At 61.8% G+C, this 96,299-nt stretch carries 90 protein-coding genes and 1 riboswitch; of the genes, 63 read left to right on the plus strand and 27 right to left on the minus strand.

Annotated features, from left to right (window positions below; all coding sequences use genetic code 11):
• Positions 1 to 164: 164 nt before the first annotated feature.
• The 18 genes from HMPREF2967_RS08970 to HMPREF2967_RS09055 all read left to right on the plus strand — a co-directional run bounded on the left by HMPREF2967_RS08970 (position 165) and on the right by HMPREF2967_RS09055 (position 22,877).
• A complete protein-coding gene (locus HMPREF2967_RS08970; RefSeq protein WP_070519975.1) occupies positions 165 to 704 on the plus strand; it encodes a YceD family protein in 540 nt (179 codons plus the stop codon).
• Positions 701 to 1,471, plus strand: a complete 771-nt coding sequence (gene rnc / locus HMPREF2967_RS08975) for a ribonuclease III (RefSeq protein ID WP_070519978.1) — start codon at positions 701 to 703, stop codon at positions 1,469 to 1,471. Before HMPREF2967_RS08970 ends, rnc begins: the two co-directional genes overlap by 4 nt.
• Before the next feature lie 14 nt (positions 1,472 to 1,485).
• Positions 1,486 to 2,334: a bifunctional DNA-formamidopyrimidine glycosylase/DNA-(apurinic or apyrimidinic site) lyase gene (mutM, locus tag HMPREF2967_RS08980; RefSeq protein ID WP_070686112.1), complete on the plus strand. Its 849-nt coding sequence runs from the start codon at positions 1,486 to 1,488 to the stop codon at positions 2,332 to 2,334.
• Positions 2,335 to 2,368: 34 nt separating this feature from the next.
• On the plus strand, positions 2,369 to 3,895 hold the full coding sequence (locus HMPREF2967_RS08985) for an alanine/glycine:cation symporter family protein (protein ID WP_070686114.1): 1,527 nt from the start codon (positions 2,369 to 2,371) through the stop codon (positions 3,893 to 3,895).
• Positions 3,896 to 4,204, plus strand: a complete 309-nt coding sequence (locus tag HMPREF2967_RS08990) for an acylphosphatase (RefSeq protein ID WP_070533232.1) — start codon at positions 3,896 to 3,898, stop codon at positions 4,202 to 4,204.
• Between the two features lie 10 nt (positions 4,205 to 4,214).
• Positions 4,215 to 7,718, plus strand: coding sequence for a chromosome segregation protein SMC (gene smc, locus HMPREF2967_RS08995; protein ID WP_070686116.1), 3,504 nt, complete (start codon positions 4,215 to 4,217; stop codon positions 7,716 to 7,718).
• Between the two features lie 74 nt (positions 7,719 to 7,792).
• Complete coding sequence (gene ftsY / locus HMPREF2967_RS09000) at positions 7,793 to 9,670, plus strand: signal recognition particle-docking protein FtsY (protein WP_070686117.1); 1,878 nt, start codon at positions 7,793 to 7,795, stop codon at positions 9,668 to 9,670.
• Positions 9,671 to 9,858: 188 nt separating this feature from the next.
• Complete coding sequence (locus tag HMPREF2967_RS09005) at positions 9,859 to 12,840, plus strand: DUF4040 family protein (RefSeq protein ID WP_070686119.1); 2,982 nt, start codon at positions 9,859 to 9,861, stop codon at positions 12,838 to 12,840.
• Positions 12,837 to 13,274, plus strand: a complete 438-nt coding sequence (locus HMPREF2967_RS09010; RefSeq protein WP_070519992.1) for a sodium:proton antiporter — start codon at positions 12,837 to 12,839, stop codon at positions 13,272 to 13,274. Before HMPREF2967_RS09005 ends, HMPREF2967_RS09010 begins: the two co-directional genes overlap by 4 nt.
• On the plus strand, positions 13,275 to 14,816 hold the full coding sequence (locus HMPREF2967_RS09015; protein WP_070519994.1) for a monovalent cation/H+ antiporter subunit D family protein: 1,542 nt from the start codon (positions 13,275 to 13,277) through the stop codon (positions 14,814 to 14,816).
• The gene (locus HMPREF2967_RS09020) at positions 14,817 to 15,371 is read left to right on the plus strand and encodes a monovalent cation/H+ antiporter subunit E (protein WP_070519997.1); all 555 of its coding nucleotides are present in this window, start codon (positions 14,817 to 14,819) and stop codon (positions 15,369 to 15,371) included.
• A gap of 14 nt (positions 15,372 to 15,385) precedes the next feature.
• On the plus strand, positions 15,386 to 15,658 hold the full coding sequence (locus HMPREF2967_RS09025) for a cation:proton antiporter (protein WP_029158995.1): 273 nt from the start codon (positions 15,386 to 15,388) through the stop codon (positions 15,656 to 15,658).
• A gap of 4 nt (positions 15,659 to 15,662) precedes the next feature.
• Positions 15,663 to 16,031: a Na+/H+ antiporter subunit G gene (locus HMPREF2967_RS09030; protein ID WP_070519999.1), complete on the plus strand. Its 369-nt coding sequence runs from the start codon at positions 15,663 to 15,665 to the stop codon at positions 16,029 to 16,031.
• Between the two features lie 156 nt (positions 16,032 to 16,187).
• Positions 16,188 to 17,573, plus strand: a complete 1,386-nt coding sequence (locus tag HMPREF2967_RS09035; protein ID WP_070686121.1) for an ammonium transporter — start codon at positions 16,188 to 16,190, stop codon at positions 17,571 to 17,573.
• 3 nt (positions 17,574 to 17,576) lie between these two features.
• Positions 17,577 to 17,915, plus strand: coding sequence for a P-II family nitrogen regulator (locus HMPREF2967_RS09040; protein ID WP_046648027.1), 339 nt, complete (start codon positions 17,577 to 17,579; stop codon positions 17,913 to 17,915).
• 3 nt (positions 17,916 to 17,918) lie between these two features.
• Positions 17,919 to 20,018 carry a [protein-PII] uridylyltransferase gene (locus HMPREF2967_RS09045; RefSeq protein ID WP_070686122.1) on the plus strand — a complete coding sequence of 700 codons (2,100 nt, stop codon included), beginning with the start codon at positions 17,919 to 17,921 and terminating at the stop codon, positions 20,016 to 20,018.
• 49 nt (positions 20,019 to 20,067) lie between these two features.
• Positions 20,068 to 21,672 (plus strand): signal recognition particle protein, encoded by a 1,605-nt coding sequence (ffh, locus tag HMPREF2967_RS09050; RefSeq protein ID WP_070686124.1) that lies wholly within the window; start codon positions 20,068 to 20,070, stop codon positions 21,670 to 21,672.
• A gap of 98 nt (positions 21,673 to 21,770) precedes the next feature.
• Positions 21,771 to 22,877: a TIGR04053 family radical SAM/SPASM domain-containing protein gene (locus tag HMPREF2967_RS09055; protein WP_070686314.1), complete on the plus strand. Its 1,107-nt coding sequence runs from the start codon at positions 21,771 to 21,773 to the stop codon at positions 22,875 to 22,877.
• A 9-nt stretch (positions 22,878 to 22,886) separates the two neighbouring features.
• Here the strand turns inward: HMPREF2967_RS09055 and HMPREF2967_RS09060 are convergent, their stop codons facing one another.
• On the minus strand, positions 22,887 to 25,148 hold the full coding sequence (locus HMPREF2967_RS09060) for an acyltransferase family protein (protein WP_070562770.1): 2,262 nt from the start codon (positions 25,146 to 25,148) through the stop codon (positions 22,887 to 22,889).
• A gap of 294 nt (positions 25,149 to 25,442) precedes the next feature.
• On the opposite strand from HMPREF2967_RS09060, the gene rpsP reads away from it, so the two are divergent.
• Positions 25,443 to 25,952 (plus strand): 30S ribosomal protein S16, encoded by a 510-nt coding sequence (rpsP, locus tag HMPREF2967_RS09065; RefSeq protein ID WP_070520013.1) that lies wholly within the window; start codon positions 25,443 to 25,445, stop codon positions 25,950 to 25,952.
• 43 nt (positions 25,953 to 25,995) lie between these two features.
• On the opposite strand, the gene HMPREF2967_RS09070 is transcribed toward rpsP, so the two are convergent.
• Together HMPREF2967_RS09070 and HMPREF2967_RS09075 are read right to left on the minus strand one after the other, a co-directional pair.
• On the minus strand, positions 25,996 to 26,664 hold the full coding sequence (locus HMPREF2967_RS09070) for a TetR/AcrR family transcriptional regulator (protein WP_070562773.1): 669 nt from the start codon (positions 26,662 to 26,664) through the stop codon (positions 25,996 to 25,998).
• A gap of 23 nt (positions 26,665 to 26,687) precedes the next feature.
• Positions 26,688 to 27,086 carry a cupin domain-containing protein gene (locus HMPREF2967_RS09075; protein WP_070686127.1) on the minus strand — a complete coding sequence of 133 codons (399 nt, stop codon included), beginning with the start codon at positions 27,084 to 27,086 and terminating at the stop codon, positions 26,688 to 26,690.
• 33 nt (positions 27,087 to 27,119) lie between these two features.
• Between HMPREF2967_RS09075 and rimM the strand changes: the two genes are divergently transcribed.
• Genes rimM through HMPREF2967_RS09095 form a run of 4 tightly spaced genes read left to right on the plus strand, consistent with a single transcriptional unit; the run spans position 27,120 to position 31,173 of the window.
• Positions 27,120 to 27,620, plus strand: a complete 501-nt coding sequence (gene rimM, locus HMPREF2967_RS09080; RefSeq protein ID WP_070686129.1) for a ribosome maturation factor RimM — start codon at positions 27,120 to 27,122, stop codon at positions 27,618 to 27,620.
• Positions 27,617 to 28,459 (plus strand): tRNA (guanosine(37)-N1)-methyltransferase TrmD, encoded by an 843-nt coding sequence (gene trmD / locus HMPREF2967_RS09085; protein ID WP_070686131.1) that lies wholly within the window; start codon positions 27,617 to 27,619, stop codon positions 28,457 to 28,459. Before rimM ends, trmD begins: the two co-directional genes overlap by 4 nt.
• Before the next feature lies 1 nt (position 28,460).
• A complete protein-coding gene (locus HMPREF2967_RS09090; RefSeq protein WP_070533206.1) occupies positions 28,461 to 28,829 on the plus strand; it encodes a hypothetical protein in 369 nt (122 codons plus the stop codon).
• A 40-nt stretch (positions 28,830 to 28,869) separates the two neighbouring features.
• Entirely contained in the window at positions 28,870 to 31,173 is a 2,304-nt protein-coding gene (locus HMPREF2967_RS09095; RefSeq protein ID WP_070686133.1) for a Tex family protein, read from the plus strand.
• 184 nt (positions 31,174 to 31,357) lie between these two features.
• Here the strand turns inward: HMPREF2967_RS09095 and HMPREF2967_RS09100 are convergent, their stop codons facing one another.
• On the minus strand, positions 31,358 to 32,494 hold the full coding sequence (locus tag HMPREF2967_RS09100; protein WP_070686135.1) for an HNH endonuclease signature motif containing protein: 1,137 nt from the start codon (positions 32,492 to 32,494) through the stop codon (positions 31,358 to 31,360).
• 332 nt (positions 32,495 to 32,826) lie between these two features.
• Here HMPREF2967_RS09100 and HMPREF2967_RS09105 point away from each other — a divergent pair, with 332 nt between their 5' ends.
• On the plus strand, positions 32,827 to 35,016 hold the full coding sequence (locus tag HMPREF2967_RS09105; protein WP_070686136.1) for a YhgE/Pip domain-containing protein: 2,190 nt from the start codon (positions 32,827 to 32,829) through the stop codon (positions 35,014 to 35,016).
• Here the strand turns inward: HMPREF2967_RS09105 and HMPREF2967_RS09110 are convergent.
• The 6 genes from HMPREF2967_RS09110 to thiC form a co-directional block, all read right to left on the minus strand.
• On the minus strand, positions 35,013 to 36,071 hold the full coding sequence (locus HMPREF2967_RS09110; protein ID WP_070565550.1) for a ThiF family adenylyltransferase: 1,059 nt from the start codon (positions 36,069 to 36,071) through the stop codon (positions 35,013 to 35,015). The genes HMPREF2967_RS09105 and HMPREF2967_RS09110 overlap by 4 nt on opposite strands.
• A 25-nt stretch (positions 36,072 to 36,096) precedes the next feature.
• Positions 36,097 to 36,876: a thiazole synthase gene (locus tag HMPREF2967_RS09115; RefSeq protein WP_070686138.1), complete on the minus strand. Its 780-nt coding sequence runs from the start codon at positions 36,874 to 36,876 to the stop codon at positions 36,097 to 36,099.
• A gap of 7 nt (positions 36,877 to 36,883) precedes the next feature.
• On the minus strand, positions 36,884 to 37,081 hold the full coding sequence (thiS, locus tag HMPREF2967_RS09120) for a sulfur carrier protein ThiS (protein ID WP_070686140.1): 198 nt from the start codon (positions 37,079 to 37,081) through the stop codon (positions 36,884 to 36,886).
• Positions 37,078 to 38,223, minus strand: a complete 1,146-nt coding sequence (gene thiO, locus HMPREF2967_RS09125; RefSeq protein ID WP_070686142.1) for a glycine oxidase ThiO — start codon at positions 38,221 to 38,223, stop codon at positions 37,078 to 37,080. The genes thiS and thiO overlap by 4 nt, the downstream gene beginning before the upstream one ends.
• Positions 38,220 to 38,870: a thiamine phosphate synthase gene (locus tag HMPREF2967_RS09130; RefSeq protein WP_070562798.1), complete on the minus strand. Its 651-nt coding sequence runs from the start codon at positions 38,868 to 38,870 to the stop codon at positions 38,220 to 38,222. The genes thiO and HMPREF2967_RS09130 overlap by 4 nt, the downstream gene beginning before the upstream one ends.
• Positions 38,863 to 40,665 (minus strand): phosphomethylpyrimidine synthase ThiC, encoded by a 1,803-nt coding sequence (gene thiC / locus HMPREF2967_RS09135; RefSeq protein WP_070686144.1) that lies wholly within the window; start codon positions 40,663 to 40,665, stop codon positions 38,863 to 38,865. The genes HMPREF2967_RS09130 and thiC overlap by 8 nt, the downstream gene beginning before the upstream one ends.
• Positions 40,661 to 40,775: riboswitch (TPP riboswitch) on the minus strand. It overlaps the preceding gene by 5 nt.
• 173 nt (positions 40,776 to 40,948) lie before the next feature.
• On the opposite strand from thiC, the gene rplS reads away from it, so the two are divergent.
• The 9 genes from rplS (at position 40,949) to HMPREF2967_RS09180 (ending at position 48,194) form a co-directional block, all read left to right on the plus strand.
• Positions 40,949 to 41,293 carry a 50S ribosomal protein L19 gene (gene rplS / locus HMPREF2967_RS09140; RefSeq protein ID WP_070533187.1) on the plus strand — a complete coding sequence of 115 codons (345 nt, stop codon included), beginning with the start codon at positions 40,949 to 40,951 and terminating at the stop codon, positions 41,291 to 41,293.
• A 228-nt stretch (positions 41,294 to 41,521) separates the two neighbouring features.
• Positions 41,522 to 42,217 carry a signal peptidase I gene (lepB, locus tag HMPREF2967_RS09145; RefSeq protein WP_227485687.1) on the plus strand — a complete coding sequence of 232 codons (696 nt, stop codon included), beginning with the start codon at positions 41,522 to 41,524 and terminating at the stop codon, positions 42,215 to 42,217.
• Positions 42,195 to 42,896, plus strand: a complete 702-nt coding sequence (gene lepB, locus HMPREF2967_RS09150; protein WP_070686146.1) for a signal peptidase I — start codon at positions 42,195 to 42,197, stop codon at positions 42,894 to 42,896. Before lepB (HMPREF2967_RS09145) ends, lepB (HMPREF2967_RS09150) begins: the two co-directional genes overlap by 23 nt.
• Positions 42,893 to 43,543, plus strand: a complete 651-nt coding sequence (locus HMPREF2967_RS09155) for a ribonuclease HII (RefSeq protein ID WP_198531044.1) — start codon at positions 42,893 to 42,895, stop codon at positions 43,541 to 43,543. The genes lepB (HMPREF2967_RS09150) and HMPREF2967_RS09155 overlap by 4 nt, the downstream gene beginning before the upstream one ends.
• Positions 43,544 to 43,630: 87 nt before the next feature.
• Positions 43,631 to 43,936: a DUF2469 domain-containing protein gene (locus HMPREF2967_RS09160; RefSeq protein ID WP_005528899.1), complete on the plus strand. Its 306-nt coding sequence runs from the start codon at positions 43,631 to 43,633 to the stop codon at positions 43,934 to 43,936.
• A gap of 208 nt (positions 43,937 to 44,144) precedes the next feature.
• The gene (locus tag HMPREF2967_RS09165; protein WP_070686150.1) at positions 44,145 to 44,582 is read left to right on the plus strand and encodes a YraN family protein; all 438 of its coding nucleotides are present in this window, start codon (positions 44,145 to 44,147) and stop codon (positions 44,580 to 44,582) included.
• A complete protein-coding gene (locus HMPREF2967_RS09170; RefSeq protein WP_070562816.1) occupies positions 44,569 to 46,092 on the plus strand; it encodes a YifB family Mg chelatase-like AAA ATPase in 1,524 nt (507 codons plus the stop codon). Before HMPREF2967_RS09165 ends, HMPREF2967_RS09170 begins: the two co-directional genes overlap by 14 nt.
• Positions 46,089 to 47,267 (plus strand): DNA-processing protein DprA, encoded by a 1,179-nt coding sequence (dprA, locus tag HMPREF2967_RS09175; protein WP_070686152.1) that lies wholly within the window; start codon positions 46,089 to 46,091, stop codon positions 47,265 to 47,267. The genes HMPREF2967_RS09170 and dprA overlap by 4 nt, the downstream gene beginning before the upstream one ends.
• Before the next feature lie 15 nt (positions 47,268 to 47,282).
• Positions 47,283 to 48,194, plus strand: a complete 912-nt coding sequence (locus HMPREF2967_RS09180; RefSeq protein WP_070686154.1) for a tyrosine recombinase XerC — start codon at positions 47,283 to 47,285, stop codon at positions 48,192 to 48,194.
• Here the strand turns inward: HMPREF2967_RS09180 and HMPREF2967_RS09185 are convergent.
• A complete protein-coding gene (locus HMPREF2967_RS09185) occupies positions 48,157 to 48,663 on the minus strand; it encodes a M23 family metallopeptidase (protein WP_070686156.1) in 507 nt (168 codons plus the stop codon). The genes HMPREF2967_RS09180 and HMPREF2967_RS09185 overlap by 38 nt on opposite strands.
• A gap of 393 nt (positions 48,664 to 49,056) precedes the next feature.
• Between HMPREF2967_RS09185 and rpsB the strand changes: the two genes are divergently transcribed.
• The 5 genes from rpsB (at position 49,057) to HMPREF2967_RS09210 (ending at position 53,544) form a co-directional block, all read left to right on the plus strand.
• A complete protein-coding gene (gene rpsB, locus HMPREF2967_RS09190; protein WP_070533169.1) occupies positions 49,057 to 49,884 on the plus strand; it encodes a 30S ribosomal protein S2 in 828 nt (275 codons plus the stop codon).
• A gap of 255 nt (positions 49,885 to 50,139) precedes the next feature.
• Complete coding sequence (gene tsf, locus HMPREF2967_RS09195) at positions 50,140 to 50,952, plus strand: translation elongation factor Ts (RefSeq protein WP_070565570.1); 813 nt, start codon at positions 50,140 to 50,142, stop codon at positions 50,950 to 50,952.
• A gap of 244 nt (positions 50,953 to 51,196) precedes the next feature.
• Positions 51,197 to 51,934, plus strand: a complete 738-nt coding sequence (gene pyrH / locus HMPREF2967_RS09200) for a UMP kinase (RefSeq protein WP_070533165.1) — start codon at positions 51,197 to 51,199, stop codon at positions 51,932 to 51,934.
• 70 nt (positions 51,935 to 52,004) lie between these two features.
• Positions 52,005 to 52,562 carry a ribosome recycling factor gene (gene frr / locus HMPREF2967_RS09205; protein ID WP_070533163.1) on the plus strand — a complete coding sequence of 186 codons (558 nt, stop codon included), beginning with the start codon at positions 52,005 to 52,007 and terminating at the stop codon, positions 52,560 to 52,562.
• A gap of 127 nt (positions 52,563 to 52,689) precedes the next feature.
• Positions 52,690 to 53,544 (plus strand): phosphatidate cytidylyltransferase, encoded by an 855-nt coding sequence (locus tag HMPREF2967_RS09210; protein WP_180952038.1) that lies wholly within the window; start codon positions 52,690 to 52,692, stop codon positions 53,542 to 53,544.
• Positions 53,545 to 53,547: 3 nt separating this feature from the next.
• Here the strand turns inward: HMPREF2967_RS09210 and HMPREF2967_RS09215 are convergent, their stop codons facing one another.
• Complete coding sequence (locus HMPREF2967_RS09215) at positions 53,548 to 53,955, minus strand: LapA family protein (RefSeq protein ID WP_070596901.1); 408 nt, start codon at positions 53,953 to 53,955, stop codon at positions 53,548 to 53,550.
• Between the two features lie 93 nt (positions 53,956 to 54,048).
• On the opposite strand from HMPREF2967_RS09215, the gene rlmN reads away from it, so the two are divergent.
• From rlmN to HMPREF2967_RS09230, 3 genes are all read left to right on the plus strand, one after another.
• Positions 54,049 to 55,155: a dual-specificity RNA methyltransferase RlmN gene (gene rlmN, locus HMPREF2967_RS09220; protein ID WP_070533381.1), complete on the plus strand. Its 1,107-nt coding sequence runs from the start codon at positions 54,049 to 54,051 to the stop codon at positions 55,153 to 55,155.
• Positions 55,156 to 55,226: 71 nt separating this feature from the next.
• Positions 55,227 to 56,048 carry an ABC transporter ATP-binding protein gene (locus tag HMPREF2967_RS09225; protein WP_070683337.1) on the plus strand — a complete coding sequence of 274 codons (822 nt, stop codon included), beginning with the start codon at positions 55,227 to 55,229 and terminating at the stop codon, positions 56,046 to 56,048.
• Positions 56,045 to 57,634 (plus strand): ABC transporter permease, encoded by a 1,590-nt coding sequence (locus HMPREF2967_RS09230; protein WP_232770801.1) that lies wholly within the window; start codon positions 56,045 to 56,047, stop codon positions 57,632 to 57,634. The genes HMPREF2967_RS09225 and HMPREF2967_RS09230 overlap by 4 nt, the downstream gene beginning before the upstream one ends.
• A gap of 90 nt (positions 57,635 to 57,724) precedes the next feature.
• On the opposite strand, the gene HMPREF2967_RS09235 is transcribed toward HMPREF2967_RS09230, so the two are convergent.
• Positions 57,725 to 58,174: a DUF2631 domain-containing protein gene (locus HMPREF2967_RS09235; protein ID WP_070533158.1), complete on the minus strand. Its 450-nt coding sequence runs from the start codon at positions 58,172 to 58,174 to the stop codon at positions 57,725 to 57,727.
• A gap of 191 nt (positions 58,175 to 58,365) precedes the next feature.
• Between HMPREF2967_RS09235 and dxr the strand changes: the two genes are divergently transcribed.
• The 5 genes from dxr to map all read left to right on the plus strand — a co-directional run bounded on the left by dxr (position 58,366) and on the right by map (position 64,831).
• Entirely contained in the window at positions 58,366 to 59,532 is a 1,167-nt protein-coding gene (gene dxr / locus HMPREF2967_RS09240) for a 1-deoxy-D-xylulose-5-phosphate reductoisomerase (RefSeq protein WP_070686157.1), read from the plus strand.
• 15 nt (positions 59,533 to 59,547) lie between these two features.
• On the plus strand, positions 59,548 to 60,756 hold the full coding sequence (locus tag HMPREF2967_RS09245; RefSeq protein ID WP_070686159.1) for a M50 family metallopeptidase: 1,209 nt from the start codon (positions 59,548 to 59,550) through the stop codon (positions 60,754 to 60,756).
• A gap of 64 nt (positions 60,757 to 60,820) precedes the next feature.
• The gene (gene ispG / locus HMPREF2967_RS09250; RefSeq protein ID WP_070445607.1) at positions 60,821 to 61,984 is read left to right on the plus strand and encodes a flavodoxin-dependent (E)-4-hydroxy-3-methylbut-2-enyl-diphosphate synthase; all 1,164 of its coding nucleotides are present in this window, start codon (positions 60,821 to 60,823) and stop codon (positions 61,982 to 61,984) included.
• Between the two features lie 57 nt (positions 61,985 to 62,041).
• Positions 62,042 to 63,892 carry a penicillin-binding transpeptidase domain-containing protein gene (locus HMPREF2967_RS09255; RefSeq protein WP_070686161.1) on the plus strand — a complete coding sequence of 617 codons (1,851 nt, stop codon included), beginning with the start codon at positions 62,042 to 62,044 and terminating at the stop codon, positions 63,890 to 63,892.
• 69 nt (positions 63,893 to 63,961) lie between these two features.
• Complete coding sequence (gene map / locus HMPREF2967_RS09260; RefSeq protein ID WP_070533153.1) at positions 63,962 to 64,831, plus strand: type I methionyl aminopeptidase; 870 nt, start codon at positions 63,962 to 63,964, stop codon at positions 64,829 to 64,831.
• A gap of 123 nt (positions 64,832 to 64,954) precedes the next feature.
• Here the strand turns inward: map and HMPREF2967_RS13460 are convergent, their stop codons facing one another.
• The 6 genes from HMPREF2967_RS13460 to HMPREF2967_RS09290 all read right to left on the minus strand — a co-directional run bounded on the left by HMPREF2967_RS13460 (position 64,955) and on the right by HMPREF2967_RS09290 (position 69,743).
• Positions 64,955 to 65,389, minus strand: a complete 435-nt coding sequence (locus HMPREF2967_RS13460; RefSeq protein ID WP_232770803.1) for a hypothetical protein — start codon at positions 65,387 to 65,389, stop codon at positions 64,955 to 64,957.
• 47 nt (positions 65,390 to 65,436) lie between these two features.
• Entirely contained in the window at positions 65,437 to 65,790 is a 354-nt protein-coding gene (locus HMPREF2967_RS09270) for a hypothetical protein (RefSeq protein WP_070686163.1), read from the minus strand.
• A gap of 246 nt (positions 65,791 to 66,036) precedes the next feature.
• On the minus strand, positions 66,037 to 66,492 hold the full coding sequence (locus HMPREF2967_RS09275) for a hypothetical protein (protein WP_070686165.1): 456 nt from the start codon (positions 66,490 to 66,492) through the stop codon (positions 66,037 to 66,039).
• 48 nt (positions 66,493 to 66,540) lie between these two features.
• Positions 66,541 to 66,957 carry a hypothetical protein gene (locus HMPREF2967_RS09280; protein ID WP_070686167.1) on the minus strand — a complete coding sequence of 139 codons (417 nt, stop codon included), beginning with the start codon at positions 66,955 to 66,957 and terminating at the stop codon, positions 66,541 to 66,543.
• Positions 66,958 to 67,297: 340 nt separating this feature from the next.
• Complete coding sequence (gene mtr / locus HMPREF2967_RS09285) at positions 67,298 to 68,683, minus strand: mycothione reductase (RefSeq protein WP_070686169.1); 1,386 nt, start codon at positions 68,681 to 68,683, stop codon at positions 67,298 to 67,300.
• A gap of 58 nt (positions 68,684 to 68,741) precedes the next feature.
• Positions 68,742 to 69,743 (minus strand): alpha/beta hydrolase, encoded by a 1,002-nt coding sequence (locus HMPREF2967_RS09290; protein ID WP_198531041.1) that lies wholly within the window; start codon positions 69,741 to 69,743, stop codon positions 68,742 to 68,744.
• 301 nt (positions 69,744 to 70,044) lie between these two features.
• Here HMPREF2967_RS09290 and mqo point away from each other — a divergent pair, with 301 nt between their 5' ends.
• Positions 70,045 to 71,547 carry a malate dehydrogenase (quinone) gene (mqo, locus tag HMPREF2967_RS09295; RefSeq protein WP_070686173.1) on the plus strand — a complete coding sequence of 501 codons (1,503 nt, stop codon included), beginning with the start codon at positions 70,045 to 70,047 and terminating at the stop codon, positions 71,545 to 71,547.
• Between the two features lie 288 nt (positions 71,548 to 71,835).
• Here mqo and HMPREF2967_RS09300 read toward each other — a convergent pair whose 3' ends face one another.
• Together HMPREF2967_RS09300 and HMPREF2967_RS09305 are read right to left on the minus strand one after the other, a co-directional pair.
• Positions 71,836 to 73,224 (minus strand): protein adenylyltransferase SelO family protein, encoded by a 1,389-nt coding sequence (locus tag HMPREF2967_RS09300; RefSeq protein ID WP_070686175.1) that lies wholly within the window; start codon positions 73,222 to 73,224, stop codon positions 71,836 to 71,838.
• Positions 73,217 to 74,032, minus strand: a complete 816-nt coding sequence (locus tag HMPREF2967_RS09305; protein ID WP_070686177.1) for a PhzF family phenazine biosynthesis protein — start codon at positions 74,030 to 74,032, stop codon at positions 73,217 to 73,219. Before HMPREF2967_RS09305 ends, HMPREF2967_RS09300 begins: the two co-directional genes overlap by 8 nt.
• 51 nt (positions 74,033 to 74,083) lie before the next feature.
• Between HMPREF2967_RS09305 and HMPREF2967_RS09310 the strand changes: the two genes are divergently transcribed.
• Positions 74,084 to 75,397, plus strand: coding sequence for a DUF4921 family protein (locus HMPREF2967_RS09310; RefSeq protein WP_185963332.1), 1,314 nt, complete (start codon positions 74,084 to 74,086; stop codon positions 75,395 to 75,397).
• A 76-nt stretch (positions 75,398 to 75,473) separates the two neighbouring features.
• Here HMPREF2967_RS09310 and yaaA read toward each other — a convergent pair whose 3' ends face one another.
• On the minus strand, positions 75,474 to 76,196 hold the full coding sequence (yaaA, locus tag HMPREF2967_RS09315) for a peroxide stress protein YaaA (protein ID WP_070686179.1): 723 nt from the start codon (positions 76,194 to 76,196) through the stop codon (positions 75,474 to 75,476).
• Positions 76,197 to 76,228: 32 nt separating this feature from the next.
• Here yaaA and HMPREF2967_RS09320 point away from each other — a divergent pair, with 32 nt between their 5' ends.
• Together HMPREF2967_RS09320 and HMPREF2967_RS09325 are read left to right on the plus strand one after the other, a co-directional pair.
• On the plus strand, positions 76,229 to 77,998 hold the full coding sequence (locus HMPREF2967_RS09320; protein WP_070686181.1) for a proline--tRNA ligase: 1,770 nt from the start codon (positions 76,229 to 76,231) through the stop codon (positions 77,996 to 77,998).
• Positions 77,999 to 78,025: 27 nt separating this feature from the next.
• Positions 78,026 to 78,421 (plus strand): DoxX family protein, encoded by a 396-nt coding sequence (locus HMPREF2967_RS09325; RefSeq protein WP_070686183.1) that lies wholly within the window; start codon positions 78,026 to 78,028, stop codon positions 78,419 to 78,421.
• Positions 78,422 to 78,451: 30 nt separating this feature from the next.
• Here the strand turns inward: HMPREF2967_RS09325 and HMPREF2967_RS09330 are convergent, their stop codons facing one another.
• Positions 78,452 to 79,306, minus strand: coding sequence for a hypothetical protein (locus HMPREF2967_RS09330; protein ID WP_070686185.1), 855 nt, complete (start codon positions 79,304 to 79,306; stop codon positions 78,452 to 78,454).
• 37 nt (positions 79,307 to 79,343) lie between these two features.
• Here HMPREF2967_RS09330 and rimP point away from each other — a divergent pair, with 37 nt between their 5' ends.
• From rimP to HMPREF2967_RS09370, 9 genes are all read left to right on the plus strand, one after another.
• Positions 79,344 to 79,910 (plus strand): ribosome maturation factor RimP, encoded by a 567-nt coding sequence (gene rimP / locus HMPREF2967_RS09335; protein WP_070686187.1) that lies wholly within the window; start codon positions 79,344 to 79,346, stop codon positions 79,908 to 79,910.
• A 3-nt stretch (positions 79,911 to 79,913) separates the two neighbouring features.
• Positions 79,914 to 80,930 carry a transcription termination factor NusA gene (gene nusA, locus HMPREF2967_RS09340; RefSeq protein WP_070533127.1) on the plus strand — a complete coding sequence of 339 codons (1,017 nt, stop codon included), beginning with the start codon at positions 79,914 to 79,916 and terminating at the stop codon, positions 80,928 to 80,930.
• 120 nt (positions 80,931 to 81,050) lie between these two features.
• Complete coding sequence (locus tag HMPREF2967_RS12875) at positions 81,051 to 81,386, plus strand: YlxR family protein (protein ID WP_083306427.1); 336 nt, start codon at positions 81,051 to 81,053, stop codon at positions 81,384 to 81,386.
• A 109-nt stretch (positions 81,387 to 81,495) separates the two neighbouring features.
• Positions 81,496 to 84,231 carry a translation initiation factor IF-2 gene (gene infB / locus HMPREF2967_RS09345; RefSeq protein ID WP_070686189.1) on the plus strand — a complete coding sequence of 912 codons (2,736 nt, stop codon included), beginning with the start codon at positions 81,496 to 81,498 and terminating at the stop codon, positions 84,229 to 84,231.
• A gap of 149 nt (positions 84,232 to 84,380) precedes the next feature.
• Entirely contained in the window at positions 84,381 to 84,824 is a 444-nt protein-coding gene (gene rbfA, locus HMPREF2967_RS09350) for a 30S ribosome-binding factor RbfA (protein WP_070520108.1), read from the plus strand.
• Positions 84,825 to 85,787 (plus strand): DHH family phosphoesterase, encoded by a 963-nt coding sequence (locus tag HMPREF2967_RS09355; RefSeq protein ID WP_070520110.1) that lies wholly within the window; start codon positions 84,825 to 84,827, stop codon positions 85,785 to 85,787.
• Entirely contained in the window at positions 85,788 to 87,086 is a 1,299-nt protein-coding gene (locus tag HMPREF2967_RS09360; RefSeq protein ID WP_070596915.1) for an MATE family efflux transporter, read from the plus strand.
• Positions 87,087 to 87,130: 44 nt separating this feature from the next.
• Entirely contained in the window at positions 87,131 to 87,952 is an 822-nt protein-coding gene (locus HMPREF2967_RS09365) for a metallophosphoesterase family protein (protein WP_070520114.1), read from the plus strand.
• The gene (locus HMPREF2967_RS09370; RefSeq protein ID WP_070686191.1) at positions 87,945 to 88,619 is read left to right on the plus strand and encodes a 4'-phosphopantetheinyl transferase family protein; all 675 of its coding nucleotides are present in this window, start codon (positions 87,945 to 87,947) and stop codon (positions 88,617 to 88,619) included. The genes HMPREF2967_RS09365 and HMPREF2967_RS09370 overlap by 8 nt, the downstream gene beginning before the upstream one ends.
• On the opposite strand, the gene truB is transcribed toward HMPREF2967_RS09370, so the two are convergent.
• Positions 88,616 to 89,509, minus strand: coding sequence for a tRNA pseudouridine(55) synthase TruB (gene truB / locus HMPREF2967_RS09375; RefSeq protein ID WP_070683368.1), 894 nt, complete (start codon positions 89,507 to 89,509; stop codon positions 88,616 to 88,618). The genes HMPREF2967_RS09370 and truB overlap by 4 nt on opposite strands.
• 37 nt (positions 89,510 to 89,546) lie before the next feature.
• On the opposite strand from truB, the gene HMPREF2967_RS09380 reads away from it, so the two are divergent.
• From HMPREF2967_RS09380 to HMPREF2967_RS09395, 4 genes are all read left to right on the plus strand, one after another.
• The gene (locus HMPREF2967_RS09380; protein ID WP_070683370.1) at positions 89,547 to 90,527 is read left to right on the plus strand and encodes a bifunctional riboflavin kinase/FAD synthetase; all 981 of its coding nucleotides are present in this window, start codon (positions 89,547 to 89,549) and stop codon (positions 90,525 to 90,527) included.
• Positions 90,528 to 91,445, plus strand: coding sequence for a nucleoside hydrolase (locus tag HMPREF2967_RS09385; RefSeq protein ID WP_070686193.1), 918 nt, complete (start codon positions 90,528 to 90,530; stop codon positions 91,443 to 91,445). It begins immediately after the preceding gene.
• Positions 91,446 to 91,525: 80 nt separating this feature from the next.
• Positions 91,526 to 91,795 (plus strand): 30S ribosomal protein S15, encoded by a 270-nt coding sequence (gene rpsO, locus HMPREF2967_RS09390; RefSeq protein ID WP_010190317.1) that lies wholly within the window; start codon positions 91,526 to 91,528, stop codon positions 91,793 to 91,795.
• Positions 91,796 to 91,936: 141 nt separating this feature from the next.
• Positions 91,937 to 94,207, plus strand: a complete 2,271-nt coding sequence (locus HMPREF2967_RS09395; RefSeq protein WP_070686195.1) for a polyribonucleotide nucleotidyltransferase — start codon at positions 91,937 to 91,939, stop codon at positions 94,205 to 94,207.
• A 106-nt stretch (positions 94,208 to 94,313) separates the two neighbouring features.
• On the opposite strand, the gene HMPREF2967_RS09400 is transcribed toward HMPREF2967_RS09395, so the two are convergent.
• The 3 genes from HMPREF2967_RS09400 to HMPREF2967_RS09410 all read right to left on the minus strand — a co-directional run.
• Positions 94,314 to 94,916, minus strand: coding sequence for an AMIN-like domain-containing (lipo)protein (locus HMPREF2967_RS09400; RefSeq protein ID WP_232751665.1), 603 nt, complete (start codon positions 94,914 to 94,916; stop codon positions 94,314 to 94,316).
• Positions 94,917 to 95,018: 102 nt separating this feature from the next.
• Positions 95,019 to 95,375, minus strand: coding sequence for a VOC family protein (locus HMPREF2967_RS09405; protein ID WP_369816035.1), 357 nt, complete (start codon positions 95,373 to 95,375; stop codon positions 95,019 to 95,021).
• Between the two features lie 187 nt (positions 95,376 to 95,562).
• Positions 95,563 to 96,299, minus strand: a 737-nt coding sequence (locus tag HMPREF2967_RS09410) for an HNH endonuclease signature motif containing protein (protein WP_198531042.1), incomplete at its 5' end; no start/stop codon positions are given.

A 96,299-nucleotide genomic window follows, 5' to 3' on the forward strand; every position in this document is an offset into this window, starting at 1 on the left:
ACAAAATCAACGCACTCTAAAACCGGAAGGGCCAGTTTTAGGCTAAAAGCCACAGGCGAAAGAATCGAGCCTTGTGGGCAAGCGCTTAAGCGGCTATGACCCAACATTCAGGCCCTTGCCAGTCTAGGGCGCGTGGGTCAGCACAGGGTAAGCTGGTGGGCGTTATGAAATCACCATTGAAGTTCGACGTGACGGAATTGCTCCGCAGCCAAGGAGCTGAAGCGCTGCCTGAGCACCGCGTGCAAACCGGACCCGCCCCCGAGCGCATCGGCGTGGAAATGATCGGCATCCCGGAAGGTGCTGAGGTTAAGGTGGACGCCACCTTGACGCCGTTGGGCTCCGGCGTGTTGGTGGACGCTGATATCACCGGCACCCTCAGCGGCGAATGCGCACGCTGCTTAGCTGAGCTACATCCAGCACTAGATCTCCACGTATCCCAGGTTTTCTCCGCGGATGAGTCCTTCATCAGCGGAGATGAAACAGAGGAAGAGGATCGCGGTTCCGGCGATGAGATCCCCGAGATTGAGGACGGTGTCCTTGACCTCCTGCAGACCGTGATCGATGAGGCAGGTTTGGTGCTTCCTTTCGCGCCGACGTGTGAGGATGGCTGTGAAGTAGATGTTCCCGAAGGCGTGACCACGGGGGTCTCCGGGGAAGAAGAGCGCGTCGATCCGCGGTGGTCTGGGTTGGAGAAATTCCTATGAGCAAGAAGAAGAAACTCACCGGCGAGCAGGCACTTGCCGTAGCATTCGCGGAGGTAGACCACGGTCCGCTGCTCAAGGCACTCGGCGTGGAGCTCAACGATGAGCTGCTGTGCTTGGCGCTGACGCACCGTTCCTTTGCCAACGAGAACGGTCACCTGCCCAACAATGAGCGTCTGGAGTTCCTCGGGGACGCGGTCTTAGGCTTGTCCATCGCGGCCAAGCTCTACGAAAAGTTCCCATCGCGCCCCGAATCCGACATCTCTAAGATGCGCGCTTCCATTGTTTCGCGCTACGGCTTGTCTGACGTAGCCCGTGAAATCGGGGTGGGTCAACACGTCCTGTTGGGCAAGGGTGAGCAATCTACCGGCGGCCGTGACAAGGACTCCATCTTGGCCGATACCACCGAGGCCATCTTGGGGGCCATCTACCGCCAGCATGGTTTCGAAGTCGCCCGCGGGGTGGTGCTGCGGCTGTTTGCCGCCAAGGTTGAGAACGCCGTGGTATCCGGCCGCCACATGGACTGGAAGACGACCTTGCAGGAGCTGTGCGCCGAGCTGAAGGCCGCCATGCCGGTGTACTCGGCCACCTCGACTGGTCCCGAGCATGATCAGACTTTTAATGCCGTTGCCACGGTGGCCGGTTTGACCGTGGGTAGGGGAACGGGACACAACAAGAAGCTTGCGGAGCAGCAGGCGGCGGAAGAAGCCTGCCAGGCGCTGCGTGAGACCCCGTTGCTGGTGCAGGGCACCGCCGGCAAAGAGAACTAACCCACGAGGACTCGATGCCAGAGCTGCCTGAAGTTGAGTCCGTCCGCCGCGGGCTCGAGCCCTACGTCGTGGGGCGTTCCTTCGCGGCGGTCGATGTCCTCCACCCGCGCGCCAATCGCAAGCAGGAGGCACCGCTGTCCGCGCTGCTCGTGGGCAGGAGGATCGCCGCGGTGGCGCGCCGCGGCAAGTTCATGTGGTTGGAGTTTTCCGACGAGGACCGCACTGATCCTGCTCGCGATGTGCTCTTTATCCACCTCGGAATGTCGGGGCAGGTGCGGATCGGTGAGGTGGATTCACCCCACGTGCGCATCGCCGCCGTGCTTGACGACGCCACCCGCATCAGCTTTGTCGACCAGCGCACTTTTGGCTATTGGCACCTCGGCCCGTGGCTCACCATGGCGCATATCGCGCCCGATCCCCTCGAAGCAGACTTCGACCTCACCGCGGCGGGGAGGCGCCTGCGCGCAAAACGTACGGCGGTGAAAGTCGCCCTTCTGGATCAAACTGTGCTCAGCGGAGTGGGCAATATCTATGCGGATGAGGCGCTGTGGACGGCCCAGATTTCTCCGCTGAAGAAGTCCAGCGCCCTGCGGCAGCGCGATGCCGTCGCGGTGATTTCCGCGGCCACCGACGTCATGCGCTCCGCCCTTGAGGTTGGCGGGACCAGCTTTGACGCGCTGTACGTCAACGTCAACGGCGAATCCGGGTATTTTGACCGTTCCTTGCACGCCTATGGGCGGGGCGGGCAGCCCTGTGATCGCTGCGGCGAAGACATCGTGAAAACCGTGTTGGGCGGGCGCGGTACCCACTATTGCCCGTACTGTCAGCGCCGTGGGGTGGGGAAGAAGTCAGGCTCCAACTAGGCTGATGGCGGGGGTTGTCACTAGTGTGTAACGTATGCAAGAAATCTTCAGCACCGTGATCGGTGTCATTAACGACAGCCTGTGGTCCTATGTCCTGCCATGGCTGCTTATCGCTGCTGGCCTTTACTTCGGTATCCGCACCGCTTTGGTGCAGGTCCGCATGGTGCCGGATATGTTCAAAGCGGTCGTCGAAAAGCCCAAGGGGGTCGGCGTCGATGAGGACGCCGATTACGGCGGTATTTCTGCCTTCAAGGCGTTCACCATCTCGGCGGCGTCGCGTGTGGGCACCGGCAACGTCGCGGGTGTGGCCGTAGCAATTTCTGTGGGCGGGCCCGGCGCGGTGTTCTGGATGTGGCTCATCGCCATCCTGGGTGGCGCAACTGCGTTCGTGGAGTCCACGCTGGCCCAGCTGTGGAAGGTCCGCGAGGGGGATACCTACCGCGGCGGCCCGGCCTACTACATGTCCCGCGGTCTGGGCTGGAAGCCCTTGGCAACCATTTTCTCCGTCGCCATCGCCATTACTTTTGGTTGGTTCTACAACGCTTTCCAGACCAACGCTATCTCTGATTCCTTGGCGGCCTCCTTCGGACAGGATTCCGGCGCCTTCAAGGCGGGCGTGGGCATTGCCGTCGTCGCCGTAGCTGGCCTCATCATTATCGGTGGCGTTCAGCGCATCGCCTCGATGACTCAGTTCATCGTGCCGTTTATGGCCGGTGCCTACCTCATCATGGGCTTCATCGTGGTGGTCCTTAACTTTGACAAGGTGCCGGACATGTTCGTCTCCATCGTCGGCTCTGCCTTCGGCTTCCGTGAGGCTGCTGGCGCGACACTGGGCATGGCCATGCTGAAGGGCATCCAGCGCGGCCTGTTCTCCAACGAGGCCGGCGAAGGCTCGGCGCCGAACGCGGCAGCAACGGCGACGGTCTCCCACCCCGTGAAGCAGGGCCTTGTGCAGACCCTCGGCGTGTACTTCGACACCCTGGTGGTGTGTACGATTACCGCCTTCATCATTTTGCTGGGTACTGATTTCGAAAGCTTTGGTTCCGACGCGATTGAGGGCGTGACCCTCACCCAGAACGCGCTGTCCAACGTGGTCGGCGAGTGGGGTATCCACTTCGTCACGTTCATCCTGTTCTTCTTGGCATTCTCCTCGATTCTGGGTAACTACTACCTTGCCGAGTCCAACGTGGAGTACCTCTCCGGGAAGAAGTGGGTGCTGTGGACCTTCCGCCTCATCGTGTTGGCTTTCGTCTTCTACGGTGCGGTGGCCCCGCTGGGCACCGTGTTCGACCTGGCGGATACGGGTGCCGCCATCATGGTGTTGCTCAACGTGTGCGCCATCGTGCCGCTGTGCGGCGTGGCCATCAAGCTGCTGAAGAACTACAACGAGCAGCGCCGCAAGGGCCTGGATCCCGTCTTCCACCGTGATATGCTGCCGGAACTGCAGAACGTCGAGTGCTGGGATGGTACCGATCCTGTGACGCGCCGCAGCGCGGAGGACCGCCGCCGTCTCGATCACGAATTCGACTTGAGCGACCGCACAAACTTGAGGGAGTACTAGATGGCAGACACGGCAGCAGCCTCTGCGGGTCATGAACGCCTCACAGCTTTCGTCCTTGGCCACGTCCAAGGCGTGGGCTTTCGCTGGTGGACGCGTTCCCGGGCCCTCGAACTAGGGCTGGCTGGGCACGCGACGAACCTTCAGGACGGACGCGTCCAGGTGGTTGCTGAAGGCCCGCGAGCTGACTGCGAGAAGCTGCTGTCCTTGCTGCGCGAAGAACCATCAACCACGCGCCGCCCGGGCGTTGTGAACGCCGTGGTGGAGCAGTGGGCCGCACCGCGCGGTGAGTCGGGCTTCATCGAGCGCTAAACTAAGTCGAATGCACCTCAAATCGCTCACGCTCAAGGGATTCAAGTCTTTTGCGTCCGCGACGAACCTGAAATTCGAGCCCGGTATCTGCGCCGTGGTCGGCCCGAATGGCTCGGGTAAATCTAACGTTGTCGACGCACTGGCGTGGGTCATGGGTGAAGGCAGCGCCAAGACGCTGCGCGGCGGCAAGATGCAGGACGTCATCTTTGCCGGCGCCGGTGAGCGCAAGGCCCTTGGCCGCGCTGAGGTCACACTGACCATCGATAACTCCGATGGTGCATTGCCCATCGAGTACTCGGAGGTCTCCGTCACCCGCCGCATGTACCGGGATGGCGCGAGCGAGTATGAGATCAATGGGTCAAAGGCCCGCCTCATGGATATCCAAGAGCTGCTGTCGGATTCTGGCATTGGCCGCGAGATGCACATCATCGTGGGCCAGGGAAAACTGGCGGAGATCCTGGAGTCCCGGCCAGAGGATCGTCGCGCCTATATTGAGGAAGCCGCGGGCGTGCTTAAGCACCGCCGCCGTAAGGAAAAAGCGCAGCGCAAGCTCACGGGCATGCAGGCCAACCTGGACCGCCTGCAAGACCTGACCGATGAGCTGGGTAAGCAGCTCAAGCCGCTGGCCCGCCAAGCGGAGGCCGCCCAACGCGCAGCCACTGTGCAAGCGGATTTGCGCGATGCCCGCCTCCGCCTCGCTGGAGACCGCGTGGTGCGGCTGCGCGCCACGTTCGAGGATGCCGAGAAGCGCGCTGTGGTGCTCGCCGAGCAGGTCGAGGAAGTCACGGCGCAGCTGGAAGAGGCCACGGAAATCCAGCTCGAGGTAGAGGCCGAGTTGGGGGATGTCACTCCGCGCGCGGAGGCCGCGCAGAAATTGTGGTTCGAGCTATCGACGCTGAGCGAACGCATCTCTGCCACGCAGCGTATTGCGGCCGAGCGCGCCAGCAACGTCGGATCCCAGGTGGCCTATGCCGGCCAGGATCCGGAGGAGCTGGAGGCACGCGCCCAGCGTGCCGACGAGGAGCACGACGAGCTGCTGGCCGCGGCCGAAGAAGCAGCGGAGCGCTTGGAATCGATCCGGGAGGAAGTGGCTGAGCGCCGGGAAGCTTTCGAGGCCGCGGACAAGGAACACATGGCGCAGCTGCGCGCCATTGCGGATCGCCGCGAAGGCGTGGTCCGCCTCATCGCGGCCGAGGAAAACCTGGCGGGCCAGGTAAGCTCCGCGGAATCCGAGTTGGCGCGCCAAGAAGAAACCCTGGCGAACACGAAAGCGCGCACCAGGGGAGCGCAGGCGGAGGCCGATGAGGTAGCGGACAAACTAGAGCACCTGGCTGCCGAGCGTGAGCCGCTGGAAGAAGCGCACGTGCGCGCGGCCAGCGAGTCCGCCGCGGCCGATAAACGCTTGGAGCAGCTGCGCGATGCCCAGCGGGAGCGCGAGCGCACCGTGTACAGCCTGCGAGCCAGGATCGATACGCTGGGCCAGACCGCTCCGGAAGCGCTCGAGCTGGGGGAGGGTTTTAAGCCTCTCGCGGAGTTCATCTCTACGCGTTATGAAACGGCCGTCGCGGCGGCACTCGGTTCCTTCGCGGAGGCGCAGGCCGGCGCGGTGAGCGGGGACATCGTGGGTGAACTCGCTGAGGCGAGCCGCACTCCGCTGATCGACGTCTCCACGGAACCTACTGGTTCAGCCTGGCGCCTTGACGCGGACTTGCCTTCCGGTGCTAGCTGGCTGCTGGATCACATGGTCTTGGTCCCGGAAGTATCGGCGGCGGTGACGCGGTTGCTCTCCGACGTCGTTTTGGTGGATGACTATGCCGCGGCCCGCGAGCTCATTGCTGAGGATCCGCGCCTGCGAGCCGTCACCGCCGAGGGCTTGCTAGTTGGTGAAGGCTGGGTCGAGGCCGGAACTGGTGCCGTCTCCACGGTCGAGGTGAGCGGCCAGATTGCAGAAGCCGAGCAACAGTTGGAAACCGCCACCCACGAGCTGGAGGAGCTATCAGGCACGCTGGAAGGTGCGAAGCTAGCCGCCGATGATGCCCGGGTAGGCGCGGCGAGCGCTAAGGCCGCGCTGCGCGAGCATGATCACGAGCTCGAGGCGTGGAAGCGCGACCACCAGCGCTTGCTCAAGCAGTATGAGGCGAACAAGGCGGAGCACGAAAAGGCTGCCGCTCGCGCCACGGACATCGAGGTGCAGTTGGCCCGCCTGCGCGAAGAACTGGCGGAGGCTCGTGACCGCTTGTCGCGCGTGGACGCCGATGAGCAAGCGGATGAACCTTCCTCGGTGGAACGCGATGCAGCCTCGGCCGCCCTTGAACAGGTCAAGGCCATGGAGGTAGAGGCTCAACTGGCGGCCCGCAGCGCGGAGGAAAAAGTAGGCCAGGCAGCTGGCAAGGGAGAGGCCCTGCGGCGCCAAGCCCAACATGAGCGCCAGGCCAAGGCACGCCACGATCAGGCGATGGCCCGCCGGCAGGCGCAGGCGCGGTTGGCGGGGGCCGTCGACAAGCATGCCCAGGACCTAGCCGCCCGCACTACGCAGGCACTCGAGCGCGCCGCTGAGGAACGCGATGAGCTAGTGACCCAGCGCGGCGTGCTGCAGGGGCGTGCGCAGTCGGCGAAGCAGGCGGTCTCCGCGACCCGTCAGCAGCTTGATCGCCTGACCGATTCCGCGCACAACTCGGAGATTGCCCGCAGCCAGGCACAGGTGCGCGTGGATGAGGCCGAGGGCAAGATCGTGGAGCAGCTGGGCATTGCTATCCCGGATTTGCTCAAGGACTACACGCCGGGCGAGGATTTCGATCGCTCCGCCGAGACCAAGCGGTTGAAGCAGGCCGAGAAGGACCTCAACTCCTTGGGCAAGGTCAACCCGCTGGCCTTGGAGGAGTACAAGGCGCTGGAGGAGCGCTATAGCTTCCTGTCCACGCAGCTCGATGACGTGATTCAGGCGCGCAAGGATTTGGCCGGAGTCATTGAGGACGTCGACGCGCAGATCTTGCAGCTGTTCACGGATGCCTGGCACGACGTGGAGGCGGAGTTCCCCAAGGTCTTCCAAACGCTTTTCCCCGGCGGCGAGGGCCGGCTCATCCTTACTGAGCCGGATGACATGCTGGCCACCGGCATCGAGGTGGAGGCCCGCCCGCCGGGCAAGAAAGTCAAGCGCCTGACGCTGCTGTCGGGCGGCGAGAAGTCACTGACCGCGCTGGCGATGCTCGTGGCTATTTTCCGCGCGCGCCCCTCACCGTTCTACGTCATGGATGAGGTGGAGGCTGCGCTGGACGACGTCAACCTGCGCCGCCTCATCGCCCTCTTCGAGGAGCTGCGCAAGGATTCTCAGCTCATCGTCATCACTCACCAGAAGCCAACGATGGACGTGGCCAACGTCCTTTACGGCGTGACGATGCGCGGTGATGGTGTCACGCGCGTGATTTCACAGCGCATGACCCGTGCGGGTGAGGCGCCGGGCACGGCTCAGGCGGCGGAGGACGCCACGCGCCTTGGTGTGGACGCTCCGCGCTAACGGCGCGGCGCCAGTCCGAGGCTTTCGCCCTCCTCATCGTGCCGGGCGTGAACAACCCTGGCACTATGGAGGGCATGAATACTACTTTTCTGTGGATTGCGATAGCAGTCATCGTCCTGATTCTGCTGGTGGTCTTGTTCATCGTCCTGGGCAAGAAGCGCGGCGAGTCGAAGAAGGTCTCCTTTGAAAAGCCCGCGGAGGAGCCGAAGAAGCTGACCCAGCAGCAGAAGTCCGGCAATTATCAAGCCAAGTCTGGTTTTAACTTTGCCCCGGCCGGCGGCGGCGCTACCAAGGAACCCGTGCCTGCGGCTAAGACTGAGAAGCCCGCACCGGCTGAGCCCAAAGCTCAGCCGCAAGCGGAGAAGAAGTCTGAACAGCGTGATGCCACCGAGTTAGCGAACGCTCAGCTCAAGGGTGAAGAGGAGACACCGAAGGCAGCGAAGCCTGCGGCGGAACCGACGCCTAAGGCAGAAACCAAGCCGGAACCTGTTGCAGACGCGAAGCCGGTGAGCGCGCCGGAACCGGCTGCACAGAAGGAGCCGGCAAAGGAAGAAGAAGAGAAAGATTCTTCCGCTGGTCTAGCCGCTGCAGGAGCTGCGGGCGTTGCTGCCGCTGGTACTGCTGCTTCCGGCGCCGCTGCCGTTGAGAAGGACGAAGAGGACACAGAGGAAGCTGTCCCGGCCACCGAACCGGAGACTGCTGAACCGGAGCCGGTAGTTGAAGCCCCGAAGGTAGAAGAGGAGACTCCGGAAGAACCTGAGGCTCCGGCTGAGGAGGAGCCTTCTGCTCAGTCTGAGGCCGAAGAAGAGGCAGCGCAAGAGATAGAAGCACAGCCTGAGTCAGAAGCGCAGCCCGAGCCAGAGGAAGCTGCAGCGGAGGAAGCTGAAGCAGAGGAGGCTGCTGCGGCGGCGGGGGCGCAGGCGGCGTCGGCAAGCGCGGCACTCGAGGCTGAGCCCGAGGAGCTGGAAGTTTCCGAGGACGCCGAGGTCGTTGAGGCCCCGGCAGCCCAGCCGCAGGAGGACATCGCACCGGCCGCCGGCCGCTTGGGCAAGCTGCGTGGACGCCTGTCCCGCTCGCAGAACGCCATCGGCCAAGGCCTCATGGGCATTCTCTCCGCTGGTGATCTGGATGATGATGCCTGGGAGGAAATCGAAGACACCCTCATCATGGCTGATCTGGGCACCAAGTCCACGATGAAAGTCACCGACTCCCTGCGCGAGAAGATCGCTGAACGCGGCGTGAGCTCCGAGGCGGAAGCACGCGCCATGCTGCGCGAGGCCCTCATCGAGGTTGGCCATCCGGAGATGGACCGCTCCATCAAGGCCATGCCGAACGATGGCAAGCCCGCAGTCATCATGGTCGTTGGCGTCAACGGCACCGGCAAGACCACCACGACGGGCAAGCTCGCGCGCGTGCTCGTGGCGATGGGCCACAACGTTTTGCTCGGCGCGGCGGATACCTTCCGTGCGGCGGCAGCTGATCAGCTCGAGACCTGGGGCCGCCGCGTAGGCGCATCGACGGTGCGTGGCAAGGAAGGCGCGGACCCGGCCTCCGTGGCCTTCGATGCCGTCGCCGCTGGTGTGGACCAGGGCGTGGACGTGGTTCTCATCGATACCGCTGGGCGTCTGCACACCTCCGTTGACCTCATGGACCAGCTGGGAAAGGTCAAGCGCGTGGTGGAGAAGAAGACCGAGGTCGACGAGGTCCTGCTCGTCCTGGACGCGACGGTGGGGCAGAACGGCCTGACGCAGGCGCGCATCTTCCGCGACGTTGTCGACATCACCGGTGTTGTCCTGACCAAGCTCGATGGCACGGCAAAGGGCGGCATTGTCTTCCAGGTTCAGGAAGAACTGGGTGTGCCGGTCAAGCTCGTGGGCCTTGGCGAAGGAGCCGATGACCTCGCGCCGTTCGAGGTTGAGGGATTCGTCGATGCCTTGCTAGGGGAGAAGTAAGACCTTATAGATCCCTGGGCTATACCTAAGTTCTTTCGAGACGCAGCGCCTCCATTGTGAGGCGCTTTCGTCGTCTCCGTCCCATTAAAGATGTGCTTTGGGGGAGGTCACAATGGTAGTCTAGGACAGTCCTGTCTATGTGAGGCTGAGTTTTCAGCCCTAACAACGGTTCGTGAGGCTACTCTTTCGTGACACTCTTGTATGTCGTCCTCCTCGCAGCTGTCGCAGTGGCGCTAGCACCGGTAACCGTCAAGGTTGCTGATCGCGCAGCCGGCTACCCGCTAGCCGGCATTTTTATTATCGCCGCGGCACTGTTGGCTAAAGAATTTCCGGCACTGGCCCGTGGCGAAGAACTGTCCTATTCCGTGACGTGGGTGCGTGACGTTATCGCGCCGGGCGTCGATGTGAACCTCGCCTTCCGCGGCGATGCGCTGGGCGTTTTCTTTGCGATGTTGGCTCTCGTCATCGGCGCGGTGGTTTTTACCTATTCCGCTGCCTACCTGCCCAAGGGGAAAGGCAACGTCAGCTTTTATGTGCTGATGACCGCGTTTACGCTGTCGATCCTCTTGCTCGTGCTGGCTAATGACGTCGTCGTGCTCTTCCTGGCGTGGGAGCTGGTATCGCTGGCGTCGTTCATGTTGATCGCGCGCAGCGGCAAGTCCGGTGAGGCCGGTTCGCAGCGGACTCTCATCCTGACCTTCATCGGCGGCCTCACCTTGTTGACAGGTGTGGCGATTGCCGCGACGGCTGCGGGGACGACGAACCTGGAAGACATCCTCGCCTCCGATGTGTGGGCCGAGCGCCCAGGCCTGACCACGGGGGTTGCCATTCTCATCGCGGCCTCGGCATTCACCAAGTCCGCGCAGTTCCCCTTCCACTTCTGGTTGCCGGAGGCTATGGCGGCTGCCACGCCGGTCTCGGCCTTCCTGCACGCGGCGGCCGTGGTCAAGGCCGGCGTTTACCTGTTGATTCGTTTCTCTACTATCTTCCATGATGTTGCGGCGTGGAACTGGCTGCTCATCGTGGTCGGCATGGGTACCGCCGTCATGTCGGCGGTCTTCGCCGTGCAGAAGACGGACCTGAAGAAGCTGACCGCGTATTCCACCGTGTCCCACCTGGGTTGGATCGTGGCCACGATTGGTGTTGGCACGCCCTTCGCCATCGCGGCGGCCCTCGTGCACACGCTGGCACACGCGCTGTTTAAGTCCTCCATCTTCATGCTCATCGGCGTGATTGACCATGAGGCTGGTTCACGTGACATCCGCCGCCTCGGCGTGCTGTGGAACAAGATGCCGTGGACCTTTGGCTCCATGCTCATCGGCGCTGCCTCCATGGCTGCGGTCCCGCCGCTCTTCGGTTTCGTGTCGAAGGAAGGCATGCTGACCGCTTTCGAGGACGCGCCCATCGGATCGGCCGGACAGGTGCTCTTGCTCATCGTTGCGGGTGTGGGTGCGTTCTTCACGTTTACCTACTCCGCCAAGATCGTCTTTGGTGCTTTCTTCGACGGCCCGCGCGATATGTCTAAGGTCCATGAGGCGCCGGTGCGGTTGTGGCTGCCCGCGGCTCTTCCCGGTGTGATGTCGGTGCCGATCATCTTCGTCATGGGCGCGCTCGATGGGCCGCTTGATGACGTCGTGGCGGCCATCGGCATGGAGGGGCATTCTCACCTTGCTCTGTGGCACGGTCTCAACGTCCCGCTGCTTATTTCCGTCGTGGTGCTCATCGCTAGCGTTGTCGGTTTGTTCTTCCGTACGCCGCTGTGGACGGCGATGGAGGAGCGCCAGCTCCTGCCGCGCACTGGTAACCAAATCCTGAAGTGGATTCAGGACGTGTGCGCAGCCTTCGGCCGCTTCGTCGGCCGCATGTCGGATACCCACAACCCGTCGAAGCTCATCCTGCCGATTGTCCTCCTCGTCATCATTCTTGCGGGCTCCACTCTGGTGTCGACGGGTGTCGACGGCGTGGCCTTGAACCCGCGCGTGGATGGCCTGGACAACCCGTGGGATCTGCTGCCGCTGGGCATCGTGACGCTGTCGATGTTTGGTTTGGTTCGTACCCGCAACCGTCTTACGGGCGCGGTCATGATTGGTACCGCGGGTACCGGCGTGACCTTGCAGATGTTCCTGCTGGGTGCACCGGACGTTGCCTTGACTCAGTTCACGGTGGAGGCGCTGTCCGTCATCGTCATGATGATGGTCCTGCGCTACCTGCCGGAGAAATTCCACCCGGTACAGAACACCAACCGCAAGGTTGGCTCCATCGTGGTGGCGGTGCTCGCGGGTATCACCGCATTCCTTGGTGTGTGGGCGCTGATGGGCCGCCACGAGCGCTCCGACTTGTCCATGTGGTACCTCAATAACGCCCCGGACATCACTGGCGGAGATAACGTCGTGGCCACCATCATCGTGGAGTTCCGTGCACTCGATACCCTGGGTGAGCTGTCGGTGCTTGGCATGGCCGCCGTGGTGATTGCCGCGGTCACGTCGACGCTGCCGCGCTTCCCGTTCACCTCCGGTACGCGCCCGGCACCGTTCGGCCAGTCGCAGCTCAACTCGGTTCCGCTGCGGAAGGGAATTGCCATCGCTATCCCGATTCTGGTGGTCATGTCCTTTATCGTGTTCTACCGCGGCCACCAGGCTTCAGGCGGTGGCTTCCCGGCTGCTCTCATTATGGGCGCGGCCATCGGTCTGACGTATCTCTCTCGCGGCACCGATGAGATCGTCTTCGGCCGCATGACCCCAATTCACCTCACCGGCGTGGGCATCATCGTTGCACTGACGGCTGGATTCATCGGCTACATTCCGACTTCGCACGGCTCCGGTGGTTTCTTGACTGCCATCCACGGCCACGCCCTGGGGCAGCACTGGACCACGTCGCTCATCTTTGACCTGGGTATCTACCTGGCGGTCCTGGGCATGCTCACCATGGCCATCAACGCCTTGGGTGGCTACTTGCGCCCGGGTACTGAGCGGGACTTCCTGCCGTGGGTCCACGACGATGATTCGGCGCTGCCGAATACGCCGCGCGTGGTGATGGAGGACATCGATGATCCGTACCCTGAATCCATCAACCCATCCTCGGATCCACTGGCCTTGCTCAATGAATCCGAGGCGCGCCACCGCGCGTCTTCGCCCCACCACACTCCGGCTACAGAGGAGAAGAATTCATGATCCTCGCACTGACTATTGCACTGCTCATCGGTAGCGCTGTCTACCTCATCCAGCAGCGCGGCTTGGTCCACATCGTGTTGGGCATGATGGCCTTTGGCCACGGCGCCAACCTCATGCTCTTGGCTACCGGCGTGTACTCCTACCGCGGAGAGTCCTTCCCGTCGCAGGTACCGGCGGACCAGATGGCGGACCCGCTGCCGCAGGCATTCGTTCTGACCGCCGTGGTGATCTCCATGGCCACCTCCACGATTCTGTTGACCATGGCGGCGATGGGCGCCAACGATGACACGGATGTTGTCGAGCCGGTGGATGACAACACCATTGACCACGCCTTCTCCACGCTGGGCCGCGATACCCAAAACCGGGAGATTCTGCAGCGTTCGGCCAACAAGATGGACCGTTTGAAGGAACTTGACCACGAGGGGGAGAAGTAAATGTATGACACTGTAAGCGCTCTTCTTCCGCTCTTCCCAGCGGTTCCACTGGTATCGGCGGCGCTGGCGCTGCTCGCGCCGTGGCACCGTGTGCGCGATGCCATCATGCTCATCGTCCCAGGCGTAGGCATCTTCGCCTCCTTCGCGCTGCTGCTCTACACCATGAACAACGGCGTGGTGGCGCACACGGTGGGCAATTACGTGGGCAACGCGGGTATCGCCTTTGCTGCCGACACCTTCTCGGCTCTCATGCTCATCACGACGATGATCGTGGCTTTCGGCGCCAACTGGTTCGCAATCGTTGGTGGTGAGACCAAGTCGCGTTATTACCCGTCGCTGACTCTTATTCTGATCACCGGCGTGTGCGGCGCCCTGCTCACCGCTGACCTCTTCAACTTCTTCGTGTTCATTGAGGTTATGTTGCTGCCGTCCTATGGCCTCATCACGATGTCGGGCACGTGGTCGCGTCTAGCCGCAGGACGCGCTTTCGTGCTGGTCAATCTGTTCGCCTCCACGCTGCTTGTGGTGGGCGTGGGCTACATCTATTCGGTTACGGGCGTGGTCAACTTGGCGGCGCTGACGGGCGCTGCCGCCGGCAACGGTCCGGTGACGGTGGCCTCCGGCATCATCGTTATCGCCATCGCCGCGAAGGCCGGCGTATTCCCCGTGCAGTCGTGGCTGCCGCGCACCTACCCGGGCACGTCGGCTGCCGTCATGGGCCTGTTCTCTGGCCTGCATACCAAGGTCGCGGTGTACATGCTCTACCGCCTGTGGGTGCAGCTCTTTGATATGGACCAGCGGTGGGGGACACTCATCATCGTCATCATGATCATCTCCATGCTGGTTGGTGCTTTCGGCGGCTTGGCTGAAAACTCCATCCGCCGCGTGCTGGGATACCAGATGCTCAACGGTATGCCCTTCATCCTCGTGATGATGGCCTTCACTACCCACGATGCGCAGCGCGCGTTGGCTGCCGGTATTCTCTACACGATTCACCACATGCTCACGGTGGGCTCCCTCATCCTGGCCTCCGGTGCCATCGAGGAGACGTACGGTACGGGCAGGCTCAACAAGCTTTCTGGCTTGGCGCGCCGTGATCCGATTATCGCGTGGATCTTCGCCGCCGGTGCCTTCTCCGTCGTGGGCTTCCCGCCTTTCTCCGGTATGTGGGGCAAGGTCCTCATCGTCGCGGAAATCGCCCGTACCGGCGGGGGATGGGCCTGGACCGTTATCGCGGTGATTATCATCGCCTCCTTCGCAGCGTTCCTGGCCATGTTGCGCGTGTGGCGCCGCGTCTTCTGGGGCAAGGACCTGCCCAAGGAGAAGGTGCCCGATGAACTTGTGATTCGCAAGAAGCTGATGGCTCCCTCGGCGGCGTTGATCTTGGGCTCGCTGACCATGTTCATCCTGTCCGGGCCGGTCATTAGTGTCACCATGGAGGCATCGGAGGATTTGTTGGACACGGAGGCCTACGCACACGCAGTGCTTGGCGACGACCCCGTAGCCCTACCCGATATCGACTCCCTTCAGGAGGGCCGTTAAATGAAGAGTGCTGTGCATGCCGTTGTCTACGCGCTGTGGCTCATTAAGGAGATCTTCGTCGCGGGCTTTTCGCTCGCCATGGAATCCTTCAAGCCGCATAACAACTATCGCCCAGTGGTGCTTCGGTACCCCTTGCGTGTGACGAGCGCCTGGGAGATCTTCTGGTTCACCTCGTCCATTACCGCAACGCCGGGCACCTTGTCGTTGGGCTTGCGCGAGCCAGTTGCCGAAGGCCTTCCGCGCATCGTGCTGGTCCAAGCCGTGATGGGGGATGACCCGGCCAGTGTCATGGCGGACCTCGCGGACATGGAGGAGCGCCTCGCGCCACGAGTGAAGGGCATCGATTATGGCGTGCCTGGCCAGGGTCCGACGGAGGAGCTCGCCCCGACGTTCTACGAGTATCCGCTGGATACGCTGGGACGTCATATGCGCGCCCCCGATATCGCGAAGGCGGACGATACCCCGTTGGCAGCGAACGACGTGGAGAAGTATTCCGTGTGGCCGCTGCGTCAGGTCGTGCCGGGCAAGGACGCCCGAAAGGATGATAAGAAGTGATTGATTTTTCCTCGATGAGCGCCTTTCAATGGGTTGTCTTTGTCTGTGTGTTCCTCATTGGCGCATCGGTGTGCTCGGCGTTGGTGCTGGCGTTGCGCTCCCGCGATGAGCTCACCCGCACCGTGATGAGTGACATGGTCTTCTACGGCATGATGTGCATGTACTTTGCATGGGCCATGACCAACCACGCGTCCATCGTCTACGACATCGCAATGCTCGCGGGCATCGCGGCGGGCGTGCTGCCGACGTTGTCGATGGCCCGCATCATCTCGAAGGGCAGGAGGTAAAACCATGACTATCGCGGAGATTATTGCTTCGGTTCTGCTGGTTGTGGCCACGGTCCTGGTTATCGCGACGGCCATCGCTTTGTGGCGCGCGCCCGATGCTCTGACCCGAGTCAACCTACTGGGGCCGACGGTCGGGTTGGCCGTTCCTCTTCTGCTCGTGGCGAAGCTGGTCGTTGACTTTGCCGAGAACGGGTTCTCGCTGTGGTCGCTGGTCCGTGTCCTCATTGCTTGTTTCGGCGTGTGGATCATCGGTTCGGTGGGCTCTTTTTACATGGGCCGTTCCATCTACGGCGTGACCGTCACCGACGTGAAGTACGCCAAACGTATGCGCCAGCAAGCACAGACCGTGGAAGCTTCCGAGGAGGAAATCTAGGGAGCTCGTTTAACTGAGCGGCGAGGGCAACATTGCCTTCGCCGTTTTTTGGATCCCAAATGTGATCTAGGACTCATCCTTCTTCCCAAAACTATAGAGCTAAAGATATTTTGGGAATTGTACCTATCAATCTATAGAAAAGGGGTTAGTTGAAGTATGACTCCTGATGCATTCTCTTCCGGTGATGCAGCGTGGATGCTGATCAGCGCATCATTGGTGTTGCTCATGACCCCCGGATTGGCGTTGTTTTATGGCGGCATGGCGGGCAATCGCCATGTCCTTAACATGATGATGATGTCCTTCGGCGCGCTCGCGCTTGTGCCTGTGCTCTATGTCTTGTGGGGCTGGTCCATGTCCTATGCGGGAAGCTCTTTTGCAGGTATCGTGGGCAACCCGTTTGAAGCGTGGGGCTTGCGTGGCCAGATTGCAGGACCTTCCAACGAGTATCTCCTTGGTAGTTCTGGTTACCCCGCCGTCATCGATATCGGCTTCCAAGCCACCTTCGCCATTATTTCGACGGCTATTATCTCCGGTGCCATCGCCGGCCGCGTGAAGTTTTCGGCCTGGTTAACCTTCGTGGGTATCTGGGTAACCTTCGCCTACTTCCCGCTCGCCCACATGGTGTGGGGCGGGGGAATTCTCTCCCACGCCCCGCGCTCGCTCGCGGCGTGGCTCTTCGGTGTCTCGAAAGGTGAGGCGCTCATCGCTCCCATCGACTTCGCGGGCGGTACCGTCGTGCACATTTCTGCCGGCGCAGCTGCCCTAGTTCTGGCCATCGTCGTGGGCCCGCGCGCGGGCTTCCCGAAGCACGTCGATAGGCCGCACAACCTCCCGATGGTGATGCTCGGCGCCGCGTTGCTGTGGTTCGGCTGGTTCGGTTTCAATGGCGGTTCTGCCTTCGCTGCGGATGGCCTTGCAGGTGTGGCGTGGTTGAATACCACCGTTGCTGCGGCCGCCGCGATGCTCGGCTGGATGTTGGTGGAGCGAATCCGTGACCGTGCCGCCACTTCACTCGGCGCTGCATCCGGAGCTATCGCAGGCCTCGTCGCCATCACCCCGGCGGCAGGAGCACTGAATCCGCTCGGTTCCATCGCCCTCGGCTTCCTCGGCGGGATTATCGCCTGCCTGTGCATCAGCCTGAAGTACCGCTGGGGCTTTGATGATTCCCTGGACGTCGTCGGGGTGCACCTGTGCGCAGGACTGTGGGGCACGATTGGCCTAGCCTTCTTCGCTACGGATAACGGCATCCTCACCGGTCACTTCACTGAAGGGCTCAAGCTGCTCGTCGTTCAAACGCTGATTGCGGTTGTGGCGATGCTGGTGTCGGGGCTCGTCACCCTGCTTGCGGCGCTCCTCATCCGCGCCACCATGGGCTGGCGAATCGAGGATGAAGCACAGGGTATCGACCTGAGCGAGCACCGCGAGTCCGCCTATGACTTCCGTGAGTCCGTGGCGTCTCACCGTCGCCACACCCACGACGCTAGGATTAACCCTGCACCTACCGTCCAGCCGCGGGTCGACACCGCCGGAGCTAAGGAGTAACAGATGAAGCTCATCACTGCCATCGTCAAACCGTTCACGCTGCCGGACATCCGTGAAGCCCTCGAACAGCACGACGTGCACGGCCTGACCGTGACCGAGACCCAGGGTTTTGGTCAGCAGCGCGGCCACAGCGAGGTCTACCGCGGCGCCGAGTACGCCACCGATTTCGTACCCAAGGTCAAGCTTGAGGTGGTGACGGCCGACGAGCAGGTGGAGGACATCCTCTCCGCTATCGTCGACGCCGCCTACACCGGCAAGATCGGTGACGGCAAGATTTGGATCACGCACGTCGAGGACGTCATCCGCGTACGCACCGGTGAACGCGGCGAGGCCGCTCTCTAAAAGGTGTCTACGGCCGCCCAACTGCGTGAGGACGCCTACGCTTCGGCGCTGCGCCTCACACAGTCCCTGCAGCTTCCGCCCGGCTGTGCGCTTGCCGCCACGGGTTCTTTTGCCCGGCGGGCGATGACCCCTTTTTCGGATCTCGACCTGATTCTCCTCCACCCGGATGACACCGAGCTTCCCGAGGACGTCGTCTCCGAAATCTGGTACCCCATCTGGGACGCCAAGTACCGGCTCGATTATGCGGTGCGCACCCCGAGCGAATTCGGCGCCATCGCCGGTTCCGATCCCGCCGCCGGCTTCGCGCAACTCGATCTGGCCTTCGTCGCCGGAGACAAGCAGCTGGTGGATTCCACCCGCGCCCAGGTCTATGCCTCGTGGCGCCGCCTGTTGCAGAGTAACTTCGATGCTTTCGTCGACCTCGCCATTACGCGCTGGCGTCGCTCCGGCACCTTGGCCACGATGACCCACCCGGATATTAAGAATGGGCGCGGCGGTCTGCGCGATATCCAATTCCTCCGGGCCCTCGCCTTAGGAAACCTCGCGGACGCCCCAGCGCTCGAGGAGGAGCAGGCCCTGCTTCTCGACGTCCGCACGCTCCTCCACGTCACCGCCCGCCGCCACCGCGACATCCTCGACCCAGAATTCGCCGCGGAGATCGCACACGAGATGGGCTTTGCCGACCGTTATGAATTATCAGCGGCCGTCGTCACCGCCGCCGCGGCGGTGGATAGGGCCGTCGAGAGGGCGCTCGCGACGGCTAGGGGAGTGGTGGCCAAGCGCAGCCACAACCGCACTCGCAAACCCCTCGACATCGGTGTCGTGGATGTAGGCGGCGAAATCAGGCTCGCCCGCACCGCAGACCTAGACGAGCCCTGGCTGCTCCTGCGCGTCGCCGCCGCAGCAGCACGCTCGGGCAGGAGCGTGCCCGCCCACGTTTGGGAACAACTACGCGAGCTGCCAGACCTGCCGCAGCGCTGGCCCGCAGGAGCAACGGATGCCTTCTTCAGCCTGTTGTCCTCACCGCTCAATACCCCGCGCCTTATCCAAGAGATGGACGCCCATGGTTTGTGGGAGCGAGTCGTTCCGGAGTGGGAGCACATCCGCGGCTTGTTGCCGCGGGAGCGCACGCACTCTCATACCGTGGACTATCACTCCATCCTTACCGTCGCTCGGTGCGCTGAAGCTCGCACGTCCGTAGCGAGGCCCGATCTACTGCTCTTGGTGGGGCTCTACCACGACATTGGCAAAGGTTACGGCCGCCCGCACGAACTCGTGGGAGCTGAGATGGTGGCGTGCGCTGCCGCCAAGCTGGGCCTCGACCTGGCGGATCGCTCCCGCGTGCAAACCGTGGTGGCAGAGCACACGACTCTGGCGCGCATCGTCTCCCGCACGGACCCTTACTCCGACGAAGCCCGCGATGAGCTTCTCGAAGCCGTGCGTTATGACTACCTGACCCTGGCGCTCCTCGTCGTGCTCGCCCGCACCGATGCCGAATCCACCGGCCCAGGCGTGTGGAACCGCAGGCTCGAGAATGGAATCGAGGCGGTCAGCGCCCGCGCTTTTGCGCAGCTGGAGGCCCTGAGTCCGGTGCGGCCGCTGGTGGCCGTTGACCGCGACATCGGCCTGCGCCACAACCCGGAGGATGATAGCTTCACCGTCCTGTGGCGCGGCAGCTACCAGCGGGAGGCTGTGCGTCCACTAGCGCTTATCGCTGCCTTGGGGTGGAACATCCTGTCCTCGCGCTTGGTGCGCACGGAGGAGGGCTACGCCGGCGAGTTCGACATCCGTGCGCTCCACGGCGCCATCGATCTCACGACGGTGGAGGAGCGCTTGGTGCAGTCTTATAAGTCCGGAACCTATACCGTGCTGCCCGATTTCGTACCGGGGCCTGCGACCGCCATGTGGACCAGGGGCGTCTTCGAGCTCAGAATCGATGACTACCCGGGTACCCTCGGACACGTGCTCGCGCTGCTTCCGGAGTGCGAGTGGCTATCCACCACCACACCGGGCGCCACGATGGTGCTTCACGCCGTGCCGCTTGGCGACGTCCCCCGTGCCACCCTCGTCCGGAATGTGACCCAAGCACTGGTCAACGGCTAAGCTGGGGAAGTTATAAATTTATCCACGATAGTTGAGGGAGCACTCTAACGTGTTTGAGTCTTTGTCTGACCGCTTGCAATCAGCCCTGTCCGGCCTGCGCGGCAAGGGCAAGCTGACCGAGGCGGACATCAACGCCACAGCGCGCGAAATCCGCCTTGCGTTGCTGGAGGCGGACGTCTCGCTCAACGTCGTGCGCGGCTTCATCAAGCGCATCAAGGAGCGCGCGGCAGGCGCCGAGGTCTCCGAGGCACTCAACCCTGCGCAGCAAGTGGTCAAGATCGTCAACGAGGAACTCATCGAGATCCTCGGCGGCGAGACCCGCCGCCTGAACCTAGCCAAGAATCCGCCGACGGTCATCATGCTCGCCGGTCTCCAAGGTGCTGGTAAGACCACCTTGGCGGGCAAGCTATCCAAGCACCTGGCTTCCAAGGGGCACACCCCGATGTTGGTGGCTTGTGACCTTCAGCGCCCGGGTGCGGTGCAGCAGCTGCAGATCGTCGGCGAGCGCGCCGGGGTCGATGTCTACGCTCCGGATCCGGGTACCTCCCTGGATTCTCACGAGCATGAGATGGGTACCTCGCACGGGGATCCGGTGGACGTCGCCAAGCGCGGAATTGAGGAAGCCAAGCGCACGCAGCACGATATCGTCATCATCGATACCGCCGGCCGCCTCGGCATCGATGAAACCCTGATGACGCAGGCTCGCAATATCCGCGACGCCGTCAACCCGGACGAAGTCCTCTTCGTCATCGACTCCATGATCGGCCAGGATGCCGTGCAGACCGCCGAGGCCTTCCGCGACGGCGTCGACTTCACCGGCGTCGTTCTGACCAAGCTGGACGGCGACGCCCGCGGTGGTGCGGCCCTGTCCATCCGTGAGGTCACGGGCAAGCCCATCATGTTCGCCTCCACCGGTGAGAAGCTCGATGACTTCGACGTCTTCCACCCGGAGCGCATGTCCTCGCGCATCCTGGGCATGGGTGACCTGCTGACGCTTATCGAGCAGGCGGAGTCCAAGCTGGATCAGTCCAAGGCGGAGGAAGCCGCCAAGAAGATGGGCTCCGGCGAGATGACGCTCAATGACTTCTTGGACATGATGCTCATGGTCCGCAACCTGGGGCCGATGGGCAACCTGCTCAAGATGATGCCGGGCGGTAACAAGATGAACCAGATCGCCGACATGGTCGACGAGAAGCAGCTCGACCGCATCCAGGCCATCATCCGCGGTATGACCCCGGAGGAGCGCGAGAACCCGAAGATTCTCAACGCTTCGCGCCGCAAGCGTATTGCGCTGGGCTCTGGTGTAGCTGTCTCTGACGTCAACCAGCTCATTGAGCGTTTTACCGAAGCCAAGAAGATGATGTCCCAGATGGCCGGCCGCTTCGGCATGCCGGGCATGGGCGGCGGGCGCTCGGCTACTAAGAAGAAGCCGAAGGGCCGCAAGGGCAAGAACGGCAAGCGCAAGCCGCCGAAGCGTCGTGGTGGCGGCGGAATGCCAGGCATGGGCGGCGGTATGCCGTCGATGCAGGAGCTGCAGAAGATGCAGGAGCAGCTCGGCGGCGGCATGCCCGGGCTAGGCGATATCAAGATGCCGAAGGGCATGGAGAATATCGACCTCAACAACCTGGACTTTGGCCAAGGCAAGAAGAAGTAGGAGATTACCCACGCGACAATATGTCCGACTAAAGTTGGATAAAACTGTTCTCGCGTGGAAAGGTCCTCACTGTGAAGGCCAGCCCTGTGGTGCGCCAGATGCGCCACGACATCACTACCAAACCGTTCATCGCCATCTGGGAGGTCACCCGTGCCTGCCAGCTGGTGTGCCAGCACTGCCGGGCCGACGCCCAGCACGACCCCGCACCGGGCCAGCTCACTACCGCCGAAGGCAAGGCACTGCTGGATTCCCTGGCCAGCTACGACAAGCCACGCCCGCTCGTGGTGCTCACGGGAGGGGATCCGTTTGAGCGCGGCGACCTGGAAGAGCTCACCGCCTACGGCACGTCCCTGGGACTCAACGTGTCGCTTTCGCCGTCGGTCACGCCCCGTTTGACGCGCGAGCGCCTCGAGGGCCTGCGCGCGGCGGGAGGGTCCGCGCTGTCGCTGTCTCTCGACGGCGCGAGCGCTGCAACCCACGACTACTTCCGCGGCTTCTCCGGCATCTTCGACCGCACGATTGAGATGGCCAGCGTGGTCACCGACGTGGGCTTCCGCCTCCAAATCAACTCCACCATCACGAAGAACAACGTCCATGAGGCCCCGCAGCTGTTGGCGCGGGTTATCGAGATGGGTGCCAAGCTCTGGAGCGTGTTCTTCCTCGTACTCACCGGCCGCGGTACGGGCTTGGAGGCGCTGACCCCGCAGGAGCGCGAGGACGCGATGCAGTGGCTGCACAGCGTGTCCACGCGGATTGCCATTAAGACCACGGAGGGGCCGCAATATCGGCGCATCGTCCTGCAAGCCCAGCGGGGAGAGAAGTACGAGGGCGGCGAACTGTACCGCTTCCTTACCGCGGAGACCGAGCGGATTTTGGGCCCCGATCCCCATACGCGCCGCCCGCGGCCGCCGATGGCCATCAACGCGGGTTCCGGCTTCGTCTTCATCGACCACGTGGGGGACGTCTACCCAAACGGCTTCCTGCCGCTGCACTGCGGCAACGTCAAGAGTCACCTACTGCCGGACATCTACGCCAACTCGCCAGTGTTTAAGAAGCTTAGGGATCCCAATGCGTGGAGCGGCAAGTGCTCCGTGTGTGAGTTTGCTTCTGTGTGTGGCGGCTCGCGGTCCACGGCTTTTGCCATGACGGGCGACCCGCTCGCGTCGGACCCCACCTGCGCCTACGTGCCCGAAGCCCTGCGCTAGCGGCGGCTACTAGATGGCCTCGCCCGCAGGGAAGGCAGGGTAGGGGACCGGGTTGGCGGGAGTCGGCGCCGCCGGGGTGGACGGTGCTGGGCCCGCCTTCGTCGTGGAGGTAGACGTGGCGGTTTCCGGGGGCTGCTGTTGGACGGTCTCGCCATTGAGGAACGGGGTGATCGCTTCACGGATGAGCGGGATGGCCGAATCCGCGAATGCCGTGGTGAAGTGGTGCATATCGCGATACACCATGATATTGCCGATGATGACCGGGCAATCGCCGTTGGCATCGCAGAACCACTTCGAGGTGTCTACGGCCAGCATGTTCTTGTACTGGGAGAGGACCTCTGCGCCCGGATCGTAGGGCGCATAAACCTCCTCGAAACGCATACCGCACCCGAGGGAATCCTGGGTGGCCACGTAACACTCATCAAACTGGCGGCCATTGCCGTGCTCGTCGAATCCCCACGGGTTATCGCGGAAGCCGAGGAAAGGAATATCGTGCTTGGCCAGCTCGTCCCAGAAAGCCTGATATCCCGGCGGGACGGCGTCCGGGCCGTGGCCCAAGGCCTGCCCGGGGCGCGTCGAATTCGACACCACGAGGGCTGGGTCCGCGTCGATGATGCGCTTGACCACTTCCTTGCTCCACTCGGCGCAGGATGGCTTGACGCTGAGCTCATCGCCCAACTCGATGGGGCAACCCACGCGGGTGAGCGGCACCAGCTTGAATCCCATCTCGCGGCCCAAGTGATCCAGGGCTGAGGAATACTGCTCCGCGTGCGAACCGCCCACCAAGTAGACCTCAACGTCGGAGTTGACGTCGCCGAAGACACACGGCGTTACGCCGTCCTTTTGCGTCTCGATGAAATAGTCCGACGGCTCCTGCTCTGGAATGAAGCACCAGTTATCGGCAACCGGTGGCTGGATGCCGCGCGCGAGAATCGGATCTGGCTTAATCTCCACGTTCTCAGGCGGGGTGATGTTCTCCACGAAGGTCGTTGCCCCAGGGTAGAGCTGCGGATCAAGAATCTCTTGGTTTGCCTCCTGGAGGCTGCGCTGCCACAGCGGCTGAACGGCCACGAGCGCAACGGTGCACGCCGCGACGACAACTCCACCGACGCCGCGGAGGGCACCAGTCCGGGTGCGGAGGTCGGCGAGGCCGCGGTGGACGGGGAGGTCGTCGGCAAGCGGGCGTTTGCGGTGCTGGCGCAGGGGCTTCTCGACGAATCTGTGCGTCACATCCGCCAAGCCCAGCGACACCGCGATGATGATGGCTCCGAGCCACCATGGAGGGGTTTCATAGCCGAGGGCGGCGGTGGAGATGATGAGGAGCGGCCAGTGCCACAGGTAGAGCGGGTAGGCGATATCACCGAGCCAACGGGAGGGACGAACCGTCAGCACCCGCGAGAGGGAACCACCGGAACCAATAATGATGAGCACCGCGCCGCCGATGGGCAGAAGCGACAGCGGGCCCGGGAAAGCCAAGCTGTCGGAGATGAGCATGCCGGTGCCAGCCAGGGCGGCTAGGCCGAGGGCGGTGGCGACGTTGGACAAATGTTGCGGCATCTTTAGGCGCGAGCCGTAGATGACGAGGACCGCGCCCAAGGTTAGCTCCCACGCGCGAGACCACGTGGAGTAGTAATTCTCAGGGGTCCCGTAGAGACCGTCGCGCGAGGCGTAGGCAAAAGAGGCGACGGTGATCACGAGGAGGATCGGGCCGGCGATAGAATTTACGGAGGGGAAGCGCTGCGCCTTAAGCCCCGACTTCTTCGGGCGCAACCGCATAAAAGCGGCCAGGCCCAGGGCAAAAAAGATGCCCATGAGATAGAACTGCCCCTGGACCGCCATGGACCACATGTGCTGCAGCGGCGACGTGGTTGCAGAGGCAGCAGCGTAGTCGGCGTTTTGCCGTGCTAGCTCCCAGTTTTGGTAGTAAAAGACTGTCGCCGTGATCTGCTTGGTGAGCTCGGTGTTCATGAGCTTCGGGGTAAATATCCGAACAAGCACATAGCTCACACCGATGACGAGCACGAGGGCAGGTGCCAACCTGCGCAGCGTGCGCCAGATGGGCCACCACGGGTTCAGGGAGGCGTTCGGCCGCGCGGCATAGCGCAGCTGCGAGCCCAGGAAGAAGTACCCGGACAGGAGGAGGAAGACATCGACGCCACCGGAAACACGACCGACGAAGACGTGGTATAAAACAACCAAAGCGATCGCGATGCCGCGGAGGCCATCGAGGTCGTAGCGGTAGCGGAATGTAGATGGGGCTTGTTTATTCATAAAAAGAGGTTTGTGTGGCAGCGAAATAACCGCATTACAGGCTACCCCTTTCGCGGGGTAAGGCCTAACCATGCAAGCGGTAGGGGGGATTTCCTATTTTGCGTGCGTACCGCTAAAATCATTGGGGTTGTCCATGTGCAGCATGGAGGACACCTAAAACTTCATTTCTGCGTAACGCCGGTACCGCCCACGGACGGCCGGCATGTCACGCGCAGGATAAATCCAAGGGTTGAACCGGCGCGCCACCAAGCGGCGCGTGTCTGAACTGCCCGGTGACTAGAAAAGGAGCCAATCATGGCCGTTAAGATCAAGCTGCAGCGTATGGGTAAGATCCGCAACGCTGAGTACCGCATCATTGTTGCTGATGCACGCACCCGCCGCTCCGGCAAGGCTATCGAGAACATCGGTATCTACCAGCCGAAGCAGGAGCCGTCCCTGATCCAGATCGATTCCGAGCGCGCTCAGTACTGGCTGGGTGTCGGCGCGCAGCCGACCGAGCCGGTTCTCGCACTGCTCAAGGTGACCGGTGACTGGCAGAAGTTCAAGGGCCTGCCGGGCGCAGAGGGCACCCTGAAGGTTGCTGAGCCGAAGCCGTCCAAGCTGGATCTCTTCAACGCCGCTCTGGCTGAGGCCAACAATGGTCCGACTATCGAGGCCATCACCGAGAAGAAGCGCAAGGCCAAGGAAGAGGCTGAGGCAAAGGCTGCCGCTGAGAAGGCTGCTGAGGAAGCCGCTGCCGCTGAGGCTGCAAAGGCAGAGGAAGAGGCAGCTGAGGCTGACTCCGCTGAGGAGTCCGCAGAGTAAACTACTCGCCTAACAGAAACTCCCCGCTGGTGCGGGGAGTTTTCTAGTTTTGCGGGGCGGCGGGGCGTGCTTCTAAGGGGTTCTCGAAATCCAAACCGCGGATAGCAGAAGCGATGACCGACTGCGCAATCCTTTCCATCGATTCTTCCGATACTGATGCCAAGTGGCCGCTCAAACACAACACCGTAAAGCCGTGCACCGTGGACCAGCCAGCAAGACAATTTTGCATCATGAATTGCCGGTTAGGCTCCTGCCCAATGTAGCGTGCGTACTGCTCCATGTAGTCATAGAAGTTGAACGTGGCCTGGACCCGCGGATCCTCTCCCGGCCCCTCGGCGGCCGCAGCCAGCGCACCAGGGATGTCAAAGCCGCTCGTGGCCATCATGCACTCAAAGAAGCTTTGCTCCTCCAAGGCATAGTGGTAGTAGGCAAAGCCAGCCGCCATCATCTTGTCGACAATGCTTCCCTCCGTGTCCTGGAAGGCAGCGCTGAGCTTGGTGATGAGTTCGAAGGTGGCGACGTCTGCGACGGCGTCGAGAAGCGCGGCCTGATCCTTGAAGTGGCGGTAGGCGGCGGTGGGGGAGACGCCGACCGCGCGCGTCGCCGCGCGAATCGTTACTGCCTCTGGTCCACCCTCCCGGCCGAGCTTGATGGCCTCCTGGAGGATCTCTTCATGCAAATTTCCATGGTGATACGGCTTTGAACTACTCACAATCTAAAAATAATACTAAAAGTCTAGACATTCACGCCAGTGTTTGGCGTCAACATTGTGAGCAGCATTAGCGCAGGTTGATCGCTGCAGGACACCGCATGTGGGACATACGCTGGAAGGTGTACGATGCGCCCGGGAACGAGCACGTGCTCTTCATCTCCGCAACTAAAAGTCACCGCGCCCTGTAGCACCTGGACGGTGATGGGGTGCGCGGCTTTGTGATCGGGCAGGACCTGCCCGGGCAAGAATGAAAAGAGGATGAGGTTCGCTCCGTCGGCACTGAGGACTCGCTTAACGGCTGGTCTCGGGCGCGATGGGTTCGGCTTAGGGGCCTCATCGAGCAAATTTAGCGTTGTGAGCGCGGCGCTGTCATGGGTGGCGGCACCAAAGGTGGCTGCATCATTGATCGGAAGCTCAGTCATGCCACTCCAGCGTAGCCCGTTAAGCTAGCAGTCATGGAACTACTCATTGGTCGCGTGGTGAAATCCCACGGCATTAAAGGCGAGGTCTCCGTCGAGGTGACCACCGATTCCCCCGAGACCCGTTTCGCCGTCGGCGAGGTTCTCCACGGCAAACAAGGCAAGAAAGAACACGAGCTCACCATCGCGGCGGTGCGCGCTCATAAAGGGCGCCTGCTCATCACCTTCAAGGAAATCCCAGACCGCACGGCCGCGGATTCCCTGCGCGGCACCCAGTTCTTCGCCGAACCCTTGGATGATCCCGAGGATGACGGCTTTTATGACCACGAGTTGGAAGGTCTGCGCGTTCTCCTCGATGGCAAAGAGGTAGGCGAGGTGACCGGCGTGACGCACGGTCCTACGCAGTCCCTTCTGGAAGTCACGCTCACCGATGGCAAAGAGGCGTTGGTCCCCTTCGTTGAGCAGATCGTGCCCGAAGTCGATCTGGAGGCCGGGACCTGCACCATCACCCCGCCGGAGGGGTTGCTCGACCTATGAGGATAGACGTTCTCACCATTTTTCCGGAGTACCTCGACCCGCTGCGCCACGCGCTGCTGGGCAAGGCCATCGAGCAGGGAAAGCTCGCGGTGGGGGTGCATGATCTGCGCCAGTGGGCCACCGACGTGCACAAATCCGTCGATGACTCACCCTACGGGGGCGGCCCAGGAATGGTCATGAAGCCTGAGGTGTGGGGGCCGGCGCTTGACGACGTCTCCTCCGGCACCGCCTCCACCCAGGACCTCCAAAGCGCGCTGCCGCACCTGAGCAAGCCGCGCCACGACGATATCCATGGCGTCGAGGCGCGCTCCTATGGTGAAAGCGAGGGTTCGGATAAGCCGCTGCTCATCGTGCCGACACCTGCCGGAACGCCCTTTACTCAGGCCGACGCGCAAGCCTGGTCTAACGAGGAACACATTGTCTTTGCGTGTGGGCGCTACGAGGGCATCGATCAGCGCGTCGTCGAAAATGCCGCGCAGCGCTACCGCGTTCGCGAGGTGTCCATCGGCGATTACGTGCTCATCGGCGGAGAGGTCGCCGTGCTGGTCATTGCTGAAGCGGTGGTGCGCCTCATCCCAGGCGTGTTGGGGAACCGGCGCTCGCACGAGGAGGACTCTTTCTCCGATGGCTTGCTGGAAGGGCCGAGTTACACCAAACCGCGGGAGTGGCGCGGCCTGGCGGTTCCGGATGTACTGACTTCCGGGGATCATGCCAAGGTGGACCGGTGGCGTCGCGAGCAGTCGCTGGCTCGGACGTGGAAGCGCCGCCCGGAGCTGCTGGACGCGGCGGACCTGAGCGATGCCGACCGCGCGTACGTGGAATCCTTGGAGGAGGAATGAGATGGACATCAGCACTGACTTGTCAATACTTATGACCGAAGCCGAATGGGATAAGGTTCTCAAAGATATGCCGCAGCGCCTGCGCGAAGGCGGCGTCGAGCCGCTCGATATCAACGCAGAGATCATCTCCTTTACCTGCGAGCCCGACAATATCCTGGTCAACGAGTACATGGATAAACATGGCCAGCCGCCGGTGGGTGAGCACGTGTGGAGGGTCATCGTCAACGGCTCCTCTGAGCTGCCGTTGACCAAAGTCACCGCGGCCGTCGCGGACTGCTTGCCGCCGCACACGCTGTGGTACGGCACCTCTGAAATCGGCCACACCGAGTTTGGGTTGGGTACTTCCTGCGCGTGGCAGGGCGGGGTATAGGGTAGGAAGGTCTTTTAGTCCCCGACCAAAAAGAGGTTTTGTGAATATCGCAGCCACCATCGCCGGAGAGCTGGGCGTCAAAGAAACACACGTTGACGCCGCCCTGAAACTCATGGCGGAGGGCAATACCGTCCCGTTTATTGCCCGTTACCGCAAGGAAGCCACCGGCGGGCTGGATGACTCCCAGCTGCGTATCATCGAGGAACGCTCGACGTACCTGCGCGAGCTGGAAGAGCGCAAGGAAACGGTGCTCGCCGCGATTGAGGAACAGGGCAAGCTCACCGATGAGCTGCGCGCACTGATCCAGGGCTGCGAGACCAAGGCGCGCCTGGAGGATCTGTACCTGCCGTATAAGAAGCGCCGCAAGACCAAGGCGGATATCGCGCGCGAGGCAGGACTGGAGCCGCTGACGGACAAGCTCATCGAGGACCCCTCGGCGGACCCGACCGAGCTGGCGGGGGAGTACCTCACCGAAGGTTTCGAGGAAACGAAGAAGGCCCTCGACGGCGCCCGCGCCATTCTGGTGGACCGCTTCGCACTGGATGCGGATCTGGTGGGCGAGGTGCGCGAGCGCATGTACACCAGCGGTTCCATGAACGCTGGCGTGGTCGAGGGTAAGGAAACCGAGGGCGCGAAGTTCAAGGACTACTTCGAGTTCTCTGAGCCTTTCGAGAAGCTCCCCTCGCACCGCATTTTGGCGCTGCTGCGCGGCGAAAGCGAGGGCGTGCTGCACCTCAACCTCGACGCCGGCGATGACGCCATGTACGAGGGCATGATCGCAGATCGCTTCGACCTGGACGTGTCTACCTCCCGCTGGCTTGCCGACGCCGTCCACTGGGGCTGGCGCACCAAGCTTTCCATCTCTTCCGGTCTGGACGTGCGCATGCGCCTGAAAGAGAAGGCGGAGGAAGGAGCGCTCAAGGTCTTTGCCACCAACCTGCGCGACGTTCTTCTGGCCGCCCCGGCCGGCCAGCGCGCGACGCTGGGCTTAGACCCGGGCTACCGCAATGGCGTCAAGTGCGCGGTCGTTGACCCTACGGGCAAGGTCCTGGCCACCACGATTGTCTACCCGCACCAGCCGCAGCAGAAGTGGGCTGAGGCGGTGAGGGAGTTGGCGTCGCTAAGCGCTGCCCATTCGGTGGACCTCATGGCGATCGGCAACGGAACCGCATCGCGTGAGACGGAGAAGCTGGCGGGGGAGGTCGCCGACCTCATCGCGCAGGCCGGCGGTGCTCGCCCCACGCCGGTGGTGGTCTCCGAGGCTGGCGCGTCGGTGTATTCGGCCTCCCAGTTGGCGGCCGATGAATTCCCTGACATGGACGTCTCCCTGCGCGGCGCCGTTTCGATCGCGCGCCGCCTCCAGGACCCGCTGGCGGAGCTGGTGAAGATTGACCCGAAGGCGATTGGCGTGGGGCAGTACCAGCACGACGTCAACCAGGTCGCGCTCGCCCGCACCCTCGATGGTGTGGTGGAGGATGCCGTCAACGGCGTCGGCGTGGACCTGAACACGGCGTCCGTCCCGCTGCTGGAGCGCGTGGCCGGCGTGAATTCCACGATTGCGGCCAACATCGTGGCATATCGTGATGAGAACGGCACGTTTGCCTCGCGCAAGGAGCTGAAGAAGGTGCCGCGCTTGGGCCCGAAGGCTTTTGAGCAGTCCGCGGGCTTCTTGCGCATCAATGGTGGCAAGGATCCGCTTGATGCCTCGGCAGTGCACCCGGAGGCCTATCCTGTGGTGGCGCGCATTGCGGAGAAGACCGGTCTGGGGGTTTCGGAGCTCATCGGCAATTCGCGGGTGTTGACGAAGCTGTCGCCGGCGGATTTCGCTGACGAGACCTTTGGTGTTCCGACGGTGACGGATATCATCGCGGAGCTGGATAAGCCGGGCCGCGACCCGCGTCCGGAGTTCAAGACGGCTACCTTCAAGGAAGGTGTGGACAAGGTCTCGGACTTGAAGCCGGGGATGATTCTGGAGGGCACCGTGACCAATGTTGCGGCCTTTGGCGCGTTCATCGACGTGGGCGTGCACCAGGATGGACTCGTCCACGTCTCCGCGATGAGCCACAAGTTCGTCTCCGACCCGCACGATGTGGTCCGCTCGGGCCAGGTGGTGAAGGTGAAGGTTATGGAAGTCGACGTGGAGCGTCAGCGCATTGGCTTGTCGCTGCGGCTTGACGATGAACCCGGCCAGCCCGCTCCCAAGCGCCGCAACGGCGGTGGGCGTTCCGAGGGTCGCGGCGGCCGCTCCGACCGTCGCAACTCCCGCCGCGACGGTGGGCGTGGCCGCTCGGACCGCGGCGGCGGTGGTTCGATGGCCGATGCCCTCAAGAAGGCCGGCTTCTAACCGTTCAAACGGTTGGGGGTTTGTGAGTTTTTCGGCGGACTGTTCTGCGCGGACGGTGCATTGGACAAGTCTGTGGGATGAAGCGATCGCCGAAGGCGCGGAAGGCCTCATGAACGTTGAGGTTTCCGCGTGGCGCCGAGCTGAGTCCGGCGTGTGGACGTGCACGGCTAAGCTGCCGCGTAGATTATCCGGGCGGCGCAGTGCTGGGTGGCGATGGGTGTATGTCCGGCGGGTCAGGTGGTTGGCTTGGGGGAGCGCCCGTCGGGCTCGTGGCCTGTCGGTTCAAGGCCTCTTGGTAGGCCGGCTGCGCGGTAATCGGCGTTCCCCAGGGCGGGATGTAATCAACCGGTCCCTTCAGCCGAAAGACATAGCCTCTGCCGGTCGGGCTGGTGGGGTCATCGTCGTTAATGCCGTTGTGGTAGGCACACAGCATGGTGAGGTTGGGCGGATTGGTTTCCCCGCCCGCTTGCCAGGGGACGATGTGGTGGACTTGGCAGTAATCGGCTGGCTTGTTGCAGTCTTCGATCGCGCAGGTGGGGTGCTCCGCGCTGGCCATGATGCGCTGCTCGAGGCTGGCAAAGCGCGAAAGCCGGTGCAGCCACACCGGGCCGATGGTGGGGTGGACCAGTGTGGCGTAGCCAGTCTCGGCGAATTTGTAGGTCAGAAACTCCGCGCCGCTCATGCGCCCGCCGTTGGTGAGCTCGAGCTCGATGTCATCGCCGTCGTGGCGGATGATCTTGTCGAGCTCGTCGAGTGTTATCACGACGTTTGTTCCCACCGCCGGCCGCGAGCCTGTGCCTTCTTTAAAGAAGACCTGGCGGGTGGCGTCCAGGAGGTCGGTGGGGTTAATGGACTCCAGGGTGCTGCGCATGGTGGAAATGTTGAGCGCGGAATCAGTCACCGTGAGCGAGTGCGGGCCGTTCTTGCGGTAAGTCAGCCGCACACCTGGCGACGGCACGCGTTTCGGTTTGAGTTCCTTCACTCGCTGCGCCGCCACTGAAGGCACCCGTTCCGAGGGCACGGAGGCGAGCGCGACGCGCAAATTCCAGACGTCAACCTGCTTCTTCAGCTTCGCGGTGTAGGACTCAATCAGGCTCAGCGTGGCCAGGTCGTGGCCTTGGCGTTGGGCTGCCTGGCGGGCGGTGCGCTGCTTGCCGGTGAAGTGGGTATCGCCGAAATAGATGGCATGAAGCGACGCCAGCTCCGCCGCATCGCCATGCGAGGCACCAAGCGCGCGCAAGCTTTCGGGTGTGCTGGTTGCTGCTTCCACCAGCGCAATCCCCGAGTTGCGAAGGCGGATGTAGGTTTCAATATCCCCCATGTGCACAGAGCCTAAAACAGGCCACGCGGCCCCGCAACCGGAGAAGAAAACGCCCTGCCTACAAGCTGTAAAGGGCAGGGGCTTGCCGGATGAAAGCCCGATTCGAATGCACTTGCCCGCCCGTCACAAGGGAGTGCGGGGTGATGTAATTCAGGTAGTGCGCAGCGCGGCACAACGCGACGAATGGTTATAAGTTCACAATGCCAACTTATTCGGTGGTATGTTTGTTGAAACAAATGACCTAGTGGCCTCGCTCACGTTTGCGTGTCTAGCTTAAAAGGCTGGATAAACGAATAAAAGCGGACCTCAACCATCACGCTAAGGAGGCAGACATGAGCCGTGAGGCTGAATCCAACCGGGAAGCAGACGCGAATAGCGCTTCGCCTGGTCTGGTGAATGAGGGGAGCGCGGCTACCCAGAGCGCGGCAGGCCACGACAGCGAGGCCATGGGGTGGCACCGCGTCCTCGATTGGCGCCCCACCAGTACTTTGTCGCGCGTGCTCATCGTCTTCCTTCTCGTCGCACCCATCGTTATCGCCGGAACCATGATGTGGGCCATGTGGGACCCCTCCAAGTACATGCGCAACATTGACTTGGCGGTGGTGAATGAGGATGCGGGCGTCGAGAAGCAAGGCACCTACACAAACTACGGTGATCAGGTCGTGGAAGGCCTGATGGAGACGCAGTACCTGAACTTTGCCGAGGTCAACAAGGCGGACGGTGATGAGGGGCTGCTCAAGGGCAAGTACCTCATGGTCGTGACCATCCCGAAGAATTTCTCCGAGCAGGCCGTCACCATCATTAGCGATAAGCCGGTCAAGCCGGAGATTCACTTCGCCACGAATGATTACTATGGCACGAATGGTTCGGTGATTTCCTCCAGCCTCATCCCGCAGGTGCAGACCAGCGTGGAGAACGCGATTTCCAAGAAATACGCCGATCAGGTCATCGAGGGGCTGAATAAACTTAGCGATGGCCTGGGAACCGCAGCCGAGGGCGCGGGCCGGCTCGACGAGGGCGCTGGGCGGCTGCAGGAAGGCGGCGGGCGAGCGGTCGAGGGAATTGCCAAGCTGGACGCCGGCGCGGGCGATCTCAACAACGGTACTGGTCAGCTGCTCGACGGCACGACCCGTCTCAACGAGGGCGTGGGGCGCTTGAGCGGCGGTGCCGCGCAGCTGGATGATGGCGCCGCCCAGCTTGCCGACGGCTCCGACAAACTGCTCGCCGGCACCGGCCGCCTGGCGGATGGCGCGGGTCAGATCGATGGCGGTGTCAATCAGCTCACCGGGATGCTCATCCCGGTGCTCAAGCAGGCGCAGGTTGTGGCCCCGGCGCTGCTGCAGCTTGTCGACGTCCTCCGCGGCCTCGGCATGCACCAACAAGCCGATCAACTCTATTCCCTGGTGTCCAAGCTCGACCCGGCCGCCAGCGGAAACATGGTGGCGCAACTGGAGAAGCTCTCCGCCGGCACCGGCCAGCTCTACTACAACCTGTCCGATCCCAATTCGGAGTACCTGGGCGGCATGATGGCGCTCAATGACGGCGCGCACCGCTTGTCCGATGGCTCGCAGCAGTTGCGGGCAGGCGTCGGCGAGCTGAGTAACGGTGCCGCCCAGCTGCAGGACGGAGCATCCCGCCTGCACGAGGGAACCGGCACGCTGAAGGACGGCACGGGCCAGCTGGCCGCCGGAGGCACGGAGCTCAAGGACGGTATGGACCAGCTCAAGGCCGGCTCCAATGAATTGGCCACCAAGCTTGCCGACGGCGCCGCCAAAGCCCCCTCCATCACCCAGCCGGATACGTCGGCGCAGAACATGGCCGTGCCCATCAACTTCACCTCCTCTAACCTCCACCCAGTACAGACGGTGGTCAGCCCGGTTGACCCGACCGAGAAGAACATCACGGGCGGCGCTTCCTTGCTCTTCGTGCTGGTCTTTGGCTTCCTCGTTATGCTGCTCCTGGCGATGACGCTGCCGTATTACCTGGGCCGCCGCGGGGAGACCGCTACGAGCCCGGTGCGCGGCATCCTCGCGGCCTTCGGGGTGGTGGCGGGGCTGAACTTCCTGGTCTTGGCGTTCATGGGGCTGATGTCCTCCACGATGGGCTGGAGCCCCGCCAGCTGGCCGATGATGTTGCTTGTCATCGCAGCGATTGCCGCCGTCGGCGCGGCGACCTACCAGTTCTTCCTCGTAACCTTCGGCCGTAAGATTGGTGCCGTCTTCGCCGTCGGTGCTTTTGCCTTAGGCGTCATGGTTTTCGGCGGCGTGTGGCCGGTGGCGGCGATTCCGCGGCCGCTGAGTTTGTTGCATCCTTTCCACCCGATGTCCTATGCAAAGAATGCCTTTACCCGCGCTACCGACGGTATCCACGATGGCACCTTCTGGGCGGGCATTGCGGTGCTCTTCATCGTGACCGCCCTGGCGTTGGTGGCCTCCTGCGTGGTGTTCCGCGCCCGCCACCACGGCACGGCGCGCATCCTCGATGAGCACCTCTTCCGCAGACCGGCGGTGGCCGGCGCCTAGAAGTCGTGTGCTGCGAGCCCGCCGGGGAGGTTGCGCAGCTCGATGCCCATGTCCGCGGCCAGATCGGCGTAGCGCAGGACAAAGCCAGCGCTGCGCCCGCCAGAGGCGCAGGCCACGTAGACCAGTTCGGAGCCGCAGGCTGAAAGCGCTCGGCGCACGGAATCATCGTCGGTGACCGTATGCCAGGGCAGCGACACCGTGGCACGAGGAAAGGCGGGGTCCTCGGAGATATCAAGGAGGGCAGCGTGGCCGGTGACAAGTTCCGGCGGCAGGATATGCCGGGCAGGTAGGGCAGTAACGAGGGGGCGGTCGGGATCGGCGCCCACCCGCAGCGTGCGGAAGCTTCCGGGGAGCGCGTCGTAGGAGGTTACGCGCCCGATCATGTCTCGATGATCCGGGAGTGCGCCGAGCGTGGCGACCGCCGCGGTGACCATGAGCCCTGCGATCACCGATGTCGTCGCGCCCAGCACCCCGGCCGTCGAGCACTCGAGCGCCTCGCCGCTGGGCGGGGCGGGGAAGAGATCGCGCAAGCCCACCCCGCGCCCGTCGGCGGAGTCTTTCCCGGAGTGCCACAGCGCGGCTTGCCCGCCGTAGCGCAGCACGGTACCCCAGGCCAGCGGGGTAGAGGTGAGCTCGCAGGCATCGGCGACGAGGTATTTCGTGTCGAAGGTATCGGAGCCGTCGAGGACGAGGTCAGCCTCGGAACACAGGTCGAGAACGTTGGAGGAATCGAGGCGTTCCTTAAGAGCGGTGATGGTGAGCTCGGGGGAAATCTCGCGGGCGCGCGCGGCGGCTACTTCCGCCTTGGGCTTGCCGACGTCCCCCGCACCAAACAGTACCTGTCTGTGCAGGTTGCTGATATCGACGCAATCGGAATCAATAAGAGTGATGCGCCCGATGCCTCCTGCGGCGAGCTGTTGGATAGCCGGGCAGCCCAGCCCGCCGGCGCCCACGACGAGCACGTGTGCGGCATGAAGCCGCTCTTGGGCCGCATCGCCGAAGCCGGGCAGGAGGCGTTGGCGCGCGGTCCGGGCAAGTTCGGTCTCACTGAGCATGATGGCAGTCCTTTTAGGAAGTGGGCTACAGGACCTGGTCCGCCCAGCTGGCCAGACCTTCGAAGGTGGAGGAAGCCTGGGCGTGCTCGCGCTGCGGGATGCGCCCTGCACTTCGGGCAAGTCTGCCGGCTTTGACGGCGTGGCGCATGGCGGTGGCCATGGCTTCCGGGTTCTGGCAGCGGTTGACGGCGCTGGCGAGAAGGACACCGGAGCAACCGAGTTCCATGGCGAGGGCGGCGTCGGAGGCGGTGCCGATGCCGGCGTCGACAAGTACGGGTACAGAGGCGCGCGAACAAATGAGCTCGAGGTTGTGCGGGTTGAGAATCCCGAGACCAGTGCCGATGGGGGCGCCGAGCGGCATGACGGCCGCAGCGCCAGCATCCTCGAGGCGTTGGGCGGCCACGGGATCGTCGCTTGTGTAGGCCAGCACGGTAAACCCCTCGGCGGCAAGCAGTTCGGTGGCGTCGAGGGTTTCGAGGACGTCGGGAAGTAGCGTGTGCTCGTCGGCGATGACCTCGACCTTGACCCACGTGGTGCCCAGAGCTTCGCGGGCCATGCGGGCGGTAAGCACGGCCTCGCGGGCCGTGCGACACCCGGCGGTATTGGGCAGTGGAGCGATGTCCAGGCGGCGCAGCAGATCGAAGACGCTCTCACCGCTCTTGGTGCCAGCGTGGCGGCGCATGGCCACGGTGGTCAGCTCGGTCCCGGAGGCGACGAGCGCGCGTTCCAAGGCTTCGTGGCTCGTGGCGCCACCGGTGCCCATGATGAGGTGGGAGGAAAAGGTGGTATCGGCGATAGTGAGCATGTAGTTTCTAGCCTCCTTGGACTGCGGTGAGGATTTCCACGGTCGCGCCTTCGGTGAGTGGGGTGGTGTCCCACCGCGAGCGGGGGATGACCTGTTCGGCGACGGCCACCGCGGTGCCGTCAGGAGCGATGTCCTTTTCCTCCAGCAGCTGGGCGACGGTGCTGGCCGCCGTGTCATAGGGCTGGCCGTTGAGGATGAGGATCATTGTTGCTCCTTGAGGTGTCGCAGGGGATTGCAGGCTGTGAGATCAATGCTCGGTTCGGTGCCCTCGATGAGCTCGCGGGCACAGCGCGCGCCCAGTGCCGTGAGCAGGATGCCATGGCGGAAATAGCCGGTAGAGATGACGAGCCTCTCGCTGACGCGGCCAAGATAGGGAAGGTCATCCGGAGTGCCGGGGCGAGCCCCCGCGCTGGCCTCGAGGAATTCGCATTCTTCGACGGCGGGAAGGACACGGATGGCGTCGCGAAGCAGTGCGTAGACGCCTCCGGCCTGCGCTGAGGACAGGGAATCCTCGCGGGTCGTAGCGCCGACGGCGAGGGTGCCATCGCCGCGCGGGATGAGGTAGATGGGGCGGTCCTCCACGAAGCCGCGCACCACTCGGGTCAGCAGCGGCTGCAGGTGATCCGGAACCCGCAGGCGCAGGATATCGCCGTACACCGGGCGCAGGTGCAGCGGGGACTGTTCAAGCCCAGCTGAGTCAGCCCACTCGATCTCACGCGCGCCTAGTCCGGCTGCGAGCACAACCTGTTCTGCTTCGAAGTCGCCGACGGCCGTGGTGACCACGCCCGTTGCAGCATCAATCGATTGGGCTGCCGTACGGAAGAAACGTACGCCGAGTCCTTGGGCCGCGCTCAGCAGTGCAGCCGCCCATTGGCGGGGGAAGACCTGCGTGTCGCCCGGGATGCTGACGGCACCGGCCAGACGCGGGGACAGCAATGGTTCCGCGCGCCGGGCTTCACGCACGGTGATGCGCTCGACCTCCATGCCGTGGAGGGATTGATACTCGGCCAGCTCGGTGAGGTGCTGGGCATCCGCGCGATCGGCGGCGACGACGAGCGTTCCCTCGGCACGGTAGCCGGTGGGCACCTCTGTGTGTGCGGCGACCAGATCGATGAGCTCCGGGTACCACGCGCCGGAGGCGCGCATGAGCGGGAAGAGCGGATCCTGCTGGTAGACCACCTCGGCGGCGGGGGCGAGCATGCCGCCGGCGAAGTGGGTAGCCCCGGAGGCTGGTGCCGGATCCAGCACCGTGACCTCGTGGCCCCGCGCGGCCAGTTCCACCGCGGTGGCCAGGCCGATGACGCCCGCGCCGATGATGATGACGGATGAATCAGAGCTAGTACTCATCGCGCACCTTCATCGAAGCCGGACAGCAGCTTGCGGCAATAGGCTTCCGGGTCATCGGCATGCATGATGCCACGCACGACAGCTAGGCCGGCCATGCCGGTTGCCGCAAGATCGGCAGCATCCTCGGCGGTAACATCCCCGATGGCCACGAGCGGTACGCGGGAGAGCTTCACCAAATCCGGGTAGGCATCAAGCCCCAACGGGGTGCGCTCGGAGTCCTTCGTCGGTGTGGCGCGGAACGGGCCGCAGCCGATGTAATCAATCAGGTCTGCTACCTCATTTGCGGCCTCGACCAACTCGCGCGTGCCGGTGGTCAGCCCAATAATCGCGTCCGGCCCCAACAACGCGCGGGCGGCGGCCACAGGCAGATCGTCCTGGCCGATATGCACGCCGTGCACCGGCTCGCCAGCGTGGCGGAGAGCGGCGGCGACGTCCACGCGGTCGTCGATAAGCACGCGCGTTTCTGGGTTGGTCTGCGCCACCGCGCGGGCTACGTCGCGGCCCAAGTAGTAGAGATCGCGGGCCGTAATCGGCTTGGAGCGCACCTGTACCACCCCGGCGCCGCCGCGCGCCGCTGCGGCAGCGATGCGCACGACGTCCTCATGCGAACCCGCGCCCGTGACGAAGTAGCAGCGAAGATCAGGCATGTGTGGTCTCTTCTTCCTGATAGAGCTGTGAGCCCTGGGCCTTGAACTCCTCCGACATCTGCTTCTCGCCCGCGCGGGCAGCTGCCACGACCTCCGGATCGATGGCTCCCTTACCCGGGAAGCTTGGCATCCCTAGCGAATCGGAGAAGGTATCCCGGATGTCCTGGCTAATGCGCATGGAACAGAACTTCGGCCCGCACATGGAACAGAAATGTGCGGTCTTCGCCGGCTCCGCGGGCAGAGTCTCATCGTGGTAGGCCTGCGCGGTGTCCGGGTCGAGGGAGAGCGCGAACTGGTCGTGCCAGCGGAACTCGAAGCGGGCCTTGCTCATCGCATCATCCCAGGCGCGAGCCCCTGGGTGGCCCTTGGCCACATCGGCCGCATGGGCGGCCAGCTTATAGGTGATGACGCCGGTTTTGACATCATCGCGGTTGGGCAGACCCAAGTGCTCCTTCGGGGTGACGTAGCACAACATGGCCGTTCCTCCCATGGCGATGTGCGCCGCGCCAATGGCGGAGGTGATGTGGTCATAGCCCGGGGCAATATCGGTGACCAGTGGGCCTAGCGTGTAGAAGGGAGCGTCCGAAGCCCAGTCCTGCTCCAGCTCATTGTTTTCCTGAACCATGTTGAGCGGGACGTGGCCCGGGCCTTCCACCATGACCTGAACGTCATACTCCCAGGCGCGCCGGGTGAGCTCACCGATGGTCTTGAGCTCAGCGAATTGGGCGGTGTCGTTGGCATCCGCCAGCGAGCCGGGGCGCAGGCCATCGCCCAAGGAGAAGGCGACGTCGTAGCGCGCGAAAATCTCACACAGCTCATCGAAGTTCTCGTAGAGGAAGGACTCCTTGTGGTGTGCCAGGCACCAGCCCGCCATGATGGAGCCGCCGCGGGAGACGATGCCGGTGACGCGGTCCGTGGTCAGCGGGATATACGGAAGCAGGACGCCGGCATGGATGGTCATGTAGTCCACGCCCTGCTCGCACTGCTCGATGACGGTGTCTCGGAAAATCTCCCACGTCAGGTCCTCAGCTACGCCGTTGACCTTCTCCAGCGCCTGGTAGATGGGCACGGTGCCGATGGGCACCGGCGAGTTGCGCAGGATCCACTCGCGCGTGGTGTGGATGTCATCGCCGGTGGAGAGATCCATGACGGTATCCGCGCCCCAGCGCGTGGCCCAGCGCAGCTTCGACACCTCTTCCGCAATGGAGGACGTCACCGCGGAGTTGCCGATGTTGGCGTTGATCTTGGTGAGGAACTTCCGCCCGATGATCATCGGCTCCGACTCCGGGTGGTTCACGTTATTGGGCAAGATGGCGCGGCCACGCGCGATTTCGGAGCGCACAAATTCCGGGTCGCAGTGCTCGCGCAGGGCCACGAACTCCATCTCCTTGGTGATGATGCCCTGGCGCGCGTAATGCATCTGGGTGACACGCTTGCCCTCCTTTGCGCGCAGCGGCTGGCGACGCTCACCTTTCCACTCCTGGGAAGCGGCACCGCGGCGCTCGGCGGAGCGGCCATCATCGGCGAGGTTGCGGGCGCGGCCTTCGTAGGGCTCTACATCGCCGCGCTCGGCAATCCATTCTGCGCGCAGTGCCGGCAGGCCCACCTCAGGTTCACACTCCGGGCCACGGGTGCGGTACACGCGGAAAGGTTCGTTGGGGCCGGTGGGGGAATCATCCAACTGAATCTCGGTCTCGGGTACCTCGAGGCCGTGCTCCCGGATGGGGGAGTAGGAGTGCTTGGGGTGGATCTCGCCGGAGTCAGAATTGTGAATGGGGGTATGGGTAGCCGTCATGGCTGCTCCTCTCTTCCTTCGCTGGTGCTAACCAGACAGGTTCAAACGGTGCAGGCGCGGTATCAGCGCCACTCTCAGCCCACTTCCCGTGGGCACCCGTGGGGTATCAGTGCGCCACCCACCTTAGAGCCCGCAACGAGGAGATGTCAGGCGTTTGGCACAATTTGTTCTGCGGGGGTGGGGTATGGAAAGATAGCGATGTTCTGTGTAATAGGCACGAACCGGTCAGCCGCCGCGAGGTGGCGCCAGGGTCCTCTGTCTTAAACTGAAAAGGAAAACACCAATGGCAAACCTCATTGACAAGGTTGATGCAGCTTCGCTGCGCGACGATATCCCGTCCTTCCGCCCGGGCGATACCCTTGACGTCAACGTCAAGGTGATCGAGGGCTCCACCGAGCGTACCCAGCTCTTCAAGGGTGTCTGCATCCGCCGTCAGGGCGCTGGCATCCGCGAGACCTTCACCGTGCGTAAGGTTTCCTTCGGCATCGGCGTTGAGCGTACCTTCCCGGTTCACTCCCCGAACATTGCCTCCATCGAGGTAGTCCGCCGCGGCCGCGTTCGCCGCGCCAAGCTGTACTACCTGCGCGACCTGCGCGGCAAGAAGGCCCGCATCAAGGAGCGCCGCTAGTTCTAGCTGCTCTGTAGCCCTCAGCCCTTCGCTTCCCACCGATTCTTGTGGGTAAGGCGGAGGGCTTTGTGCTTTCAGCAGCCTCCGGCCGAGCCGCATACCGGGATGTCGGCGCGCATTGCTAGGATTTAGCCCGTGGAAAAAGAAAACGACATTACTGAAGGTTCCCAGGGCGTGGGGAAAGAGGCGTCGGAAAGCGCGGCACCCCCAGCTGAGGAAAAGAAGCAGATGCCTTGGTTGCTGGAGACCGCACTGGTGGTGGTTTCCGTGCTTGCGGTCGTTGGTGTTTTCCAAAACTTTGTGGGCCGGCAGTACGTCATTCCATCAGGGTCGATGGAGCCGACCTTGCATGGCTGCGAAGGCTGCAATAATGACCGCATTTTTACCGAAAAGGTCTCCTATTACGGCGACAAGAACCCAGAGCCCGGTGATGTCGTGGTGTTCAAAGGAACGCCGGACTGGGACAGGAATTGGGTATCGCCGCGTTCCGACAACCCGGTCATCCACCGAATTCAGGACGCGCTGAGCTACGTTTCGCTCACCCCACCTGATGAGAACACCCTGGTCAAGCGTGTTGTTGCTACCGGAGGCCAGACTGTGTCCTGCCAGGAGGGAGATCCTGCGGTCATGGTGGATGGCAAGCCCATCGAACAGGATTATGTGCAGGACCCGCCGACGTATCGCGTTGATGAGACCACCGGTTCTTACGCCTGTGGCGGCGCGTATTTTGGCCCCGTGACCGTGCCAGAGGGCAATATCTGGGTGATGGGAGATAACCGCACGGCTTCCGCGGATTCGCGCTATCACATGCAGGATCAGTACCAAGGAACGATCCCGCTGGAGAACGTCCGCGGCAAGGTGATGTTCATCTTCTTCCCCTTCAACCGCATTGGTGGAGTCGATGACCCGGACATCCAGTCCTAGGGGCCGCGATGTCCTCACGGCGCTAGCACTCACCTTCGTGGTGCTGGCGCTAATTCAGGCTTTAGTGGGGCGGATGTATCTCATCCCGTCTTCCTCCATGGAACCCACCCTGCATGGCTGCCCGGGGTGCACGAATGACCGCATCGCCGTGCAGAAGGTGAGCTATTACTTCAGCGATCCGCGCCCCGGAGAGGTTGTAGTCTTTGCCGGTCCGGATTCGTGGAACACGTCTTTTGAGGTCAAGCGGTCCCGCAATGTAGTGGTGCGCGGACTGCAAAACATTGGCGCCGTTGTGGGGTTGGTGCCTAATGGCGACAACATCCTGGTCAAACGCGTCATCGCTACAGGCGGCCAGACCGTGTCGTGTCAGGAAGGGGATCCGGCCGTCATGGTGGATGGCAAGCCCGCTAACCAGGACTTCGTTCTGGATCCGCCGGAGATTCCGATTGATGAACGCGTGGGATCACAAGCTTGTGGCGGCGCCTACTTCGGCCCGGTTACCGTCCCGGAAGGCCATCTGTGGGTGATGGGGGATAACCGCACGAACTCCTTGGATTCGCGCGCGCACCTCGGGGATAACCTGCAGGGCACAGTTCCTGTTGAGAACGTGCGCGGCAAGGTCGCCGCTGTTGTGGTTCCCTTCAGCCGTGCGCAAACTATCGACGACATGCCGTTATAACCGCTATGCGCCGATTGAAACAGAAGAGAACCTATGAGGTCGCGCTCTCCAAGGCAGGGCTCGGTCCAGTTGCAGGGGTGGATGAAGCTGGGCGCGGGGCATGCTGCGGGCCAGTGACCATTGCCGCGTGCATCTTGCCGGAGCGCATCCTGCCCGGCTTGGAACGGCTTGATGATTCGAAGAAGCTCACGCCGGCGGCCCGGGAAAAGCTGGAGCCGCTGATCAAGCGCCGCGCGCTAGCGTGGTCGGTGGTGCACGTGGGGGCGAAGGACATCGATACCTTTGGCATCCAACACGCGAATGTGTCAGGGATGCGCCGGGCGGTGGCACGACTGGGGGTCCGTCCGGGCTACGTGCTAAGCGACGCCCTCTTCGTCCCCGGCCTGCCCGCCCCGCAGCTGCCGATCATCGGTGGTGATGCCGCCGCGCGATGCATCGCCGCGGCAAGTGTCCTAGCCAAGGTCTCCCGTGATCACCTGATGATGGAATTGGCCAAGCAGTACCCGGGATATGCCCTGGAAAGCCATAAGGGCTATGGCACGGCAGTGCATCAGGAAGCTATCGCCCGGCTGGGGGCGACTCCTGAGCACCGCATGAGCTATCGCAATGTAGCTGACGCACATGCGCGATTCCTCGCGCGCGCCTGAAGCCTTATTCAGGACGCGGGAACTAAGCTGGTGCTGATTCTGTGACACCGTGAATCCGGGTAATTGTGAGCGAAGGAGAAGCACACCGTGAGCGCTGAGGAACTCGATAACTACGAGGCTGAAGTCGAGCTGTCGCTGTACCGCGAATACCGCGATGTGGTCAGCCAATTCTCCTATGTGGTGGAGACTGAACGTAGGTTTTATCTGGCCAACGCTGTGGAGCTTATTCCGCATACGTCGGGTCCGGACGTCTACTACGAGGTCCGCATGTCTGATGCGTGGGTCTGGGATATGTACCGCTCGGCGCGTTTTGTGCGCTACGTCCGTGTAATCACCTACAAGGACGTCAATATTGAGGAGTTGGACAAGCCGGATTTTGTCCTACCGGAATAGAGCTCTAGATATAATTGGGTGGGGAACGCCATGTTGGTGACCCCGGACTAGTTATCCACAGATTTGCGGTGGCGAGGCGTTAAGCCCTCGCCACAACGCAGTTAATGGGGTGTTCTGGAAGTGCCGTAAGGGGGTGTTCGGCACGGGAATTGTCTTGTGTCGTGCTTGCGGCGTGTTGTGTACACGTTCAATTCCAAGGAGCACCATAGTGACAAGAAATCTAGCAACCACTTTGTATTCACCGACCGTGGGCCAGTGCATCCGCCCGGCGGATGCACTGGGAAAAGCGGGGGAGAAATTTGCCGCTGACTTTTATCGTGCGCGCGGGGCGCAGGTCATCGCTGCGAACGTCCACTACCGCGTGGGCGAGCTTGATCTCGTCGTGCGTGAACCCGATGGGACCATTGTCTTTTGCGAAGTCAAGACGCGGGCAAACCGCAACTTCGGCGTCGCGGAAGCGGTAACCCCACGCAAGTTAGCGCGCCTGCGCAAGGCGGCAGCGCAATGGCTGAGTGCCGTGCGGAGTGATGGGCAGGCGTTGAGCAAGGTCCGTTTCGACGTCCTCGGGCTGGTAGCCACCGGGGCGAAGTCGGGGGAGGCGTTTGAGGTGGACTACTTCCAGGGAGTCGATCATGGCTCTCGGTAGGTGCGACACGATAGCGCTGGATGGGGTCCTGGCCCGGGTGGTCACGGTGGAGGCCAACGTTGGCCCCGGGCTGCCGGGGGTTCACGTGGTGGGGCTGGGGGATGCCGCAATCTCAGAGTCGCGGGATCGCATCCGTACTGCAGTGAGCAATTCGCACTTGCCGTGGCCCAAGACGAAGGTGGTGGTGTCCATGTCGCCGGCCTCGCTGCCAAAAGCAGGGGCGCACTTTGATCTGCCGATGGCCTTGGCAATTCTAGGAGCAGGCCAGGCGGAGAAAAGTCGTCTTAGCGGGGCGCTAGTCCTTGGTGAGCTGGGTCTGGACGGGCAGGTACGCCCGGTCTCCGGCATCATCCCAGCCATTCTGGCTGCGCGTTCACAGGGGTATGACACCCTGATCATTCCGGTGGGAAACGCTGCGGAAGCAGCATTGGTGTCCGGCATCACGGTACTCGTGGCTGAAACGCTGTGGGATGCTTTTGCGTGGGCGTGCGGGAGTGATTGCCTGCCGGACGCGCACCTCATTGCGCATGCGGCAGCGCCTGCGTGCGAGCAAGTCGCCGATTTCAGCGAGGTGGCAGGCCAGAAGGAAGCCAAGTGGGCGGCGGAAGTTGCCGCTGCCGGCGGCCACCACGTGATGATGGTGGGTCCACCCGGCTCCGGTAAGTCGATGATTGCCTCGCGTTTGCCGGGGATTCTGCCGCGCCTGAGTACAGAGCAAGCAGTGGAAGCCACGGCCATCCACTCGGTGGCGGGAGCCGTCGGCACCGCTATCTCGCGGGCTCCGTTCATTGCGCCGCACGCTTCAGTAACGAGGGCCGCGCTGATCGGTGGCGGCTCAGGGCGCCCACGGCCAGGAGCGGTGAGCTTGGCGCACCATGGCGTGCTCTTCCTCGATGAAGTCAGTGAGGTGCCTGCGCAGGTTCTCGATAGTTTGCGCGCCCCCTTGGAAGAGGGACAGGTGCGCCTGACGCGGGCGAGCCGGGAGGTTATCTTTCCCGCCCAATTCCAACTAGTGCTGGCTGCGAATCCCTGCCGGTGTGGAGCCGAAGAACCGGCGCGTTGCGAGTGCCGAGTATCAGACAGGATGAACTACTTGTCCAATTTGTCGGGGCCGCTGCGGGACCGCCTCGACATCATCGTGTCCCTGTCGGGGCAATCAGCGGTGCTCCAAGCGGAAGGGGAAGAGACCTCCGAGGTCATCGCCCAGCGCGTGGCCGCAGCCCGGGAACGCATGAAGGCGCGCTGGGAGGGTGACGGGTTGGGAAGCGTGGTCAATGGAGCAGTTCCGGCTTCATATTTGCGGCGCCACCGCCCAGCAGCGGAGTCTGCGATGATCATGCTCGCCGCCTACCTGGCGGAAGGGGAGCTGAGCCAGCGCGGGGTCGACCGTGTTCTGCGCCTAGCCTGGACGCTGGCAGACCTCGATGGCTCATCTCGCCCTGAGCTCGAGCACGTCAGCCGGGCGCTGGATCTCCGCGGGGCTGGGACGATCGAAAGGCTGGCGGCATGAGTGAGCTCAACCTATCGAGTAGCCGGCATACGTGGGCCTATCTCAATCGCGTGGTGGAGGGTCCTTCACCAACTCTTCACGGGCTGTTGACCCAATACTCGGCTGAGGAGATTGCTCGGGGAATCTACAAAGGAGAGGATTGGATTGGGCCCCTGAGGCAAGCCACGGCTTCGCGGCGTGAGTGGCTGCGGCAAGACGAAGACTTGGCTGTAGCGGAAGCGGAAGGCGCTCGGCTCATTACGCCCGCGGACGCTGAGTGGCCCGGGGAAGAGTTCTCCCGTGCCTTCGGTTTCTATCACCAAGGGGTGGTTGATGCCCCGGCAACGTTTGATGACCAAGCAGTTCCACCGCACAGTCTGTGGGTACGCGGTGGAAACCTGCGCGAAGCGGTATCTCAATCTGTGGCCCTCGTGGGCACGCGCGCGGTGAGCAGGTATGGCTGGGAGGCTGCGTCACTCTTAGCGGGTGGCCTTGCGGCTCATCAATGGACAGCGGTGTCCGGCGGAGCGGTAGGCGTTGATACGGCGGTCCATGAAGCAGCCCTCGATGCGGGCGGACTGACCGTCGCTGTGGCGGCCTGCGGCATCGATATTTCTTACCCAGCGCGAAATGCGAAACTCTTTGACAGAATCGCCGAGAAAGGATGCATCGTGTCTGAATTCGCGCCGGGCACGCGGCCACAGCGATTCCGCTTCTTATCCCGCAACCGCCTCGTGGCGGCGATGACGAGCGGCACTGTGGTGGTTGAAGCGGGGTTCCGCTCTGGTGCTCTTAACACGCTGAATTGGGCGGAAGCGCTGGGCAGGGTTGCCATGGCCGTACCGGGGCCCATTACGACATCTGGTTCCTTGGGGTGTCATCAACGAATTCAGGATGGGCGCGCCCAATTGGTGGCGTCTGCGGATGAAGTTCGGGGGTTGGTCGGCAAAGCAGGGGAGGTAGATGTGGTGGGGCAGTATGAGCTCGAGTTTCAGCCGACTGCTGTGCAGCGCCTGTCCCGTAATGAGCTTCGGGTGTATGACTCCACTCCACCGGAAAGCGCGGAGGAAGGCGCGAGCGCTGAGGACATCGCGGCGGCCGCGGGAATGCGGGTGGCGTTGACCATTCACCTTCTCGTGGCGATGCAGAAGATGGGGGTGATTACTCGCTCGGGGGCGATGTGGCAGCGCACCTGAGTACACTCATGAGACATGAGTGGTGCAAGTGGTAGCGGTGAGCGGCACGTGGGCGGACAGCTGGACGAGGCGATCGAAGATTTCGCGGAATACCAGCGCATCGTCCGCGGCCGTTCCGATGCGACCGTTCGCGGCTATTGCTCCGACCTGCGCTTGCTGGCGACGGAGGTCCCGGACTTCTCAGCGTTCACATTGAATTCCCTGCGCGAATGGTTGGCCCACGCCGTTTCCGAGGGCAAGTCCCGCTCCACACTGGCGCGCCGCACCGCCGCGGTGCGTGCTTTTTCCACATGGGCTGCGCGTGAAGGCTATTTAAAAACTGATGTGGCGCAGCGTTTGGCCACGCCCAAGGTGGGCAAACACTTGCCGACGGTGATGTCGCCTTCAGCGGCGGGGGAGCTTATGGGCAATGCCGTCTCCGCCGATGAAATCCATTTCCTGCGCGATAGCGCCATGCTCGAATTCCTCTACGCCACCGGTGTGCGCGTGGCTGAGCTCGTCGGTCTCAACATCGGGGATATCGATGTGTCCCGGCGTACTGCCCGCGTCACAGGTAAGGGCAATAAACAGCGCGTCGTCCCGTTCGGGGATGCAGCTCACGATGCGCTTTGTGCCTGGTTGGAAACGGGCCGTCCCCAGCTTGCGGGTGATACGGAGGCGGTGTTCGTGGGCACCCGCGGCGGGCGTATCGACCCCCGCCAAGTCCGCCGTGTTGTCGAGCGCGCCGCGCAAGTGACGGGAACGCCGGGTTTGACCCCGCACGGATTGCGCCACTCGGCGGCAACGCATCTGCTCGAGGGCGGAGCGGATTTGCGTATTGTCCAGGAGCTGCTCGGGCACTCTTCATTACAGACCACGCAGGTCTACACGCACGTCTCCGCCCAGCGGCTTAAGGACGTCTACGCCCGCGCCCACCCACGGGCTTGAGGCGAATGACAGGTTCCCCAAGCAAGTCCAGCGGATTGATGTAGTCCTCGCGTCCTTCAATCGCGCCCCAATGCAGTCCCGGATAGCCGTCCACGGACGGGGCGAGGGTGCCAATCACGTCTCCTTCCTGTACCCGGTCACCTTTCTTGACCCGCGCAAACACTGGTTGATAGGTCGTGCGCAGGCCGTTCCCATGGGCAATCGATAGGGCCGGTTTGCCCGCGATCGAACCGGCGAAATATACGACGCCATCGCCGGCCGCGAGGACCACCCCGCCGACAGGCAGGTCCAGATCGACACCGCGGTGGCCCGCCATCCAGCGCTTTTCGGGAGGCTCGAAGCCGCGCAAAACACGCGAAGCAACGGGTTCCCCGGTGGTGGGGTCGACGTAAGCGGCGGCTAGGGGGACGTCGACAAGCGCGGCCCAAGCACACAGCAAGACGGATACATAAAGAAGACGGTGACGCATGCCTCCAAGCCTGCGCGCTGACGCCACTTCAGAGAAGAGGCGCAGCCGCTGTTGTGGATAACCTGTTAAAGAAGAGGCCACTGTTGCGGCAGGGGAGAAGACCGTAGAGTCATCAACAATCCTGCTGAGATAAAACAAGCCCGTCGTTTGGAATCACCGTGTGTGCAGTACTAAGCTAGCCCACAGCAGTCTGTGCTCAGGCCTAAAGGCTGGCGCATGGATTGACTACGCGCGGCGAAGCAGCCGCTTCCTGGGTTAAGGAAGAGGCAGTCTGTGGTTGACGTGGTCCCCGCAATAGTGGGGTGTTGACCAGGGCCTTCGTTGCTAGGGTGCGGAATAAAACACCGCACAATTTTTGCAAAACCGAAACAACATATAGAAAGCGAGCGAAACATGGCAGTCGTAACCATGCGCGAGCTCCTCGACGCTGGCGTCCACTTCGGTCACCAGACCCGTCGCTGGAACCCGAAGATGAAGCGCTTCATCTTCACCGACCGTAACGGCATCTACATCATCGACCTGCAGCAGACGCTGACCTACATCGATGAGGCCTTCGAGTTCGTTAAGGAAACCGTCGCACACGGCGGCACCATCCTCTTCGTTGGTACCAAGAAGCAGGCTCAGGAAGCCGTTGCTGAAGAGGCAACCCGCGTGGGAATGCCCTACGTTAACCACCGCTGGCTCGGCGGTATGCTCACCAACTTCCAGACTGTCTCCAAGCGCCTGAAGCGCATGAAGGAGCTGCAGGCTATGGACGCGGCTGAGGACGGCTACAAGGGCCGCACCAAGAAGGAAGTTCTGATGCTGACCCGTGAGCGCACCAAGCTGGAGCGCGTCCTGGGCGGTATCTCCGATATGACCAAGGCTCCGTCCGCACTGTGGATCGTTGACACCAACAAGGAGCACATCGCGGTCAAGGAAGCCCAGAAGCTGAACATCCCGGTCGTCGCCATCCTGGACACCAACTGTGATCCGGATGAGGTTGACTTCCCGATTCCGGGTAACGACGACGCCATCCGCGCTACCAAGCTGCTCTCCGGCATCATCGCCACCGCTGTGGAAGAGGGCAAGAAGGCTCGCGAGGAGCGCCAGCTGGCTCAGGCTAAGGAGGCCGCCGGCGACAGCGCTGAGAAGGACGCCCGCGACGCCGCTGAGGCCGCCGCTGCGTCTGACCCGGCTTCCGCAGAGAAGTCTGAGGACGCTGAGAAGTCCGCAGAGTAATCTGCACACCTTAAGCCCCCGTACCGCACGGCCCACAGTGTCCGCGGCGATGGGGGCTTTTTCTCACGTGTTTTCTTAGCGTGCTAAGGCGCGTGACACATTAAAGGGTTGAAAACACCACGCTGAAGGTTCTACAGATTCTTCGCTGGGGGAGCTGGCGAAAAACTAGCACCCCCTCAACGCGACGTGGTGGTAGTGATTCCGCTACGCTGTTTCAACGAATACCGTTCAATTCCAAGGAGGATCGCTCCAACTATGGCGAATTACACTGCTGCAGACGTAAAGGCATTGCGTGAGGCCACCGGCTCCGGCATGCTCGATTGCAAGAAGGCTCTCGAAGAGTCCCAGGGTGACTACGACAAGGCCGTTGAGTACCTGCGCATCAAGGGCGCAAAGAACGTGTCCAAGCGCGCCGAGCGTGAGGCCACCGAGGGCCTGGTCGCCGTTTCCGGCAACACGATGGTCGAGATCAACTGTGAGACCGACTTCGTGGCTAAGAACGAGGCTTTCAAGGCTTTTGCCACCAAGATCGCTGAGGCTGCCGGTGAGGCCAAGGTCAACTCCGGTGAGGAGCTCAACAACCTGGAGATCGACGGCAAGAAGGTCTCTGAGATCGTTGACGAAGAGTCCGCAAAGACCGGCGAGAAGCTGCAGGCCCGCCGCGCAGTCACCATCGAGGGCGACAACGTTGCTGTCTACCTGCACCAGCGTTCCGCTGACCTGCCGCCGGCAGTGGGTGTCCTGGTCTCCTACGAGGGCAACGCAGAAGGCGCTCACGCAGTGGCACTGCAGATAGCGGCTATGAACGCCGAGTACCTCACCCGCGAGGACGTTCCGGCTGAGGTCGTTGAGAAGGAGCGCGAGATCGCTGAGGCCACCACCCGCGAGGAGGGCAAGCCGGAGGCAGCCCTGCCGAAGATCGTGGAAGGCCGTCTCAATGGCTTCTACAAGTCTGTGGTTCTGCTTGAGCAGGCAGCTCTGTCTGACTCCAAGAAGACCGTCAAGCAGGTCGCAGACGAGGCCGGCACCACCATCACCGGTTTCATCCGCTACGAGGTTGGCGCTTAAGCTTTACTAGAGCTTTCGTAGCTAGGGAGTATTGCTCCGTAGCTGCGGTTTCTCCCTCCTCCTCTTCATCCCTGTGGCCGCCTGGCTGGTGGGGAAGAAGCGGGGGAGGGAGTTTGCTGTTTTCTGCCGCCCCTTAGGGTGGGGGTTGTGCGCAGCTGAATATATAAGAGCGGCTTCCTATGGTTAAGATGGAACGGAATTATTCGTGCGCTTAACTGAAGCGTCGCCATGCGTGAAGGAGACGATGAAGACCGTGACTAACCCTGAACCGAAGCGAACCGGATACAAGCGAGTCATGCTGAAGCTGGGCGGTGAGATGTTCGGCGGTGGCAAGGTCGGCATCGATCCTGATGTTGTAGAAAACGTCGCCCGCCAAATCGCCGAGGTGGCCGAACAAGGAACTGAGATTGCCGTCGTTATCGGTGGCGGTAACTTCTTCCGCGGAGCGGAGCTGTCCCAGCGCGGTATGGACCGCGCTCGCTCCGACTACATGGGCATGCTGGGTACAGTCATGAACTCCCTGGCGCTGCAGGACTTCCTCAAGCAGCAGGGCATCGACTGCCGTGTGCAGACGTCCATCAACATGGCACAGATTGCGGAGCCGTATCTGCCGCTGCGCGCCGACCGCCACCTAGAAAAGGGGCGTGTGGTTATCTTCGGCGCCGGCATGGGCATGCCGTACTTCTCCACCGACACCACCGCAGCGCAGCGCGCGCTGGAGATTGGTGCAGAAGTCCTCTTCCTAGCCAAGGCTGTCGACGGCGTCTATTCCGCTGACCCGCGCACGAATCCGGACGCGGAGCTCTACTCCGAGATCACCCCGCGCGAGGTCATCGAGAAGAACCTCAAGGTGGCTGATGCTACGGCGTTCAGCCTGTGCATGGATAATAATATGCCGATTCTGGTCTTCAACCTCCTCACCGAGGGCAATATCAAGCGCGCCGTGAACGGCGAGAAGATCGGCACGCTGGTCCAGTCTTAGTACAAACGGGCCGCGACCTGCTACATTCTTTCCCAGTACTTTTGACTATTTCAAGGGAGTTGTAACCCTCATGATCGACGAGATTCAGCTCGAAGCTGAAGAGCACATGACCGCCTCGGTGGAGCACGCCCGCGAGCAGCTGATCACCATCCGCACCGGCCGCGCCAACCCAGCCATGTTTAACGGCTTGGTCGCTGAGTACTACGGTGTGCCGACCCCAATTACCCAGATGGCAACCATCTCGGTTCCTGAGCCGCGCATGCTGCTCATCAAGCCTTATGAGCAGTCCGTGATGAATGAGATTGAGAACGCAATCCGCAACTCGGATCTCGGTGTGAACCCGACCAATGATGGTCAGGTGCTGCGCGTTACTATTCCGCAGCTGACTGAGGAACGCCGCCGTGAGATGGTCAAGCTGGCTAAGAGCAAGGGTGAGGACGGCAAGATTGCTATCCGTAACATTCGCCGCCGTGCCATGGAGCAGCTGAAGAAGCTGCAGAAGGACGGCGATGCTGGCGAGGACGAGGTCATCGCTGCAGAGAAGGAAATGGAAAAGATTACTTCCGGCTACATCGAGCAGGTGGATAAGCTCGTCGCCAATAAGGAAGAGGAGCTCATGGAGGTTTAGCCTCCACACACGAGCTTTGACTTGCCGCCGCGCCAGGCACCGACCAGCACGGCGGTCTTTTCTGTGTAGAGCTTAAGCACCCACGACTACCTGAGGAGCATGCGTGAGCACTGAGCACCCGAGCCGGATGCCTAAACCCAAGAATTCCGCGGGCCGAGACATGCCCGCGGCGATTGCCGTCGGCGTCGGCTTGGGCGCGCTCGTCGTTTTTGCGGTGTGGGCCGGGCCCTTGGTGTGGTATCTCGTCGTCGCGACCGCAGTGGGCTTGGGCATGTGGGAGGTTCTCACCCGGTTGCGGGAGCACTCCTACTATGTCCCGCGCACCCTGCTAATCGTTCTTGGCCAAGCCATGGTGTGGGTCTCGTGGTTCCTCAACGCCCCGGGCCTCGTTGCGGTATATGTGGTTGCGGTTCTGGCGCTCATGTTCGGGCGCCTCTTCCACAACGGCAGGCACCGTCCGCCAATTAACTATCTCCGTGATATGTCGATGGGCATCTTCGTGCTGACCTGGATACCCCTCTTTGGCACGTTTGCCGCGATGCTTTCGCGGGTGGAGACGCCCTTTGCCTCGGGGGCGGCGTCGATTGTCGTGTTTATGCTCTGTGTCGTCGCCTCAGACACCGGTGGTTTCATCGCCGGCGTGATGTTTGGCTCGCACCCCATGGCCCCGGCGGTCAGTCCCAAAAAATCGTGGGAAGGCTTTGCCGGTTCGGTTGTTTTCGGAACCCTTACCGGCGCGCTTTCTTTCGCATTCCTGCTTCACCACAAGCCGTGGGTGGGCGCACTGATGGGATTGGGTCTTGTCTTTTGCGCCACCCTCGGTGACTTGGTGGAATCCCAGTTCAAGCGCGAGCTAGGCATCAAGGACATGTCTGCCTTGTTGCCGGGACACGGCGGCATCATGGACCGCTTGGACGGCATGCTGCCGTCCGCGATGGTGACGTGGGTGGCAATGAGCTTCCTTACCACCCTCGCACCTTAAGGCTTAGCGGCGAGCTTGCTTGCGCACCTGGCGGCGTAGCTCGAACATGCGCCAGCCGCCTACCAGGGCCATGATGAGCGCACCGGAGATGGCACAGATGAGGTAGGTGACGCCGGCAGGGAACTGGACGGTCCAGTTAAGGAAGTTGAGCGGTACCTGGTGCTGGTTCTGCAGGATGAAAATGATGAGGACGATGAGCAGTAGGAAGCCCACGATCAGGGCGATCCACGTGCTGGCTGCGAAGGAGCCCTTCACCTTGCCATCATTTTTCTCCGCATAGTCCGAAGTTGTCGGAACCGGTTCTACTGAACCTTCGGTGGCGGGGGCTTCCGCGGTGTAATCATTCAGCGGCTCCTCGGCCGGAGTGGTGGAGGGGCGGAATTCCTCGGGGGAGTTTTCTGGATTCGTCATGCATCTATTAAATAGGTTGAGATGTCACTTTCGCCACTCCAGCAGAACTTAGATTGGATAATGTGGCCGAAAACGTGGAAAATGGGCTCTACCATGGCTGAACCACTGAAACTGAATTTCTCCGCTCCGCGGCGCGGGCTACCCCCGAAGCACTTCGCGGACCTGACCGAGGCCGAGCGCATTGAGGCGCTCGCGGAACTTGGCCTGCCCAAGTTCCGGGCAAAGCAGCTGGCCAAGCACTACTACGTCCACCACACCGCTGATGTCTCTGAGATGACGGATATCCCGGCCGCCTCCCGCGAGGCGGTGCAGGAGCGTTTGTTCCCCACGCTCATGGAGCCCATTCGTCAGACCTCTACCGATGATGGGGAAACCACCAAGTCCCTGTGGCGTTTGCACGACGGCACCTTGCTGGAATCCGTGCTCATGCGCTACCCAGGGCGCGCAACACTGTGTATCTCCTCCCAGGCTGGCTGCGGCATGGCCTGCCCGTTCTGCGCCACCGGCCAGGGCGGGCTCGACCGCAACCTGTCCACCGCGGAAATCGTGGAACAGTTTAGGCACGCTGCTCGCCTCATGGAAGAGGAAGGCGGGCGCCTAAGCAACGTTGTTTTCATGGGCATGGGTGAGCCGCTGGCTAACTACAAGCGCGTGGTTCACGCGGTGCGTCAGATTACCGGTGCCGACCTCACCGGTTTCGGCCTTTCCCAGCGCAATGTCACGGTGTCGACGGTCGGCTTGGCACCGGCTATCCGCAAGCTCGCGGATGAGGACTTGTCCTGCACCCTCGCCGTCTCCTTGCACACCCCGGACGATGAGCTGCGCGATACCCTCGTGCCGGTCAACAACCGCTGGCCGGTTGAGGAGGTCCTCGATGCCGCTAAGTACTACGCCGACAAGTCTGGCCGCCGCGTCTCCATCGAGTACGCGCTGATCCGCGATAAGAATGATCAGGATTTCCGCGCTGACATGTTGGGCCGGAAGCTGCATGCGGCTCTGGGCTCCAAGGTTCACGTCAACGTGATCCCGCTGAACCCCACACCGGGTTCGGAATGGGATGCTGCCCCGAAGGCGCGTCAGGACGAGTTCGTCCGCCGCGTCATTGCGCAAGGCGTGCCGTGCACCGTGCGCGATACCAAGGGCGATGAAATTGCCGCGGCCTGTGGCCAGCTCGCCGCCGACGAGCGCGAGAGCGCTTAAGAGCTCTGCTTACAGTTTCCTAACAATAGTTTCGCCGGAGGAGAAAGCATTAATGGTTCTTGATACCGTTAATGCTTATGACTCATCCTTATCGCGAGGACTTAGCCGCAGATCCACGCACCCAAGCTTTAGCGGTGCGCGATCTGCGCAAGTCTTTTGGTTCTCAGATTGCCGTCAACAGCCTCAACCTGGATGTACCGCGCGGATCCATCTACGGGATAGTGGGGCCCAATGGCGCGGGCAAGACCACGATGCTGACCATGGCGTGTGGCCTCCAGCGCCCTGATGCCGGCCACAGCTTCATCGCCGGCCACAACGTGTGGGAAGAGCCCATCCCCGCCAAACAGGCCATGGGGCTGCTCATGGATGGGGCGCCGGTCTTTGACCGTCTCACTGGCGCTGAATACCTTCACTACCTCGGCGCCCTTCACAAGTTGGAGCGCTCCGAGTCGCTGCGCCGTGCGCAGGAGCTTCTCGACGCCCTCTCCCTCTCCGAGGCCGCCGATAAGCGCATCGCGGACTATTCCGCCGGCATGACCAAAAAGATTCTCCTGGCCGGGGCCGTCCTGCACAACCCGGAGGTGCTTATCCTTGACGAGCCTCTGGAAGCCGTGGATCCGGTCTCCGGGCGCCTCATCCAGCAGATGCTGCGCGCCTATGCCTCCCGCGGCGGCACGGTTATTTTGTCCTCGCACGTCATGGAGCTCGTCGAGGGTCTGTGCGACCACGTCGCCATCATCAACGGCGGCCAAGTTATCACTGCGGGCCACGTCGACGATGTCCGCCAGGGCCAAAGCTTGAGCGACCTGTTTATCGCGGCCGTCGGCGGGCGGGACCTGGATGCCTCGAAGTTTGGGTGGCTGCGCTCGCCAGCGGCAGGTGAGGCTGAATGACATCCACTCTGTTCAGCCTTCATCGCACTCTGTGGTGGCGAAGCGTTTCTTCCAATCCGGCGACGCTCATGATGGGGCTCATGATGCTGATTTACGGAGCAATCGGCCTCTTTTCCATCGCAGCCATGGTGTATGCAGATATCACCACGCCCGGACACGGCTACCAAGCACTGACCGTCGGCGTGGCGGGCGGCATGCTCATCTACATACTCCTCGCTCTCTTTATGCCGGCGGGGGAGAATCAATTGAGCCCGACAACTCTGGGCGCACTTCCGCTGACTCCCCGCGAGGTCCTTCCGGGCTTGTTCTTCTCCGGTCTGCTGACCACCCGCGCCATCATGTCGGTCGTCTTTTCCCTGGTGTATGCGATCATCGGCAGCATTTTCCTCATCCTGACAGGAACCGGGTGGGCTGCGGTGCCCTTCGTCGTGGGCATGGTGCTGTCGTGCGCGACGACCATCATTGTTGGCGAATGCCTTGTCCAAGTGGCTTCCGCTATCGCGGATTCCCAAAAGTCGCGCACCCAAATTGCGGCGATGGTGGTTATGGGCCTGCTGGTCTTTGGCATGCTGCAAGCACAGAGCGTCCTCGAGTCCTTGCCTCCGCTCGATTCGGTGGGCACCATCATGGCCTGGACCCCGTTGGGTGCCGGGGTGGGGTGGGCGCTCGCGCTTGCCGACGGCCACCTCATCACCGCCCTATCCCAACTCTTGATCGCGGTGGCCAGCCTTGTCCTGCTGGTATGGGCGTGGTCCCGTCAGATAGGCGGCCTCATGCGCAACCCCGGAACAGGCGGTGACGCAGCCAGCGAAGTGACGGGCAAGGGTGTGTCCAAGTTGGAGTTGGGCGCCTGGTCTTATTCCAGCCCGGCGGCGATGGAATACTCTCGCGCACTGCGTTATCTCACCCGCGATAAGCGGCAAACCGGCATGCTCTACACGATGCCTTTGTTTGGCGTGCTGACCCTATATCAGTTGTGGAAGGGCGATGATTTCACCGCCTATTTCATGCTGTGCTTCAGCGCGATCGTGCTCTCTTCGCTCTTGGCTAATGATTATGGCTTCGATGGGCCATCGAATTGGGTCCACATGGTGGCGCCGGTTGCTCCGCGCACCATCCTTCATGCGCGCCACCTCGCACACGTGACTATTCCTTTGATTGGGTTTGTTTCTCTTGCCGTAGTGGTTCTTGTCTTTAGTGAGAACTTCACTTTGGGCTTGTTGTGCACAGCTGTGGCTCTAGGCGTGTTCATTTCCACGGCGGCGGTGGGCTTGGGACTGACCGTGCTTAACCCTTATCCCTTGTCAGCCCCGGGACAGAACCGGTGGAATGACAAATCCGGCTATTCCGCTGGCGCTTTCTTCACGGCGTTCGTCGGCATGATGCTGGTGTGGGTGCCCGCGCTTCCCGGCATCGTGGTTTCTGCCCTCAGCTATGAGCGCGGCGGCTGGCTGCTGTACGCCGCTGTGATAGTTTCTCTGCTGGTTCCGTCACTTGTCTACGCTGCTGTCTGGCGCTTCGCCGGAAAGAGGGCGCAGGAGCGAACCCCGGAGATTTACGCCACGGTAAACCGTTACGTGAGCTAGGGGGGAAAACAGATAGAACAAAAGCTCCCTTCCATGTGCAGTTCATTCATGAACTGCGGGAAGGGAGTTTTTGTTTACAGCGAAGAAGCTTTAGTTAGCCACCGGCTTGGCAGCGTGGCGGCCGTCGGATACGCCGCGGAGGTGAGCAACGCGGGAAGGCTCAATGTTGAGGGCGCGCAGCTCGTCATCGGTCAGGGAAGCGTAGACGTTGCCAACGGTCTTCTGCTCGTATGCCCAGTCCGGCTCCTCGTGGCCCACCGGCTTGTTACGGGCGGTCAAGGTGCGTACCTGGGAGAGCTTCGGCTGCAGAGCGTAAATGACCAAGCCGAGGGCGATGAGGACTGCCAGGGCGATAAGCCAGACCGTCTCTACGTGGCCCTTGTGGTTACCAAAGTTATAAGCAAGCAGGAACGCGACGGACGTCCAGCCGGCGATCTGTACGCCTGAGCGGCTGATGCGGGACCAACCGAAACCTGCGGACGGGACGTCATCGGTGGATACGCCGTCGAAAACCTGCGATGCCGGCTTGTGGGAAGACACTTGCTCTCCTTTGCGTGTACATGCGGCCCGCCCTGGTTAGAACTAGTTGCGTGAGGCGAGCGCACGAAAATGCCAGTTATTCTGTGTAGTAGTTTAAATGATTCAGCCGATAACCGCGATTAAACACCCCCGCCTATCGCTATCGGAGCGCACAGGACTCCGACTAGGGGTGACCGGCTAGGGTTGAGAGGGTGAGTACCCAACGCATTCTTATTCTCGGCTCTACTGGCTCGATCGGCACCCAAGCTCTGGACGTTATCGCGGATAACCCGGATAAGTTCACAGTCGTAGGCATTGCCGCCGGCGGCTCCAACCCGCAGCTCATTATCGAGCAGGCTCGTGCCCTCAACCTTTCGTTTGACCACGTGGCCGTCGCCAAGCCCGATGCGGCACGCACCGTCTCCGAGGCCCTCGGTGGCACCGTGCTCTCCGGCCCAGATTCCGCAGAGCAGCTGGTCCGGGCCATCGATGCGGATAAGGTCCTCAACGCGCTCGTCGGTTCAATGGGCCTAGCCTCCACGGTCGCGACTTTGGAAAAAGGCGAGCTTCTAGCGCTGGCGAATAAGGAATCCCTCGTCGCCGGTGGCTCCATCGTGACCCGCCTGGCGGGGGAGGGCCAGATCATTCCGGTGGATTCCGAGCATTCCGCCATGGCGCAATGCTTGCGCGCGGGCAGTGATGTGGAGCTTGATCACCTTGTGCTCACCGCTTCCGGTGGTCCCTTCCGAGGCTGGACCCGCGAGGAGATGTGGGATGTCACCCCGCAGCAGGCTGCCCAGCACCCAACGTGGTCGATGGGGCAGATGAACACCCTGAATTCCGCCACGCTGGTCAACAAGGGCCTGGAGCTCATTGAGGCCACGCTGCTTTTCGACGTCTCCCCAGAGCGCATCGAGGTCACCGTCCACCCCCAGTCAATCGTCCACTCGATGGCGACGTTTACCGATGGCTGCACCATCGCGCAGTGCTCGCCACCGTCGATGAAGCTGCCGATCTCCCTCGCATTGGATTGGCCGCGCCGCGTACCGGGTGCCCAGCCGGCGTTGGATTTTTCCACCGCGCATGACTGGCATTTCGAGCCGCTGGATGATGAGGCCTTCCCGGCCGTTCGCTTGGCGCGCGAGGTTGCCGCCGCCGGAGGTACCCACGCTGCCGTGTACAACGCCGCCAACGAGGAGGCGGCCGCGGCCTTCTTGGCAGGGCGCATTCACTTCCCGGAAATTGTTGACGTTGTCAGCCACGTCGTGGATCAGGCCGCGCAGTTCGCTGGTGTACCCTCTAGCGTCGATGATGTCCTCGCCGTGGAAGGCGAGGCCCGCCGTCGCGCCAACGCGATGGTGGATTCGCTCGCTCGTTAGAAAGCCCCCTAATCTATGGCAAATGTCCTCGGCATAGTTCTCTTCGCCTTGGGGATCGGCATCACCGTTGCCCTGCACGAGGCCGGTCACATGTTTACCGCTCGTGCCTTCGGCATGCGCGTGCGCCGCTATTTCATCGGCTTCGGTCCGCGCGTTGCGTCCTTTACACGTGGCCACACTGAGTATGGCCTCGCTGCCTTCCCAGTGGGTGGTTTCTGCGATATCGCAGGCATGACGGCGCAGGATGAGTTCCTCACGGAAGAGGAAAAGCCCTATGCCATGTACACGAAGCCGGCGTGGCAGCGCATCATCGTGCTGGCCGGCGGCATCACCGTCAACCTGCTTTTAGGATTTATTATCCTGCTGCTCATCGCCATGACGACGGGCCTGCCCAACCCAGACGCGGATGTGCGCCCGCGCGTTGGCGAGGTGTCCTGCGCGGCGAATCAGAAGGCCGATGGCGAGCTCGAACCGTGCCAGGGAGTAGGCCCTGCTGGTGAGGCGGGCGTGGAACCTGGGGACATCGTTCTCGCGCTGAACGGCGAGACCATGGACTCCTTTGCACAGCTTCGCGATACCGTCATGAGCTACCCCGGTGACACTGTCACCCTCAAAGTCGAACGCGATGGCGAGCCGCGTGACTTCGACATCACACTTGCTACGGTGACTCGACTCAACGGCGAGGGGCACCTGGTGGAGGTCGGCGCCATCGGCATGAGTAACCAGGTAATTGACATCAGGGAGACCTACTCCTTCGTCGACGCCTTCCCGGCGACCGCCCGCTACTCGGGCTATGCGCTCAACGCCACGGTCCAAGGAATCGCGCAATTCCCAGCGAAGATCCCGGGCGTGGTGGCCTCCATCTTTGGGCAGGAGCGCGACGTTAACGGACCAATGTCCGTGGTGGGAGCCTCCCGGGTGGGCGGCGAGTTGGTCGAGCGGAGCCTGTGGTCATCCTTCTTCATGATGCTGGCCACCCTCAACTTCTTCCTCGCGCTATTTAATCTCATCCCACTCCCGCCGTTCGACGGCGGCCATATCGCCGTCATTATTTATGAGAAGATCCGCGACGCCCTGCGCCGCCTCATGGGCAAGGACCCGAAGGGGCCCGCGGATTACACCAAGCTCATGCCGGTGACCTATGTGCTGGCTTTCCTCCTCATGGCGGTGGGTGCTCTCATCATGATCGCGGACGTGGTTAACCCAATTCGGCTGTTTGGCTAGTGATCCACCTGCGGTGCGCGGTGCTAGAGTAGGGGCGTTAAAACCCAATTAGCAAGGAGCACACATGTCGACCCCTATTGGTCTTGGAATCCCCGACGGCCCGCCTCCCACCTTGGCGCCGCGCCGCAAGACGCGTCAGCTCATGGTTGGCCAGGTGGGCGTGGGCTCTGATCACCCGATTTCAGTGCAGTCGATGACCACGACGAAGACGCACGACGTTAACGCCACCCTTCAGCAGATTGCACAGCTGACCGCGAGCGGCTGCGACATCGTTCGCGTTGCCTGCCCGAAGACGGTTGATGCGGAGGCTTTGCCAGCGATTGCGCAGAAGTCCCCGATCCCGGTGATTGCCGATATCCACTTCCAGCCCAAGTACATCTTTGCCGCCATCGATGCCGGCTGCGCTGCGGTGCGCGTCAACCCGGGCAACATCAAGGAATTTGATGGCCGCGTTAAAGAGGTTGCGAAGGCCGCCGGTGATGCCGGCATTCCGATTCGCATCGGCGTCAACGCAGGCTCCCTGGATAAGCGCATCATGGAGAAGTACGGCAAGGCCACCCCGGAGGCTCTCGTCGAATCTGCGTTGTGGGAGGCCGGCCTCTTCGAGGAACACGGCTACGGCGATATCGCCATTTCCGTCAAGCACAACGACCCCGTCGTCATGGTGGAGGCCTACCGCCAGCTCGCCGCTCAGTGCGACTACCCGCTGCACCTCGGCGTCACCGAGGCTGGCCCGGCATTCCAGGGCACCATCAAGTCTTCCGTCGCTTTCGGCGCCCTGCTCGCCGAGGGCATCGGTGACACCATCCGCGTGTCCTTGTCAGCGGATCCGGTCGAGGAGATCAAGGTCGGTGACCAGATCCTGCAGTCCCTCAACCTGCGCCCGCGCAAGCTCGAGATTGTTTCCTGCCCTTCCTGTGGTCGCGCACAGGTGGACGTCTACAAGCTCGCCAACGAGGTCACCGAAGGCCTCGACGGCATGGAGTTCCCGCTGCGCGTGGCTGTCATGGGCTGCGTGGTCAACGGTCCGGGCGAGGCCCGTGATGCCGACCTCGGCGTGGCCTCCGGTAACGGCAAGGGCCAGATCTTTGTCAAGGGTGAGGTCATCAAGACCGTTCCCGAGTCCAAGATCGTGGAAACGCTCATCGAAGAGGCAATGCGCCTAGCTGAAGAACAAGGCCTGGAAGCCGTAGAGGGCGCCAAGGCTGAGGTCCGCGTTACCAAGTAACCCACCTGCGGTGTGGGGCGGCCGTCTAGCCGCCCCAGGCTGCTACGCTGCCCAAGCATGAAGAAGTTCGTGGCGCTGCTCGGTGCGGCAAGCATCGCGGCGTCGTCCTTGGTGGGATGCACCCCCAAGCCGGTGTCCGCACGTCCAGTCGCTGAGCAATTCCTGGAAGACATGGAAACCCGCAATAATGAGGACTTGGCGCAGCTTGTCGATGATGGCAGCACAGCTACGAACACACTCGACGCAACCTTCGCGGGCCTGCAAGCCGAGGGACTCGACGTCGAATTGACCGGGGTTGATCAACAAGAGGCCCAAGCCACCGCGCACTATTCGGTGACGTGGACCCTGCCTCGCAATCGTTCCCTGCGCTATGACACCTCGATGGCCTTAACGCGCAAGGAGAAAGACTGGACGGTGCGCTGGCAGCCCAGCATTATCCACCCCGATCTCGGCGCGCACCAACACCTCGAATTGCGCTCAATAGCCCCGAAACGCGCCGGCGTGGTCTCCTCCGATGGGGTGGAGCTCATGTCTCCGGGCTTGCAATACCGCCTCGTTATCGATACCGACGCCGTAGACGACTCACGCCCCGTCGCCGCGAAAGTATCCGGCGCGCTGAACCAGGCTCATCAAGAGGATGATTCCATCCCGGAGATTGACTCTGGTGAACTTGCCAAGAACCTCGAAGAGGTCGATGGCTCTTATTCGGTCGCCATGCTCAACGAGGGGCAGGCAGCGCGGCTGCGCCCAGTTCTGGAGAACCAGAAGGGGATTCGTTTTAACGAGGAACCGGCGCTCATCACGCGCGATACCGGCTTGGCCCCGGACATCCTCGCCCGCGTGCGCTCCATGGTCTCCGAGGAGGTCGACGGAACAAATGGATGGTCCGTTTCTGTTGTCAACGAACACGGAGCCGCGCTTTCCGACGTCGAGCATCACGAACCCGAGGCAGCTCCGTCGATCAAGGTATCGCTGGACTATGACGTCCAGCGTGCCGCGCAAGAAGCCGTCAATCAGCGTGCTGAATACGAGGCCATGCTCGTAGCCATGCGCCCTTCGACCGGCGAGATTCTAGCCGTGGCCCAAACCCCGGAGGCAGATAAGAAGGGCGATATCGCCCTCCAAGGCCAGTTCCCACCGGGTTCGGTGTTTAAGATCATTACGGCCTCGGCGGGCGTCGACAAGCAAGGCCTTTCCCCAGACTCTATCGTTCCGTGCCCCGGCACCATGGAGCTGTATGGGCGCACCGTCACCAACTACAACGGGTTCTCCCTTGGCTCGGTGCCGCTGCGCCAAGCCTTTGCACAATCCTGTAACACCACTTTTGCGCAGATCTCTACGGATCTGCCGAAGGGTGAGCTACGCGATGTGGGCAAACAATATGGTCTGGGAATTGACTATGAGGTGCCGGGCTTATCGACGATCACCGGCTCCGTCCCCGAGGGCGAGACACCCCTCGAGCGCACGGAATCCGGTTATGGACAGGGCCTCGACCTCGTTTCTCCCTTCGGCATGGCGCTTGTCTCTTCGACGGTTGCGGCGGGCAAGACCCCGACGCCGACGCTTATTGAGTCACGTGAGACCAAGGTGTCCGAAAAGGTCCCCGCGCCCAGCGAGGAGACCTTGACTCAGGTGCGGGACATGATGCGCCAGGTGGTGGCAAGCGGTACTGCATCGGGGATGCAGGCACAGGGCACCGTCTACGGCAAGACCGGTGAGGCGGAGATCAATGGTGGCTCGCATGCCTGGTTCACCGGCTACCGCGACGACGATATCGCTTTCGCAACTCTGGTTGTTCTGGGCGGTGGTTCGACAATTTCGGTTAACATCACGGACAATTTCCTGCAGCGCCTCGACGCCCTCCGAGCGGAAGGCCACGGCGAGGTTGCCCCCGCACAAGAGCAGTAGCGCGTCGAAGCCAGCGCGCCTGTGGTGTCCTTTGTCGGGCGCTGGGGAAGAGGGCTACCATGAGTAGTTATGACTAAGCGCGCGATGCTGAAGCAAGAAAAAGATACTCCAATCCGCAAGGTACCGAAGGACATTGAGCGCCCGGAGTACGTGTGGAAGGACTCGGTTCAGGAAGCCCAGGGCGAGCCATTCGTGCAGACCCCAGAGGTTATTGAGGCCATGCGTGAGGCCTCCCGAATCGCCGCCAATGCCCTCCAGGAGGCAGGAAAAGCAGTGGCGCCTGGCGTGACCACGGATGAGATCGACCGCGTGGCGCACGAGTACATGTGTGACCACGGTGCTTACCCGTCGACTTTGGGCTACCTGGGGTTCACGAAGTCCTGCTGTGTCTCCCTCAATGAGATTGTCTGCCACGGCATTCCGGACACGACGGTGATTGAGGATGGAGACATTGTCAATATCGACGTCACTGCCTTTAAGAACGGTGTCCATGGCGATACGAACGCTACGTTCCTTGCCGGCAACGTCACCGAGGAACACAAGCTGCTGGTTGAGCGCACCAAAGAAGCGATGATGCGCGGCATTAAGGCCGCGAAGCCCGGCCGTGAGATTAACGTTATTGGACGCGTGATTGAGTCCTACGCTCACCGCTTTGGCTACAACGTGGTCACTGACTTCACCGGTCACGGCGTGGGCCCCACCTTCCACAACGGGCTGGTCGTGCTGCACTATGATTCCATGACCTACCGCGACATCCTCGAGCCCGGAATGACCTTGACCATCGAGCCGATGATTAACCTGGGCTCGCTGGACTATGAGATTTGGGATAACGGCTGGACCGTCCAGAACACCGATGGCAAGTTCACTGCCCAGTTCGAGCACACCATCGTCATCACCGATGATGGCAACGAGATCCTCACCTTGCCGGACGAGGCCTAGCGTTTAAACGTCGAGCGTTTAAGCGCCGAGCGCTTAAACCTAGCCAAGATGAAACAAAGCCCTCCGCCTGCCGTGCGATACACGGTGAGGCGGAGGGCTTTGTGCTGCCAGCAATGAACGTGACTAGAAGGAGGCGTTCTTGATGGCCTGGCCAACGTAGTCCGGAATCATGCCGGAGAACACAGCGTAGTTGTAGGCGGCGACAGCGGAGGAAACAGCAGCAGCGGCAACCATAGCGATGGTGCCACCACGCCAGAGGTCCAGCCACTGCGGAACCTGGGACGGGTTCTTGGTGGAGCCGAAGGCGTCAGCACCCTTACCGGTGATGTTGCCGTCGGTCACGCCGCCCAGCTTGGAGGAGAGGGAGCCCTTGCCCTCAGAGGAGAGCGCGGAGGACATCTCGGAGGAGGTAGCGTCCTTCTGGAGCTCCTCCTGAACCTGCTGCTCGGTCAGGCCGGAGCCCTCAACAGCCTCAGCGGCGGAAGCAACGGTGGTGCCAGCGAAGGCGATGGTAGCGGCGGTTGCAGCAGCAACGGCGGCGGTGCGGAATTTACGCATCTTGAGAAAAGCCTTTCAGAAAGTGGGTTAGAAGGGGAAGGGGAGAACTACATGCCGTACTTGAGGTAGTTCAGTGCCGGGCCAACCAGACCACCGGCGATGGTGATGATGGTGGCGACGATACCGATGCCGGCGAGGGCCTGTGCCCACTTCGGCTCACCGGAGATCGAAGACTTCTGACCGAAGATGTTCTGAGCGTTTGCTTCCTTGTCCGCGTCGAGCGCCTTGCCCAGCTCGGAGGAGCCGCCTGCCTTCTGGGTGCCCTGCTGCTCACCAGCGGTTGCGGAAGAGTTGGTTGCAGAATCGTTGCTGCTGCCCTCTGCAGCGGAAGCAACGGTGGCGCCGCCGAATGCAACAGCGAGAGCGGTAGCACCGGCAATGGTGGCCTTGCGAATGCGCATAGTGTGAGTCCTTTTAAACCTCGTAGGAACTGAAGTAACTATAGGGTGCCCCAAGTCACTTGAGCGATTCTAGCGTAAACATTGGCAGGATTCACGGAATTCGCATCATTAGTATGCGTGCATATCCCGCTTAAAGCGTCCCAGCTACTCAGCACTGGGCCCAAGCATGCAAAAGCGCCCATCCTCACGACAAGAGGATGGGCGCTATTGAAGTTCGCTGAGTTAGTCAGCGTACCCGCAACTTAATTAGCGGCGGAAGATCGGATCCAGCAGGTGTGCCGGAACGATGTTGTTGTACACAGCGAAGTTGTAAGCGCCGATGATAGCGCCGATGACGGAGGAGACACCCAAGGTGATAACGCCCGTCTTCCAGTTGGAAGCCCACTCCGGCATCTTCGGGTCGGTCTCTTTGCCCCACATATCCTCGCCGGTGACCTTGTTGTCAGGGGTGACGACAAGCTTGCCGTTCTCGTCCTTTTGCCAAGCGCCCCACTTATAGCCCAGCTCGGACAGGAAGCTGGAGGAAGAGGAGGAGTCCTTGTTGGTGTCCTTGGCCGAGGAGGAGTCCTCGTTGGAGTTCTCGGTCGAGGTGGAGGTGCCCTCGTTGGTGTTTGCGGTCTCTGCGGAGGCAACGACGGTGCCGCCGAAAGCTACGGTGACAGCGGTGGCAGCAGCAACGGCTGCAGTGCGGAAGTTACGCATTGTGAAAATTACCTTTCGGAAGTTTTGGTGAAGCCGTGTGGCTGTTGCTTAGAAGGACGGGCCGTGTACGAAGAAGTTGTATACGGGGCCGATGATGGTGCCGAGCAGAGCAGAGACGCCAGCAGCAACGGTTACACCGTAGAGGACCTTTGCCCACTCCGGCTGCTCGGAGAAGCCATCCTTCTTGATGCCGAAGATGGCAGTGCCGTCGGCTGCCTGGTCGCTCTCAAGACCCTCGATGTTGCCAATCTTGGAGGACAGGGAAGGCGTGTAGTCCTCAGGGGTGGTGTCGGCTACGCCGCCCGGGCCGGTCTTAGACTGGCTCTTCTTAGACTGGCTCTGCTTCTCAACGGTGACGGTGTTGTCGCCCTGCTCAGTGGTCTCAGCGGCGAAAGCAACGGTGGAGCCGCCGAAGGCAACAGCGAGAGCAGTAGCGCCGGCGAGGGCTGCATTGCGGATACGCATATCAAAAGTCCTTAGTGTCGTACGTGCAAGGCCTCCGGTTGAGAGGTCTTGATTTACAGGGATAGGGATTAGTTTGGTATCCCCAAAACACACTGAGCCGGTAGAGAGTATCGGCTCGTTCCGGTGTCCGTAATTAACCTAGCCAACGGTCAGGCAAAATGCACGTCAGTTGGAGCGTTCTTTTATGCACTGCCAGCAATCACCCCCGAAATGGGTGAGTTTCTTAAAGGTTGCTGGCAGATGTTGTTGGCGTTAAGACGTGCTTGTAGTGGCGTTCGGTGGGAATGGTGGAAATAGTTTAACGCCAATGTGAGAAAAGTCACACAATTCGATGTAACTTTCACTCTAGCCACTCTAGTCCCAAAACGGCGTTCTCCACTACTTCTGGCAGTGCCGGGTGGATCCAATACTGTGAACGGGCGAACTCGCGCATGTCGAGGTCGTAGCTCATCGCGGTGATCAATTGCTGGATAAGCGTGGAGGCCTGTGGACCCATGATGTGGGCGCCGAGGAGCTTGCCCGTGGCCCGGTCAGCTACCAGCTTGCAGATGCCCGTCGAGTCTTCCATCGCCCAGCCATAGGCAACGTCGCCAAAGTTTTGCACCTTTACAGTGACGTCATAGCCCTCCTCGCGGGCTTGTTCCTCAGTGAGTCCGACCGTCGCAATCTGTGGGTGCGTAAAGATGGCAGAGGGTACGTGCTCGTGGGGCATGGGCTGGAGATCGTCCGGGTGCAGCAGATTGTGCTGCACTGCTCGTTGCTCCGCATTGGCCACGTGCTTGAGCATGTACGGAGATGAAACATCCCCGAGTGCCCACACACCCTCGCAGGTTGTACGGCCAAACTCGTCGACCTTGATTCGACCGTCCTCGTGCATCTCAATGCCGCTGGCAGAAAGGTCCATCTGGTCGCCGTTGGGTTGGCGGCCGGTGGCAACGAGGATGGCTTCTGCCTCCACGACGTCCCCGCTATCCAAGGTAAGGCGTACGCCGTCTTCGGTTTCATCGAGCGCAGTGGCGGTGCCGATGCGGACGTCGAAGCGCTTTCGTGCGAGGTCGTTGAAGCGGGAGCTTAGGTCCTCATCGAGGAAACGGAGGAATTTCTCCGAGCGGTTGACCACGGTGACGTCGGTCCCCAGGCCGTCGAAGACGTGAGCAAACTCCATGGCGATGTAACCGCCACCTACCACTATGAGGCTGCGCGGCTGCTTCTCAAGCCGCATGATGTCTTCATTGGTGTGAACCGGGGCAGTGGCGCTGGCATACGGCTCGGGTAGCACGGGGCGTGAACCGGTAGCGATGACTATATTGTCACCGGTGATGATGTCCTCACCCGCCTGCAGGGTCTTCGGTCCGATGAACCGTGCGTGCTGATCAAAGACTGTAATATTGGGCGTTTCCTCGCCACGGCGGTACTCTTCGCCGCCCTGGGCAATCTGATCAATTCGGTTGTGGAACACGCGCTTGACGATGCCCTCCCAATCCACAGCATCCACGTGGGCGCTGAGCCCAAGGCGCGTGGCCTCGCGCGCGGCGAGCGCAACGTCGGCGGCGTAGACGTACATCTTCGTGGGGATGCAGCCTACGTTGAGGCACGTGCCGCCGAACGTTCCCTTCTCAATGATGGCGATGGATTTATCGTCAAACTCGGGAGAGGGTATTGAATTTCCCGAACCTGTGCCGATGATGACGAGGTCAAAGTGCTGTGCGGAAGTCATGCCGATCATTCTAAAGGTTGACTAGCCGCAAACCGTGCAGGCTTTTAGGAGCGCGAGGCGCGGGAGGTTAATCCGTCTCAAGTGGTGCTACTGTCCTCAACCATTTCGCCGTGGCGGAGAGGGCGTCTTGTAGCGGCTCGGGACGCGAGAGAAAGAGATCGTGGCGCCCATTGTTGACAACGTGGAGCGTGTAGCGAGCACTGAGTTCCTTGGCCCAGCGCTGGCTTTGCTGTACATCAACGACAGTATCGGCGGTATTGGAGGACTCGCTGTATGGCCGGTTGAGCTCGGAGCGTCCAGAGGTCATAGTGAGCAGCGGGAGCCCAACGTTGATGCGGCCGGAGTGGATTGCGTCGAATCCACGGAAGACTGCGGCAACCCAACCCAGGAACTTTGGGTGTCCGCCTAGCGGCTTCAGGCGAAGATCGAAGTCCCAGTCGCCCTGTTCCCCGGAATGGACCGACTCCCCATAGGTTGTGAGGTCACCGGCGGGTATTTCGAGTCGTGGGGCGATGGCAGCGCCGGCATAGATAACGTGCTTGAGCGTCTCGTAGGTTCCATTCGGTATTCCCATCATGGCTAGCCAGGGGCTGTTGAACACGACACCAGCGATGCGGGCGAAACGCTCGCGATCTTGGCGGCGAAGGCGATCGAGCCAGAGCGCGGTGATGGTGCCGGCGGTGGAGTGGCCCATGATGATGACACGCTGGTTGGGGATGGCATCGAGAGCCGCATTGAGATCAGCGTCGTAGTACTGCAAGTCGCTGATGTAGTGCCAGGTCTGACCGTCCCGTCGAGAGCGTCCGCACTTGCGCAGATCGAGGGCGTAGAAGGCATAGCCGAGCTCATAAAAATACCGTGCCACGTGGTCATGGAAGAAATAGTCTGTCATCCCGTGGACCCACAGTAAGGCGGGGCGATCATCATGGGCGTCGCCGCCGGGGCAGTAGCGCACGAGCGTCGCGCAGACATTGCCTTCGCCGTCAGGGTCGGTGCCGAGTTCGAGTGGAGCGGCCTGGAAGTCGGGGCCGAGGATATCTTCTGACCATTCGAGTTCGTTATGCGTCATGGGATTCATGATAGGTCGCGCGGCCAGATGCGTCCGGCAGAGCGGAGCGCTGACGGGAAACACCCTGCACCACAAATGGGGTAACAGATTCGAATTCGGGCATTTCTTTTTTCAGGAATGCCTATTTCGCAATAAGGGGCGTAAAGTGGAATTAATGCTTGACGGACCTTCCGCAGGGGTGGTCTGTATGCCAGCTTGGACCCTAGCATCGTCGAGCGCTTTCTCACCGCGCCCTGTGCACCCACATGTGCGGGGCATTTGACCACATCGAATACATCGACTTAAAGAGGTAATAAGTACAGTGTCCTCCGATAAGAAGACAGCACAAGTAGTAGACGAGGTTGAGGTCGCACTCATTGGTGCAGGTATTATGAGCGCCACCCTCGGCGCCATGCTGCGTGAGCTCGAGCCCAGCTGGACCCAGATGGTCTTCGAGCGCCTGGACGGCCCTGCGCTTGAGTCCTCCTCCCCGTGGAATAACGCTGGTACTGGCCACTCCGCGTTGTGCGAGTTGAACTACACCCCGGAGAAGAACGGCCGCATTGATGTTTCCAAGGCCATGAACATTAATGAGAAGTTCCAGGTTTCGCGCCAGTTCTGGTCCCACCAGCTCAACAACGGCATTCTGACGGACCCGAAGGCCTTCATCAATCCAGTTCCGCATGTGTCCTTTGCACAGGGTTCCATCCAGGTTGACTACCTGAAGCGCCGCTTCGATGCGCTGAAGGACAACCACATGTTCCCGAACATGCAGTTCAGCGATGATGACGCTACCTTCCAGGAAAAGCTTCCTCTGATGTCGGAAGGCCGTGACTTCAACGCCCAGAAGGTCGCTATTTCCTGGACCGAAGTTGGTACCGACGTCAACTTTGGTGCCCTGGCGAAGCAGTTCTTCACCGCGGCTAAGGCAGCGGGTACCGAGATCCGCTACGGCCACGAGGTCGTCGATATCAAGCGCGATGGTTCCAAGTGGCGCGTGGTGGCAAAGAATCTGCACACCGGTGACTACGAGGCAGTCCACGCCAAGTTCGTCTTCGTGGGTGCAGGCGGCTACGCGCTCGACCTGCTGCGCAAGGCTGGGGTCCGCGAGGTTTCTGGTTTCGCAGGCTTCCCGGTTTCCGGTCTGTGGCTGCGTTCTAAGAACCCGGATCTGATTAAGCAGCACCACGCCAAGGTTTATGGCAAGGCTGCTGTGGGCGCTCCGCCGATGTCCGTGCCGCACCTGGATACCCGCGTCATCGATGGCGAGCAAGGCCTGCTGTTTGGCCCGTACGGCGGCTGGTCCCCGAAGTTCCTCAAGAAGGGCTCCTACCTGGACCTGTTTAAGTCCATTCGTCCGGATAACATCACCTCTTACCTGGGCGTTGCGGCACAGGAGTTCGGCCTGACCAAGTACCTGGTTACTGAGGTCCTCAAGGACTTCGACAAGCGCGTCGAGACCCTGAAGGAGTACGTCCCGAGCGCAGACCCGGCAGATTGGGAGACCGTCATCGCCGGCCAGCGCGTCCAGGTGATTAAGCCGGCGGGTGCACCGCAGTTCGGTTCCTTGGAGTTCGGTACCACCCTCATTAATAACCCTGAGGGCAACATCGCCGGCCTGCTCGGCGCTTCCCCGGGAGCGTCCATCACCCCGGCCATCATGGTGGAGTTGCTGGAGCGCTGCTTCGGTGAGCACATGATCCAGTGGGGCGATAAGATTCAGGAGATGATTCCTTCCTACGGCACCAAGCTCTCCAAGGACAAGAAGCTCTACAACGAGATGTGGGAGTACACGCAGAAGACCCTGCAGCTTGCGTCCAAGTAATTTCTCCTTTCGGCTCGTAGGTGCTTGCCTCGCAGGTAATTCTCAGTAACTGGCAGGGAGCGTCCAGTGCACCGGAACGCTCCACCAAGGAGAGCGCCCCATAATAATGGTGTGCGTTTGAGAGAGCGCATGCGAGAGAGATAGAGAGAACCCCAGCCGCGCGGGGCGGTCGGCCTGAGAAACCGACCGGGAGCGTGGTAGTGAAAGATAGAGACGCACCGCCGCCCCGAGACTCCGTTTCCTTTCCTACGGAGGCCTCGGGGCGGCGGTGTGTTTTCCTTTTTTCTCTTACGTTCCGCAGTAGGTGAGGTAGCCTTCCGTGCCACCCGGTTGCTCGTATTCTGGCGCGGCAGTAAAGGGACGCGTGGTGGCGTGAAGCAAGCGGGGGAATTCTTCAGCATCGCTCAGTGCGGCCTCGACCTGACGCGGGCGGGGAATCACGCGGGGCACGGTTTGCTTGAGAGACTCGAGGTTGGGGCCACTAGCACAGTAGGCATCAACAAATCGAGCGTCACCAAACATCTCATAGGCTTCTGCCGGTTCACCCGCCGCTGCGCTGACGAGACTGCGGTGGGCCTGCGTGAGATCCGGAGCGGACTGTGCAAGGGCCGCACTATAGTCCTGGAAGAGCTCGTCGGGAATCTGTAAACGGCTCGCGGCTTCGCGGCGGCGCGCCTTTTCATAGCGCTCGCCAAAGGAATTGATGGCCTCCTGAGCCCAGGTGAGGGCGGCGTTGGGGGAGACGTCGAAAAGCGGCAGCAGTGATTCCGCCAACCGCGCAAGGTTCCACCCCAGCATGTCGGGCTGGCGCCCAAAGCGGTAGCGACCCTGCGTATCGATGGAGCTAAACCAGGTATTGAGGTCATAGCTCTCCAAGAACGCGCACGGCCCGTAGTCAATCGTCTCACCAGATAGCGTGGTGTTATCGGTGTTCATCACGCCGTGGATGAAACCCACCTGCATCCACCCGGCAACCGTCGCTGCCTGTGCGTCCATGACGCGGGTAAACAGCTCTCGGTAGTCGGCGCCAGGGTAGTGGCGTTCAATGGTGTAATCGGCGAGCTGTTGGAGTAACCCGGGCACCTGCGAGTGCGCGGCGAAGTGGAAGGAACCAACACGGATGTGGCTTGCGGCAACGCGCACGAGAACGCCCGCTTCCTCCACCATCTGGCGCTGAATGGGACGGCCGGTCCCGATGACCGCCAGCGACCGCGTGGTGGGCACACCGAGGGCGTGCATCGACTCGGAGAAGAGATATTCACGCAGCATTGAGCGCAGCGTGCCGCGCCCATCAGAGCCATAGCGCGAATAGGGGGTTAGTCCTGTCCCTTTGGCATGCAGATCCCAGAGGCCCGTGGGGTTGTGCGCAGCGGTGGGGCCGGTGACTTCGCCCAAGAGCAGGGCGCGGCCGTCACCCATTGTCGGGTTGTATTGGCCGAACTGAAAGCCGGCGTAGGTCATTGCGTGGGGAGTAACTGGCCCGCGGCCGAGGAGAAACTCCAGGCCATCTTCGCTGCGCAGCCAGTCCGGGTCGAGACCCAGTTCGGTGGCTAGCTCTTCGTTGAGCACTACCATTCGCGCCGTTGGCTGTTCCTCGCCCCGGCTCGCCGTGACCATGTGGGAAAGGCGTTGGGCGAATTCGCTGCGTAGCTCGAAGGGGAGGGAGGCATCAGACATCGCGAGACTCCAGGGTTCCGCGCACGCGAACGTGGGCGTTGCCGCCGACCCAGATGTCATGACCGTCGTCGTTGATATAGACGTGGCCATCGCGCCCTACCTGGCGGCCTTGTGCCGCGGTATAGCGGGCAGGGACAGCGCCCTTGGCGCGCAGGAATTGGGCAGCTCCGCCGTTGAAGGAACCGGTGACGGGATCCTCGAATTGCCCGGTGATGGCGCGGACTTCATAAGCGGGGTGATTATCACCGGTGAGCCCGACCGCGCCCACTTTGACGCCCGGAGTGGGAGTGGGGCGAAGATTTTGCACGGCCTCGGCAGACTCGAGCTGGACTAGGCGCCAGCCGGGCCCGTTGTCTACCCAGCCGGAGTCAAGGATGCTGTCCTCGGCGATCCCGAGGGCGGCGGCTGCCTCAGCCCGCTCCTCATCACTTAGCGCCCCTTCACGCACCAAGGGCGGGGTAGCGAAGGCGAAGCGGCCTTCTTCCTGACGCACGGTGACTAACCCAACTCCGCATTCCTGAATCAGGGTGCCGTTCTTTCCGAGCAGTTCCGCCGCCACGCGTGCGCTGCCCAGCGTCGGGTGGCCGGCGAAAGGAAACTCCTCGTACGGGGTAAAAATCCTCACTCGGTAGTCTGCACGTGGATCCGTAGGCGAGCACAGGAAGGTTGTCTCCGAAAAGTTTGTCCAGTGTGCGATGCGCTGCATCTCTTCGGTGCTCAAGCCGTCGGCATCCGCCACCACAGCAAGGGGATTTCCCGTAAACGGCCCAGTGGCAAAGACATCTACTTCAAAGAATCGGTGCTGCATGAGGCTTAAGTCTAGTCGCACCGGTGAGCAGGGAGGTCTACGCTGGGCTGCATGAGCGAAGCACTCTTTAGCCGCGTCGAACCTATCCAGACCATGGCGGATGGGACCGTCAAACAGGTCAACCCCTTCTCCGGAACGGAGGTGTGGACGGTGCCGGGACGTGGAAACCGTCCGCTCTCGCGTCCGGCGAAAGATCCGCAGCCCCTGACGGCCGATGCCATGACGCACAGCTGTGCTTTTTGTTCCGGGCGCATGTTAGACACCCCGCCGGAAAAGTCCCGCATCCTGGCCTCGGGGGAGATCCAGCGTGGGCTCCTTCCGCACGAGCTGGACACAACCCAGCCGGTGTTTCGCCGGGTTCCTAATCTTTTTGAGATCGTGTCTTATGACTACTGGCATGAGAACTATGGCTTCACCATGGATCCAGACCTGGCTCAGCACAAGGAGAAGTACGAAGCCGATGAGGCCGGGCGCCTGCACGTACTCAACGTGGTGCGCACCAAACTCAAGGCCGCGGGCAAAGACGCCGCGCTGGGCGACGACTCCCTCCTCGCCCTCGCCGATGGCTTCTTCGGCGGCGGGCACGATGTCATCATCTCCTCGCGCCACTTCGTGGAAGGTGCGGTCGATGACAGCCAGCTGGCTTCCTCCGGCACGCTGAGCCCCGATGAGCACTTTCTGCTCACAACCTTCACCGCGGAATCAACGCGCGAACTCTACCAGCGAAACCGCTATGCCTCTTATGTCGCCGTGTTCCAGAACTGGCTGGCACCGGCGGGCGCGTCCTTCGACCACCTGCACAAGCAGCTCGTCGCGATCGATGCACTGGGCATGGCAGCCCAGCAAGAAAATGCGATTCTACGTGCACACCCCAACATGTACAACGATTGGGCAGTTGGGTATGCGGCAAAGCGCAACCTTGTTATCGCAGAGAATGACTATGCGGTCCTCTTCGCCGGCTTTGGCCACCGCTATCCCACGCTGGAGATCTTCTCCAAGTCGCCCCGCTGTGAACCGTGGGAACAAACACCTGGCGAAGTCCGTGGAATGTCGGATCTGATCCATGCTGCACACGCCGCAGTGGGGCCGGATGTGGCATGCAATGAAGAGTGGCACCACCGCCCACCCAGCGTGGATCTGCCGCAGCCGTGGCGCGTGATGATCAAGCTCAGGGTATCGACCTTGGCCGGCTTTGAAGGCGGCACGAAGGTCTACATCAACACCATCGATCCATGGGGCTTGCGTGATCGCGTCGTGGACGCCATGTTCCGCCTTCGTGAGCGCGGAAAGATTGCCTCCGGCATCTCTATCGCCACTGAGTGCGAGCTCAAGCGAAATAGTTTGCGTTATAACCCGCTGGTTTGAATAGTCCTCCTCCGCAGGCAGATAAATTGATAAATAGATAAATCGGCGGGCGTAGATAAATTGATAAATAGATAAATCAGACCACGAGCACCAGCTCGGCGCCGCGCAGTTCGGTGCTCATGCCTGCCTTGTGGGCTACGCGGGCGGCATCCTCGAGGGAGGAGACATTCTCGCCCTGGAGGGCGAGTACGCGAGCGAGTTCCCCCTTGTAGTGCTTATTGAAGTGAGAGACCACCTTGCGGGAGCCATCCTCCTGCACTGACTCCACGCGCACCGTGGAGGCTTCTTTGAGCTTGCCCAGCTGTTGGTAGGTGCCCGAGCGCATGTCGATGAGGAACTCGCCTGCGTCGATAAGCGCGCGCAGCTCATCGGTGATGGCCGTACCCCAGCGAGACTTGAGAGTCTTCCCGCCCAACTTGGTGCCACCTGAAAGCCGGTAGTGGGGGATGAGATCATCGGCGCGCAGCAACCCGAAGAGCGCATCACCCACAGCGAGGTGTTGACGCGCGGCTGGGGGAAGGGAAGGGGAATCGAGGGCGTCGTACAGCACGCCCGTAAACCGCTCCAGCGCGGGCATGGTGGGGGAGGACGCCAACTCGCGGTTGGACTCGGCTTCCCCGCGCAGCTTTTCCGAGAGCTTGAGCACCTTTTGCGCCTCGTCGAGGGGCAAAGAAGACAATTCAGCAGCGATTTCTTGGCGTATTGGATTCAGCGCGGGGAAAGAGAGCTCTTCCCAGTTGAGGGGCGCGCCGCTGCCGCCGTGTGCTTTGGTCTCAGAAGGAGGGAGGATGATCAGCATGGCTACATGCTAGCGATGTAGACTGAGCAACCATGATTACACGTCTTTCTGAGCTTTTCCTCCGCACTCTTCGTGAGGATCCGGCTGATGCCGAAGTCCCCAGCCACAAGCTTCTCGTCCGCGCAGGTTATGTGCGCCGCGTCGCGCCGGGTGTGTACACCTGGCTGCCATTGGGACTGCGCGCCATGCGCAAGATTGAAGACGTTATCCGCCAGGAGATGAACGCCATCGGTGGCCAGGAGATGCTCTTCCCGGCGCTGCTGCCGCGCGATCCTTATGAGCAGTCGAACCGCTGGACGGAATACGGCGATAACTTGTTCAGGCTTAAGGATCGCAAGGGCGCGGACATGCTGCTGGGCCCGACCCATGAGGAGATGTTCGCCACCGCGGTGAAGGATATGTACTCCTCCTACAAGGATTTCCCGGTCACGCTGTACCAGATTCAGACGAAGTACCGCGATGAGGAGCGCCCGCGCGCTGGCGTGCTGCGCGGCCGTGAGTTCACCATGAAGGACTCCTACTCCTTCGACATGACGGATGAGGGGCTCGATGAGTCCTATGCCCGCCACCGCAAGGCCTACCAGAACATCTTCGACCGCCTAGAGATCGATTACGCGATCTGCAAGGCCACCTCTGGCGCGATGGGTGGCTCGGCCTCTGAGGAGTTCCTCGCCGTGTCCGAGGTGGGCGAGGATACCTTCGTCCGCGCCACCGAGGGTGATTACGCGGCCAACGTGGAAGCGGTGGTGACCCAGGCGCCCGACGAGATTCCCTTCGACGGTCTGCCGGAGGCACAGGAGCATGAGACTCCGAAATCCGAGACCATCGAGTCCCTGGTGGAGTGGGCTAAGGGCGCCGGCATTACTGTCGGCGGCCGCGAGGTCACCGCAGCGGACACCCTCAAGTGCATGATGATCAAGGTGGCTGCGCCTGCGGCCGCTGAGGAAGAGAAGGAATGGGAGCTGGCCGCCGTTCTCATTCCGGGTGACCGCGAGCTGGATGAAAAGCGCTTGGAGGCTTCGCTGGAGCCGGTCGAGTTTGAGCTCGCCGGCGAGGGCGACTTCAAGAAGAACCCCTTCTTGGTCAAGGGCTACGTTGGCCCGCGTGCCCTCAACGCTCACGACGTGAAGGTTTATGCTGACCCGCGCGTGGTTTCTGGTACCTTCTGGATTACCGGCGCAGATGCCCCGCAGCGCCACGTCGTCGGACTGGTGGCCGGCCGTGACTTCACCGTGGATGAGTTCATCGAGGCCGCCGAGGTCAAGGAAGGTGACCCGGCACCGAATGGTCAGGGCACTCTGACCCTGGAGCGCGGCATTGAACTTGGTCATATCTTCCAGTTGGGCCGCAAGTACACCGAGGCTTTCGACGTGCAGATTCTCGACGAAAACGGCAAGCGCGCCGTGCCGACCATGGGCTCCTATGGCATTGGTGTCACGCGCATGCTCGCCGTGCTGGCGGAGCAGCGCCACGATGAGAAGGGCCTCAACTGGCCGGTGGCCGTGGCCCCGTACCAGGTGCACGTGGCCGTGGCCAACAAGGACGCCGCTGCCCTCGAGGCCGGTCAGAAGCTGGTGGAGGGCCTAGATCGCGCTGGCATCGAGGTGCTTTTCGACGACCGCCCCAAGGTCTCCCCGGGCGTGAAGTTCAAGGATGCGGAGCTGCTGGGTATGCCCTTTATCGCCATCCTGGGCCGCTCCTTCAAGGACGGCATCATTGAGTTGCGCATCCGTGGCGGCGAAACGCGTGAGGTCCCCGCAGACTCCATCGTGGACACCTTAACGGAGCTCATCCGCGGCTAGGTGCGTTAAGCGCGTAGGCTCGCGGGTATGAGTTCTCACCACCCCGCACTGACATATTCAATGGCTGCAGCACTCTCTGCCATGGGAGTGCTGCATTTTGCTAAGCCGAAGCCCTTCGAGTCCCTCATCCCGCCACAACTTCCAGGGTCGGCTCGCTTCTACAACTTCACCTCCGGCGCCTGGGAAGTGGTGACCGGTGCACTCCTGGCGAACCCATCGACGCGGCCTGCAGGCGGCCTTTCAGCCCTAGCTTTGCTCGCCGCCGTGTGGCCGGCGAACTTCTACCAGGCCTACAGGGACTTAGAAAGCGGCAAAGCATCAACCGGCAAGAAGATCTACCACGCGGTGCGTCTGCCGTTGCAGATTCCGGTCATGCGCTATGCCTGGTCGCTGTACGCCGAAAAGAACGCCAAACGTCGGTAGCTCAGGAAAATCGAGCCCGCGAGGGAGGAATTAAGCTGCACTGATGCGGTGAGATTGGGCGGCTACAGAAATAAGCCAGCTTCGCCATTCAGTATTGGGTGCCGCTTGGTCGGGCACCTCCTGTGAGGCGGCGGAGGCCCATGTCACCGTGTCACTATGCGCGACGTAGTCAAGGAACGTGCGCGCTGAGGCGGCGTCTACGGGCAGCTCACCGGAGGACGAGGTGTAGGCCGCTGCTGGCTGGGGCACTGGTCCGATTTTGGCTACTGCTTCTTGGAGCGCGAGGACGCGGTCCTCGTGCAGAGCGAGGCGCTCATCAACCAGCTCTTCGACGTCAGGTGTGACATAGGAACGAGCAAAGTCCAAGGCATACACCTGCTGGTATTCCCAGTCCAAGAGTTCGGTGGCGAGGTCAGCGTCATCCTCCGTCAGCTCCGGCACAGCGCCCGGTTCATCGGTGGAGCGGGCCTCCATTGCGATGGCTTGGGCGACGAGCAAGGGCCGAGATTCCGGGGAGACCGCGTCAAGCTGCTCTTCAATCGATGAAGAAGCTGCGGCAAGCACGGCAGCCGCATCAGTGGCCTCGTGTGCTTCACCCTCACGATTCACTTCGCAGGAGCGCGGAACGTGTCCTTCCTCGTCGCGGCCGCAGAGGCGCTCAATTTCGGAGTAAAGCTCGTCTGCGTGCTGCGCGCGCAGGGACGCGGCATCGGGATCGAGTTCCTGCAGTGCGTGGGCGTCGGCGCTGGCATCGTGAGCCAGAGAGGTCAACGTAGGGTCTGCATGGGGGCCAAAATAATCCACGATCGCGTCGGTGGCTTGGCAGCCGCCCAGCCAGGGGGCGGCGCAGACTAAGAGGGTGGGCACAACTACTCGGCGGTTCACGCGATAGACCCTACCCGGGTGTCCTAGTCTAGAGCGCATGGCATTCCCAACACCCGCGCAACTAACCGAAATCCTGCAGCCTGTCGCCGCCGCGCGCGGCCTCGACGTTGAAGACGTGAAGACCACTTGTGCAGGAAAGAAATCTCAGGTCATCATCCGTGTTGACGGTGACGAACGCCCAAGTTCCGATCTCATTGAGGAGCTCTCGCAGGAGATTTCGGCGCTCTTTGATGCACAGGAAGAGGCGGGCACCCTCAACTTTGGCGCGGGTTACACCCTGGAGGTGTCGACGCCGGGGGTGGACTTTCCGCTGAGTGCCCCGCGCCACTGGCGCCGCAACCAAGGGAGGCTCGTGGGCTACGCGCTCACCGAGGAACCTGGCACGACCCGCGTCGCCCGTATCGGAGCGCTGTCCGAGGATGAAGAATCCGTGGCGCTCATCACCACTGTGAAAAAGGAGGTGCGCTATCAGGTTGAGCGATTGGAAAATCTAAGCCGCGCAGTGGTAGAAATTGAATTTGCCCAACCTTCAGCTATGGAGCTGGAGGCGGCACAGCAGACGTTCGACTTCGCCGAGCAGAACTCGGCAACCCGAGAGGACTAACAAGTGAATATTGACCTAGAGGCACTTCGCACGATTCAGCGCGAGCGCGGCGTCCCGGTAAAGGACCTGCTCGAAGCGATTGCGGGTGCCCTTTTGTATTCCTACCTGGATCACCGTGCCGAGTCAGCCGAGACCAAGGCGGAAGGTACGAAGTCTCGCGTCGACATCGACGCCGATAGCGGTGCTGTCACCGTCGTCGTGACCGAGAGTGATCCGGAGACTGGAGAGGTCATCAGTGAATACGACGACACTCCCGACAACTTTGGGCGCATCGGCGCGCAGGCGGTCCGCGATGCCATCTTGCGTAAGCTGCGTGAGAATGAGGCGGAACGAACCTACGATTCCTATTCGGAGCTCACCGGAACGGTTGTGTCGGGCGTCGTCCAGCGCGATATTCACGCGAACAAGCGCGGCGTCGTCGTGGTGCAGCTGGGTACCGAACACGACTCGCAGGATGCTTTCCTGCTGCCCGCCGAGCAGCTGCCGGGGGAGAAGCTCGAGCATGGCGACCGCGTTAAGGCCTACGTCGTGGGCGTGAACCGCACCGGAGCCAAGGTGCAGATCACGTTGTCGCGCACTCACCCTGAGCTGGTGCGTGGCCTGTTCGAGCTGGAGGTCCCAGAGGTTGCTGATGGCTCGGTTGAGCTCATTGCTATCGCCCGCGAGGCTGGCCACCGTTCGAAGGTATCCGTGCGCGGTCACGTTAAGGGGCTCAATGCTAAGGGCGCGTGCATCGGCCCGAAGGGTTCGCGCGTGAGCAACGTGATGCGTGAACTTGGTGGTGAGAAGATTGACATCATCGATTTCAATGAAGACCCTGCCGTCTATGTGGGCAACGCTCTTGCTCCGTCAAAGGTCGTGCGCGTAGAAATCCTCGACTCGGAGGCGCAAGTGGCCAAGGTGACTGTGCCGGATTACCAGCTCTCGCTCGCAATCGGTAAGGAAGGCCAGAATGCCCGCCTCGCGGCGCGCCTGACTGGATGGAAGATTGATATTCACTCTGATGCCGCTCGCGATTAGCTTTCCGACGGGCCTGCGGTGGGATTAAAGGTTTGGCCCGTTTTCGCGTAGAGTAGACAACGGCCCACATGCAGGAATGCTGTGGCGCAGGAATAGTGGCGATACGACGTAAGGAGTTGGATGTCTCAAGGACAGCGGCTCCGCACGTGTATTGCTACGCGTCAAAAGCATCCCGACACGGAACTGCTCAGGGTGGTCGCCGATAGGGACGATCCTTCAGGACGCCGTGTTGTTCCGGATCCAGGCCGCCGCCTTCCCGGTAGGGGAGCGTGGATTAGACCGGATCTGGAAGCAGTAGAGCTGGCGGAGCGAACCCGTGCCTTCAGGCGCGCGCTCCGATTGTCCACAGACGTGGACACAGGTCACGTACGTGAGTACCTCGCTGCTCAGCAGCAGGTGCAGTCGGCGGGTAATCGCCCGTGCGACCCAGAGTTAAAAAGGAAGACCGAACACTGATGAGCGCACAACGATGAAGCAGCATCAGCGATGAAAGTCCATAGCCATTAACTAGGGGTCAAGCCGTGTTCCGCGGCCTTGGCTCCTAGAAAGATTGAAGAGGAGACAAGTGCCCGGAAAGCTACGTGTACACGAGTTAGCAAAGCAGCTCGGTGTAACCAGCAAGGAACTGCTCGCCACGCTGAAGGAACAAGGCGAGTTCGTCAAGACCGCATCCTCGACCATCGAACCGCCGGTGATCAAGAAGATGCGCGCACACTATGAAGCAAAGAGTGGCAACGACAAGCCCGCAGACAAGAACGCGTCTGCAGCCACCCCTGCTTCCGCTGCCAAGAAATCTGCTGCCAAGAAGACTGCAGAGAAGAAGCCGGCGGAAAAGAAGCCAGCAGCCACGCCAAAGCCTGGCCCCAAGCCGGGTGGTGCCCCGAAGCCAGGTGCTGCTCCGACGCAGAGCGGCGCCCCCAAGCCGGGTGCCGCTCCCAAGCCGGGCGGTGCCCCGAAGCCGGGTGGCGCTCCCAAGCCCGGAGCACAGCGCAAGGGCGGCGAACGCGCTGTTACCCCGCGTTCTATGCCGAAGCCTGGCGGTACCCGCCGCGTGGCCAATAACCCGTTCTCCACGGGTAGCTCCAGCGATCGACCCAGCCCAGGGCCGCGCCCGGGCGGAAGCAAGGGTCAGCGCTCTGGCGGCAAGCCTGGAGATAACCGCGGCGGTAAGGGCGGCGCCCGCCCGCAGGGCGATGGCAACCGTGGTGGACGTCGTCCTTCGCCAGCGATGATGCCTTCGCATCCGAATCCGGCCAGCATGCCGTCGAAGGCTGCAGGTAGCGGCGGTGGCGGTCGCGGTCGTGGCGGCCGCGGTGGTGGCCCAGGCCACGGCGGTCCAGGCCACGGAGGTTTCCGTGGTGGACGCGGCGGACGCCGCGGTGGCACCGCTGGTGCATTCGGACGTCCCGGTGGCGCACCGCGTCGCGGTAAGAAGTCGAAGCGTCAGAAGCGCCATGAGTTTGAAGAGCAGCAGAAGCATGAGGTAGGCGGCGTACGCTTGCCTGACGGCGGCGGTAAGGTTGTTCGCCTTCGCCGCGGTGCTTCCCTGGCTGACTTCGCCGAGAAGATTGGTGCGGATCCCGCCGCATTGGTGCAGGCGCTCTTCAACCTCGGTGAGATGGTGACCGCTACGGCCTCCGTATCTGAGGACACCCTGCAGCTCTTGGGCTCGGAGATCAATTACGAGGTCCAGGTTGTCTCCCCTGAGGATGAGGACCGCGAGCTGCTCGAGTCCTTCGACCTGCAATTTGGTGAGGACGAGGGCGGCGAAGAAGCCCTTGAGAAGCGCCCGCCAGTCGTGACCGTGATGGGTCACGTTGACCACGGTAAGACCCGCCTTCTGGATACCATCCGTAAGACCAACGAAGGTGCGGGCGAGGCCGGCGGCATTACGCAGGGCATCGGCGCCTACCAAACCACGGTGGACGTTGAAGACGGTCCGCGAACCATCACCTTCTTGGATACCCCGGGTCACGAGGCGTTTACCGCCATGCGTGCCCGCGGTGCTAAGTCCACCGACTTGGCCATCCTGGTGGTTGCTGCTGATGACGGCGTGATGCCGCAGACCATCGAGGCAATCAACCACGCGAAGGCAGCGGATATTCCTGTGGTCGTCGCGGTTAACAAGATTGATAAGCCGGAAGCTTCCCCGGACAAGATTCGTGGTCAGCTCACTGAGTACGGACTTGTTCCGGAGGAGTACGGCGGCGACACGATGTTCGTGGATATTTCTGCGAAGAACAACATCAACATCGACGACCTGCTCGAGGCTGTCATCCTGACCGCGGACGCTTCCCTAGAGCTCACCGCTAACCCGGACATGGACGCGCAGGGCTCTGCCATCGAGGCTCACCTCGACCGCGGTCGAGGCCCGGTGGCTACGGTCATCATCCAGCGCGGTACGCTGCGCATCGGTGATTCCATCGTGGTCGGCGATGCCCACGGCCGCGTGCGTCGTATGCTCGATGAATTCGGTAACGATGTGGAAGAAGCCGGTCCGTCCCGCCCGGTCCAGGTGCAGGGTCTCAATGGCGTACCAGGTGCCGGCGATAACCTCTTGGTTGTTGAGGACGACCGCGTGGCTCGCCAGATTGCCGCACAGCGCGATGCTCGCAAGCGTTCCGCACTGCAGGCGAAGGCGCGCAAGCGCGTCTCCCTCGAGGATCTGGATGCCGTGCTCAAGGAAACCTCGACGCTCAACCTCATCCTCAAGGGCGACAACGCCGGTTCCGTCGAGGCACTGGAAGACGCCCTCTTGGATATCGAGGTCGACGACGAGGTACAGCTCAACATCATCGACCGTGGTGTTGGTGCGGTGACGCAGACCAACGTCACTTTGGCTGCGGCCTCCGACGCCGTCATCATTGCCTTCAACGTTCGCGCTGAGGGTAAGGCAACCGAGGAAGCCAACGCCGAGGGCGTTGATATCCGCTACTACACGGTGATTTACCGTGCTATCGAAGAGGTCGAGGCAGCGCTGAAGGGCATGCTCAAGCCCATCTACGAGGAGCGCGACACCGGTGCAGCGGAGATCCGCGCGCTGTTCAAGTCCTCCGCGGTCGGCACCATTGCCGGTTGTATGGTCACCGAGGGCAAGGTCAAGCGCAACGGCAAGGTGCGCCTCGTGCGCGACGGAAACGTCATTACCTCCGATGCCAAGATCGAGTCCCTGCGCCACGAGAAGGATGACGCCAACGAGATTAACGCCGGATATGAGTGCGGTATGGTTCTGTCCTACCCGGATATCCAGGTAGGCGATATCATTCAGGCCTTTGAAGAAGTCGAGGTCCCGCGCGACTAGCCGCACCTGAGTTCTTCACTCAGTAACAGAGCTCAGTACTAAAGCCCAGCCAGGAGAGATTCTGGCTGGGCTTTACTCGTTTCGGCCGAACGGCGGCGAATCGGTATCCTAGACTAGTTGCCAGCAACCGTACGCAAAGGAGCTTCACCATGGTTGATCACGCACGCGCCGCACGCATGGCTAAGCGCATTCAGACAATCGTTGCGAGTGCGATTGAACGCCAGATTAAGGATCGCCGCCTTGAACTGGTTACCATCACAGATGCCCGCGTTACGGGTGACCTGCATGATGCCACCGTGTATTACACGGTGCGCGGAACGGATATTGATTCCGAGCCGAATTTTGACCAGGCGGCCGAAGCTCTTACGAGGGCCAAGGGCCAATTGCGCAAGATCGTGGGTGATGAGCTGTCCGTTCGCTTTACCCCGACGTTGTCTTTTGAGCTCGACACCGTCCCTGAAGCCTCCGCTCACATGGAGGATGTGCTTGCACGTGCACGTGCACGCGATGCAGAGCTGGCCAAGTTGAAGGAAGGCGCGAAGCCGGCCGGGGATGCGAACCCATATAAGACCTCGGATGAGGAAGAAGACTAAGTGTCACGAACCAACTACGAAGCCGCAGTTGATGCGCTGGTACAGGCCAGCAGCATTTGCATCATCACCCACTTGCGCCCCGACGCCGACGCCGTTGGCTCAGCGGCGGCCCTCACGTTGGCGCTTCGTCAGCGCGGTAAGCAGACCCGCACCGTGATTGGCCAGCGCCGAGACATTTCCGCCAACCTTTTTTCGATTCCCACCGTGGATGAAATCGAGTTGGTAGATGAGCTCCCGCAGGGCTATGACCTTTATGTCACTGTGGACTGCGGATCGATCGACCGGACCGGATCGGTAGCACGGGGCATTGAGGAGATGGCGGCCGTTGGGCGCGTCCTGTGCATCGATCACCACGCTTCGAACGATGGCTTTGGTGCGATCAATGTTGTGGATCCGGTGTGCGAGTCCACCACGGTGGTGTTGCTCGATATCTTAGATAGGCTGTCCATTCAGATTGATCGCGTCATCGCGCACTGTCTGTACGCCGGGCTAGTGACCGACACAGGTAACTTCCGGTGGGGCCGCCCAGCGATGCACGATATTGCCGCGCGCCTGATGCTCTATGGGCTTGATACCAAGCAGATCGCGTTGGAGCTTATGGATGCCAGCACCGCCGATGACCTGCAGATGATTGGTCGCGTCCTCTCGGGCCTCAGGATCGAAGCAGCGGGAGAGCACCGCCTCGCTGTCCTCTTCGTGCCGCATGAGGAAGTCAGTACGCACGCAGATTCCGCGATCGAGTCCTTCGTCGACTATGTCCGCGCCCTGAAAGGCACAGACATCGGGGTTGTGTTCAAGGAACAGGCCCCTGAAGTGTGGGCGGTGTCTTTGCGCTCCTCAGCAGTGAACTGTGCCGAGGTGGCCCTCACCTTTGGCGGAGGAGGCCATATTCCAGCCGCCGGCTATACCGCGCACGGCACGCCTGAGGAGGTTATTGCGCAGCTGGTAGGTGTGTTGTCTTAAATGGCTTCCGAGCAACCCGTCAAGGTTTCTGCGGCGGAAGTCTTCCGCCTTGCCGTGCCCGCTTTGGGTGTCTTAGCGGCCATGCCGCTGTATTTGCTTCTGGACACCGCGGTAGTGGGACGGTTGGGCGCGCAGGATCTGGCCTCGCTGGGGGCTGCGGCCACGATCCATTCGGTGGTCACTACCCAGCTGACCTTCTTGTCCTATGGCACAACCGCGCGTGCTTCGCGTTTGTTCGGTGCAGGCAAACGTGAGGAAGCTGTAGCCGAAGGCGTTCAGGCCACGTGGGTTGCGGTCGGCGTCGGCCTGGTCCTAGCGGTCCTTATGTGGCTCTTCGCCGGGGTCTTTGCCTCCTGGTTGACCGGCAACCCCGAAACTGCGAAGGGGACCGCACAGTGGCTGCGCATCGCCGCCATCGCGATTCCCTTTACCCTCATCACGATGGCTGGTAACGGTTGGATGCGAGGCGTACAAGACACCCGCAAGCCCTTGTATTTCACACTTGCCGGTATGATTCCTGGCGCTAGTGCAGTGCCTATTTTCGTGCACTTGTGGGGGCTGCAGGGGTCAGCCTTAGCCACGGTGTTGGGGATGGGAATCATCGCGGCATTCTTCCTCAGGGAACTGCGCCGCGAGCATACCGGCTCGTGGGAAGTCCGCTGGCGCGTCGTACGCCGGCAGCTCGTGCTGGGGCGCGATCTCATTGTGCGCTCGTTGAGTTTCCAAGTGGCCTTTTTATCCGCAGCAGCTGTGGCTTCGCGCATCGGAACCGCACAACTGGCCGCGCATCAAATCTTGATGCAGTTGTGGAACTTCTTGTCCCTTGTGCTGGATTCACTGGCAATTGCCGCCCAGGCCTTGACCGGCGCGGCACTGGGTGCAGGCTCAGCGCGCTACGCCCGCACGGTGGGTACTAAGGTGACGCTCTATTCGACGTCCTTCTCCCTTGGACTTGCTGTGATTCTTGCGCTTGGTTCCGGGATCATCCCGCGGATCTTTACCACGAGCCCGGAAGTCCTCGAGGTGATCTCCGGACCTTGGTGGGTTATGACTTTCCTCGTCATCATCGGCGGGGTGGTCTTCGCCTTGGACGGCGTTCTCCTCGGCGCTGGGGATGCAGCTTTTCTTCGCACGCTGACCTTGGCGGCGGTACTTCTAGGCTTCCTTCCCGGCGTCTGGTTGGCTTTTGCTCTTGGCACCGGGCTTAGCGGAGTATGGGGCGGGATCGCCGCGTTCATCTTCATCCGCATGGTAGGCGTCGTCTGGCGCTTTCGCTCGATGCGGTGGGCGCGGGTCTAAGCCTGTGGTAGAAGTAGAGGGAATGTTCGTGTGAAGGAGGCATTATGACCACTCTGTGGGCCGTCTCCGATCTCCACGCGGCGGTGCGAGTCAACGGTGAGCGCATCGATGAACTCGTACCGCCGAATCCCCATGACTGGTTGATCGTCGCAGGGGACGTCGCCGAGCGCATTGACCTAGTGATCAACACCTTGGCGCGGCTGAAGAACCGCTATGCCACCGTCATTTGGGTGCCCGGCAACCATGAGCTGTTTTCTCGGGGACAGGACGCATTTAAGGGGCGCGCAAAATACGACCGGCTTGTTGAAGGCTGCCGTGAGATCGGCGTGATTACCCCAGAGGATCCTTATCCGGTCTTCGGAGGGGTGACCGTCGTCCCGCTGTTTACGCTGTACGATTACAGCTTTCGCCCGCCGGGGACCACGGTCGAACAAGAGCTTGCGAGCGCAAAGCAAAAGCAAATCGTCATGACCGATGAATTCGCCATTGCCCCCTTCGTCGATGTGCGTGCTTGGTGCTGGGACCGGCTGGCCTATTCAATTAAGCGCCTGTCCCGGGTGGAAGGGGAGACCGTCCTCATCAATCACTGGCCATTGGTCCAGGAGCCGACCCTCTACTTGCGCTGGCCCGAAGTGGCCTTGTGGTGCGGTACCCGCCACACGCGTTCGTGGCCGCGGCGCTACAATGCCAAAGCCGTGGTCTATGGGCATCTTCACATGCCAAACCGAGCCAATATCGACGGTGTGGACCACATCGAGGTTTCGCTAGGGTATCCGCGTGAATGGCAGGCACACGGCGGCCTCCAGCAGTGGCCGTATCCGGTGCTCACCATCGATGAGACGACGGGGAGGGCCGAGCATGCTTGAGCCTTCCCTCTTCCCAGAGTCTGCGCGCTACTGCTACGTGCGCACGGATGAGTCGATGACTAATCTCCTCAATTTCCATCACCTATTCCCAGAGGAGCGCGCTGTGGTCTCGCAGGCCGTGGACGTCCGCAAGTCGGAATTTGGGGATGCCCGCTGGTGCGCTCACCGCGCGCTGAAGGAGCTTAATTACACCGGCGACGAACCTATTCTGCGCGGTGAGCGGGGCATGCCGCTGTGGCCGGAAGGCTACACGGGATCGATGACGCACACCGAGGGGTTGCGCGCAGCGGTGGCAGCGCCCACCACACACGTGCGCTCGATGGGACTCGACGCCGAGCCAGCGGAGCCCTTGCCGGAACACGTGTTGACGATGATCGCCCGGCCAGGGGAGATGCCGCAGTTGTCCCGCCTCCGCGCGGCGGGCATCTCCTGCCCGGACCGCCTGTTGTTTTGTGCGAAGGAAGCCACCTACAAGACGTGGTTCCCCATGACGCGGCGGTGGCTCGATTTCGATCAGGCCGAAATTGACTTGCGCCTCGACGGAACTTTAGTCTCCTACCTCCTAGCGCGACCGACCCCGGTGCCGTTCATTACCGGCCACTGGATCATTCGGGACGGCTATGTCATCGTCTCTGCCGCCGTCCCGGCGCTCAACTTTGAGAACTAAAGAGTGGAGGGGCGAGCGACAAAAACCGTGGCCAGGCGCTTGCCCTTCTCTTTGATTAGGGCGACGGATCGGCCCTGCGGATCGACGGCCGCGTAGGTGCCTTTCAACCCACGCGGCTCCAGCCACTTACCCATGGCCAAGGCCTGAGCCTCGTCATCGGTGACCTCCAAGACCGGATAGCTACGAGCGAGCGCCTCGTCGAGGCTCAAGGACAGCCTCGGGGAGGTCTCGAGGGCGTCGAGGGGGAGGGCGTCGTCAAGCGTAAAAGGCCCTACCTCCGTGCGGCGCAGCGCGGTGAGATGCCCGCCGACGCCGAGCGCTTCCCCCAAATCCCGAGCCAGCGAGCGGATGTAGGTGCCCGAAGAACAGGCCACCGACACGTCCAGATCAATGAACTCTCCGGTGCGCCGCGTATCGAGGATATCGAAGCGGCTGACTGTGACCGGGCGAGCTGGAATCTCAACCTCTTCGCCCGCCCGCACCCGTTCGTGGGCACGCTTGCCATCGATTTTGATCGCGGACACCGCTGCCGGACGCTGCATAATATCGCCGGTCAAGGCATCAACTTCCTGCGCAATGGCTGAATCTTCCACAGCGGTTGCCGGTTCGCCCCACGTGCTTTCCCCCTCCGCGTCGTCGGTGTGGGTCGCCATGCCGAGGCGAATCGTGGCGTCGTAAGCCTTGGTGGAGGCCACCATGTGGGCGAGGAATTTCGTGCCGCGCTCAATGCCCACGATGAGCACTCCTGTGGCCATGGGATCTAGCGTGCCTGCGTGCCCCACCTTGCGGGTGTGGAAGAAGCGCCGCAGTTTTCCCACGACATCGTGCGAGGTCATGCCGGCGGGCTTGTCGACGACCACGAGGCCAGAACGTTCGAGCGGATCAGTCATGCCCTGCAGTCTAGGGCACCGTCTGCTGTGGGATAGCATGGTGCCCGTGGATATTTGGTACGGAATCGATAGCATCCCCGCTGACCTCGGTCCGACGTCGGTGACAATTGGCGTCTTCGACGGCCTGCACCGCGGCCACCAGCAGCTCGTGACGAAGGCCGTCGAGCACGCGCGCGAACACGGTCATAGTGCGGTCATGGTGACCTTCGATCCGCACCCAGTTTCGGTGTTCCTTCCGGAGCGCGCGCCGTTGTCCGTCATTACATTTGAGCGCCGCATGCAACTGGCGGAAGAAATGGGCATCGAGGCCGTGCTCGTCATCGATTTCACGGAGGAGCTCCGGGGCGTCGAGCCGCGCGAATACGTGACAGACCTCCTTGTGGGGCGCTTGCATGCGGAACACGTCGTGGTGGGGGAGAACTTCACCTTTGGCGCGGGCGCGGCTGGTACGGCGGCGGCGCTGGCGGAGTTCGGAGCCGAGTTCGGCTTCGGCGTTGACATCGTGCCCTTGCTTGACGACGACGGCGAGCGCATCTGCTCCACCAACATCCGCGCCGCTCTTGCCAAGGGCGATATTGCGCGCGCGAATTGGGCGCTGGGGCGTCATTTCACGGTGACTGGGCCCGTTGTGCGTGGTGCGGGGCGTGGCGGAAAGGAACTCGGTTTCCCGACCGCCAACCAGTACTTCCCGGAATCCGTCGCTATCCCAGCCGATGGCGTCTACGCGGGCTGGTTCGTGGTCGAGCCAACTGGGGCGCCCTTGGAAGGAGACATGGAACCCGGCGTTCCTTATCCAGCGGCCATTTCGGTGGGCACGAACCCCACCTTTGGTGACGAGGAGCGCTCTGTGGAGTCCTTCGTGCTGGATCGCGATGCCGACCTCTACGGCCACGAGGCCACCGTGCATTTTGTCGATCACGTGCGTGACATGGAGAAATTCAACTCCGTTGAGGAGCTCCTAGCGGCAATGGAGCGCGACGTCGCCCGAGTCCGTGAGATTCTTGCCCGTGAGGCCTAAATGAAGATCATCCTCGACCTCGACACAGGAATCGACGACGCCCTCGCGCTCGCCTATGCCGTTGCGCACCCTGACCTCGAGCTGATCGGGGTCACCGGCACCTATGGCAACGTGCCGGTGGCCTTGGGAGTGCGCAACTCGCTGGCGTTGCTCGAGCTTCTCGACGCCTCGGACGTCCCCGTCTTTTCCGGCCCGACGCGGCCGGGCTTTAGCGTGGCTCCCATTTCGGCGTTCATTCATGGACGCAATGGCCTCGGCGAGGTTCTCTTGCCTCCGCCGCGGCGCAAAGCCTACGAGGATGCGGTGGGCTTTCTTGTCCGTTCGGTCCGCGAGCATGGCGAGGACCTGGTTATAGTGCCGACGGGGCCGTCGACAAGCATTGCAGCCGCCATGCGCGAGGACCCGGAGTTTGCCCGCAACGCCCGCATCGTCATGATGGGCGGCGCGCTAACCGTGCCCGGAAACGTCACTCCTTATGCCGAGGCCAACGTCTTCCAAGATCCCCAAGCCACGGACTATGTCTTCCGTCATGCACAGAACCTCACGATGGTGGGGCTCGACGTCACGTTGCGCACGTTGCTCACCAGGGAGCATACGAAGCAGTGGCGAGGCACGCGGACGGGCCGGATCTACGCGGACATCGTGGACTACTACATCCGCGCCTACAAAACGACGTCTCCGCACCTCGGCGGTTGTGGGCTCCACGATCCCTTAGCGGTAGCCGTGGCAGCGGATCCTTCGCTGGTCACATGCCTCGACCTCAACCTGCGGTGTGAGGAGAACGGGCGCACTATCGGTGACCCCGAGCGCCTCGACAATCCCACCACCCGCGTGGCCGTTGCTGTCGACGACGCGCGCTTCGTCGATGATTTGATGTCGAAGCTGGGCAGCCTCTATACTTCTACTTCGGCTTGCTGACTGCGGTCCACAGTAGTCACGGGCAGCGCCTTTTAGGCGCAACATTTCATGTGGACTGAAATACAATAGGAGATTTTCCCATGGCTTTGAGCACCGAGAAGAAGGCTGAGATCCTCAAGGAGTACGGCCTGCACGAGACCGACACCGGTTCCCCGGAGGCACAGGTTGCGCTGCTGACTTCCCGCATCAACAACCTGACCGAGCACCTCAAGGATCACAAGCACGATCACCACTCCCGTCGTGGTCTGCTGCTGATGGTTGGTCGCCGTCGTGGCCTGCTGAAGTACCTGGCTGCCAACGACGTTGACCGTTACCGCGACCTGATTTCTCGCCTGGGTCTGCGCCGCTAAGCGCTCGACTTTTTAGCCCCCGCACCAAGTGTGCGGGGGTTTTCTTGTCCCATCTGCTAAAATCCTTGGGCGTTGTCAGAAAACATCGAAGAAGAGGCGGCACCGAAGATCGCCATGACAGCTCCAAGGAGAGTTTCATACATGAGCGCTAAGAACGCTAAGAATCAAACGAACAACTCCGTCGAGTTCGCAATCGACGAGGACTACGGCATTACCGAGGCCATCGCCACCCTGGATAACGGCGATTTCGGCACCCGTACTATCCGTTTTGAGACGGGCCAGCTTGCCCGGCAGGCTGGTGGCTCCGTGACCACCTACCTGGACGAGGACACCATGCTGCTGTCCACGACCACCGCTTCCAACCAGCCGCGTGAGGGCTTCGACTTCTTCCCGCTGACCGTGGATGTGGAAGAGCGCATGTACGCCGCGGGTAAGATCCCGGGCTCCTTCTTCCGCCGCGAGGGCCGTCCTTCCACCGAAGCTATCCTGGCCTGCCGCCTCATCGACCGCCCGCTGCGCCCGACCTTCGTCAAGGGCTTGCGCAACGAGGTTCAGGTGGTCGTCACGGTTCTCTCCATGGACCCGGAGGAGTACTACGATGTCGTTGCCATCAACGGCGCTTCCGCCTCCACTCAGCTCTCTGGACTGCCGGTATCCGGCCCGGTGGGCGGCGTGCGCATGGCACTGATTGCTGATGATAAGCACCCGAAGGGCCAGTGGGTGGCCTTCCCGAACAACGAGCAGCACGAGCATGCCCTCTTCGAGATGGTCGTTGCCGGCCGCATCGTGAAGAAGGGCCGCAAGGACGACGTAGCCATCATGATGGTCGAGGCCGGCGCTGGTGTGAACGTAGCCGAGCGCATCAAGGAAGGCGCACCGGCTCCGCAGGAGTCCACCGTGGCTGAGGGCTTGGAGGCTGCGAAGCCTTTCATCAAGTCCCTGTGTGAAGCGCAGGCAGGTCTGGCGGAGCGTGCAGCCAAGGAGACGCAGGAGTTCCCGCTCTTCCCGCCTTACGGTGATGATGTTTACGCGGCCGTTGAAAAGGCAGCCGCCAAGAAGCTGGAGAAGCTCCTCACCATCCCGGGCAAGCAGGACCGCGATGACGCCACTAACGAGTTCATGGAGCAGGTCGAGGCTAAGCTCGTCGAAGACTTTGACGACCTCGACGAAGCCGATGCATCCAAACAGATCCGCAACGCCTTCAACGCCGTGATGAAGGACATCGTGCGCACCAAGATCCTCACCGAGGGCTTCCGGATCGATGGCCGTGGTGTGACCGATATCCGTGACCTCGGCGTGGAGGTTGATCTGATCCCGCGTGCACACGGCTCCTCTCTCTTCGAGCGTGGCGAGACCCAGATCCTGGGTGTGACCACCCTGGACATGCTGAAGATGGAGCAGCAGATCGATTCTTTGACCCCAGTGGAGTCCAAGCGCTACATGCACCACTACAACTTCCCGCCGTACTCCACCGGCGAGACCGGCCGCGTAGGTTCCCCGAAGCGCCGCGAGATTGGTCACGGTGCGCTGGCTGAGCGCGCGTTGCTGCCGGTGATCCCGTCCCGTGAGGACTTCCCCTACGCCATTCGTCAGGTGTCTGAGGCCCTTGGTTCCAACGGTTCTACCTCCATGGGCTCCGTCTGTGCGTCCACCCTGTCCCTCTACAACGCGGGCGTTCCGCTGAAGGCCCCAGTGGCGGGTATCGCCATGGGCTTGGTTTCTGGTGAAGTTAACGGCAAGGAAAAGTTCGTGGCACTCACCGATATCCTCGGCGCTGAGGATGCCTTCGGCGATATGGACTTCAAGGTTGCCGGTACCTCCGAGTTCATCACCGCCCTGCAGCTGGACACCAAGCTGGATGGCATTCCATCGCACGTGCTTGCCGACGCCCTCGAGCAGGCCCGCGACGCCCGTGCCGCCATCCTCGACACGATGTCTGAGGTCATCGAGGGCCCAGACGAGATGTCTGGCCTGGCTCCGCGCATTACCTCGGTGACTATCCCGGTGAACAAGATTGGTGAGCTCATTGGCCCGAAGGGCAAGACCATCAACGCCATCACCGAGGAAACTGGCGCCGATGTCTCCATCGAGGAAGACGGCACCGTCTACATTTCGGCCGCTACGGGTGAAGCCGCTGACGCTGCCATCGACCGCGTGAACAGCATTGCTAACCCACAGCTGCCGAAGGTGGGTGAGCGCTTCCTCGGCACCGTAGTGAAGACCGTGGCTTTCGGTGCCTTCGTTTCCCTGACCCCGGGTCGCGACGGCCTTGTGCACATCTCGAAGCTGGGTGGCGACGAGCGCATTGAAAAGGTCGAAGACGTCGTCAACGTTGGAGATAAGATTCAGGTGGAAATCGCCGACATTGATAACCGCGGCAAGATCTCCCTGGTCCCTGTCGAGGAGGATTAATCTCCAGACTAGCTAGGACTGTTAGGACCTCCTAGAACCTCCTAGAACAAGGGCCCTGTAACCCAGGAATTAGCTGGGGACAGGGCCCTTATCGTTTCACCACACGTCAAACCTGGAAGTCGAGAACTAGGCGTTTGGGGTCCTCCAGGAAAATCACTGAGTACGGTGTCTTCTTCTGTAGTCCAATGATCAATTGGGTTTGTGCCTCGAATGAGGTCGTGTATACGACTTCGCTCACCACACCAGTACCGGGAGTAGTTCCTGGCTTCATATACCTTTCTTCGAGATCGGCTGTGGAAGGCCACGGAGTTCCTTCGATCCCCAGATTGAGAAAAGTGTTTCCCTTTACTTCGACTGGATGACCTGATGCCTGCTGACGAGGATCGTCGGTATAGGCGGTGAACCAGCCGGGCTCACCTTCTCCCTCGAGGTCAACCACCACCCGCGTGAAACCGTCGTGAGCGCCTACGCGCACGCCCGTCGGAATGAGGCCGCCCAACCGATCTGGCATGTGGTGTTGGTCATCAATCGCAGCCGTCCCCATACCCGCAAAGGCAGCAACATTGGCATCCTGTTGTGAGGGAGCATTCTGCGTGTCACTGGACGGCGGCTCCGGCCCATCGATAGCAGCGGAGCTAGACGGAATTTCACTGAACTGCGGTGTCGGAGTCGTGTCTGACCCACGCTCCGCGCATGCAGTTAGAGGCATTACGCATAGGGCGCTAACGGCTGCGATGATAGCGACGGAAGAAGGTAAGTGTGACATTCTTTATTCTCTATTTCTTGAGCTGTACCAGTTGGATGAGGTTGCCTACGGTGTCATCGAAGACGGCGATGATGGAGGGGCCGACGTCGGTCGGCACCATAGTGAAATGCACTCCCACTTTTCAGTGAGCTCGCTATATTCTCGCTCCACGTCTGCGGATAGGAACTGGGTGACAGGGACACCATCAGCCTTGAGTGCTGCTGCGTAGTCCTTGGCCGCGGAATGGGCCTTGGGCTCGAGCAGGAGCTCCATATCCCCTTGGCCTTCCGCATTGGTGACCGTGAGCCACCGAAAGTCTCCGTGGGTTACATCGTCCTTGACTCGAAAGCCGAGCGTATTGACATAGAAGTCGTGAGCGAGGGCAACATCATCGACGGGTACTGAGGCAATGTAGATCTGCATTCACTCCATCCTAACCGGCATGACTAAGTCCAGCCGGTCCCAATGGCAACAGTTGGGGCGAGCCTGACTGGGCTTCGGCAGTGCAGTCGTCGTCTGTGACGACGGTGGTTGTGTTCCTGGTTTCTTGGGTTCTTTCCTTTCTGCTGGATTGGTGTCGTCGTTTTATTCGACGGGGTGGGGTCAAGGTTTAGAAGGGGATGTCGTCGGTGCTGGCATCTGTGTCGGTGTTGTCCGCGTCCTCGGCTTCGGCTTGGGCTTGGGCTTGGGCTTGGGCTTGTTGTTGTGCGTAGTCGTCGAGTTCTTGTTTGAGGTATTGGGCTTCCTCGCGGATGCGTTTCCTGGTGGCGGTGATGTGTTGGGCGACTGTTTGTGCCCACCGTTTCTGCTTTGGTGCTAGCGGCCCGTCGGCTTCGGTAATAGTCCAGGTGCCATCCTCAAAAAGCCAGATGACATCCCCGCTGTAGGGGTCCAGCAGGTATTTAAGGGTGCCATCGGTTTTCATGTTGTGATGGCTTTGGCATAAACACGCCAGGTTCTTCGGGTGGGTTGGCCCGCCTTCAGCCCAGTTGTGTCGGTGATCCAACTGGCTGAGAAAAGCAGGCTCGCCACAGCCGCCGACCCGGCAGGTACCGTCGCGTCCTTCGACAAGTTTGCGCATGATGATTCCTGGCTGGTAGCCATCGGCCTCTTTTATCTCTTCGGTTAAATCCCGCATCTTGTCATGTGGCATGGGCTCAGCCCGCCAGCCGAAGCCTTCAATAAAGGTCGGTGCATCCTCAATATCGCAGGCCTGGTAGGTGTGGAGCACCACCGTAGCTGGTGGCTGTATTTCACCGGAAAGCAGTTTGATGACTGCCTCAGCGACAGTGATGTCTTCCTTGGCGGCGGTCTGGTGGATGAAGGCATCGAGTTTAATGCCGGTGT

The sequence above is a fragment of the Corynebacterium sp. HMSC059E07 genome (assembly GCF_001814395.1).
Lineage (GTDB): Bacteria > Actinomycetota > Actinomycetes > Mycobacteriales > Mycobacteriaceae > Corynebacterium > Corynebacterium hesseae.

Coding starts and splice junctions, on each gene's coding strand:
- HMPREF2967_RS08970 (WP_070519975.1), top strand. CDS start 165: ATGAAATCACCATTGAAGTTCGACGTGACGGAATTGCTCCGCAGCCAA.
- rnc (WP_070519978.1), top strand. CDS start 701: ATGAGCAAGAAGAAGAAACTCACCGGCGAGCAGGCACTTGCCGTAGCA.
- mutM (WP_070686112.1), top strand. CDS start 1,486: ATGCCAGAGCTGCCTGAAGTTGAGTCCGTCCGCCGCGGGCTCGAGCCC.
- HMPREF2967_RS08985 (WP_070686114.1), top strand. CDS start 2,369: ATGCAAGAAATCTTCAGCACCGTGATCGGTGTCATTAACGACAGCCTG.
- HMPREF2967_RS08990 (WP_070533232.1), top strand. CDS start 3,896: ATGGCAGACACGGCAGCAGCCTCTGCGGGTCATGAACGCCTCACAGCT.
- smc (WP_070686116.1), top strand. CDS start 4,215: ATGCACCTCAAATCGCTCACGCTCAAGGGATTCAAGTCTTTTGCGTCC.
- ftsY (WP_070686117.1), top strand. CDS start 7,793: ATGAATACTACTTTTCTGTGGATTGCGATAGCAGTCATCGTCCTGATT.
- HMPREF2967_RS09010 (WP_070519992.1), top strand. CDS start 12,837: ATGATCCTCGCACTGACTATTGCACTGCTCATCGGTAGCGCTGTCTAC.
- HMPREF2967_RS09015 (WP_070519994.1), top strand. CDS start 13,275: ATGTATGACACTGTAAGCGCTCTTCTTCCGCTCTTCCCAGCGGTTCCA.
- HMPREF2967_RS09020 (WP_070519997.1), top strand. CDS start 14,817: ATGAAGAGTGCTGTGCATGCCGTTGTCTACGCGCTGTGGCTCATTAAG.
- HMPREF2967_RS09025 (WP_029158995.1), top strand. CDS start 15,386: ATGAGCGCCTTTCAATGGGTTGTCTTTGTCTGTGTGTTCCTCATTGGC.
- HMPREF2967_RS09030 (WP_070519999.1), top strand. CDS start 15,663: ATGACTATCGCGGAGATTATTGCTTCGGTTCTGCTGGTTGTGGCCACG.
- HMPREF2967_RS09035 (WP_070686121.1), top strand. CDS start 16,188: ATGACTCCTGATGCATTCTCTTCCGGTGATGCAGCGTGGATGCTGATC.
- HMPREF2967_RS09040 (WP_046648027.1), top strand. CDS start 17,577: ATGAAGCTCATCACTGCCATCGTCAAACCGTTCACGCTGCCGGACATC.
- HMPREF2967_RS09055 (WP_070686314.1), top strand. CDS start 21,771: ATGCGCCACGACATCACTACCAAACCGTTCATCGCCATCTGGGAGGTC.
- HMPREF2967_RS09060 (WP_070562770.1), bottom strand. CDS start 25,148: ATGAATAAACAAGCCCCATCTACATTCCGCTACCGCTACGACCTCGAT.
- rpsP (WP_070520013.1), top strand. CDS start 25,443: ATGGCCGTTAAGATCAAGCTGCAGCGTATGGGTAAGATCCGCAACGCT.
- HMPREF2967_RS09075 (WP_070686127.1), bottom strand. CDS start 27,086: ATGACTGAGCTTCCGATCAATGATGCAGCCACCTTTGGTGCCGCCACC.
- rimM (WP_070686129.1), top strand. CDS start 27,120: ATGGAACTACTCATTGGTCGCGTGGTGAAATCCCACGGCATTAAAGGC.
- trmD (WP_070686131.1), top strand. CDS start 27,617: ATGAGGATAGACGTTCTCACCATTTTTCCGGAGTACCTCGACCCGCTG.
- HMPREF2967_RS09090 (WP_070533206.1), top strand. CDS start 28,461: ATGGACATCAGCACTGACTTGTCAATACTTATGACCGAAGCCGAATGG.
- HMPREF2967_RS09100 (WP_070686135.1), bottom strand. CDS start 32,494: ATGGGGGATATTGAAACCTACATCCGCCTTCGCAACTCGGGGATTGCG.
- HMPREF2967_RS09105 (WP_070686136.1), top strand. CDS start 32,827: ATGAGCCGTGAGGCTGAATCCAACCGGGAAGCAGACGCGAATAGCGCT.
- HMPREF2967_RS09110 (WP_070565550.1), bottom strand. CDS start 36,071: ATGCTCAGTGAGACCGAACTTGCCCGGACCGCGCGCCAACGCCTCCTG.
- HMPREF2967_RS09115 (WP_070686138.1), bottom strand. CDS start 36,876: ATGCTCACTATCGCCGATACCACCTTTTCCTCCCACCTCATCATGGGC.
- thiS (WP_070686140.1), bottom strand. CDS start 37,081: ATGATCCTCATCCTCAACGGCCAGCCCTATGACACGGCGGCCAGCACC.
- thiO (WP_070686142.1), bottom strand. CDS start 38,223: ATGAGTACTAGCTCTGATTCATCCGTCATCATCATCGGCGCGGGCGTC.
- HMPREF2967_RS09130 (WP_070562798.1), bottom strand. CDS start 38,870: ATGCCTGATCTTCGCTGCTACTTCGTCACGGGCGCGGGTTCGCATGAG.
- thiC (WP_070686144.1), bottom strand. CDS start 40,665: ATGACGGCTACCCATACCCCCATTCACAATTCTGACTCCGGCGAGATC.
- rplS (WP_070533187.1), top strand. CDS start 40,949: ATGGCAAACCTCATTGACAAGGTTGATGCAGCTTCGCTGCGCGACGAT.
- lepB (WP_227485687.1), top strand. CDS start 41,522: ATGCCTTGGTTGCTGGAGACCGCACTGGTGGTGGTTTCCGTGCTTGCG.
- lepB (WP_070686146.1), top strand. CDS start 42,195: ATGACCCGGACATCCAGTCCTAGGGGCCGCGATGTCCTCACGGCGCTA.
- HMPREF2967_RS09170 (WP_070562816.1), top strand. CDS start 44,569: ATGGCTCTCGGTAGGTGCGACACGATAGCGCTGGATGGGGTCCTGGCC.
- dprA (WP_070686152.1), top strand. CDS start 46,089: ATGAGTGAGCTCAACCTATCGAGTAGCCGGCATACGTGGGCCTATCTC.
- HMPREF2967_RS09180 (WP_070686154.1), top strand. CDS start 47,283: ATGAGTGGTGCAAGTGGTAGCGGTGAGCGGCACGTGGGCGGACAGCTG.
- HMPREF2967_RS09185 (WP_070686156.1), bottom strand. CDS start 48,663: ATGCGTCACCGTCTTCTTTATGTATCCGTCTTGCTGTGTGCTTGGGCC.
- rpsB (WP_070533169.1), top strand. CDS start 49,057: ATGGCAGTCGTAACCATGCGCGAGCTCCTCGACGCTGGCGTCCACTTC.
- tsf (WP_070565570.1), top strand. CDS start 50,140: ATGGCGAATTACACTGCTGCAGACGTAAAGGCATTGCGTGAGGCCACC.
- pyrH (WP_070533165.1), top strand. CDS start 51,197: ATGAAGACCGTGACTAACCCTGAACCGAAGCGAACCGGATACAAGCGA.
- frr (WP_070533163.1), top strand. CDS start 52,005: ATGATCGACGAGATTCAGCTCGAAGCTGAAGAGCACATGACCGCCTCG.
- HMPREF2967_RS09210 (WP_180952038.1), top strand. CDS start 52,690: ATGCCTAAACCCAAGAATTCCGCGGGCCGAGACATGCCCGCGGCGATT.
- HMPREF2967_RS09215 (WP_070596901.1), bottom strand. CDS start 53,955: ATGACGAATCCAGAAAACTCCCCCGAGGAATTCCGCCCCTCCACCACT.
- rlmN (WP_070533381.1), top strand. CDS start 54,049: ATGGCTGAACCACTGAAACTGAATTTCTCCGCTCCGCGGCGCGGGCTA.
- HMPREF2967_RS09225 (WP_070683337.1), top strand. CDS start 55,227: ATGCTTATGACTCATCCTTATCGCGAGGACTTAGCCGCAGATCCACGC.
- HMPREF2967_RS09230 (WP_232770801.1), top strand. CDS start 56,045: ATGACATCCACTCTGTTCAGCCTTCATCGCACTCTGTGGTGGCGAAGC.
- HMPREF2967_RS09245 (WP_070686159.1), top strand. CDS start 59,548: ATGGCAAATGTCCTCGGCATAGTTCTCTTCGCCTTGGGGATCGGCATC.
- ispG (WP_070445607.1), top strand. CDS start 60,821: ATGTCGACCCCTATTGGTCTTGGAATCCCCGACGGCCCGCCTCCCACC.
- HMPREF2967_RS09255 (WP_070686161.1), top strand. CDS start 62,042: ATGAAGAAGTTCGTGGCGCTGCTCGGTGCGGCAAGCATCGCGGCGTCG.
- map (WP_070533153.1), top strand. CDS start 63,962: ATGACTAAGCGCGCGATGCTGAAGCAAGAAAAAGATACTCCAATCCGC.
- HMPREF2967_RS13460 (WP_232770803.1), bottom strand. CDS start 65,389: ATGCGTAAATTCCGCACCGCCGCCGTTGCTGCTGCAACCGCCGCTACC.
- HMPREF2967_RS09270 (WP_070686163.1), bottom strand. CDS start 65,790: ATGCGCATTCGCAAGGCCACCATTGCCGGTGCTACCGCTCTCGCTGTT.
- HMPREF2967_RS09275 (WP_070686165.1), bottom strand. CDS start 66,492: ATGCGTAACTTCCGCACTGCAGCCGTTGCTGCTGCCACCGCTGTCACC.
- HMPREF2967_RS09280 (WP_070686167.1), bottom strand. CDS start 66,957: ATGCGTATCCGCAATGCAGCCCTCGCCGGCGCTACTGCTCTCGCTGTT.
- mtr (WP_070686169.1), bottom strand. CDS start 68,683: ATGATCGGCATGACTTCCGCACAGCACTTTGACCTCGTCATCATCGGC.
- HMPREF2967_RS09290 (WP_198531041.1), bottom strand. CDS start 69,743: ATGACGCATAACGAACTCGAATGGTCAGAAGATATCCTCGGCCCCGAC.
- HMPREF2967_RS09300 (WP_070686175.1), bottom strand. CDS start 73,224: ATGTCTGATGCCTCCCTCCCCTTCGAGCTACGCAGCGAATTCGCCCAA.
- HMPREF2967_RS09305 (WP_070686177.1), bottom strand. CDS start 74,032: ATGCAGCACCGATTCTTTGAAGTAGATGTCTTTGCCACTGGGCCGTTT.
- HMPREF2967_RS09310 (WP_185963332.1), top strand. CDS start 74,084: ATGAGCGAAGCACTCTTTAGCCGCGTCGAACCTATCCAGACCATGGCG.
- yaaA (WP_070686179.1), bottom strand. CDS start 76,196: ATGCTGATCATCCTCCCTCCTTCTGAGACCAAAGCACACGGCGGCAGC.
- HMPREF2967_RS09320 (WP_070686181.1), top strand. CDS start 76,229: ATGATTACACGTCTTTCTGAGCTTTTCCTCCGCACTCTTCGTGAGGAT.
- HMPREF2967_RS09325 (WP_070686183.1), top strand. CDS start 78,026: ATGAGTTCTCACCACCCCGCACTGACATATTCAATGGCTGCAGCACTC.
- rimP (WP_070686187.1), top strand. CDS start 79,344: ATGGCATTCCCAACACCCGCGCAACTAACCGAAATCCTGCAGCCTGTC.
- HMPREF2967_RS12875 (WP_083306427.1), top strand. CDS start 81,051: ATGTCTCAAGGACAGCGGCTCCGCACGTGTATTGCTACGCGTCAAAAG.
- rbfA (WP_070520108.1), top strand. CDS start 84,381: ATGGTTGATCACGCACGCGCCGCACGCATGGCTAAGCGCATTCAGACA.
- HMPREF2967_RS09360 (WP_070596915.1), top strand. CDS start 85,788: ATGGCTTCCGAGCAACCCGTCAAGGTTTCTGCGGCGGAAGTCTTCCGC.
- HMPREF2967_RS09365 (WP_070520114.1), top strand. CDS start 87,131: ATGACCACTCTGTGGGCCGTCTCCGATCTCCACGCGGCGGTGCGAGTC.
- HMPREF2967_RS09370 (WP_070686191.1), top strand. CDS start 87,945: ATGCTTGAGCCTTCCCTCTTCCCAGAGTCTGCGCGCTACTGCTACGTG.
- truB (WP_070683368.1), bottom strand. CDS start 89,509: ATGACTGATCCGCTCGAACGTTCTGGCCTCGTGGTCGTCGACAAGCCC.
- HMPREF2967_RS09380 (WP_070683370.1), top strand. CDS start 89,547: ATGGTGCCCGTGGATATTTGGTACGGAATCGATAGCATCCCCGCTGAC.
- HMPREF2967_RS09385 (WP_070686193.1), top strand. CDS start 90,528: ATGAAGATCATCCTCGACCTCGACACAGGAATCGACGACGCCCTCGCG.
- rpsO (WP_010190317.1), top strand. CDS start 91,526: ATGGCTTTGAGCACCGAGAAGAAGGCTGAGATCCTCAAGGAGTACGGC.
- HMPREF2967_RS09395 (WP_070686195.1), top strand. CDS start 91,937: ATGAGCGCTAAGAACGCTAAGAATCAAACGAACAACTCCGTCGAGTTC.
- HMPREF2967_RS09400 (WP_232751665.1), bottom strand. CDS start 94,916: ATGCCTCTAACTGCATGCGCGGAGCGTGGGTCAGACACGACTCCGACA.
- HMPREF2967_RS09405 (WP_369816035.1), bottom strand. CDS start 95,375: ATGCAGATCTACATTGCCTCAGTACCCGTCGATGATGTTGCCCTCGCT.